Source organism: Allobosea sp. Leaf344 (assembly GCF_001426225.1).
GTDB lineage: Bacteria > Pseudomonadota > Alphaproteobacteria > Rhizobiales > Beijerinckiaceae > Allobosea.
In genome coordinates this window covers 599,090-714,432 of record NZ_LMRT01000001.1, presented here as the reverse complement: position 1 = coordinate 714,432, position 115,343 = coordinate 599,090, and the positions used below count along the sequence as shown (strand labels likewise).

The following is a 115,343-nucleotide window of genomic DNA, read 5'->3' as shown; positions in this document are numbered from 1 at the left end:
AGGTGATGGCCCGCCCGGAGCCGGCGGTGGCACGGCAGGCGGGCCCGCTGCCGGATCTCGCCGATGTCCGTGGTCAGGAGGGCGCCAAGCGGGTGCTGGAAATCGCCGCGGCCGGCGCGCATAATCTCCTGCTTGCAGGTCCTCCCGGCGCCGGCAAATCCATGCTGGCGAGTCGGCTGCCGTCGATCCTGCCGCCGCTCGATCCGCGCGAATTGCTGGAGCTGTCGATGGTGCTGTCGGTGGCCGGCCAGCTCGCCGAGGGCGCACTGACCGACCGCCGCCCGTTCCGGGCGCCACATCATTCCGCCTCGATGGCCGCGCTCGTCGGCGGCGGTGCCCAGGCCCGGCCGGGCGAGGTCTCGCTCGCCCATCACGGCGTGCTCTTCCTCGACGAGCTGCCGGAATTCCAGGCGCCGGTTCTGGATGCGCTGCGCCAGCCGATGGAGACCGGCGACGTCCTGATCTCGCGGGCCAATCATCGCGCCGTCTATCCCGCGCGGTTCCAGCTCGTCGCGGCGATGAATCCCTGCCGCTGCGGCCGCGCCACCGAGCCCGGCTTCGCCTGCCGGCGCCAGCCCAACGAACGCTGCATGGCGCAGTACCAGGCGCGGATCTCCGGGCCGCTGCTCGACCGCATCGACATCACCATCGAGGTCCCGGCTGTCACCGCCGCGGATCTGCTGCTGCCCCCGGCGGGCGAGGCATCGGCCGGGGTGGCGGAACGGGTGGCCGCGGCCCGCGGCCGGCAGTCGGCGCGCTACCGGGCGCTCGGCTTGCCGCTCGTCACCACCAATGCCGCTTGTCCGGCCAATGTGCTGGACGAAATCGCGCGGCCGGACAAGGCGGGGCTGTCCCTGCTGCGCGAGGCGGCCGACACCATGCGCCTCACGGCGCGCGCCTATCACCGCGTGCTCAAGGTCGCGCGCACACTGGCCGATCTGGATGGCGACGACCGGGTGCTGCGCATCCATCTGGCGGAGGCGCTGTCCTATCGCTCGCGCATCGACCAGCCGTCCCGCGCCGCCTGATCCCGACCGGCGCCCGCCCGCAGCCCGGCGGGAGCGGCAGGGTTAACCGATCCTGCGCTACGGCCCGGACAATTCGCGTCAAGGTCGAACGGTTCTTCAACGCGCGGCTGCTACTCTAACGCCATGGATCTGCTGCCACTGTCCTCGGTCGCCATCGTCGCGTCGCTGCTGGTGCTTTCGGCGGCGACGGCGCTGGTCGTCGCCCTGCGCCAGCGCAACCGGATCGCGCGGCAGGCCGATGCGCTGCTGCTGGATATCGAGACGCTGAACGACCGGCTCTGGGCGCTGGCTGACAGCGAGGAGCGCTATCGCAGCCTGATCGAGGCGCAGGGCGATCTGATCGTCCGGCGCGATGACGGCCGCATCGTCTACGCCAACGCCGCCTATGCCGGGCTGCTCGGCCTCGCCGAAGCCGATGTGGTCGGCAGCCGGCTCGAGCCGCAGCGCCTCGAGGCCCGCGCCGCCCAGGCGCTGGAGGGCGGCGCGCGAGTCTTCGACGAGCGGCTCGCGACGCCGCAGGGCGAGCGCTGGATCTCCTGGGTCGAGACGGTGGTCCCGGTGGCGCTGGGCAAGACCGTGCTGCAGCGCGTCGGGCGCGACATCTCCGCCCGGATCGCCAGCGAACAGGCTTTGGTCGAGGCGCGCGCCCGCGCCGAAAGCGCCAGCGAGGCCAAATCCCGCTTCCTCGCCACCGTCAGCCATGAATTCCGCACGCCGCTGAACGGGATTCTGGGCATGGCGGATCTGCTCGGCGATACCGCGCTGGACCCGGAACAGGCGACCTATGTCGGCGCCCTGCGCACCTCCGGGGAGGCGCTGCTGTCGCTGGTCGACGATATTCTCGATGTCGCCAAGGTCGAGGCCGGCAAGCTCGCGCTCGCGCTCGCCCCCTTCGATCCGGCGCAGCTGGTCGAGACAATATGCGAGCTGATGGCGCCGCGCGCCCAGGAAAAAGGGCTGGAGATCGCCGCCGCGATCGCGCCCGATCTCCCCGCCAGGCTGGTCGGAGACCGCGACCGCCTGCGCCAGATCCTGCTCAACCTCGTCGGGAACGCGGTCAAGTTCACGGCGCAGGGCGGCGTCGGCATCAGCCTCTACCACACTGACGGGCGGATCGAGATCGCCGTCGCCGATACCGGCCCGGGCATTCCCGAAAGCCGCCACGCCGCGATCTTCGAGGAGTTCGAACAGGCGGAGACGGGGGCGAGCCGCAGCCATTCGGGCACCGGGCTGGGCCTCGCCATCGTCCGGCGGCTGGTCGGGCTGATGGGCGGCACGATCGCGCTCGAAAGCCGGCCGGGCGCCGGTGCGACCTTCACCGTCAGCCTGCCGCTCGCCGTCGCGGAGGCCGCGCCCGCTCTGTCGCCCCCGGACTGGACGGGGCGGCGCATCCTGATCGCGGCGGCGGGGGCTTTCGCGCCGCAATTCCTGGTCAAGGCGGTCGAGGCCGCGGGCGCGACGGCGATCCGCTGCGATGCCGCCGAGCCGGCCCTCGCCGCCCTGCGCGCGATGCCGGCCCTCGACGCCATCCTGATCGACCGGGCCCTCGGCCAGGACAGCGCCTTCCAGCTGGCCGAGGCCGCCCGCCGTGCCGGGCTGAGCGAGCGGCTGGTGCTGCTCACCCCGGGCGAGCGGCGCCAGGCCGGGCCCGGCTTCGCCCCGGCCTTCACCGGCTTCCTGATCAAGCCGGTGCGCGCCCGCTCGCTCTATGAGCGGCTCTCGGCCGCGGCCCAGGCCGCGCCGCGCCGCGACCCCGGCCAGGCGTCCGGCACGGCGCCCGGCGCGCAGGGGCCCCGGCTGACGGTGCTGGTCGCCGAGGACAACGACATCAACGCGCTCCTCGCCACCCGTACGCTCGAGAAGCTCGGCCATCGCGCCGTACGCGTGCGGGACGGTCGGGCGGCGCTGCGCCATGTCGAGGCGAGTCTGAGCGGGATGGAGGAGCATCTCGACCTCGTTTTGCTCGATATTCGCATGCCGGAGCTCGACGGCCTCGCCGTCGCGCGGGCGATCCGCGCCCTGGAGGCCGAGATCAGGACCAGCGAGCCGCTGCCGCTGCTCGCGGTCACCGCCAATGTCTCGGCGGCCGACCAGGCCGAGGCCCGCGCCGCCGGCATGGATGCCTGCCTCGCCAAGCCGCTGGAGCGGGCGGTGCTCGCCGGCTGGCTGGAGCGCGTCGCGAGCCGGCACAATGTCGCGACCGGCTCCTGAACCGGCGTCATAAGCCTGACGCAGTTTTGTCGCGAAGCTGTTAGATCAGTGACGCTAGCGTGGCCGCGTCGCGAGATGGCGGCGCGGGCAGATCAGCAGGGCGAACGGACGCATGACGCCTCGGACCGTCGATGGAGCGAAGCCGGCAAATCACCCCCCGGGCGCGCAGCCTTTCCTGGCGCGCTTCTCGCCGATGATGCTGATTCCGGGCGGCTTCCGCTTCGGCGAGCTGCGGGAGGAGGCGCTGTCCGGCACGCTCGGGCGCAGCGGTTCGCTGGAGGTCCGGCTGGCGCGTGGGCCGCGCGAGATATGGCGGGCCCAGCGCCTGCGCTACCGGGTGTTCTACCAGGAAATGTCGGCGAAGCCGGGCGTGGTCTCGCGGATGTTCCGCCGCGATGCCGACCGGTTCGACAAGGCCTGCGACCATCTGCTCGTCATCGACCACGCCGCGCGCGGCCGCTTCGGCGGCATCAGGCCGCGCGTCGTCGGTACCTATCGGCTGATGCGGCAGGATGCGGCGGCGCGGCTCGGCGGCTTCTACACCCAGAGCGAATTCGACGTCGCGCCGATGATCGCGCGGCATGGCGGGTTGCGCTTCCTGGAGCTCGGCCGCTCCTGCGTGCTCGCGCCCTACCGCACCAAGAAGACGGTGGAGCTGCTCTGGCACGGCATCTGGGCCTATATCCGCCATCACCGCATCGACGCGATGTTCGGCTGCGCCAGCTTCGACGGCACCGACCCCGCGAGGCTGGCTCTGCCCCTGTCCTTCCTGCATCACCACGCCCGGGCGGAAGGGGCGTGGAGCTGCGCCGCGCAGGGCGCGCGCGGCATCGGCATGGACCTGCTCCCGGCGGAAACCCTCGACGCCAAGCTGGCGCTCAAGCAGATGCCGCCGCTGATCAAAGGCTATCTGCGGCTGGGCGCCCGCTTCGGCGCCGGCGCCGTGGTGGATCGGCAATTCGGCACCACGGATGTGCTCGTCATCCTGCCCGTCGCGGCGATAGACCGGCGCTATGTCGATTATTACGGCGAGGAAGGCCAGCGCTACGCCGCGTGACGGCCGAGCGCGCGCCGGGAGCTTAGAACAGCGACGACGCCACCCGCCGCGGCCTGAATGCTCCGCGGCTGGCCGCGCTGCGCGATGCCCGTGCCCCGTCCCGGCCTACTCCCCCGCCGCAGCCAGGGCGGTCAGGGCTTCGCGATAGCTGGGGTAACGGAAGGCATAGCCGAATTCGCGTTTCACCAGCGCGTTGGAGACGCGCTTGTTCTGGCTGTAGAAGCTCGCCGCCATCGGCGAGAGATGCGCCGGGTCATAGGGGATTTCCGGAGGCGGCGTCACGCCGATCAGCGCGGCCGCGTAACTCACCACATCCTGCGGCGGCGCCGGCTCGTCATCGGTGACGTTGTAGATCGCCCCCGCGCGCGGCTGCCGCAGCGAGGCGAGCAGCACGCCCGCAATATCCGCGACATGGATGCGGTTGAAGACCTGGCCCGGCTTGACCAGCCGCCGCGCCGTGCCCTCGCGCAGATTGACGATGGCGTTGCGCCCGGGCCCATAGATCCCCGACAGCCGGAAGATCTGCACCGGCTTGCCGCTGTACGCGCCGAAGGCGAGCCAGCTCTCGTCGACCGCGAGCCTCGCCCCGGCGCGGCCCGGCCCCGCCTGGCAGGCGGCGCTTTCGTCGATCCAGGCGCCGCCATGATCGCCATAGACGCCGATCGTCGAGAGATAGCCGATCCAGCCGAGAGCGGGCGCGGCCGACAGCGCCGCACCCAGGCAGGCCAGCGCCGGGTCGCCATCGGCGGTCGGCTGTGTCGAGACCAGCACGGCATCGGCCGCATGGATCGCCGCCTCCAGCTCGGGCGACACCGAGACGCCGTCGAAGACGAGCGTGGGCAGCCCGGCCTGCGTCAGCGCCCGCGCTTTCGCGTCGCTGCGCACCGTGCCGATGATCTCATGGCCCGCCGCCTGCGCCTCCCTGGCGAAATAGCCGGCGGAATAGCCCAGGCCGATGATGGCGATCTTCATGCGACCCGTTCCAGCTCCGTGACGACATCCCATTCCTGCCGGACCTGCGCATCGCTTTCCAGCCCGCGATGCGCGGGGGCGAGGCTGCGGGCCCGCTCCGGCACGAGCCGCCCCAATGCCCAGACCGCCATCGCCCGCACCAGGGGCGATGCATCGCGCAGCAGCGCCTCGGCATGCTGAGCGAGAGCGGGGCGGCCGCTATTGCCGATGGCGATCAGCGTGTTGCGCACCACCCGGTCGCGCCCGGTCCGCTTCACCGGCGTGCCGGCGAAGAGCGTGCGGAAGCCGGCATCGTCGAGCCCCGCCAGCGTCGCCAGATCGAGCGCGCCGAGCTCCTCCTTGAGCGCGAGCCGCGTCTCCTGCGCCGCGCCGGCGAATTTGTTCCAGGGGCAGACGGCCAGGCAGTCGTCGCAGCCGAAGACGCGGTTGCCGATGCCGGGGCGCAGTTCCGCATCGATATGGCCGGCATGCTCGATCGTGAGATAGGCGATGCAGCGCCTCGCATCGAGCCGATAGGGGGCGGGAAAGGCATCGGTCGGGCAGATCGCCAGGCAGCGCCGGCAGCTGCCGCAATGATCCTGCTCGGGCGCATCCGGCGGCAGCAAAGCGGAGGTGTAGATCGCGCCGAGGAACAGCCAGGAGCCGTGCTCGCGCGAGACCAGAACCGTGTGCTTGCCCTGCCAGCCGAGGCCGGCCGCCTGCGCCAGTGGCTTTTCCATCACCGGCGCGGTGTCGACGAAGACCTTGACGTCGGCGCCGCCGCGCGCCGCCAGCAGCCCGGCGACGCTCTTTAGCTTGCCCTTGATGACGTCGTGATAGTCGCGCCGCCGCGCATAGAGCGAGATCGCAGCCTGTTCCGGCCGGGCCAGCACCGCGAGCGGATCCTCCTCGGAGGCGTAGCTCATGCCCAGCATCACGACGGAGCGCACCTCGCTCCACAGCCGCCGCGGATCGGCGCGCTCGGCCAGGCGCTCCGCCATCCAGCCCATCTCGCCGTGATGCCCGGCTTCCAGCCAGGCCTGCAGCCTTGCCGGCGCCTCGGGGATCGCATCGGCGGTGGCGATGCGGGCGATGGCGAAGCCCTCCTGCCGCGCGCGCGCGACGACGGCCTGCTTCAGTGCGTCCCCCGACAGGGTGGCGCCGGTGCGAGAGGCCGACGGCTTCAAAAATCCAGATTGTCGTAATGGGCGCTCGGCGCCATCCCGGGCACGCGATCGCTCAGCAGGGGCCGGAAGCTCGGCCGGGACTTGATCCTCGCATACCATGCGCGGGCCGCTTCATCCTCTTCCCAGGGCACGTCGCCGAGATAGTCGACGCAGGAAAGATGCGCCGCCGCGGCGAGATCGGCATAGCTCAGCGTGGGACCGGCCAGCCAGTTCCGCTTGGCGGTGAGCCAGGCGATGTAGCGCAGATGATAGCGCACATTGCTGCGCGCCGCACGGATCGCGCTCATCTCGGGCGGGCCGCCGCCCTCGTCGCGGTTCATGAAGCGCTTCATCACCTTTTCCAGCACCAGCGGCGCGGTGATCTCGGCGTCGAATTTCAGGTTGAACCAGTCGAGCAGCCGGCGCACCTCGACCCGCTCGCCCGGCCCTTCCGGCAGCAGGCGGCGCTCGGCCAGCGCCAGCCCGCGGGTCTCGTCGAGATATTCCGCGATCGGCCCGGCACCCGGCACGGCGAGTCCGCTATCCTCAAGGAAGACCGGCGTCGTCCCGGCCGTGTTCAGCTCCAGGAATTCGCGGCGCCGCTCCCAGACCCGCTCCTCGACGAGCTCGGCCTCCATGCCGAACTCGCCGAGAACGAGTCGGATGAAGCGGGATTGGGGGCAGAGCGGATAATGATGAAGCGTCGCCATGGCACTCTTGGAACATTCGGGTGCGGCCGAAGCAGGGCCGCGTGACAGCGCCGCGCCCTGACTTGCGTGGTGGCCCGCTATACGCGCGGCTATGGACCGTCACAAGCCGCTCGCGCCCATTCCTTCAGGATAGCAGGGTCGGCTTTGCGAACTGGTAACCAATTCGCAAAGGCCTTGGCCCGATAGAGGGCGAGGCTTTACCGATGCGGCTCGAGCGGCGCTGATTCCCGGACAGGACATGCGATGGAAAACCTGATCGAGGCCATCATCCTCGGCGTCGTCGAGGGGCTGACGGAGTTCCTGCCGGTCTCCTCCACCGGCCATCTCCTGCTGCTCGGCCATTTCCTCGGCTTCGAATCGAACGGCAAATCCTTCGAGGTGCTGGTGCAGCTCGGCGCGATCCTGGCGATCATGCTGGTCTATTTCCGCCGCCTGCTCGACATCGCCATGCGCCTGGGCAGCGATCCGCAGGCGCGCCGCTTCGTGCTCGGCGTCCTCGTAGCCTTCCTGCCGGCGGCGCTGATCGGCGCCCTCGCCCATGGCTTCATCAAGACGGTGCTGTTCAACCCCGTCCTGGTCTGCACCTCGCTGATCGCGGGCGGGCTGGTGCTGATGGTGGTCGACGAGCTCGAGCTGGAGGTGAAGCACGAGGATGCGACCCGATTCCCGCTCTCGATGTATCTTAAGATCGGGCTGGTGCAGTGCCTGGCGATGATCCCCGGCGTGTCGCGCTCGGGCTCGACCATCGTCGGCGCGATGCTGCTCGGCGCCAGCAAGCGCGCGGCAGCCGAATTCTCCTTCTTCCTGGCGATGCCGACCATGGCCGGCGCCTTCGCCTACGATCTCCTGAAGAACTACAAGACCCTGACCTTCGACGACACCATCCTGATCGTCGTCGGTTTCATCGCCGCCTTCTGCTCGGCGCTGCTCGTGGTGCGGCTCTTTCTCGACTATGTCTCGAAGCGCGGCTTCGCGCTCTTCGCCTGGTGGCGCATCATCGTCGGCATGGTCGGCCTCGCCGGCCTCTGGATCGTCGGCTGACCGGGCTCAGCTCTCCGTCGGCCCGTCGCCGCGGGGCTACGGCGGCCTGACGCTCGGCATCGAGCCGACCTGCCGCTCGATCATGCGGTGCACGACCGGCGGGTTCGGCCCGCGATGCAGCGCCCGCACGCGCTGGCCGATCTCGGCATCCGCCTGCGTCACCCGCTGGTTCTGGCGGATATATTCGACCCAGGTCGGGCTGTCATAGCGCTCGATCCAGAGCTCGGCATTGGTCAGATCGCGCAGCAGCGCCCAATGCCGCGCGCCGTCGCGGCGCCGGATGCGGCGGCGCTCCGCCATCGCGCTGAGAAAGGCGACGATATCCTCCTGCGCGATGATGTATTCGATCGTCACGATCACCGGCCCGCTGCGCGGCTCGATGTCGACCGCCACGGTCGGCGCCCGCCAGCGGCTCAGCGGATCGAGATTCAGCGCCTCGAGCGGCGGCAGCGGATGGCGCAGGCCGACGGCCCCGCCGGCGAGCAGCGCCAGAGAGGCCAGATGCAGGGCCTGCTCGGTGCTCACCCCATGCGCGGCCTCGCCCCAGAGCCAGGCGCCGAGCGCCATGCCGCCGAAGGTCGCCATCTGGTAGAGCGCCAGCGCCCGGCCGACGACCCAGCGCGGTGCCGAGAACTGGACGGTGGCGTTGAAGGTCGAGAGCGCCAGCACCCAAGCCGCTCCGGCCATGACCAGCCCGAGCATGGACAGCGCCGTCACCGTGCTCAGCGAGACGATCACCGTCGCCAGCGCGAAGGCCAGGAAGCATAGCCGCGTCAGCATTTCGGTGGAGAGCCGGCGGCGCAGCCGGGCGCTGAAGAAGGCCCCGGCCACCGCGCCGAAGCCGAAGGAGCCGAGCAGCAGCCCGAAGGTGAGGGGGCCGCCGCGGACGAGGTCGCGCGCGATCACCGGCAGCAGGGCCTGTACGGCGATGCCGCCGAAGCCGAAAAAGGCGCCGCGCAGCAGCACGCTGCGGATGTTCGGCGACATCGCGACGTAGCGCAGCCCCGCGCCCATGGCCAGCCAGAGCGTCTCGCGCGGCAGCTGGCGCTCGACCTTGGGGGGCCGCCAGCGCGCCAGCACCGCGATCAGCGCGACATAGCTCGCCGCATTGATGATGAAGGCCGAGACGGCGCCCAGCGCCGCGACGATGAAGCCGCCCAGCGCCGGGCCGACGCTGCGGGCGATGTTGAAGCCGACGCTGTTCAGCGTGATCGCCGCCGGCAGATCCGGGCGCGGCACGAGATCGCCGACCGAGGATTGCCAGGCCGGGCCGTTCAGCGCGTTGCCGCAGCCGATCAGGAAGGTGAAGCCGAGCAGCAGCCAGGGCGTCAGCAGGCCGAACCAAGCGCTGACCGCCAGGCCGAGCGAGACGCAGAACATGAAGCCCTGCGCCGTCAGCATGATGCGGCGGCGGTCGTAATTATCGGAGATCGCTCCGGCCGCCAGCGCGAACAGCATCACCGGCAGCGTCGTCGAGGCCTGCACCAAAGCGATCACATCGGCCGAGGCGGCCAGCGAGATCATCATCCAGGAGGCGCCGACATTCTGGATCATGCCGCCGAAATTCGAGGCCAGGCTGGCGAACCAGACCTTCCTGAACATGGCGTGGCGCAGGGGCTGCAGCGTGCTGTTGCCGCCCCGTGCCGCGTCGACGCCCTGCGCCGCGAGATCGGCGGCGGCGACGTCGGCAGTGGGCTGGGCGTTAGGATCGTCCGGCATCCCGACAGGGTTAGAGGCTTGTGCCGATGCTGCCAACCTCCGCGATGCGCCGCGGCCTCATTCGCTCGTCGCGCTCTGGCTCCTGAGGCGCCCGGCCCGGACCGGCTTCGGCTCCCGGACGCCGGACCTCACCGCATGCGCCAGCGCCACCGCGAGCCCGGCCAGCGCCACCCAATGGCCGGGACGCAGGAACTGCAGGTCCTGATAGGTCAGCACGTCCCAATTCGCCTGGAACACCATCCAGGCCGATACGCCCGTGGTGGTGGCGTACCATGCGGTTTCGGCCAGCGCCGTGGCGAGCCCGGTCGCCAGCGCGGCCGCGACGAGGCTCGCGGCGGTGACGGGCAGCTTCCAGCGATTCATCAGCCGATAGAGCAGCAGCAGCGCGAAGAGCCCGTTGAGAAGCGCCGGCTGGCTGACGTCGATCTTGGATTGCAGGGCGAAATGCAGCAGCCCCAGCGCGGTGATGAGGTAGACGAGATTATGCAGGCGCTGCCAGGCCTGAGCGCCCATCCGCCGGATCATGCCGTCGGTCGAGGTCGCACCCAGGGCCGCCAGACCGAACACCGCGACGATGCCGACGGTCAGATAGAAGCGCTTGACGATTTCCGACAGGATCAGCCCCCAGTCGAAGGCGAGGTCGATGCAATAGAGCAGCAGATGCGCCAGCGCATAGCTCATCGCGCCCAGCCCGAGCATGCGCCGGATGCCGATCAGCTTGCCCCAGTCCAGGATGCGCCGCAGCGGCGAGACCGCCAGCGTTACCAGCAGAATGCGGATCGACCAGGTCCCGGTGTCGTGGACCGCGCGGGTCCAGGGTTTCGAGCCGAGCTGCCCGGTCCAGGCTTCATAGGCCAGGATCAGCGCCGGGATCAGCAGCAGCGCGAAAGCCAGCGCCCTCAGCCCCGAGAGCCGCCCCTGCCGGTCGAGCCAGGGCGCGTAGCCCGTCCATGTCTTCGCTGCCATGCGCGTCCCGTCATTCGCCATGCCATGCTAGATAGGCGCTTCCCCTTGCCTCTGTCGCCATCGATGGCACACAAGGGCGTGAGCGGCTTCCCCTTGCGACAGGCGATACGGACCCGGACATGCGTGCCTCCTCCCCCCATGTCGTCTTCGATGTCGGCAATGTGCTGATCCGCTGGGACCCGGCGCTGCTCTATCGCGAGCTCATCCCCGACGAGGAGAGGCGCCGCTGGTTCATGCAGAATGTCTGCACCGCCGCCTGGAACATCGAGCAGGATCGCGGCCGCTCCTGGGAGGAGGCGGTCGCCCTCCTGACCCGCGACCACCCGGAATGGGAGCGCGAGGTCCGCGCCTATGACGAGCGCTGGCACGAGACCGTCCCCGGCATCATCGAGGACAGCGTCGAAATCCTCGAGGAGCTCAAGGCCCGCGGCGAGAAAGTCTATGCGATCACCAATTTCTCGCGCGAGAAATGGGCGGAATGCCTGATCCGCTTTCCCTTCCTCGGCCGCTTCGACGGGGCGGTGGTCTCCGCCCATGAGCGGCTGATCAAGCCCGACCGGGCGATCTTCGAGACGCTGCTGAGCCGCTACGCCCTGCAGGCGCAGGACTGCGTCTTCATCGACGACAGCGCCAAAAATATCGAGGCCGCCGGCGCGGTCGGGATGCAGACGGTGCATTTCGTCGAGCCGATCGACCTGCGGGCCAGGCTGCGCGGCCTCGGGGTGCGGATCTAGCCCAGCCGCTCAGGCCGCCTGCCGGCCAACGCCGTCGCGATCGGCCCAGCGGAAGACGCCGCCGCCGGCGCGTTTGGCTTCGTAAAGCGCCTTGTCCACGGCCACCAGCAGCTGGCGCAGCTCGTCGCGCGAACTCTGCGCGCGGCCGGAGGCGATGCCGACGCTGGCGCCGATCGAGACCGGCACGTCGAGCTTCACCGGGTTGTGCAGCTGGATGATGACGCGCTGCGCCAGGGCCTCGGCCGAAGCGGCATCGGGCTCCGGCCCGTCGAACAGCAGCAGCAGCATGAACTCGTCCCCGCCGGTCCTGGCGGCGATGCCGCGCGGGCCGACGGCGCGCATCAGCCGCGAGCCGATCTGCTTCAGCACCTCGTCCCCGACCGGGTGCCCCAGCCGGTCATTGACCGGCTTGAACCCGTCGAGATCGATGGCCAGCACGGCGAAGGCGGTGCCCGGGCTCTGCCCGGCCGCGTTCAGCCGCTTCATGAAGGCGAAGCGGTTGGGCAGGCCGGTGACCGTGTCATGGCTGGCGTGATGCGCCAATTCACGCTCCGCCTCGATGCGCTGAATGAAATTTCGGCTGAGATGGCGCGACGCCTCTCGTAAGGTCAGCCAGAACAGTACCAGCAGGACGCCGCCGATCTGATAGGGCAGCTCGGGCCGCAAAAGGGCGCCGATGATCGTCGGCATCACCAGCACGCCGGAGGAGAGTGCGACGATCCAGGGGCGCACCGCGGCGCGCGAGATCATGCCGATGCAATTGGAGAGGCTGAGCCCGAGCCCGACCCAGGCGCCCGGCTGGTCGCCTTTGCTCAGGGCCAGGAAGGAGAGCACGCCCAGAGCGCCGCAGAACAGGGTCGAGCCGAGGGCGTAGAGGCGCTCCCAGCGCTGCAGCTGCGCCTGGCTCAGCGGCTGGCTGCGGGGATAGCGCATCAGCCAGCTGAGTCGCAGCCCGCCGGTGGCGGCGATGAGCCCGGCGACGAGCGCGTAATCCAGATCCCATCGCCCCACCGCCAGAGCGCAGGCGGCCATCGTCGCAGCGCCGCCGATGGCGGAGACCTGCGGCAGCGCGGTATAGAGCAGATCCACCAATTCGCGGTGGACGGCCGGATGCAGCTGTAACGGATCGGTCGCGGGACGCATCCCATCGACATAGACCGATCCGACTAACAATACGTAACGTCAATCGTCCAAAAGGGACAATTCATGCGCCCCGGCCTCGGATTCCGCGGCATGATGCGGCGGCGTGCCGCAGGGTTAGCGCCGCTCCGACGGAGGATCCCGATCAGCTGTCCATCTTGAGTGCGGCGATGAAGGCCTCCTGCGGGATCTCCACCTTGCCGAATTGCCGCATCTTCTTCTTGCCCTCTTTCTGCTTCTCCAGCAGCTTGCGCTTGCGGGTCGCGTCGCCGCCATAGCATTTGGCGGTGACGTCCTTGCGCAGGGCGCGGATCGTCTCGCGGGCGATGATCTTGCCGCCGATGGCCGCCTGCACCGGAATCTGGAACATGTGCGGCGGGATCAGCTCCTTCAGCTTCTCGCACATCGCCCGCCCGCGCGAATCGGCGCGGGTGCGGTGGACGAGCATCGAGAGCGCGTCGACCGGCTCGGCATTGACCAGGATCGACATGCGCACCAGATCGCCCTCGCGATAATCGGTGATCGCATAATCGAAGGAGGCATAGCCCTTCGAGATCGATTTCAGCCTGTCGTAGAAGTCGAACACCACCTCGTTGAGCGGCAGGTCGTAAACCACCTTGGCCCGCGAGCCGACATAGCCGAGGTCGATCTGCAGGCCGCGCCGGTCCTGGCACAGCTTCAGCACCGAGCCGAGATATTCGTCGGGGGTGAAGATCGTGGCGCGGATCCAGGGCTCCTCGATCGTCTCGATCTTCATCACATCCGGCATGTCGGCCGGATTGTGCAGCTCCAGCACCGAGCCGTCGCGCAGCCGCAGGTGATAGACCACGGAGGGCGCGGTCGAGATCAGATTGAGGTTGAACTCGCGCTCCAGCCGCTCCTGGATGATCTCCAGATGCAGCAGGCCGAGGAAACCGCAGCGGAAGCCGAAGCCGAGCGCGGCCGAAGTCTCCATCTCGTAGGAAAAGCTGGCATCGTTGAGCCGCAACTTCGACATCGCGCCGCGCAGATCCTCGAAATCGGCGGCGTCGACCGGGAAGATGCCGCAGAACACCACGGGCTGCACAGGCTTGAAGCCCGGCAGCGGCTGCGGCGTCGGCCGCCGGTCATCGGTGATCGTGTCGCCGACCGCGGTATCGGCGACCTCCTTGATCGAGGCGGTGAAGAAGCCGACCTCGCCAGGGCCGAGTTCCTTGACCTCGAGCATCTTGGGCTTGAACACGCCGACGCGGTCGACGCCATAGGCGGCGTTGGCGCGCATCATCCGGATCGTCATGCCCTTCTTCAGCACACCGTCGATCACGCGCACCAGCACGACGACGCCGAGATAGGCATCGTACCAGCTGTCGACCAGCAGGCATTTCAGCGGCGCCTCCTTGTCGCCTTTCGGCGCCGGCAGCTTCTGGACGATCGCCTCCAGCACGCCTTCGATGTTGAGCCCGGTCTTGGCCGAGATCGGCACCGCTTCCGAGGCGTCGAGGCCGATCACATCCTCGATCTGCTGCTTGATCCGCTCCGGCTCGGCCGCCGGCAGGTCGATCTTGTTGAGGACGGTGACGATCTCGTGATTGGCGTCGAGCGCCTGGTAGACATTGGCGAGCGTCTGCGCCTCCACGCCCTGCGAAGCGTCGACCACCAGCAGCGAGCCCTCGCAGGCGGCGAGCGACCGCGACACCTCATAGGCGAAGTCGACATGGCCGGGGGTGTCCATCAGGTTCAGGATGTAATCCTTGCCGTCCTTGGCCCGGTAATCGAGCCGGACGGTCTGCGCCTTGATGGTGATGCCGCGTTCCTTCTCGATATCCATGGTATCGAGGATCTGCTCGCTCATGTCGCGCGCAGCCACCGTCCCCGTCGTCTGGATCAGACGGTCGGCGAGCGTGGACTTGCCGTGGTCGATATGCGCCACGATCGAGAAATTGCGGATGTTGTCGAAGCTCTGGGTGCTCATCCGGCGCAGATAGCAGCGTAAGCCTGTCGCGCCAAGCGTTTGCGCCCGGGTGAGACGAAGCGCCCGCAGCGGCTGCTTCGCGCCGGCTTGACATTCCACGATATTGGAATTTTTCTTGGCTTATGCAGGATGCGCAGGACAATGGCGATCTCGACAGGCGGCTCGGCCAGAAGCTGAAGGCGGCGCGGCAGGCGCGCGGCTGGACGCTCGAGGATCTGGCGGGGCGCACCGGCGTCAGCCGCGCCATGGTCTCCCGGGTCGAGCGCGGCGAATCGAGCCCGACCGCGACCCTGCTGATGAAGCTCACCACCGGGCTCGGCATCAGCCTGTCCTCGCTGTTCGGCGACAGGGCCGCCGGTGGCCCGGTCGCGCGGCGGGCGGAGCAGCCGGTCTGGCAGGACCCCGCCAGCTGCTATGTCCGCCGCAACGTCTCGCCGGCCGGCAGCGGCTCGGACATCAACATCGTCGATGTGGAGGTGCCGGCCGGCGCCCGCATCGTCATCGACCGGTCGCGGCCTCCGGGCCGCACGGACCAGCAGGTCTGGGTGCTCGACGGGGTGCTGGAGCTCACCCTCGGCGCCGTGACGCATCGGCTCGAGACCGGCGACTGCCTGCATATGCGGCTCGACCAGCCGATCGCCTTCCATAATCCCGGCACCGCGCCCGTCCGCTATGCCGTGGTCCTGATGATCTCGGACGGGGCATGAAGGGGCAGGGCATGAGCGAACAGGGCATGGGGCTCGATATCGGCGTGCTGGACGGCGAGGGCGCGCGGCAGGACATTCCGGCGCTGGCGGCGATCCTGCAGGATGTGGTGGCGAACGGCGCCTCGGTCGGCTTCATGGCCTGGAACACCCCGGCCGATTACCGGGCCTATTGGGCCGGCGTGGCGGAGGAGGTCGCCGCAGGGCGGGTGCTGCTGCTGGCCGCACGCCAGGCCGGCGGCATCGTGGGGACGGCGCAGCTGCATCTGATCGGCAAGCCGAACCAGCCGCATCGCGCCGAGATCGCGAAGGTGCTCGTGCATTCCGCCGCGCGCCGGCAGGGCATCGGCGCGGCACTGGTGCAAAAGGCCGAGGCGCTGGCCAGGCTTCACGGCCGCAGCCTGCTGGTGCTCGACACCGACGAGGCGAGCCCGGCCCGCCGGCTCTATGCGCGGCTGGGCTGGACCGAGGTCGGCACCATTCCGCGCTATGCGCTGATGCCGGATGGCGGCGATTGCGCCTCGACCTTCTTCTACAAGGAGCTGGCCTGAGCGGGCCTGACCTCAGCTCTCGGCGGGCTTGCGGAAATAGGGCTCGACCGTGCCCTTCAGCTTCACCGTCATCGGATTGCCGAAGCGATCCTTGGCATTGCCGGCGGTGAGGCGGACCCAGCCCTCGCTGACGCAATATTCCTCGACATTGGTCTTGTCGACGCCCTTGAAGCGCACGCCGACGTCCCGCGCCAGCAGCTCCTCGTCATAATAGGGGCTGTTCGGGTTGGAGGAGAGGCGGTCGGGCAGGGTGTCGGTCATGGGCATTTGCCTCTGCGATCGGTTCGAGGAGCGGCCGGGCCGCGTGGCCGGCACAGGTAGCGCGATCCGCCGCCCATGCCAAATCGGTGCGCCTCAGCGGCCGCCGGCCTGCTCGATCAGGCGGGCCACGGCCTGCTGGCCACGCTGGCGGGCATGAGCCAGCGGCGTCACCCCGTTCCGGTCGGCGAGGTTCGGATCGGCGCCGGCGTCGAGAACGAGCTTGGCGACCTGCTGGTGGCGCGGCCCGCCATCGCCCAGGATCACGATCTCGAGCAGGCAGGTCCAGCCGAGATCATTGACGTGGTCGAGATCGATGCCGCTGCGGAGCAGCACCTGCACCGCCTCGACATGGCCGCGCTCGCAGGCGGGGATCAGCGCATTGCCGCCGAAGCGGTTGCGGATCGAGAGATCGGGCCGGTGCGGCAGCATGGCGGCGATGATCTCGGCCCGGCCCAGCGCCCCGGCGAGCAGCCAGGGCGTGTCCCGGTTGGCGGCCTGGGTATTCGGGCTCGCTCCCGCTTCGAGCAGGGTTTTCGCGACGCCGACATGGTTCTCCGCCACGGCCCGCAGCAGCGCCGAGCGGCCCTGCGCGTCCCTCGCTTCGAGCGGCGCGCCCGAGCGGACGAGCTGCGTCACCTCCTCGGCCCGCCCCGCGGCGGCGGCTGCGAGCAGGGCATCGCTCTTGGCGTCGCTCTGGGCTTGGGCCGAGGTAAAGCTCATGGTCACTCCCAGTGCGACGACCCGGACCAGACCGCCGGGCTTCACCGCCCGCCATCCAGCAGGCGCCCCACCACCTTGGCGGTGTAATCCACCATCGGCACGATGCGCGCATAGTTCAGCCGGGTCGGGCCGATGATGCCGACCACGCCGACGATGCGCTGTTCCGCGTCGCGGAACGGAGCCGCCACCATCGAGGAGCCGGACATCGAGAACAGCTTGTTCTCGGAGCCGATATAGATGCGCACGCCATCCCCGGCCTCGGCCCGGGTGAGCAGCTCGATCACGTCGGTCTGCGTCTCCAGATCGCCGAAGAGCAGGCGGATGCGCTCGAGATCCTCCTGGGCCCGGAGATCCTCCAGCAGATTGGCCTGCCCTCGCACGATCAGATGCCGGTCGCTGCTCGGCCCCGAGGAGGTGGCGATGCCGCTCTCGACCAGCCGCGCGGTCAGCGTGTCCAGCTCGCGCTCCATCTCGGCCCGGTACTGCGCGATCTCCTGGCGCAGATCCCCGAGCGTCTTGCCCATGATCCGGGCGTTCAGGAAATTCGCCGCCTCCGTCAGTGCCGAGGCGGGCAGCCCGGGCGGCAGGCTGAGCAGCCGGTTCTCGACCGTGCCGTCATCGGCGACCAGCACCACCAGCGCACGCGCGGGATCGAGCCGGACGAATTCGATGTGCTTCAGCCGCGCATTGGCCTTGGTGGTGACGACGACGCCGGCGCCGCGCGACAGGCCCGAGAGCAGGGCGGAGGCCTCGGTCAGCGTCGCATCCAGCGTGCGGTGGCTGGAGGCGGCCCGGATCTGCGCCTCGATCCTGGCGCGCTCCTCGCTGGTCAGATTGCCGACTTCCATCATCGCGTCGACGAAGAAGCGCAGGCCCCGCTCGGTCGGCAGCCGCCCGGCCGAGGTGTGCGGCGCGTAGATCAGCCCCGCCAGTTCGAGATCGGTCATCACATTGCGCACCGTCGCCGGCGACAGCGTCATCGGCAGCAGCCGGGCGATGTTGCGGGAGCCGACCGGCTCGCCCGTGGCGAGATAGCCGTCGACGATCTGGCGGAAGATCTCGCGCGAGCGCTGGTCGGTCTCGACCAGCCCGCCGGGGGATTCGGGGCGCGTGTGCAGGGTCATGGGCGCATCATACATGTCTTTGGCATCGGCTATAGAATTTGCCTCGCCCGCCCGCGGGATCAAGAGGCTCGGGGCGAGAGCCGCCAACCTTGACGGCGGAGCGCTCATCCGCCATCGCTCGCCAGCCATTCCCCAGCGCCGGAGCCCGCCGATGTCCCTGACCGATCTCGCCGCCACCATCGATGCCGCCTGGGACAACCGGGCCGAGATCGGCCTCTCCACCCGGGGCGCGGTGCGGGACGCGGTCGAGCAGGCGATCGAGATGCTGGATGCAGGCCAGGCCCGCGTCGCCGAGAAGAGCGGCGACGAATGGATCGTGCATCAATGGCTGAAGAAGGCGGTGCTGCTCTCCTTCCGCCTGACCGACAACATGATCATCGCCAACGGCCCGGGCGAAGGCGTGTTCTGGGACAAGGTGCCCTCGAAATTCGAGGGCTGGGGCGAGAACCGCTTCCGCGCCGCCGGTTTCCGCGTCGTGCCGCCCGCCGCCGCGCGCAAGGGCTCCTACATCGCCGCCAATGTCGTGCTGATGCCGTCCTTCGTGAATATCGGCGCCTATGTCGACAGCGGCACCATGGTCGATACCTGGGCCACGGTCGGCTCCTGCGCGCAGATCGGCAAGAACGTCCATCTCTCGGGCGGCGTCGGCATCGGCGGCGTGCTGGAGCCGCTGCAGGCCAACCCGACCATCATCGAGGATAATTGCTTCATCGGCGCGCGCTCCGAGGTGGTGGAGGGCGTGATCGTCGGCGAGGGATCGGTGCTCTCGATGGGCGTCTTCATCTCGGCCTCGACCAAGATCGTCGATCGCGCCACCGGCCAGGTCCATATCGGCAAGGTGCCGCCCTATTCCGTGGTGGTGCCGGGCTCGCTGCCGGGCAAGCCCTTCCCGGACGGCACGCCCGGCCCCTCGCTCTCCTGCGCCGTGATCGTCAAGACCGTCGACGCGCAGACGCGCTCGAAGACCGGGATCAACGAGCTGCTGCGCGACTGAGCTCCCGGCAGCGGGCGCGACAGAGCCTGCGCGCCCGCGGCTTTCCGGGCCGGTTCAGCCCGCGGCGGCGGGCGGCGCGCTCGCCGTATTGGCGATGGCGTCGCGCAGCGCCTGTTCGCGGCTATGGTCGAGCGAGGTCTTCAGCACCACGCCGCCCGTGCCCTTCATCGCCTCCAGCACCTTGTCGCCGGTCATCTTGTTGATCAGCACGAACAGCGCCGCATTGCCGGGCTGCAGGCTCGACGCCAGCTCCTTCATGAAGGCATCGTTCACGCCGAAATCGGTCAGCGCCCCGCCGAGCGCTCCCGAGGCGGCGCCGATCGCCACGCCGAAGATCGGCATCAGGAAGATCGCGCCGATCAGCAGGCCCCAGAAGCTGCCCGAGGCGGCGCCGAGCGCGGTGGTGTTGAGGAGCTGGTTCAGCTTCACCTTGCCGCCATCCTGCATCACCGCGATCGCCGCGTCGCCGATCTCGATCAGGTACTCCTTCTGCAGCGAGATGATCTTGCTGCGCATCTCCTCGGCGCGCGCTTCGGTCGGATAGACGATGACGACGAGATCGGACATGGCGATGGCTCCACGGTTCGGTCGGGGTGCAGACCCTGCGCCGACACTGTGACCGCGATGGGACGAACCGCGCCTTGACACGGCGCAAGCGCCTATTCGCCGGATACCGCCTGCGCGGCCTCCACCGAACGCCCGCGCAGGGGCAGCTCCGTCATCCGGCCGAGACAATAGAGGGCGGCCGCGAACCCCATTCCGGTCGCGCAGAAGACGTAGCGGAACAGCTGGATCATCAGCTCCCGGTCGACGGTGCCGAGCCTGAGCGATTCCGGCGAGAGCCCGGCGCCGCCGCCGCCGATGCCGCCGAGCACGATGGCGCCGAACACCGCGACGATCAGCGCCCCGCCGATCTGGCGGAAGAAATTGGCGACCGCGGTGGCGGTGCCGAGCTGATGCTGCAGCACCGCATTCTGGATCGCCACGGTCGCTACCGGCAGCAGCGTGCCCAGCCCCAGCGAGATCAGCGTCAGCAGCATGGCGAAGGGCAGGAGCGGCATCCGGCCGGAGAAGACAGCGAGCCCGGCCACGCCCAGGATCGCCACCGTCAGCCCGGCCATCGGCACGCGCTTGTAATGCTTGATCCGGGTCAGCGCCCGGCCGGAGGCGGTGGCGCCGATCACCGTGCCGCAGGTCAGCGGCAGCAGGCCGAGGCCCGAGGAGGCGGCGCTCAACCCCAGCACAGTCTCGAAATAGAGCGGCAGATAGATCGTCAGCCCGATGAAGGTGCCCATCCCGAAGCCGGCGGCGACCGTGCCCCAGCGCACCACCGGATTGGCCAGGACATCGAGCGGGATCAGCGGCTCCTGCGCGCTGCGCAGCCGCCAGGCGAAGCCGAGCCAAAGCAAGGTCGACAGCGCGACGAGGCCGAGGATCGGCGCAGAGCCCCAGGGGTAATGCGTGCCGCCCCAGGACAGGGCCAGCAGCAGCGTCACCGTCGCGCTGGTGATCAGCACCGCGCCGAGCAGATCCAGCCGGTGCGGGCGCTCGTACCGGGGCAGCCTCTTCAAGGCTCCGAAGGTCATCAGATAGGCCGCGAGGCCGAGCGGCAGATTGATCCAGAAGATCACCGACCAGTGCAGCTTCTCGGCGATGAAGCCGCCCAGCACCGGGCCGAGCAGCGAGGAGGCCATGAACACGCTGGCGATGTAGACCTGGTATTTGCCGCGCTCCCGCGGTGGCACCATGTCGGCGATGATCGTCTGCGCCAGCGCGATCAGCCCGCCGCCGCCCAGCCCCTGGACGAAGCGCGCTACCACCAGCAGCCACAGCGTCGGCGCCAAGGCGCAGGCGACCGAGCCCAGCACGAACAGGACGATGCCGGAGAGGAGCACGATGCGCCGGCCATGGATATCGGCGAGCTTGCCGTAGAGCGGCGTCACCGCCGTCGCGGCCAGGAGATAGGCCGTCACCACCCAGGGCAGATGCGCGACATCGTTGAGCTCGCGCCCGATGGTCGGCATGGCGGTGGCGACGATCGTCTGGTCCAGCGCGGCCAGGAACATGGCCACCATGATCCCGTAGAAGATGGTGCGGATATCGGCTTCGCTCAGCGGCGCAGCCGGCGCGGCGGTCTCGACCCGGTGATCCATGCGTGACATCGCGCCTGCGTTTGAGGAATGGCGGAACCTAGGGCGGCGCTCCGTCATGCGCCAGAACCGGGTACGCAGATGCGGCATGATCCTCCGGACTGGCAGCCATGCCATGCTCTGCGGGGCAGGTCCGGCGGGGGCGGCGGTGCGTAGACGCGTAGAGCAGGGCAAGGGACGGACATGACAGGACAGATCGCCATCATCGGCGCCGGCATGGCCGGCCTCGCGGCGGCCCGGCGCATCGGGGCGGAGGGGCATGCCGTCACGCTCTTCGACAAGAGCCGCGGCCTCGGCGGCCGCATGGCGACACGGCGGGTCGGCGCGCTGCAGTTCGACCATGGCGCACAATATTTCACGGCGCGCGGCGAGCGCTTCCGCGATTTAGTCGAGCGCTGGGAGCAGGAAGGCCGGGCGGCGCAATGGCAGCCGGGCCAATATGTCGGCACGCCGGGGATGACGGCGCCGGCCCGCGCCATGGCCGGCGAGGCCGAGATCGTCACCGGCGCGCAGGTGACCGGACTGGCCCGGACAGAGACCGGCTGGAGCGTGCTGACGGCGCAGGGACCCTGCGCTACCCCCGGCAATGGCCGCTATGAGGCGGTGATCCTCGCCGTTCCGGCGCCGCAGGCGGGGCCGTTCCTGGCTTCGGCCGGTCTCGTCTTCCCGGCTCTCGAGGCCGTGCGCTACGCCCCCTGCTGGGCGCTGATGCTGGCCTTCCCGGCCGATATCGCGCTGCCATTCGACGGTCTGCGCCCGCCGGGCGAGGCGATCTCCTGGATCGCGCGCAATTCCGGCAAGCCCGGTCGTGACGGCGCGATGCAGACGGTTGTGGTCCATTCCTCGCCGGCCTGGTCGCGGCATCATCTGGAGCGCGAGGCCGAAGCGGTCGCGCCCGAACTGCTCGCCTTGTTCGGCGCCATCACAGGGGTGACGGCGTCGCCGGAGTATTGCGCCGCCCATCGCTGGCGCTACGCGCTGGTGGAGCAGCCGGCGGGGGAGGCCTTCTATTTCGATGCCGCGGCCGGCATCGGCGCCTGCGGGGATTGGTGCATCGGCCCGCGGGTCGAGGCCGCCTTCGACAGTGGCGACGCGATCGGCGCCGCCTGGCTCGCCGCGCGGAGGCAGGCCGATGTCCGGTGAGACGACGCGGCTGACGGTTTATTATGACGGGTCCTGCCCGCTCTGCCGGGCGGAGATCGATCATTACGGCCGCCAGCAGGGGGCGGAGGGCCTGTGCTTCACCGATATCTCGCCGGAGGATGCGAGGCCGGGGCCTGATCTCGCGCGCAGCGCCGCGATGGCTCGGTTTCACGTCCGTGATCCACAGGGCCGGCTCGTCTCCGGCGCCGCCGCCTTCGTGCTGATCTGGCAGAGCCTGCCGCGCTGGCGCTGGGCGGCGCGGCTCGCACGCCTGCCGGGGGCGATGTGGCTGCTGGAGGGCGGCTATCGCCTGCTCCTGCCGGTGCGGCCGCTGCTGGCGCGGCTCGCGGCGCGGTTCTTCGCCGCCAGAACCGCCCGGCGATGAGCAGCGAGTCCGGGCTCGCCGTGGTCTTCGGCGCCGGCGGCGGCATCGGCCGCGCTTTGCTGGCACGGCTGCAGGTGGATGGCCGCGCCGTAGCCGGCTTCAGCCGCAGCAGCGCTCCGCCGATCGATCTGCTGGACGAGGCGAGCCTGGCGGCCGCGGCGCAGCAGGCCGCTTCGCTCGGTCCGCTGCGTCTCGTCATCGACGCGACCGGCTTTCTGCACGATGCGGGGCAGCGTCCCGAAAAGAGCTGGCGCGAGCTCGATGCCGACAAACTCGCGCGGGCCTTCGCACTGAACGCCATCGGCCCGGCCCTGCTGATGAAGCATGTGCTGCCGCGCCTGCCGCGCGAGGGGCGGGCGATCTTCGCCACGCTTTCCGCCCGGGTCGGCAGCATCGGCGACAACCGGCTCGGCGGCTGGTACGGCTACCGCGCCTCGAAGGCCGCCCTCAACCAGCTGATGCGCACCGCCGCGGTCGAGCTGAAGCGCAGCCATCCGCAGGCGATCTGCGTCGCGTTGCATCCGGGCACCGTCGAGACGGGACTGTCCTCGCCCTTCGCGCGGGCGGGGCTTTCGGTGCAGACACCGGACCAGGCGGCCGCCCGCATCCTCGCTGTGCTGGAGGGGCTCGATCCCGTCGACAGTGGCGGCTTCTTCGACCAGCATGGCGTGCCCATCCCCTGGTGACGCGATCCCGCCTCAGTCGCGGCCCATTCGCGGCCGAAGATCGCGGCTCCGGGGGGAGGATCAGGGCAAGGAGACGGGCCGCATGTCGACGCTGGTGATGAGGCAGGACCTGATGCGCAGGACGGTGCAGCCGCCCGTGCCGGTGCCGGCGGATCATGAATTCGGCCGGCTCGAACTCCTGCTGCGGCTCCGGCGCAACCCGCTCACCATCTGGCGGCGGCAGCATTTCCAGGACCGGATCGTCGCCGGCAAGAGCCTGCTCGGCTATGGCGTGGTGCTGTCGGACCCCGCCGCGATCCGCCATGTGCTGGTCGAGAACGTCGCCAATTACCGCAAGGACGATCTGCAGCGCGCGATTCTCGCTCCGGGCCTTGGCGAGGGCCTGCTGACGGTCGAGGGCGAGGCCTGGAAACGGGCGAGGCGGACTCTGGCGCCGCTGTTCACGCCGCGGCGCGTCGCCGCGCTGGCCCGCAAGATGCTCCCGCCGATCGAGGCGCAGGTCGCGCGCATGGCCGGGCGGCGCAGGGGCCGGATCGTCGACATCAGCCAGGACATGACGCGGCTGACCTATGACGTGCTCGCGGAAACCCTGTTCTCCAACAGCATCGCCGGCGGCGCCGCGGCCTTCGGCGAGGCGCTGACCCGCTATTTCGAGACGCAGGGACGGATCGATCCGCTGGATGTGCTGGGCGCGCCGTCCTGGCTGCCGCGCATCGGCAGGATCCGCTCGCGACCCGCCGTCGCCTTCTTCGAGAACCGCGTCGAGAGCATCATCGCCGATCGCCAGGCGCTGCGCCGGGCGGGTGCGCCGATCGAGGGCGACGAGCCGCCGGACCTGCTCTCGGCGCTGCTCGACGCCCGCGATCCGGAGACCGGCCAGGGGCTGAGCGATGCCGAGATCGGCGCCAACATCGTAACCTTCATCGGCGCCGGCCACGAGACGACGGCGAATGCGCTGACCTGGACGCTGTATCTGCTGTCGCTCGCGCCGGAGATCCGCGAGCAGGTCGAGGCCGAGGCCGATGCGGTGGCGGGCGATCCCGCCGCGGCCGCGCTCGGCGGCGAGGGGCTGGCGATGACCCGCGCGGTGATCGAGGAGGCGATGCGGCTCTATCCGCCGGTGCCGTCGCTCTCGCGCGCCGCCATCGCCGATGACGAGGTGGGCGGCGTGGCGATCCCCAAGGGCGCCCTGGTCATCGTCGCCCCCTATGTGCTGCACCGGCACGAGACGCTGTGGGAGGAGCCGGCGAGCTTCCGCCCGGAGCGCTTCCTGCCCGGCGCGCGCGAGAGGATCGACCGCTATGCCTATCTGCCCTTCGGCGCCGGGCCGCGCATCTGCATCGGCCAGCAATTCGCGATGGTCGAGGCGGTGCTGGCGCTGTCCCTGATGGTCCGCGCGCTGCGCTTCGATCATGCCGGGGACCGGCCGCCGCGGCCGATCCATCAGATCACCCTGCGTCCCGATGGCGGCATGCCGATGAAGGTGACGCCACGCCGGTGAGCAAGGGCGTCAGGACGGCTGCCGGCGCCGCAGGGGCTGCGCGCGCCGGCCTTCGCGGATCGACCGGTCAGAGCACCGCGACATAGCCGTCGCGGCGGCTTTCGCTGGCGGCCATATAGCCGTCGCCATAGCGCATGATCAGCTGGCCGGCCCCGGAATCATTGCTCCATTGCGGGATCGGCTTGACGACATGGCCGCGGGCCTGAAGCGCCTCGACCCAGCTGCGCGGCATCGCTTCCTCGACCAGCAGCGTGCCGTCATCGGCCAGGCGCCAGCGCGGCGCATCGAGCGCCGCCTGGGGCTGCAGATCCTGGTCGACCAGCCGGCTCACCACCTGCACATGCGCCTGCGCCTGCACGGCGCCGCCCATCACGCCGAAGGCGGCGCGCGGCGTGCCGTCGGCATCGGAGAGGAAGCCCGGGATGATCGTGTTCATCGGCTTCTTGCCGGGCGCGATGGCGTTGGGATGATCGGGGTCGGTCGAGAAACAGGCACCGCGATTATGCAGAGCGATGCCCGTGCCCGGCACCACGAGCCCGGAGCCGAAGCCGCGATAATTCGACTGGATCAGCGAGACCATCATGCCGCTGCGATCGGCCGTGCAGAGATAGACCGTGCCCTGGGCGCGGGACGGCTTGGGCGCGAGCCCCGAGCTGCGGGCGGGATCGATGCCCGAGGCGAGACTGGCGAGGCGCTCCGGTGCCAGCAGCTCCTCCGCCGTGATCCGCATCTGGCGCGGATCGGTGACATGGGCATGGAGGTCGGAAAGGCCGAGACGCGTCGCTTCCACGGCGAAATGCATGGCCTCGGGATCGTCGAGGGGCAGATCCTTCAGCGGCAGCCTGTCGAGAATGCCGAGCGCGATCAGCGCGGCGATGCCCTGGCCATTGGGAGGGATCTCGTGGACGAGGCTGTCGCGGTAGCGCTGCTGTAGCGGCGTCACCCATTCATGCCGGTGGGCGGCGAGATCGGAGGCGCGCAGGGCCGCGCCATTGTCGCGGGCATAGCGCTCGATCGCCTCGGCGAGTTCGCCGCGGTAGAAGCTCTCGCCCTGGCTCTCGGCGATCTTGGTCAGGGTCGCGGCGGCGTTGGGATTGCGGAAGCGTTCGCCGGCCCGGGGGGCGCGGCCATTCGGCAGGAACGCCTCGGCGAAGCCGGGGATGTCGCCGAACCATCCGGCCTGCAGCGCCCAGGAGCGTGCGATGACATAGGGGACGAGGAAACCGTCATGCGCATACCGGATCGCGGGCTCGAACAGATCGGCGAAGGGCAGCTTGCCATAGCGCTGCGACAGCGCCACCCAGTTCGACACGGCGCCGGGCACGGTCACCGGCGCCCAGCCGGTCAGCGGCATGGAGGGCAAGGCATGGAGCGGGGTGGGGTCGAGCCCGGCCGGCGCGGCGCCCGAGGCGTTGGTACCCTGCAGCGTCTCGCCGTCCCAGATGATGGCGAAGGAATCGCCGCCGATCCCGTTCATCGTCGGCTCGACCACGGTCAGCGCGATCGCCGTGGCGATGGCGGCGTCCACGGCATTGCCGCCGCGCGCCAGCATGGCGAGGCCGGCCTGGGCGGCCAGCGGCTGGGTCGTGGCCACGCAGGCATCGCCGAAGACCGGGACCCGGACCGACGGATAGGGGAATTCGAACTTCATCGAAGCGCTCTCGGGCTGGACGGGCTCTGCGGCCGGATCTGAGCCGTCACATCTAGCGCGCCGGGACGCCGCCGTCGCCGGCAAACCCCCCACATTTCTGAACAAGCTGCTTGTGTGTTTTGCAGTGCTGGTTCGGCCGGTGCCGCCGGCGGATCAGGCGACGCGGCGATCCATCGGCTGCTCCGCCAGGAAGCGCGCCTCCAGATCCCGCACCGGCAGCGGCTTGGCGAAGAGATAGCCCTGGCCTTCCTTGCAGCCCATCCCGCGCAGGATTTCCAGCGCGTCCTCGGTCTCGATCCCTTCCGCGATCACCGAGAGCCCCAGCGCATGGCCGAGGCTGATGGTCGAGGCGACGATCGCCGCATCCGGCGAGCCCGGTTCCAGCTTGCGGACGAAGGATTGGTCGATCTTGATCTTGTCGAGCGGAAACGCCTTGAGATAGGTCAGGCTGCCATAGCCGGTGCCGAAATCGTCGAAGGCGATGCGTACGCCCAGCGCGCGGATCCGGGCGAGCGTCGCCTGCGTCTTGTCGATGTCGTCGAGGATGATGTCCTCGGTGACCTCCAGCTCCAGCAATTCGGGCCGCAGCCCGGTGCTCTCGAGCAGCGCGAGGATCTCGTCGGCGAGATTGCCGGCGACGAATTGCGCCTGGGTGAGGTTGACGCCGACGCGCATGGCATGGCCCCGGCGCTGCCAGGCGGCGGCCTGGCTGCAGGCGGTCGCCATGATCCACGCCGCCACCGGCTCCGCCAACGAGGTGGTGTTGACGACGGGCATGAACTCGCCAGGCGAGACATAGCCGCGCTCCGGATGGCGCCAGCGCACCAGCGCCTCTGCGCCGGAGAGCGCCCGCGTCGCGAGGTCGAGCTGCGGCTGGTAGAACAGCTCGAACTCCCCGCGGGTGAAGGCTTCGCGCAGTTCGGCCTCGAGCACATGGCGCTTTTCCAGCGCATTGCGCATGCGGCGCTCGAACAGGCAGGGCGCGGTCATGTCCCGCGCCTTCGCCTCGGACAGGGCGAAATGGGCGTTGCCGAGCAGTTCCTCGGCATCCTCGGCCTCGCTCGCCATGGCGAGGCCCGCGAAGAGCGGCGCGCGCTGCCGGCGCCCGTCGACGATGATCGGCGCGTCCTGGAAGGCGGTGACCAGGCGCTGCGCCAGGGCGCAGGCCTCGTCCTCGGGCAGATCCGTCGCGAGAACGGCGAATTCGTCGCTGCCGAGCCGGGTGAGGAGGCCGGTTCCGGCCAGGAGCTCGCCGAGACGGGCGGCGATCGCCAGCTGCAGATGGTCGCCGAAGATATGGCCGTGCAGGTCGCTCAGCTGCTGGAAGCGGCTGATCGACAGGGCCAGCAAAGCGGTGCGCGCGCGGCTCGCTTCAGGCTGCTGCATCGCCGTCTCGATGCGGGCGATCAGGTTGTTGCGATTGGGCAGGCCGGTCAGCGTGTCGTGCTCGGCGAGAAAGCGGATGCGTTCCTGCTGGCGCTTGCGCTGGGAGATGTCGCGGAGCACGGCGCCATATTGCAGCATGTCCCCGGCCTCCCAGGCCGAGAGGCTGCATTCCAGGTCGAAGATCTCGCCATTCTGGCGCCGGCCCTTCAGTTCGACGATCAGACCGCCGCCCTGCTTGAGCTGCTCCACCGGCGCCGCCGTCAGCCGGAACGCCTCGCCTTGGCCGGATGCCAGCAGCGTCTCGAAAGTCTGGCCGATCATCGCCGCCTCGCGATAGCCGAAGATCGCCTCGGCACCGGGATTCCAGAGCGTGATCCGTCCCTCGGCATCGGTGCAGGCCAGCCCGTCGCGCAATGACATCGCCACGCGCTGGAAGCGACGCTCGGCCAGGTTCTTCAGCAGCCCGCGCAGGTTGAGCTCGTCGACCGCGATGGCGACGACATAGAGCGCGAGCGCGGCCAGGATCAGGGAGGTGTCGATGGCGACCGGGCGGAGAGCCTGCACCAGCATCGCCCCGGCTTCGACCGCGAGGGCCGCGGCGAGGATCGCCGCCACCCGCGTCACGGCGCGCCAGCGCCGCCAGGCGAGGATCATCGCGCCGAAGACGAGGGTCAGCCCGGCGAGCGACAAGGCGTGCGAGGTCATCCGCAGCGTGCGGCCCTGGATGATGCTCTCGGCGGCGAGGGCCTGCACCATCGAGCCCGGCAGGACGTCGCCGCCCGGGACGATGAAGCGGTCGCCGAGCTCGGCCGCCGTACCGGACACGATGATCTTCTTGCCCGCCAGCCCGGCCAGCGCCGCGGCATCGCCCTTCAGGATGTCGCCGACCGAGATGCTCGGCACGCTGTCATGGCGGATGCCGTAATCGATGCGGAAGGGCGGCGCCGCAGGGTCGTGGCGGCCGGCCATCAAGGCGCTGGCGGAGGCTTGGAACTCGCCGTCGATGGTCGCGCCGAAGCCGTAGCGCCGGATGATCCCGTCCGGCTCCGGCAGCACGTTCACCAATCCCAGCCAGGCATGGTCGGAGAAGCGCGCCAGCGGCCGGTTGACATGCAGGGTCTGGCCGTCGCCGCGATCGGCGATCCGCTGCTTGAAGGCGGCGAGCACGACCGAGCCGCCCGCCGATTTCAACGCCTCGGACAGGGCCGCATCCTCGGCTTCGCTGGAAGGCGTGCTGAAATCGACGTCGAAGACGATATCGGTGACGCCGGCCTTCTCCGCCGCCGCGATCAGCCGGGCATGGACGCTCCGCGGCCAGGGCCAGACGCCGACGCTCCGGATCGCGCGGGAATCGATCTCGGCCAGCACGATCTGCCCGGTGGCCGGGCGCTTCACCCAGTCGAAGCGGCTGTCGAACAGCATTTCGCGCAAAGACGCCTGCTGGCCCGTGAGAGCCAGCAGGGTGAGGGCGGCGGCGACCAGCAGATGCGGTCGCCAGGATTTCAGCCAGGATTCAGCCATGCATCAGCCGATTCTGGCGGAGGTCGCGTCAGCGCTTGCCATTCCCGCTCCCATTGTTGCGGGCCCGGTCATGCGCCTCGTCGATCGCCCGCAGGATGCGGAGCAGGGCGGCCAGATATTCGGCGCGCCGCGGGTCGTTGCCGAGCCCACGGCCGGAATTGCCGTTACCCGCATTGCCGCTGCCGGAATTGCCATTGTCGTTGCCGTTGCCGTTGCCGTTGGCGTTGTCATTGCCGTTTGCGGCGCCGTTGCCATTGCCATTCCCGCCGGCATTTCCGCCGCCATTGCCGTTACCGTTGCCATTCCCCCGGCCGAACGCGTTGCCCCTCACATCGGACTGGCCGAGCGCAGCCTGCAGAGCCGCGACGGAATTGCCGCGCGCCGTGCTGGAATTCGCGGCGGTCGCGGCTGCCGAGGCGATTTGCCCGACGCCCTCGGCATTGCCGCTGTTGCCGGTGCGCTCGGAGCGGCCGGCCGTGCCGTCGACCTTGTTCCAGACCGTGCTCTTGCGGCCCTGGCCGGCGGCGATTCCGGCCTCGCTCCGGGCCAGGCCCCTGGTGACCTTGTTGATGTCGAGCTTCACCTCGCCCATCGGGGCGGAGATGCGCAAGGCGCCGCCGGGGCCGCGCACGATGCCGCCATCACGCGGCGCCCGCGCCTCCTGCAGCACCGGACGGGCCGGAGCCGCGTCGCTGCGCACCGGTGCGGCCGTGAAGCCCTGCTGCGGCACCGCCAGCGGCGTCACCCGCGGCGCCTGCGCCGGCCCCTGCTGGATCGCGCCCAGCGCGCCGGCGCCGGACAGTTGCAGCCCGACGCCGCGCTGCGCCGCCCTGGCGATCTGGCCGGGGAGGACGAGCGCGAATTGTCCGCTGCGGAAATCGGCGACCTGGACCTGGCCGCGGGCGACATTCACCTGGGCCCGGCCGTTGGCGACCGTCACCGTGAAGCGCGTGCCCTTGACCACGGCGGCCAGATAGGGGGTTTCGACCTCGAAATGCTGGACGTTGCGCTTCTCGACATCGAGCAGGATCGAGCCCGCCTGCTGGATCACCGTCGTCATCCCGGCCCGGCCGGCTTCGGGCAGGCTGATCGCCGAATTGGCGGAGACCATCATCGTCTCGGCGCCGCGGACCAGCAGCACCCGGCCGTTCCGGCCGGTCCGGATCGAATCGCCCGGCTTCAGGACGGATTCCTGGGAGAGCGCCACAGTGGCGACGCCGTCGCCGCCGAGCCAGGCCTGGCCGGTGACCTTGGCGATGCGCCAGATATTATCCTGTGCCCAGGCGCTATCCGGCGCCGAGAGGGCGAGCGTGGCCGCCAGTGCCAGGCCGGTGAAAACTGCTGCAGTCCTGCGCATGACGAGCCCAATCCTTGAGTCGATCGCGCGTCGCCCCGCCCCAAGCGAACGCGCGCAATACTCGAGACGCTACAGGCCGCGCGTGAAGATTGAATTAGCAGCACTTGATTCTTAATCGGCGAAGTCAGTTAGGAATCGTTAACCATGACGGCCTAACCCTTTTGGCGGGGGTGCTGGCAGGAACTATCGATGATTATCGGACTATCGAGGCGGCGCGCCCTGCGCGGACGGACAAATTCCGGGCATTGGTTGCTGGGTGCGGTCGCCTTCGCCTGCGCCTCCCAGGCGGGAGCCCAGTCGCCGACCCGGCCGGCGCCGACAATCCAGACGCAGCCGCCCGTCCAGCTCGAGCAGCTCGAACAGGAGCAGCAGCGCCAGAGCCCGGTCAGCGTGCCGCGCCTCTCCGAGGACCAGGGCAGCATGAGCGCCGACCAGGCGCCGCTGTTCCTGCTCGCGGCGGTCGAGATCCAGGGTGCGACGGCCATTGATCCCGGCTCGCTCAGCGACGCCTATGCTCCCTATATCGGTCTCAAACTGTCCCAGGCCGATCTCCTGGCTTTGGCCGGCTCCGTCACCGAGCGTTACCGCGCCGCCGGCTATCATCTCAGCCGCGCGATCATCCCGCCCCAGGACCTGGCCGGCGGCAGGCTTCGCCTGCAGCTCGTCGAAGGCACGATCGAGGAGATCCGCGTCGCAGGCGAGGTGACGGCGGATTTCGGTCTGCAAGAGCTGCTCGCGCCCGTCGCGGCCGAGCGGCCGTCGCGCCTGTCGACGCTCGAGCGCCAGCTCCTGCTCGCCAATGAACGCCCCGGCCTGCGCATCACCGATACGGCGCTGGACGAGATCGGCACGGCGACCGGCCGTTTCAGGCTGACCGTGACGGCGCAGAGCTGGCGCGTCTTCTCGGCGGCGGGCGTCGACAATACGGGCTCGGAATCGGTCGGGCCCTGGCAGGCCTCCGCCAGTCTCGCCTTCAATTCGATCGTGGTGGCGGGCGACAGCCTGGTCATCGCCGGCTCGATGGTCCCAAACGCCTCCAAGGAGATGCGCTTCGGCCGGGTCGCCTATGACATGCCGCTCGGCACCAGCGGCGTGCGCGTCGGCGTGTCTGCCTCGCGTAGCGAGGTCTGGCCCGGCGATACCCGCCGCCAGCTCCGCACCTATTCCCAGGCCGAGACCTATGAGGCGCGCATCGCCTATGCCCCGCTCCTCACCCAGCGCCATTCGCTCTGGCTGACGGCCGCGATCGGTATCAGCGACGTCGTCGAAAAGGACATGTTCGGCAAGACCTTCGGCGACCGCATCGGGCTCGCCAGCCTGACGGCGGATTACAAGCTGCAGGCGACGCAGGACAGCACCACCTATGTCTCGGCCACCTATCGGCAAGGCCTCGGCCTGATCGACCCCACCCCGAGCAGCACCAGCTGGCTCTCGCGCGCCGGCGCATCGCCGCATTTCTCGCTGGTGAACGCCTCGCTCACCCATTACCAGTCGCTCGGCCGGAACTGGTCGGTGAAGCTCGCCGCGGCGGGCCAGCTCGCCTCCGGACCGCTGCTGACCTCGCAGCAATTCTATCTCGGCGGGCTCTCCTTCGGGCGCGGGTTCCATGGCGGCTGGATCTCCGGCGACGACGCCATCGCCGGCTCGGCCGAGCTGCGCTACGACTACAGCCGGGACCTCACCTTCATGAAGGGCATCCAGCTCTACGCCTTCATGGAAGGCGGCGTCGCCCGCACCAGGCTGCAGCCGGGCCATCTCGACCAGACGCTCGTCTCGGCCGGCGCCGGTTTCCGCGTCTTCGTCAACGACGATCTGCAGGTCGGTCTCGCCATCGCCAAGCCGATCGCGGAGAACGGCCTGGTGCGCGCCAATCGCGGCGTCTCCGTGCTGTTCTCGCTGTCCAACATCCTGCGCTTCTGCCCGGACCGGACGGAGAAGTTCTGCCGGGGCTGAGCCGGCTTCAGCCCTGCTTATGCTCCAGCGCGGCCATCACGCCGCGCAGCTCCGCCAGCCCGCGCAACCTGCCGATGGCAGGGTAGCCGGGATGGCTGGCCCGGCCCTGATCGTCCAGAATCTTGTGGCCATGGTCGGGGCGCATGGGGATCTCCCAATCGCTGCGCCCCGCGGAACGGCGCCGCCTTTCCTCGCCGAGCAGCACCGCGACCAGCGCGACCATGTCGGTATCGCCGCCGAGATGCTCCGCTTCCATGAAGGAGCCGTCGGCATCCTTCGCGACATTGCGCAGATGCGCAAACCAGATCCGGTCCGCGAAGCGGCGGGCGATGGCCGGCACGTCGTTGCGCGGATGCGCGCCGAGCGAACCGGAGCACAGCGTCAGCCCATTGGCCGGATGGTCGACCATCGCCAGAATCGCGGCGATGTCGTCTTCGGTCGAGACGATGCGCGGCAGGCCGAAGAGCGGACGCGGCGGATCGTCGGGATGAATGCAGAGATTGATCCCCACCTCCGCCGCCGTCGGGATCACCGCCTCGAGAAACCGCTTCAGATTGGCGCGCAGCGCCGCCGCATCGATGCCGTCATAGCGCGCCAGCATCGCCCGCAGGCTCGGCACGTCATAGCGGTCATAGGCGCCCGGCAGCCCCGCCATGATGTTGGCGAGCAGCAGCGCGCGGCTGGCCTCCGTCGAGCTCTCGAACCAGGATCTGGCGCGCGCCAGGATCTCCGGGGCATGGCCTTGATCGGCGCCGGGCCGCTGCAGGATCAGCCAGTCGAACGCCACATATTCATGGATGTTGAAGCGTAGCGCCTTCGCCCCGCCCGGCACCGGCGCATCGAGTTGCGTTCGCGTCCAGTCCAGAACCGGCATGAAGTTGTAGCAGACCGTCTTCAGCCCGCACGCCGCGAGGTTGCGCAGCGATTCCCGGTAATTGGCGAAGATCGGCTCGAGATCGCCCTCGCCGAGCTTCACGCGCTCATGCACCGGCAGGCTTTCGACCACCACCCAGTCCAGGCCGAAACCGGGCGCGGCGATCTCGCCCTTGCGCCGTTCGATGGCCTCGACGCTCCAGACCTCGCCATAGGGGATCTGGTGCAGGGCGGTGACGATGCCGCTGGCGCCGGCCTGGCGGGCGGCGGCGAGTGAGACGGCGTCGTCCGGTCCAAACCAGCGCCAGCTTTGCTTCATCGTTTCGGTCTCGTCGTCTGGGGAAGTCTGGAAGGGTTAGCGGTCATGGGCGCCGGGGGCCTACATCAGCAGATTCGGCAGGAACAGCGTGATCGAGGGGAAGATCACCAGGATCGCGATCACCAGGCAGATCATCGCCAGGAAGGGCAGCGAGGCGATGGTGTATTCCTCCATCGTGGTGTCGAGGATCGAGCAGACCGCGAACATGCAGGGGCCGACCGGCGGCGTCATCGAGCCCAGCGTCACGATCGACATCATGACGATGCCGAAATGCACCGGGTCGACCCCGATCTTTGTGACGATCGGCACGAAGATCGGCGTCAGCAGCAGCACCATCACCGTGCTTTCCAGGGCCGTGCCGAGCACCAGCAGGAACAGCAGGATCAGCAGGATGATGATGGTCGGGTTGCTGGACAGGCCGAGCAGCCATTCGGCCATCACCTGCGGCGTCTGCTCGAAGATCATGGCGTAGCCGACCGGGCCCGACATCAGGATGATGAACATGATCACCCCGCAATCGAGCACGCCTTCCGACAGCGCCTCCTGCAGCGAATGCCAGCTCAGCTCGCGGTGGAAGACGACGCCGACCAGGATCGCGTAGAACACCGCGAAGGCGCCGATCTCGGAGGGGGTGAAGATGCCGCCGCGGATGCCGACGAGCAGCGCCACGGGAAAGAGCAGCGCCCATTTCGCGTCCCAGACCGCGCGTCCGACCTCGCGGGCGGAGGGCAGCTCCTTCACCGCCGGCTGCCAGCCGCGCTTCTGCGCGATGACCCAGACCACGATCATCAGGCCGACCATCATCATCAGGCCGGGGATCAGCCCGGCGAGGAAGAGCCGCCCGATCGAGACATTGCCGACATAGCCGTAGAGGATGAGCCCGAGGCTGGGAGGAATGGTCGCCGTGATCAGCGAGCCGACGGCGATGGTGGCGCAGGTGAAGCCCTTGGAATAGCCGCGGCGCAGCATTTCCGGCCCCAGCATCCGCGCCTCCATCGCCGCATCGGCGACGGCCGAGCCCGAGACGCCGCCCATCAGCGTCGACAAGAGGATGCAGACCTGGCCGAGACCGCCCGCCATCCAGGAGACCAGCACGTTCGAGCAGTTGATCAGGCGCTGCGTGATGCCCGTCTTGTTCATCATGTGCCCGGCCAGCACGAAGAACGGCACGGCGAGCAGCGGGAAGCTCTGCGACTGCGTCGCGATCTGCTGCACGGCGATCGAGATCGGCACCGTGCCGCTGAGCACGAAGAAGCTGATGCCGGCGATGCCGATGGCGAGCGAGACCGGCAGGCCCAGGAACATCAGCGCGCAGAAGAGGAGGGTGAGGGTCAGCATGGTTCGATCACCCGAGGAGCTGGCTGTCGGTGCGGTCGACTTCGCTGCTGCGATCCGCATAGAAGACGAGGCCGCCGGTGCGTGCCGCCTCGATCATCTGCGCGATCACCGTCGCCGCCATCAGCAGGCTGCCGACCGGGACCGCGCCGGTGACCCAGGCATAGGAAATGTCGCTGTCGCCGAAGACGCGCTGCCAGTTCAGCAGGGTCAGCTTGTAGCCGGTCCAGGCCAGGGTCAGCAGGAAGCCCAAGGCGAGCACGCCGAGCGCCAGTTCCAGGATCCAGCGCGCCGTCCGGGGCAGGCGCTTGACCAGCATGTCGACGCCGATATGCGTCTTCACCCGCATCGCGCGGTTGGCGGCCAGGAAACAGAGCCAGACGAACAGCAATTGCGCCACGTCGATCGACCAGATCAGCGGATGGCCGAAGCTGCGCCCGATCGCCGCCAGGAAGACGAGAAGCGTGATGGCGGCGAGCATGGTCTTGGAGACGATGTCCTCGAGCCGGACATACCAATGGGGCATGGAAGCCACTTTCGATCGAAGGGCAGGCTGGAAAGCCGCGCCGGCCGGTCAGCCGACGCGGCTGCGGATCACTTCAGCAGTGCTTCGACCTTGCTGCGCAGCTCGCCATAGCCGAGCTTGTCGTAGACGCTACGCGTCGCCGCCATGAAGGGCGCCTTGTCGACCTCGGCGATGGTCATCCCCTTCGCCTTGAACTCGGTCTCGATGCCGGCCAGCGAATCCTGGGTGAGCTGCGAGGCATAGTCGCCCGCCGCCAGCGATTCCTCGCGCAGGATCGTCTGCAGCTCCGGAGACAGCTTGTCGAACCAGGCCGCACTGGTGACGATGCCGGTGATCAGGTTGAAATGCCCGGTCTTGGTCAGGTGCTTGGTCACCTCATAGAGCCGCGAGCCGTAGCTCGCCGGGTGCTGCGCCTCGACCGCGTCGATCACCTGCTGCTGCAGGGCCGGATAGACCTCGCCCCAGCCCATCGGCGTCGGGGTCGCGCCCATGGCGCGGATCGTCTCGATCCAGACCGGCGCGCCGGGCGTCCGCATCCGCACGCCGGCGAGGTCGGCCGGGACCTTGATCGGCTTGTTGGTGAGCAGATGGCGCTCGCCCTGCCACCAGTTGAAGGACAGAGCGTAATGGCCGGAGGCGGCCTTCAGCTTGGCGTTCCACTCCTCCAGCATCGGCGAGGTCACGACCTTGCGGATGCCCTGGAAGCCCTCGGCGAGATAGGGCGCGCTGAGAATGCCGAATTCCTTGACGAACACCGCGAGGCGTCCGCCATCGACCACCACGGCGACATTGGCGCCGGCACGGGCCTGTTCCAGCACATCCTCGTCCTTGCCCAGCTGCGAGCCCGGGAAAATGCGGATGGTGAGCTGGTTCTTCGAGCGCTCGGCGACCTTGTCGCGCATCCGCTCCAGACCCTTGTAGATCGGGTCGTCACGGGTCAGCGCCGTGTTGATGTTGAGTTGCTGCTGCGCCTGGGCATCGGCCGACAGGCCGAGCGCGCCCCATCCGAAGACGGCCGCGCCGAGGCCGAGCGCGCAGAGATTGCGTCTGGTCCGTGTGAACATCTGCTATCCTCCCGGGAGTGCCGCAGCGCCTCGATGACGCATTGATGTATGGCACCATACCGGTATGATAGCCTCGGGTTTTGGGAACGCAAGATTTATGATGAGCCACATCGCCTTGAGGATTGCGGATCCAATCGTGCCGCAGATCATCCAGAGATTGCGCCAGGCGATCATCGAGATGCAGCTCAAGCCGGGGGAAGCCCTGTCGGAGAAGGAGGTGGCGCTGCGCTACGGCGTCAGCCGCCAGCCGGTGCGCGAGGCTTTCATCAAGCTGGCGGAGGCCGGGCTGCTGCAGGTGCTGCCGAGCCGTGGAACCTATGTCGTGAAAATCTCGGTGCGCGAGGTGCTGAATGCCCGCTTCGTGCGCGAGGCGATCGAATGCGCTATCGTCCGCAGCGCGGCGGGGCTGATCGGCGAGACCGGGCTGGAGCTGCTCGAGCGCAATCTCGCGGAGCAGAAGGCGGCGGCGCAGGCGGGGGATTCCAGCGCCTTCTACGCGCTGGACGAGGCGTTCCACCGGGCGATCGCCGACAGCGTCGAATGCGATTACGCGATGCGGGTGGTCGAGAGCGCCCGCGCCCAGACCGACCGCGTCCGCTATCTCAGCCTGCCGGAAGCCTCGCCGCTCTCGGTGCTGATCAGCCAGCACGAGGCGATCTTGGCAGCGTTGCGCGCGCATGATGCCGATGCGGCGGAAGCGGCGATGCGGCGGCATCTGCGCGAGATCCTGAGCGCATTGCCGCGGCTCGCCGCGCGTTTTCCCGAGATGTTCGAGGCCGCGCAGATGCCGGCCCATGCTTTGGAGCCGGCCGCCGGCTGAGCGCCGCGGCGCCCGATATCCGCCAGGACGAGGGGAAGCGTCCCGGAGACTCGGTCCCGCCTAGATCGAGAAGCGCACGCCCTTGCGCGCCAGCCCGCCGGCCAGCGCGACCGGTGTGCCGTCGGCGCGCCAGCAGGCCGCGCCGGTCATCGTGCCGTCCGGCTCGAAACCGATCGCGCTCATGCCGCCGGCGATGCGCAGCACGCGCGAGATGACATGTCCGCGCGCCGCGAGATTTTCGGCCAGCGCCTCCGGAAAGGCCTGTTCCAGCTCCAGCACCCCGCCTTCCGTCCAGATCCGCGGGGCTTCCACCGCCTCCTGCAGGCTCATGCCATGGTCGATCAGATTGACGATCGCCTGCATGGCGGAGGGGAAGATGCGCAGGCCGCCCGGCAGCCCGAGCGCGAAGGCGAGCGCCCCGTCGCGCAGCGCCATCATCGGCGCCATCGAGGTGAAGACGCGCTTGCCGGGGGCGATCGACAGGGCCCGGCCGGGATGCGGGTCGAAATTGAACATGTAGTTGTTGGTCAGCATCCCGGTGCCCGGGATCTGCGCGCAGGCCCCGAACAGACCGTTGATCGTCTGGGTCGAGGAGACCACGTTGCCCTCGGCATCGGCGACGGTGACATGGGTGGTGTTCGCCGATTCCCCGGCCGCGAGGCCGGGGCCCCAGGCCCTGGTGCGGTTCATGGCGATCGACCCGCGCCGCTGCGCCGCATAGGCCTTGTCGATCAGCCGCTCGACCGGCACGTCCACGAAGGCCGGGTCGGCGGTCGCCACCGCCCGGTCGGCGAAGGCGATCTTCAGCACCTCGGCCAGGAGATGGACCGCATCCGGCGTGCCGAAGCCGAGCGCGGCGACGTCATAGCCCTCGAGGATGTTGAGCATCTGCACGATGTGCACGCCCGAGGAGGAGGGCGGCGGCGGGCCGATGATCTCGTAGCCGCGGTAGCGCCCGCGCACGGGCTCGCGCTGGATCGGCGCATAGGCGGCGAGGTCGGCCTGGTCGATCAGCCCGCCCTGCTTCGCCATGAAGCTGGTCAGCGCCGCGCCGAGCGGTCCGTCGTAGAGCGCGGCTGCTCCGCTCGCCGCGATCAGCCTGAGGCTTTGCGCATAATCGCGCTGCTGCAGCCGCTCCCCGGCCGCGAGCGGCCGCCCGCCCGGCAGGAACAGCTTTGACAGCCCCTCGTCGCGGGCCAGATCCGCCGCGCAATCGCCGATGCAGTCGCTGAGATAGGGGCTGGCGACGAAGCCGCGCTCCGCCAGGGCGATCGCCGGTGCCAGCACGTCGGGCAGCGGCATGGTGCCGAAGCGCGACAGCGCCTCGCACCAGCCGGCCAGCGCGCCGGGCACCGCCACGGCCTTGGCGCCCACGACATTCTCGCGGTCGCGCGTGTCCCGTGCCTTGCCGATCTCGTGCGAGAGCGGCTCGTAGAGGTCCGGCGTCGCCTTTCGGGGCGCCGTCGACAGCCCGTCCAGCACGACATGCCGGCCGTCGGACAGCCGGATATGGGCGACGCCGCCGCCCAGGACGCCGACCATCATCGGCTCGACCACGCTCAGCGCGAACAGGGCCGCGATGGCGGCGTCGATGGCGTTGCCGCCCGCCAGCAGCATCTGCGAGCCGGCTGCCGAAGCGAGCGGATGATTGGTGACCACCATCCCGCGCGACCCGGTCGCGGGCCGCTTCTCGCAGGAGAAGGGTGTCGGGCGGGCGGTGGACGGCATCGGGCTCATGGGATCCTGGCGCGGCGGCGGGGCGGGGCTCCTATCCATAGCACCGGGCGCCGCGGCGTCCCCCTCCTCGCCCGGCGGCACGGGCTGTCCGGATCGCATGGCGGAAGCCGGGTGCGCCGGCGCGCCCCCGCCGCGATCAGTTCAGGAATTCCGGCGAGATCAGGCTCGGCAGGAACAGCACCACTTGCGGCCAGAGGATGATCATGACCAGCACCACCAGCATCGGCATCAGCATGATCGCGACATCCTTGAGCACGTCGATCAGCCGCATCTCCGCCATGGCGCAGGCGATCAGCAGGCACAGCCCATAGGGCGGCGTCACCAGCCCGAAGGCGAGCGAGACGATGCCGATCATCGCGAAATGCACGGGATCCATCCCGGCCGATTGCGTCAGCGGCTGCAGGATGCTGCCGACGATGATGATGGCGGGGATGGCGTCGAGGAAACAGCCGACGACGAGGAACACCCCCGCCACCAGGAAGCCCATCCCGGTGACGCCGAGCCCCCAGGTCGAGACGCCGGAGAGGATCGCCTCCGGCATCTTGTAATAGGCCATCAGCCAGCCGAAGCCGGTGGCCGTGCCGACGCAGAACAGGGCGACGGAGGAGAAGCGGCCGCTGTCCAGCAGCGCGTCGTAGAGCCCTTTCAGATCCATCTCGCGATAGATCAGGATCGACAGGAAGATCGCGTAGAGCACGGCGATACAGGCCGATTCCGTGGCGGTGAACCAGCCGAAGATCTTGCCGCCGATGATGATCAGCGGCGTCATCAGCGCCGGGATCGAGACCCACAGCCCCTTGCCGAGCTCGCCCCAGCTGGCGCGCTCATAGGTCGGATAGCCCCGGACCTTGGCATAGACATGCACGGTCGCCATCTGCGCGGCGGCGATCAGCGCACCGGGGATGACGCCGGCCAGGAACAGCGCGCCGATCGAGGTGGTCAGCGTGCCGCCCCAGATCACCATGAGGATCGAGGGCGGGATGATGACGGCGAGCACGGAGGACACGGCGGTGATCGCCACGGTGAAGCTGTCGTCATAGCCTTCCTTGCGCTGGGCATCGATGAAGAGCTTCGACTGGCTCGCCGCATCCGCGGTGGAGGAGCCCGAAATGCCGGCGAAGAAGAACGACAGCACCACGTTGATCTGCGCCAGCGAGCCCGGGAAATGCCCGACCATGCTGCGCGACAGCCGCATCAGCCGGTCGGTGATGCCGCCGACATTCATCAGATTGGCCGTCAGCAGGAAGAACGGCACGGCCAGCAGGATGAAGGAGTTGTAGGCGTTGAAGGTCTCCTGCAGCAGCATGCTGGAGGAGAGCCGCGGCTCGATCAGCAGGATCGGCAGGCAGGCGAGCGCCAATGCGAAGGCGACCGGCACGCGCAGGAACAGCAGGCCGAAGAACAGGCCGAACAAGATCATCGCCGCCTGGCCGGAGGAGAGAACGGAGCCGGTCATGCGCGGGGTCCAAACAGGATTGTCAGATCGTCGATGATCTGCTCGCCGAGGAAGAGCAGCCAGCTCGCGCCCGCGACCGGCCAGGCCAGATGGATGATCCAGAGCGGCAGCTCGGCCAGCTCTGAAATGCGGTAGATCGCCTGTTCGGTGAACTCGATGCCCATCCACAGGAAGACGAGGCCGACCAGCAGCACGCAGAAGCGCGAGAACAGCCGCAGCAGCGCATTGCCGCGGCCCGAGAGGCGTGGCCAGAGATCCACGTCGAAATGCGCGCTTTCGCGCACCCCGACGATCGAACCGATCATGATCGTCCAGACGAAGAGGAAGCGCGCCATCTCCTCCGTCCAGATGTAATGCGGGATCAGGCTGGTGAAGCGCGAGAAGATCTGCAGCGTGACCGGCACGATCAGCACGGCGAGCATCGCGGCGAGCAGGACACAGAGACAGCGGTGATATCCCGCCAGCGCCCTTCGCCACAGGCTGGGCGAATCAGGGCCGTTCACGCTCAGGGACATGGGCGCTCCACAGATCATCGATCGGTCGAGGAAAGGGCCGCCGGAGGTCTCCGGCGGCCGGGGTTCAGGCGGATCGGATCACTGGACGGCGTTGATCTTCTCGAGGATCGAGGCCGCGTCGATCTCCTTGGCGTATTCGATCAGCACCGGATCGACCGCCTTCTTCATCGCCGCCCGGTCGGCGAAGGGCACGCGCTTCAGCTTGCCGGCCTTTTCGAGCGCGTCGAGCTTGGCGGTATCCTCGCTCGACTCGACCTGCCGGCCATGGGCACCGCCCTCCTTGCCACCCTTGATCACGCAATCCTGCAGATCCTTCGGCAGCTTGCGGAAGGTCTTGCCGGAGAAGGCGAGGGGGCGGATCGTGATGGCGTGCTCGGTCATGGCGAGATGCGGCGCCACCTCGTAGAAGCGCATCGCCTCGACGCCGGCCGCCTCGTTCTCGCCGGCCGCGATGACGCCGTTCTGGATGCCGTTATAGACCTCGTTATAGGCGATGACCGTCGGCGCCATGCCGGCGGCCTGGAAGGTGCGGCTCCAGATCGGGGCGCCCTGGACGCGGACCTTGAGCCCCTTGATGTCGTCCATGCTCTTGACCGGCTTGTTGACGAAGATGTTGCGCGTGCCGCCGCCGGCATAGCCGATCAGCATCACGTCCGAGCGCTTGGCGATCTCGTCGGCGATCGGCTTCAGCAGATCCTGGTCGAGCACCTTGTTCCAATGGGCGAGGTCGCGGAACAGGAAGGGCGCGTCGATGAAGGGCGCGGCCTTCGAGAAGGTCGACATATGCGCGGGCGACACGATGGCGTAATCGACCGCCTTGCCCGAGGCCATATACTCGAAATACTGCTTCTCGAGCCCGAGTTCGCTGTTCTTGTGCAGCACGAAGTTGATCGGCTTGCCATAGCAGGCCTTGACCGACTCCCCGAATTTCGCGAGCGCCTTGGTGAAGGCGTGGTCGTCGTTGAATTGCGAGGCGCCGTGCAGCTCGATGGTCTGCTGCGCCTGGGCCGCGCCCGGCAAGGCCGCGAGGGCCAGTGTCGCGCCGAGCAGACCGGTGATGATCGTCCTTGTCATTGCGTTTCTCCCTTGTGGCCCTCTTGCGGGGCTCGGCGGGGATCATGGCAATTTAGATCGATCCAAGCAATCTGAAATATCACATTTACTGCTGTATTTGAAAGCATTCGGCAGTGTCCATGCCTCATTCATCTCGACAGATACTGTCGAGAGCGCATGGTTCTGCTGGGCGAGCCTTGCGGCGCGCTCCTGTTTCGGGCCGGGGACGATCTCGGATTGTCTATCGGCGCGCGCTCTCCTCACGGGCTGGGGCGGGCTGCCCGGCTCCGCTGCCGGCGACCCGCAGATATTCCGTCAGGCACATCACCAGGTGATACAGGAGCCGTGTCGGCACGATCTCGGTCAGCGGCTCGCCCTGCGCCGTGAGGCGGTTGATCCAGAGCGGGCCCAGGGCGCGCAGATGCGTGCGCCGCAGGCTCTGCAGGAAGGCCTCGGCCTCGCCGAGGGAGACGCCGGTGAATTCATGCATGGCGAGCGCGGCCTTCACGGCCTCGGTCTGCGGCCAGAGCAGATGGGAGCCGTCGCGCACCCGGCCGTCCCGGCCGGTGATCTCGACGAGATGGCCGCTGGCGTCGCAGCCGTCGCGCCGCGCCGTGCCATAGAGCAGGCGGGCGGGGCCGAGCACGCGCGCATCCCCGGTCAGCCGCTGGTGATGCAGAAGCAGCCAGACCCATTCCATGGCGTGGCCGGGCTCGCGCACTTCCCCGGCCTCGCCGCTCGCCGGCTGCAGATCGGCGGTGAGGAATTCCCGCACACTCCCCGTCTCGGCATCGAGGAACCGGTCCAGGAACAGTGTGACGATCGCCTCGGCGCGCCGGCGCCAGGCTGGCCCGCCGCCGGCCTCGTCGAGAGCGTGCATCGCCTCGAGGAGATGCATATGCGGGTTCTGGCGGCGCGGCAGCTTGCCGGCATCGTCCTCCAGCCAGCCCCCGGCGGCGGGATCGCCCAGGACCCTGTCGAGGGCGGCATAGGTCTCCTCCGCCAGCGCCAGGGCCGCGGCGCCGCCGCCGATGCGGGCCCACCAGCCGAGGGCGAAGAGCACGAAGGCCTGGTCGTAGAAATCCAGCCGCTCATCGCGCGGCCCATCCTGTTTCGGGGCCGCGGCGGTGACCCACAGGCCGCTGCCATGGCGGAACCGTGCCTGCAGGCAGGCGAAGGCCCGCTCCGCCGCCTCATGCGCCCAGCGCTCCCCGGTCTCGACCGCGGCCTGGCTGAAACTATAGAGGCAGCGCGCCTGGACCAGGCAGGAACGCATCGCCTCCGGCAGGCGCTCGCCGGTCATCGACAGCGCGCTGACGAAGCCGCCGGTCTCGGGCTCATAGGCGCGGCGCGCCCAGAAGGGCAGCATGGTCTCGTAGAGATGACGCCGCGCCCAGTCGCTCATCCCCCGCCTCCAGCCAGCGTCAGCCGGGGCGATGGCCGGGTCTCGTCGAGGCGAAACCCGCTGGAATCCCGCACCACCAGCCGCGGTGGCACGATGATCTGGCGGCGCGGCCCGCCGCGGCTTTCGATGCGCGAGAGCAGCAGATCCGCCGCCGCCTGGCCGAGCGCGGCGGGGTCGATCGCGATGCTGGTCAGGGCCGGGTAGCTCAAGGCGGCGTCCTGGATGTCGTCGAAACCGACGATGGCGACGTCGCGGCCGGGGGCGCGGCCGGCCTGATGAGTGCCGAGCATGGCGCCGATCGCGGTGGGATCGTTGAAGCAGATCAGCGCTGTCGGCGGCTCGTCCCCGAGCAGAGCGGCGCGCGCCACGGCGGCACTGGCGGCCTTGGTGTTGGGGCAGGACAGGATCCGCGGCACGAGCCCGGCCTCCTGCATGGTCGCGGCATAGCCGGCCTTGCGATCGCGGGCGACGGAGGTATCGGCCTCGCCGCCGACGAAGGCGATGCGGCGATGGCCCTGGGCGATGAGATGGGCGGTGCCGAGCTGCGTGCCCAGCCTGTTGTCGGTGCCGACATAATCCGCCAGTCCGGAGCCGACCTGCCGCAGCACCTGGATACAGGGCAGATGGTCGCTGATCAGGCGCAAAGTGTCGGGCGTGGCGCCTTCGGCCGGGCAGAGGATGACGCCGTCGACCGCCTGCTCCCGGAAGCGCGCCAGCACCCGCGCCTGGCGCGCCAGATCCTCGCCCGTATTCGCCAGGAAGGCGATCCGCCCGGCGCGGTCGAGCGCGGCGTCGATGCCGGCCGTCAGCTCGGCATAGAAGGAGGATGTGAGATCGACGACGATGACGCCGACGGTGCGGGAGTGGCCGCTGCGCATCCGCGCGGCGCCGCGGTCATAGACGTAGTCGAGGGCGCGGATGGCGGACTTGACCCGTTCGCGCGTTTCCCGGTGCACCAACGGGCTTTCGCGCAACACGAGGGAGACGGTCGCGCGCGAGACGCCGGCGGCGGCCGCGATATCGGTCAGCGTGACCCGGCGCTCCGGCTCATCGCCGAAGGTCCTGATCGCCGCAGGCTCCCGCTGATCCATCCCGTCGCCGCTCCATGCGCGCTTTGGATCGATCTAAACAGGCGCGGAGGCGCAGCGCAACCGGGTTGCGCGAGGTCGCGTGCAGCCGCTCAGCTCCTTGCGGGGCTGCTCAGCCAGGCGCCGAAGGCGGCCATGCAGGTGAGGACGATGCCGAGCTCCAAAGGTGTCATGGTTTGGCCCCAGATGTGGTTGTGCTGAGGCAACAAGGCAGCGGGCCGATGGTTCCGACTTTGCGCCCCGGGCCGACGCAGACGGGGTGCGCGCCGCGTCGCGCTGGCGAAATACCGGGAGCCTGCCCATAACTGTCCCAGGATTTTTGAAAACAGGATGGTGAAAGATGAGCGTCGGCCTGGTTGCCTTGCTGGACGATGTCGCGGCGATCGCCAAACTCGCCGCCGCGTCGCTCGACGACATTGCCGGCCAGGCGGCGAAATCCGGCGCCAAGGCGGCCGGCGTGGTGATCGACGACGCGGCGGTGACGCCGCGCTATGTCGTCGGCTTCTCGCCGGCGCGCGAATTGCCGATCGTCTGGAAGATCGCGCGCGGCTCGCTGCGCAACAAGCTGCTGATCCTGCTGCCCGCCGCCTTGCTGCTCAGCCTGGTCGCGCCCTTCCTGATCACCCCGCTGCTCATGCTGGGCGGGGCCTATCTCTGCTATGAGGGCGCCGAGAAGCTCTATGGCGCGCTCTTCCCTCATCAGGCCCATGCGCATGAGGCGGCGCTGGGCGTCGCCGGCGTCGATCCCGCCACGCTCGAGGCGCAGAAGGTGGCGGGCGCGGTGCGGACCGATTTCATCCTCTCGGCCGAGATCATGGCGATCACCCTCGCCTCGATCCCGCCCGGCAGCCTGTGGCGCCAGGCCCTGGTGCTGGCCTTCGTCGGCATCGGCATCACCGTGCTGGTCTATGGTGGGGTCGCGCTGATCGTGAAGGCGGATGATGCGGGGCTGTCCATGGCCCGCAACGGCAATGGCTCGGCCTTCGGCAGTGTGACGCGGGCTCTCGGGCGGCTGCTGGTGCGGGCCATGCCGGTCTTCCTCGCCGTGCTGGCGATGGTTGGCACGGCGGCGATGATCTGGGTCGGCGGCGGCATCATCGTGCATGGGCTCGAGGAATACGGCATCGCCGGCCCGGCCCATCTCATCCATGACGTCGCCGCCGCCGCGGGCCGCGCCGCGCCCTGGGCCGGCGCCATCGGCGAATGGTTCGTCAACGCCCTCGGCTCCGGCCTGGTCGGCCTCGTCCTCGGCGCGCTGCTGATCCCTGTCGTCTCCTATGGGCTCGCCCCGGCCTGGGCGCTGATCCGCCGGCGCTGAGGCCGCTCAGCCCGCGAGCTTGCGGTCATAGGCGAGGACCGCCTCGAGCAGCACCTGCGCGCCCGCGGCGCAATCGTCGAAACTCGCCGATTCCGCCTCGTTATGGCTGATGCCCCCGGCGCAAGGCACGAAGATCATGGTGGTGGGTGCGACGCGGGCGATATAGGCGGCGTCATGGCCGGCGCCCGACACCATGTCACGCGTGGCGTATCCCGCCGCGGCGGCCCCCTCGCGCACGCAATCGATCAGGCGCGGATCGAAGGCCACGGCCGGTGAGGACCAGAGCGTGGAGCAGCGCCATTCCAGCCCGAGCGGCGGCAGGATGCGCGCCAGCTCCGCCTCCAACGCGGCCTGCATCACGTCGAGCACCGCCTCGTCGCGATGGCGCAGATCGACGCCGAAGAACACCTCGCCGGGGATAACGTTGCGGCTGTTGGGCCGGTTTTCGAGATAGCCGACGGTACCGACGGCATCCGGCGCATGGGCATGGGCGATGGCGTCGACCGCGTCGATGATCCGCGCCGCGCCGAGCAGCGCGTTCTTGCGCAGATACATCGGCGTGGCGCCGGTATGCGCATCCTGGCCGATCACCGTGACGTCGTACCAGCGCATGCCCTGCACACCGGTGACGGCGCCGATCGTCACGCCCTCCTTCTCGAGGATCGGGCCCTGCTCGATATGCAGCTCGAAGAAGCCGGCGAAGCGGCGTTCGCCCACCGGCTCCGTGCCGCGGCAGCCGCTCGCCTCGAGCGCCTCGGCGAAGCTGATCCCGTCGCGATCCCTGATCGCATAGGCCTCTTCCCGTGTGAACGCCCCGGCGAACACCCCCGACGCCAGCATCGCCGGGGAGAACCGGCTGCCTTCTTCATTGGTCCAGTTGATCAGCTCGATCGGAGCCTGGGTGCGATAATCCATGTCGTGCAGCGTGCGCAGCACCTCGAGCCCCGCCAGCACGCCGAGCACCCCGTCGAACTTGCCGCCGGTGGGCTGCGTGTCGAGATGCGAGCCCATGGCGATCGGCAGCGCCTGCGGGTCCCTGCCTTCGCGCCGGGCGAACATCGTGCCGACCTCGTCCGTCGCGACCGTGCAGCCCAGCGCCTCGCATTGCGTGCGGAACCAGTCCCGCACCTGGCGATCCTCCTCGCTCAGGGTCAGCCGCCGGATCCCGCCCTTGGAGGTGCCGCCGATCCGCGCGGTGTCCATCAGCGTGTCCCAGAGGCGCTGCGGGTCGATGGTGAGATTGGGACGCATGGCTTCACCTCGGCGCGGCTGCAAGGGCCGCGGCATGGACGGGCTGCGCGGCGTTGCGAGCGCCGGCGCGATGAGGCGCCGACCATAGCCATCCCCCGCGCGCTACGCCAAGGCCGAGCCATTTTGCGAACCCCTCTCCAACAGAAACCGACCAAGCGAAAATGCCGTACAGGCAGATTTACGAAGATCCAGAAAGCCAAAATTAAAGTTGGTCTTACGCTCATCTGGGGCAGGCCTAGCGGCAACCAGAAATTTAACGAACGCTGCGTCATATATGGAAATACCGGCCAGGAACGGGCGGTTCGACGGGAATGCGGCGTGATGCCCGGGCGTGACGGCCTCGCATCGCCGGCAGAAGCGGGTTCGAGGACTTCAGCATGATCGATTTCGACGCGAGAACGGCGCAGGCGGCACGGGCTTCTTCTGGCGGTGCGGCTCCCGTGCCGGGCGGAACGGCGGCGCGCGCGCAGGAGCCGATCGCCATCGTCGGGCTGAGCGGCCGCTATCCGAAATCCCCGGATCTCGATGCGCTCTGGCTCAATCTCGCGCAGGGGCGCGATTGCGTCGGCGAGGTCGACGGCAGCCGCTGGGATCTCGGCTTCCACACGCAGGGCAGCCAGTCGCCGCAACGGATCTACACCAAAGCCGGCGGTTTCCTGGAGCGGATCGACCAGTTCGACGCCGACTTCTTCGGCATGTCGCCGCGCGAGGCGCGCCAGGTCGATCCGCAGCACAGGCTGCTCCTCGAACTCGCCTGGGAGGCGATGGAATCGGCCGGCATCGTGCCGGCCAGCCTCGCGGGCAGCCGCACCGGCGTCTTCATCGGCATCTCCGCCAATGATTATGCGACGATGATCGGCCACAGCCCGGATGCCTACACGAATATCGGCAGCGCGCTGAGCATCGCCGCCAATCGCATCTCCTACATTTTCGACCTGCATGGGCCGAGCCTGTCGATCGACACGGCCTGTTCCTCCAGCCTCGTCGCCCTCCACCAGGCCTGCCGCAGCATCGCGGCCGGGGATTGCGGCGCGGCGCTGGTCGGCGGCGTCAACATTCTCGGCAGCATGCGCCCCTTCGCCGGCTTCGCCCAGGCGTCGATGCTCTCGCCCGACGGGCGCTGCAAGAGCTTCGACGCCGATGGCAAGGGCTATGTCCGGGCCGAGGGCGGCGGCGTCGCGATCCTCAAGCCTCTGGCCGCGGCGGAGCGCGATGGCGACGAGATCCTCGCCGTGATCCTCGCCACCGCCGTCAATTCCGACGGTCGCACCATGGGCATGGCGCTGCCGAGCGGCGAGGCGCAGGAGGCGCTGCTGCGCCGGGTCTATGGCGAATGCGGCATCGCGCCGGAGGATGTCTATTACGTGGAGGCGCATGGCACCGGCACCGCCGCGGGCGATCCGATCGAATGCGGCGCGATCAGCCGGGTCCTCGGCACGCCCCGGGCCGATGGCTCCGCCTGCCTGATCGGCTCGGTCAAATCGAATATCGGCCATCTCGAATCCGGGGCCGGCATGGCGGGGCTGACCAAGGTTCTGCTGGCGCTGCGCCATGGCGAGATCCCCGCCAACCTGCATTTCGACACGCCCAATCCGAAGATCGATTTCGAGGCGGGCCGGATCCGCGTCGTCGACAGCGCGCATCCCCTGCCGCGCGGCGCTGCGCCGCTCGTCTTCGGCATCAACTCCTTCGGCTTCGGCGGCACCAACGCCCATGTCGTGCTGCGGGAATACCGGCCACACCCGGACCGGGCCGCGGCTCAGCCGCAGGAGCGGCCGGCCGGCGCCGAGGATTGGGGCGATCTGCTGGTGCTCTCGGCGCAATCGCCGGATTCGCTCGACCGCGCCGTCGCGCTCCATGCCGAAGCGCTGCGCCGGCTGCCCCCGGCCCGCTTCCGCGATTATTGCGCGACCGCTGCCCTGCTGCGGGCGCGGCACCAGCACAGGCTGGTGCTGGCGGCGAGCACGGCCGAACAGGCCGCCGCGAAGCTGGAGCGGCTCCTGGAGGGCGAGAGCCAGCCCGGCCTGGCGCGGGCGCGTGCCGCCGGCGCGGGCGGCGTCGCCTTCTGCTTCTCCGGCAATGGCCCGCAATGGTGGGGCATGGGCCGCGAGCTCCTGGCCGAAAGCGCGATCTTCCGCGCCGAGCTCGAGGCCATCGACGCGATCTTCGCGCCGCTCGCCGGCTGGTCGCTGATCGAGATGATGGCGCGTCCGCAGGCCGATGTGCCGATCGCCGCGACCGAGATCGCCCAGCCGCTGCTCTTCGCCCAGCAGGTGGCGCTCTGCGCCGTGCTGCGTGCCGCCGGCATCACGCCTTCCGTCACCTTCGGCCACAGCGTGGGCGAGGTCGCAGCCGCGCATCTCGCAGGCGCGCTGAGCCGCGAGCAGGCGACGCTGGTGATCTTCCAGCGCAGCCGCCTGCAGGCGCTGACGGCCGGGCGCGGGCGCATGGCGGCGCTGTCGACGACCCCGGACGAGGCGCGGGCGCTGCTCCAGGCCGATCCCGCCTGGCTGGAGATCGCCGCGGTCAACGCCCCCCATGCCGTCACCGTCGCGGGCGATGCCGCGGCGCTGCAGGCGCTGTGCGATCGCCTCGCCGACGAAGGCCGCTTCGCGCGCATGCTGCCGCTGAACTATGCCTTCCACACTGCCGCCATGGACGAGATCGAGGCGCCGTTGCGCGACCATCTCGCTGGCCTTTCGCCCCGCGACGGCGACATACCCTTCATCTCCACGGTCGCGGGCGAGCTCGTCCCCGGCTCGACGCTCGATGCCGATTACTGGTGGCGCAACATCCGCGCCCCGGTCCAGTTCGAGGCCGCCACGCGCAGCGCCATCACCCGGCACGGCATCGACATCGTCGTCGAGATCGGCCCCCATCCGGTGCTGCGCGACTATGTCGTGCAGATCGCCAAGGCCTGCGAGCGGCCGGGCGTCGCGGCGCTCGCCACATTGCGCCGCCCGACGGAGGCGAGGCCGGCGCCGGAGCGCGAGACCCTGCAAGGCGCGATCTGCGCGATCCACGCGGCCGGCGGCGGGGCCTTCGACGCTCTGTACAGCCGCCCGCTGCATCCGCCGCGGCTGCCGGCCTATCCCTGGAACCGCAGCACGCATTGGCGCGGCGGCTGGGAGGTCCCCGACGCGTTCAACCCGACGAAGCGCGACCATCTGCTCCTCGGCGTCCGCACGCCGGGCGCCGACGGGCTCTGGACGAATACGATCCAGGACGCGCTGCATGCCGATCTGCTCGACCATGTCGTGCAGGGGGCACCGATCTTTCCGGCCGCCGGCCATGTCGAGCTCGCGCTGCAGGCCGCGCTTACGGCAGGCGAGGGCATCGTGGATGTCGAGGCCTTCGAGATCCTGAAGCCGCTCGTCCTGGGCGGCGGCGCCGAGCCGATCATCCAGCTCGCTCTCGACGCGGCGGACGGCACGTTGCGCATCCGCTCGCGTCCCGATGCGGAGAGCACGAGCTGGACCGAGCATGCGCGCGGGCGCATCAGCCGGCCGGACCGATGCGAGGCGCCGCAGCCGCTCGACATCGCGGCGCTGCGCTCGGGCCTCGCGGTGACGATCGGGGCGGAGGCGCATTATGCGGGCTGCGCCAGGCGCGGGCTGGTCTATGGGCCGCGTTTTCGCGGGGTGGTGTCGATCGCCCTCTCGCAGCCCGATGCCGGCGAACGCCGGGCGCTGGGCGAGATCGCCTTGCCGGAGGCGGCGATCGGCGCCGACCGCAGCCATCCGGCGCTGCTCGACGGCTGCCTGCAGCTGCTGATCTCGCTGATCGAACAGAACGACCCGCGCGACTGCGCGACGATCCCGGTGCAGCTCGGCCGGATCCGCAGCTTCGCGCCTCTGCCCGCCCGGCTGTTCTGCCGTGTCGTGCTGAGGCACGAAAACGCCCGCACCGGCGTGGCCGATTTCACCGTCACGGACGCGCAGGGCCGGGTCGTGCTCCTCCTCGAGGAGGGGCGTTTCCAGAAGGTCGAGTTCAAGCCCGCGACCCTGCCGATCCTGACCGAGGATTGGCGCCCCGATCCGGCCTGGCCGCTCGCCCGGTCCGGCAAGCTCGCCTTGCCGCCGCTGGCGGAGATCGCCGATGCGCTGCGGCCGCGGCTCACGCTGATCGCGGCGGCCGGTGGCGGCGCCGGCTTCGCCGAGACGGTTCGGCCCGGGCTCGATGCGCTCGTCGCCGCCTATGCCGTGACGGCGCTCCGCAGCCTCGCCCCCGCCGGCCGCCCCTTCACTCTGGCCGCGCTGGCCGAGGCCGCGGGGACCCCGCCGGATCGTCTGCCGCGGCTTCAGGCCCTGCTCGACATCGCCGTCGAGGATGGGTTCCTGCAGCGTGGCGAGCTCGGCCAGACCCCGGTCCATGCCTGGACCAGGGATGTGGAGCCGCCCGACCCGGAGAGCCTGCGCCGCGACCTCCTTTTGGCCCAGCCGGCCTATGCCGCGGAGCTGGTGGCGCTCGGCCGTGCCGGGCGGATGCTGGCGTCCTGGATCGCCGGCGAGAGCGAGGCGCCTACCCTCGCCATGGCCGAGGCGCTGGAAGACACGGCACCGACCCGCATGGCCGCCAATGCCCTGGCCGCCGAGGCGGTGCATGTGCTCGTCTCCCGCTGGCCCGAGGGGCGCGCGATCCGCATCGTCGAGCTCGCCGGCGCGACCGGCGGGCTCGCTGCCGCGATCCTGCCGGTCCTGCCGCCGGCGCGCAGCGACTATCTGTTAACCGATCCGTCCGAACAGGCGGTGGCCCGCGCCACCAATCGCTTTGCCGGCTACCACTTCCTGCGCGGCGCCGTCGCCGAGGCGCAGACGCTGGAGGAGACCGGCTTCGACCTCGCCATCGCCTCGGCAGAGGTCTCGGCGGATGCGCTGACCAGGCTGCTGGTGCCGGGCGGGGTCGCCCTGCTGGTCCTGCCGCAGCCCGGCCGGCTCGCCACGCTGCTCCAGCTCTCGCGCCGGGTTCCGGCTGCGGACGATGTCGCGGCCGGGCTCGCTGCGGCCGGTTTCGAGATCGGCCCGCTGCCGGGGGATGTGACGGCGCTTCATGCGCTGCTGCTGGTGCGGCGCCCCGCCAAAGCATCTGCGCCTGCACCGGCGCCCGAGCCGCGCCTGCCCGGCCGGCGCGCTCTGGTCATCGGGCCTGCCGAGCGCGACTGCCCGCTGGTCGCAGCACTGGCGGACGCGCTGCAGGGCATCGGCGGAGCCGCCATCCACGAACTGCCTGCCGAGCCGACGGATGAGGATCTCGCGACCATCGTCGCCGCGGAGCCGCTCGCCGTCGAATTCGTCCATCTCGCCGGCTTCGCCGAGGCCGCCAGCGAGGAGGCCGGCATTCTGGCGCGGCAGGAGATGCGCTGCCTCAGCGCGATCCAGCTCGCCCGCGCTCTCGAGCTTCGCCCCGTCGACGCGGCTGCCCCGCCTGTGGCGGCGGTGCTGACCATCGTCACGCGCGGCGCCTTCGCCAGCCCCTCGGGAGCCGCCCCGCGCGATCCGTTCCAGGCGACGATCGCCGGCGTCAGCCGCGTCATCGCCAATGAGCAGGTCGCGATCGGCGGCCGGCTGATCGATCTCCACGCCGAACCCGGCGATCTCGCCGCCGGCAGGAGCCTGGCGCAGGCCCTGCTTCGCCGCGACGACGAGACCGAGACCCTACTCGAGGGCGGGCGCCGCTACGTCCACCGCACCCGCGAAAGCTCGATCGCCGACCAGACGCGCCTCGCCTCCTCTCCGGAACGGGCCACGGCCGGCGGGGAGGGGCGGCCCTTCCGCCTCGATTTCCTGCCGGCCGGCGGCATCGCCTCGCTGCATCTGCGCGAGATCGAGCGTCGCGCGCCGGGGCGAGGCGAGATCGAGATCGCGATACGGGCCGCGGGGCTCAATTTCCGCGACGTGCTCTGGACCATGGGCATGCTGCCGGAGGAGGCGGTCGAGAAAGGGTTTTCGGGGCCGACCATCGGCATGGAATGCGCCGGCGAGGTCGTGCGCGTCGGGCCGGGCGTGACCGCGTTCGGCCCGGGCGACCGCGTCATCGCCTTCGCCTCCTCCTGCTTCGCCAGCCATGTCACCACCAGCGTCGACAGCGCCGCCGCGATCCCGGCGGGCCTGAGCTTCGCCGAAGCGGCGACGATTCCGACCGCCTTCGTCACGGCCTGGTACGCGCTCGACCATCTCGCCCGGATCCAGCCGGGCGAATCCGTGCTGATCCATGGTGCGGCGGGCGGGGTCGGCCTCGCCGCCCTGCAGATCGCCAGGCTGAAGGGCGCGGTGATCTTCGCGACCGCGAGCTCGGACGACAAGCAGCAGCTGGTCAGGACTTTGGGCGCCGATCATGTGCTGAGCTCGCGCTCGCTCGCCTTCGCCGACGACGTCATGCGGCTGACCGGCGGCAAGGGCGTCGATGTCGTGCTCAACTCGCTGGCCGGGGAGGCGATCACCAAGGGGCTGCAGGTGCTGAAGCCCTTCGGCCGCTTCCTCGAAATCGGCAAGCGTGATCTCTACGCCAATAGCCGCATCGGCCTGCGGCCGTTCCGCCAGAACCTCAGCTATTTCGGGATCGACGCCGATACGCTGCTGGTCGAGCGGCCGGATCTGGCGCAGCGCGTCTTCGCCCGGATCGTCGCGGCGCTGTCCGGGGGCGAGCTGCGCCCGCTGCCGCATCAGCTCATGCCGATCTCGCGCGCGGCGGAAGCCTTCCGCGCCATGCAGCAGGCCCGCCATGTCGGCAAGCTGGTGATCGCCCTGGATGCCGAGCCGCAGGACAGGCTGACGGTGGTGGCGAGCGGCGCCGGGCTGATCCGGCCCGATGCCACCTATCTCGTCACCGGCGGCCTCGGCGGCGTCGGCCTCGCCACCGCCGAATGGCTGGTGGCGCAGGGCGCGCGCTCGCTGGCGCTCGTCTCCCGTCGCGGCGATGCCACGGCGGAGGCGCAGGCCGGGCTGGCGCGGATGCACGCGGCCGGCGCCGCCCCGCGCGCTTTCGCGGCCGATGTCTCGGATGCCGCGGCGCTCGAAGCTGTGCTGCGGGAGGTGCGCGCCACCATGCCGCCGCTGCGGGGCGTGATCCATTCGGCCGCGCTGATCGAGGACGCCCCTCTCCTCAAGGTCGACCGCAGGCTGATGCATGACGTCATGGCGGCCAAGATGCTCGGAGCCTGGACGCTGCACCGCGCGACGCTGCAGGACGAGCTCGATCATTTCGTCATGTTCTCATCCTCCGCCGTGGTCGTCGGCAATCCCGGCCAGGCCGTCTATGTCGCGGCCAACAGCTTCCTGAACGCGCTGGCCGAGCTGCGGCGCGCGGCGGGGCGTCCGGCGCTGTCCGTCGGCTGGGGCGCGATCAAGGATAGCGGCTTCCTCACCCGCAACGCGCAGGTGGAGAGCCTGCTCGAACAGCGCGCCGGCATGGAGGCGACGCCGACGAAGGTCATTCTGGCCGAACTCGGCCGGCTGATGGCCGCGGGGGCCGGCGTGGTCTCGGCCGCTCAGTTCAACCTGCTGCGGCTGGGCCAGAGCCTGCCCGGCGCGCGCACGCCGCGCTTCTCCGAGCTGATCCCGGAGGGCATGGCGGTGATCGGCCAGGATGCCGGATCGATGGCCGATGCGCTGGCCGCCATGAGCCCGGAGGAGCGCCGCGCCGCGATCCTGGCCTGCGTCACCGACAGCGTCGCCCGCGTCGTCGGCTCGCCGCCCGCCCAGGTGGAGCCCGACCGCGCCCTGTCGGAGCTCGGCCTCGATTCGCTGATGGCGGTCGAACTGGCGGAGGCGCTGGAGCAGACGCTCGGGCGGCCGGTCTCGGTGATGCAGATGATCCAGGCCGGCACGGTCTCCGGCGTGGTCGATGTGGTGGCGCGCGGTTTCGCGGGCGCCGCGCCGGGCCAGCCGGCCGAGCCCGCCGGTCCGGCGCAGGCGAACCTCGCTGCTTGAGATGACCCGCGCCCCGACCGATGCCGCGATCGCGCCTTCGCTGCTGCGCCTCGCCGCGCCGATGCTCGTCTCGCGGGCGGGGCTGGCCGCCATGGTGCTGGTCGACGCCGTCATGCTGGCCCGGTTCGGCGCGCGGGAGCTCGCCGTGGCGACGCTCGCCGAGGGCAGTTTTGGGCGGCTGAGCGAGGTCTTCGGCGCCTTCATCCTGTCGGCGCTGGTGCTGGTCGCTGCCGCGAGACCGCCGGCGGAGCGCGCGCGGCGGCTGGCGATCTGGCGGCGGGCCATGGCCTGCGCCGCCGCCATGGCCGGGCTCGGCCTCGCCGCCGCCTGGCTCGCTCCGGCGCTGCTGCTGGCGGGCGGCCAGGAGGCCGGCCTCGTGGCCGCGGCCGCGCCTGTCATGCTGGTCGCCGCGCTCGGTCTCCCGGCCGGGCTGGTCGCCCTGGCCTGCGCGGTGCATCTCGAGGGGATCGGCCGGCCGGGCCTGGTCGCCGTCTCGATGCTGCTCGCCAACCTCGTCAATCTCGCTCTGAACGCTCTGCTGATCGCCGGCGGTTGGGGCGTGCCGGCGCTGGGCGCGCTGGGTTCGGCGCTGGCCACCGCGCTCGTGCGGCTGGCGCTGGCGATCGCGCTGGTGCTGACCCTGCTGCGCATCGAGCGGCCGGACGGGGCCGGCGCGGAGCCGATCCCGCATCGGGACCGGGCCCGGCAGATCGGGCTGGGCCTCTCCGCCGCCGGTGCCGCGGGCACCCTGCATCTGCTCGGCCTTTGGCTGACGATCTTCGCCGGCTGGCTCGGCCCCGTGCCGCTCGCGGCCTATGCGTCCTGCTGGATCCTGAGCCTGCCGGCGCTGCTGCTGGCGGCCGGCATCGGCGACGCCGCCGCCATCCGAGTGGCGGCCGCGTCGGCCGAGGCCAGGCCGGCGCGGCTGCGGCGCGATCTCGTCACGCTGGCGCTGATGCTGTCCCCGGTGACGCTGCTCTGGCTGCTCGCGCCGGGAGAGGTGGCGCGGGCCTATGCCCCCGACCCGGGCCTCGCCGGCGCGATGGCGGCGCTGCTGCCCGTCATCGGCCTCGTCCTGATGCTCGACGGGCTCAGCCTCGCGGCTTCGGCCGGGCTGCGCGCTTTGCACGACATCGCCGTTCCCACCGCGATCCAGATCGCGAGCATGGCCGCGACGCCGCCGCTCGCCGCCATGCTGGCCTTCTCGCAGGGGCTCGGCGCCGGCGGCCTCGTCGGCGCCATCCTGCTCACCAGCGCCGCGCGGCTCGCTCTGCTGCTGATGCGCATCGCCGCGCGCCATGCCGGAACGCTCCGGCCCCGCGCCCTGCTCCCCTCCACGGATTTACCATGACGATCCAGCAGAAGCCGCCCGCGCCGACCCGCGAACTCTTTCCCCTCAGCCATGCGCAGCGCGCCGTCTGGCTCGATACCTGCCTGATCGACGATCCCGCCGCGTATCAGCTCGGCTGTCTCGTCGCCTTCGACAGCGAGATCGACCCCGATCTCGCGCGCCAGGCCGTGCGCCTGATGATGGGCAGGCAGGACGGGCTGCGCCTCAGGGTGTGCCGGGACAGGCCGCTGCAATGGCTCGAGCCGGCGGGCGCTCCGCCCTTCGCCCTGGTCGACCTCTCGCAAGCCGCGGAGCCGGATGCGGCACTGCGCGCTCATCTGCGCGCCGCGCAGGAGCGGGGCTTTCGCCTGGACGAGGAGCCGCTGTTCCGGGTCGAGCTCATAAGGCTCGGCCCGGCGCGCTGGCGGCTGCTGATGCTGGCGCATCACCTCGCGGCCGACGGCGTCTCGATCGGGCTGGCGCAGCTCTACTGGCTGCGGGCCTATCGCTCGCTCTGCGGCGAGGCGGAGCCCGGCGAGGAAGCGGGTGCGGATACTCCGGCGATCCCGCAGGCGCAGTATCGCCGCATCGTCGATGAAGACGAAGCCTATGCCGCCTCCGCACGCTATCAGGAGGATCTCGCCTATTGGCGCGCGCGGCTCTCGCCTCTGCCCGCCCTGGTCTTCGCGGGTCGCCCGAAGCCGATGGAGGTCGCTGCGCCGCCCCCCGGCGAGGAGCAGGACGACATCGCCTTCAGCCTCGACCGGAGCGAGTTCGAGGCCCTCGACACCGCCGCGCAGGCGGCCGGGACCACGCTGCATCGCGCGCTGCTGGCGACGATTGCGATCGCGCTTTCGCGCCGCTACCGGCTGCGCGAGTTTTCGCTGGGCATGGCGCTGCATGGCCGCGACCTCGCCAGCCGCGCCGTGATCGGGATGCTGGCGGGGATGGTCCCGCTCCGCTGCCGGATCGCGCCGGAGGACGATCTGAGCGGGGCGCTGCGGGCGCTCGCGGCGGGTTTCGACGCGGATCTCCGCCATCAGCGCCTTCCGATCGACGCGCTCGGCCGGCATCTCGCCGCCGACGGCGCCTTCGCCGACCGCGCCGATCGCAGCCTGTTCGACGTCGCCGTGACGATGATGCCGCCGCTGCGCGAGCTGCGCCCCAGCATCGGCGGCCGGCCGGTCTGGTCGCTGCCGCTGCGCCGCCGCGAAACCTCGGCGCTGGGGATCTATGTCGACGAAGCCGCCGATCGCACCGGGCTGGCGATCGCCCTGCGGTTCGATCCGGCCATCCTGGCGCGGGCCGAGGTCGAGCGCTTCGCCCTGTGCCTGCGCGAGGTCATCCGCGACGTCACGGCAGGCGAGGCGACAGCGCTCACGCGCATCGACGGCCTGGTGCCGGTGGAGCGGCGATTGCTGGCCAGCTGGAGCGAGGGGCGGCGCCTGGCCGTGCCGGAGGAGCCGCTCCAGGCCCTCTTCGCCAGGCGCGCCGCGCGCCAGCCGGACGCGCCCGCCATCGTCGCCGACGGGGTGCAGCTGAGCTATGCCCAGCTCGACGCCGCCTCCGATCGTCTCGCGCGACGGCTCCAGGCGCGGGGCGCCGCCTGCGGCGACGTCGTCGGCGTGATGCTGCCGCGCTCGCCGCAGAGCGTGGTCGCGCTGCTCGGCCTGCTCAAGGCGGGCTGCGTCTATCTCCCGCTCGACCCCGCCTATCCGCAGGACCGGCTGCAGGCGATGAGCGCGGATGCCGGCGCCGGCTTCGTCATCGTCGATGCCGAGACGGGCGCGCGCGCGCCTGCGGGGCCCGTCCGCCTGGCGGTGGAGGCCGATGACGAGACGTCGGGCGATCTCGTGGCGCCCGCGCTCACGCCGCGCAGCCTCGCTTATCTCATCTATACCTCCGGCTCGACCGGGCGGCCCAAGGGCGTCGCGGTCTCGCACGGGGCGCTGGTCAATTTCGCTCATGCCCGGCTCGATCACGATCCGATCGGGCCGGGGGACCGGGTGCTGGCGGCGGCGGCGATCGGCTTCGACGTCTCGCTCGGGCAGTTGCTGACGCCGCTCCTGGCCGGAGCGACCATCGTCATCGCCGGCGAACTCGGCGTCGCCTCGGGCGCGCAATTCTGGGACATCCTGCGGCGCCACGCGGTCACCCATGTCAATTCCGTCCCCTCCTTCCTTGAGGCGGTGCTGCCGGATGCGCCGGCGCGCACCACGCTGAAGCAGCTCATGCTGGGTGGGGAGCCGCTATCGGGCGCGCTCGCCGCGCGGCTGCAGCAAAGACTCGGCGTGCCGGTCTTCAACATCTACGGGCCGACGGAGGCCTGCATCGACGCCACCGCCTATCGCGCGCCCGCGGCCTCGGCGGATCCCGGGCGGGTCCTGCCGATCGGCCGGCCTTTGCCGAATTACAGCCTGCATGTGCTGGATGCGGAGCTGGAGCCGCTCGGCATCGGGGCCGAGGGCGAACTCTGCATCGGCGGCGCCGGCCTGGCGGAAGCCTATCTCGACAGGGAGGCGGAGACGGCGGCGCGCTTCGTCACGCATCCTGTCTTCGGCAGGCTCTATCGCACGGGCGATCGCGGCTGCTGGCGCGAGGACGGTCAGCTCCTCTGCCTCGGCCGCAGCGATGCGCAGGTGAAGATCCGCGGCTTCCGGGTGGAGCCGGGAGAGGTCGAGGCGGTGCTGCGCGCCCATCCCGGGATCATTCAGGCGGCGGTCATCGCCCGTCCGGACGCCAGGGGGGCGACCCGGTTGCTCGCCTATGCGGTGCCGGAGCAGGCGCAAACCGCGCCGGAGCCTGAGGCGCTGCGCGCGTCCCTGCAGCGGCGCCTGCCGGCGCATATGGTGCCGGCCGCCATCATCATCCTGCCCGCTCTGCCGCTGACGCCGCATGGCAAGCTCGACGAGCGCGCCCTGCCGGAGCCGGAGTTCGCCGCCGTGACGGGCGTGGCGCCCGGCACCGCGACCGAGCGGCTGCTGGCCGAGGCTTTCGCGGCGGTGCTCGGCGTCTCCGCGCCCGATACCGGCAGCCATTTCTTCGAGCTCGGCGGCCATTCGCTGCTGGCGACGCAGCTCGCCTCGCATCTGCGGCAGAGCATCGGGCTCGACCTGCCGATCCGCCTGCTCTTCGAGGCGCCGCGCCTCGGCGAACTCGCCGCCCGGATCGATGCGCTCCAGCCCGCCGCCGCCGATGCCGCGGGCGTGGCTTTCGGCGCCCTGCCGCGCCCGCCCGCGATCCCGCTCTCCTTCGAGCAGGAGCGGCTCTGGTTCCTGCACAAGCTCGATCCGGCCAGCCCCGCCTACAACATCCCCGTCGCGATCCGGCTCGAAGGCGAGCTGGACCTCGACGCGCTGCGCCGGGCTTTCGCGGGGCTGGTCGCACGGCACGAATCGCTGCGGACGCGCTTTTCCGACAGCGGCGGCCAGCCCTCGCAGCAGGTGCTGGCCGAGGGCGAGCCCGGCTTCCGCCGCGAGGATGTCTCGGCGCAGGGCCCGGCGGAGGCGCTGAGGCGCGCGCGGGAAGAGGCGCTGCGGCCATTCGACCTCGAATCCGATCCGCCGCTGCGCGTGCTGGTCCTGAAGCTGGGGCCCGCCGATCACATCGTGCTGGTGACGCTGCATCACATCGTCTCCGACGGGTGGTCGGTCGCCATCCTGCAGCGCGAGCTGGCGGCGCTCTATCACGAGGCGGTGTCGGGCGAGCGCGCGGCCCTCGCGCCGCTTCCGGCCCAGTATGCGGATTATGCGCTGTGGCAGCGGGCGCAGCTCGGGCCCGACGCCATCGCCTCCCATCTCGCCTTCTGGACGGCACGGCTTGCGGGAGCGCCGGAGCAGTTGAGCCTGCCATTCGACCATCGGCGCCCGGCGCAGCGCAGCGACGCCGGCGCATCCTGCGCGGTCGCGCTGCCGCCGGAGCTGGCCGAGCGCATCCTCGCCTTCGCCAGAACGCGGCAGGCCACGCCCTTCATCGTGATGGCGGCCGCCTGGGCGGCCCTGCTGGCGCGCTGGTCGGGGCAGGACGAGATCGTGCTCGGAGCGCCGATCGCCAACCGAGCCGAGCCCGCGACGCAGGCGCTGATCGGCTTCTTCGTCAATACCGTCGCGCTCCGGGCCGATCTCACCGGCCGCCCGGGCTTCGGCACGCTGGTCGAGCGGCTGCGCGACCATGCGCTCGACGTCTTCGCCCATGCCGCGCTGCCGCTGGAGCAGATCGTCGAGGCGGTGAAGCCGGTGCGCCGCCCGGGCCTGCACCCGCTCTTCCAGAGCGTCATCGCCTATCAATCCGCGCCACCGGCGAAGCTCGCCTTCGCCGGGCTCACGGCCAGCGCGCTGCCGCTGCCGGAGACCACCGCGAAATTCGACCTGACGCTCGTCGTCAACGAATGCGAGGGCGCCTTCGAGGCGTCGATCACCTATGCGCTCGACCTGTTCCTGCCGAAGACCATGGCGCGGCTGGCGGAGCAGTTGCCCCGGCTTCTCGAGGCCGCGCTGGCGGCGCCGGAGCGCCCCTTCACGCAGCTCGCCCTGCTCGACGAGGCGGCGCAGGCGCGGCTGGCGGCCGCCAGCCGCGAGCCCGCGCATGGCCAGCCGCTCGACACCATCCCCGCGCTCTTCGCATGCCGGGTTGCCGAGCAGCCGGAGCGGGAGGCGGTCCGCTATCGCGCGGTGAGCCTGAGCTTCGCCGAGCTCGATCGGCGCGCCAACCGCCTCGCCCATGCGCTGATCACCTGGGGCGTCGGGCCGGGCCGGCCGGTGGCGGTGCTGCTCGGCCGCTCGGAGGCGCTCGTCATCGCCGCGCTCGGCATCATGAAGGCGGGCGGCGTCTACATGCCTGTCGATCCGTCGCACCCCGCCCAGCGCATCGCAGCCATCCTGGCGCAGGCCCGGCCCTCGGTCATCCTGGCGGACCGGGAGACCTGCACCCTGGCCCCGCGGCAATGGCCGGCTTTGCTCTGCGACGCCGGCGACTGGCACGGGCCGCGGCAGGATGAACCGACCGATGCCGAGAGGCTGGAGCCGCTCACCCCGCAATCGCCCGCCTATATCATCCACACCTCCGGCTCGACGGGTGCGCCGAAGGGCGTCGTCGTCAGCCATGCGGCCCTCGCCAATCTGGCGGCGGCCAGGCAGGGGCATGATCCGATCGGCCCGGGCGACCGGGTGCTGGCGACGCTCTCGGTCAGCTTCGACGTCTCCATCGGCCAGCTCGTCACGCCGCTGCTGAGCGGCGCAACCGTGGTCGTCGCCGACGATGCGGGGGCGCTCGCCGGCCCGGAATTCTGGTCGCTGATGGCGCGCGAAAGCATTACCTCCCTCAATTCCGGCCCGGCCTTCCTGGACGCCATGCTGGACACCCCGCCGCCGGCGCTGGCGCTGCGCCGCCTCATCCTGGGCGGCGAGCCGTTCCCGGTGGCGCTGGCCCGCAGGCTCCGGGCGGCGCTGCCGGGAACCGAAATCGTCAACGCCTATGGGCCGACGGAGAGCTGCATCGACGCGGCGATCCATCGCTATGACGGCACCGAGACCGGCGCGACTTTGCCGATCGGCCGCGCCCTCCCCGATTACCGGGTGATCCTGCTGGACGAGGCGCTGCAGCCGGTGCCGCCCGGTATCGTCGGCGAAATCTGCATCGGCGGCCCGAGCGTGGCGATCGGCTATCTCGCCCTGCCGCAGGAGACGGCGGAGCGCTTCGTGCCGGATCCGTTCGGGGCCGCAGGCGAGCGGCTCTATCGCAGCGGCGATCTCGGCCGCCTCGACGATGCCGGCGAGATCAGCTTCCTCGGCCGCGCCGACCGGCAGGTGAAGATCCGCGGCTTCCGTATCGAGCTGGAAGAGGTTGCCGCCGCTCTCAGCAGCCATCCGGAGATCCGCTCGGCCGTGGCCGTCCTCCGCGACCATCAGGGCGAGCCCGCCATCCTCGCTTATGCCGTGCCCGAAAACGGCGACACGGCACGGCCGGTCGCCGATTGGCGCGGCCATCTCGAGGCGCGCCTGCCGCATTACATGGTGCCGAGCGCGCTGGTGCTGCTGGCGGCGCTGCCGATGACCGTGAACGGCAAGCTCGACCTCGCCGCCCTGCCGGCGCCGGAGGCCGGGGACAGGGCGGAGAAGACGGCGCCGCGCGACGCGCTCGACCAGGCCCTCGTCGCGATCGTCGGCTCGCTGCTGCAATGCGAGGTCGGCATCGACGATAATTTCTTCGGGCTCGGCGGGCATTCGCTGCAGGCGCTGCGCCTGGCCGCAGCCTGTCAGGCTCAATTGCAGGTCGCGCTGCCGATCGCGGCGATCTATCGCCACCAGACGATCCGCGCTCTGGCCGACGCGATCGCCTCGGGCAAGGCGCTGCAGGCGCGCGGCCCGCTGGTGCGGCTCGGCGACGGGCCGGGGCGGCCGGTCTTCTGCTTCCACCCCGTCGGCGGCGCCTCCTTCGGCTATATCGGCCTGGCCGAGGCCCTGGCCGGCCGCCGCCCGGTCTATGGCGTGCAGGCCTCGGGGCTGGAGGCGGGCGAACCCCTGGCCGAGACCATCGACTCGATGATGGAGGCGTATCTGGGCGCCATCCGCAGCGTCCAGCCCGTCGGTCCCTACGCGCTGCTCGGCCATTCCTTCGGCGGCCTCGCCGCCTTCGAGATCACCCGCCGGCTCGAGGCGGTGGGCGAGGTGGTGGACCGGCTCGTCCTGCTCGACACCTCCGCCGCCGGCGAGGCCTGGACGATGGAGATGGCGCAATACACCGCCCATCGCATCGTCCGGCTGGAGAAGGAACGCAGCGGCTCGACCGCGCCGATCGATCCGGACCAGGAGCGGCGCGTCGCGGCGATCGTCGCCAATAATATGCGCCTGTCGGAAACCTATGTGCCCGAGATCATCGCCACGCCGATGATCTATCTGCTGGCGCGGCGCGGCGACCTGCCGCCCGATGGGCGCCGCGATTATTGGCAGGCGATGAGCGAGCGGCCGCTCGCCTATCCGCCGCTGGATTGCGACCATTACGCCGTGCTGAACCGCGACAATGTCGCGAAGCTCGCCGTGCTGTTCGACCAGCCCTGACCCGCGCCGGTCAGTCGTAGAGCCGGCTCTGCCGGATCGGCACGGGACGCGGGTCGAGCGCGGAGCCGGCCAAAACCGCCTCGGCCGGCTTGCAGCCCGTGACGGCGCAGGGCGGGGGCGCAGCCGCAAGGGCGCGCGGGAGCGGCGCCGGACCGTTGCCGAGCGGGCCGCGCAGCCCCGCCACCGGCACGGCCGCGCTGGTGAGGTCGATGACGACGTCGACGCGCAGATTGATCGGCAGGCTGGCACCCGGCGGCAGCGCCACGATCACGTCGAGCACGCGGGCATCGCGCTTCTCGGTCGGCGAATCCGAGGACACGATCTTGGCGCCGAGGCGGGGGCTGATCCGCTCGACCCGCCCGGCGAGCCTGCGGCCGTTGAGGGCCGGCGCCGAGATCTCGGCGCCCTGGCCGATGCTCAGCTCGGCGATGTCGTTCTCGTCGATCTGGGTGCGCACGACCAGCCGCGACAGATCGGCGATCTGCACCACCGGCACGATGTTCTGGGTCGAGATCGCCTCGCCCGGCTCGCGGTAGCGGCGCAGCACCACGCCGTCGGTGCTGGCCCGGACGAAGGATTTGGCCAGAGCGGCCCGCGCCTCGGCCAGCTGGTTCTCCGCCAGCCGCACCTCGGCCCGTGCCGCGCCGATCTCGTCCGGGCGGGCGCCCTGGCGCAGGATCTGCAGGCTGTTCTCGGCGGCGCTGCGCCGCTCCCGCGCCGCGGTCAGGCTGTTGCCGGCGGCGTTGAGCGCCTCGGAGGAGACCGCGCCCTCGCGCACCAGCCGCTGGCGCCGCTCGAACTGCGCCTGCATCAGCCTGAGATTGCCCTCCTCTTCGCGCAACTGCGCCTCGGCCTTGCGGATCTCCTCGGTGCGGGGACCCTCCTCGATCAGCCGCGCCTGCGCGGTCCTGATCGCGAGCGTCGCCTCCGCCTGCGCGAGGCGCGCCTTCAGATCGTCATTGGCGATCTCCGCGACGATCTCGCCCCGGCGGACGCGGTCGCCCTCGCGGACCCTGACGGAGGACAGGATGCCGAGCGCCGGCGCGGCGAGGTCGATGGTGCCGGAGCTCGGCTCGACCACGCCCAGCCCGGCCACCACCTGCCGCCGCGGGCCGGCACCGCCCGTTCCACCCGCCGTCGTCGCATGGCCCTGGCCGCCGCCGATCCCGCCGCGATCCAGGCTGGTATAGGCGCCGGCGATCAGGATCAGCACCAGGGCGACGCTGGCGGAGGCCTTCGGCTGCGCTGTCATCCGATCGACTCCGATACGCGACGCGGGGAGAAGGGGGCGGGCGGCGCCGGGGTGGCGACGACGAGCCCGTCCTCGATGGTGATGCAGCGGTCGACCTGGTCCTGCAGGCGCTGGTCATGCGATACCACCACCACGACGCGGCCCTTGCGATGGGCGAGCCGCCGGAGCGCGGCGATGACGATGGCGCCGTTGACGCCGTCCAGCGCCGCGGTCGGCTCGTCGGCGAGAATGACGTCGGGCTCGTTCATCAGGGCGCGCGCGACGGCGACACGCTGGCGCTGCCCGCCGGAAAGCTGGCCCGGCTTGAAATCGGCCCGGTCGCCGAGGCCGACCTCCTCGAGCATCGCCCGCGCCGCCCGCTCCGAATCCTGCCGCGGCACACCCCGGATATCGAGCGGGATGGCCACGTTCTCCCAGGCCGAGAGCGTCGGGAACAGGTTGAAGAACTGGAAGACGAAGCCGATCCGCCGCAGCCTCAGGCTGCGCAGCGCCGCCGCCGAACAGCCGCCGGTGGTCTCGCCGCAGATGCTCACCATCCCCTTATCCGGCGTCTTGAGCGCGCCCATCAGCTGCAGCAGCGTGGTCTTGCCGCTGCCGGACGGGCCGCGGATCATCAGCACCTCCCCCGGCATGGCCTGGAGGCTGACGCCGCGCAGGGCATGGGTGCCGGTATCGGCGCGGCCATAGCGGAGCTCGGCCGCCTCGACCCGGATGCTGCGATCGGCTTCGCTCATCGGAACACGCTCGTGGGGTCGATCGTCGACAGCTTGCGGATGGCGATCAGCGCCGAGAGGCAGCACATCAGCAGCGCCGCTACGGCCAGCAGGCCGAGCGCGCTTGGCGTGAACAGGATGGCGGCTGGCGCGCCGCGGGCGGCGAAGGCGATGCTGAGCGCGACCAGGGCGGCGATGCCATAGCCGGCCGCGCCGCAGATCAGCGCCTGCTTGATGACGATGGCACTGAGATAGCCATGTCCGGCGCCGATCGCGGCCAGCGTCGCATATTCGCCGATCCGCTCCAGCGTCGCCGCATAGAGCGTCTGGGCGACGATGACGATGCCGACCAGCGCGCCGAGCGAGGCCCCCATGATCAGGGCGGAGCCGGCGCCGGTGGTGAAGATCCAGTAATCGCGGGTCTTGGCGGCGAAGGCCTCCGCCGTCATCACGTCGGTGTTGGGCGCCGCCGCCTGCAGCCTGGCGACCAGGGGCGCCAGCGCGATCCCCGGCTGGGCGCGCACCAGCACATAGCTCGCATCGCCGTCCAGCACCTCGGTATAGCGCAGCGCGTTGGCGTAGCTGGTGAAGACATAGGGCGCCTGGGTGAAGGTGCGCGCGCCCTGCGTGAAGCCGGCGACGATCGCCCGCCGCCCCGAGATCTCGACGCTGTCGCCGATCGCCCTGACGCCGAGCTTGGCGGCATAGAGCCGGTCGATCATCACCATATGCGGCGCGGAGAGCGCCGCCACCGAGCCCTCGACCACGTTCCAGGGCCCGGCCAGCCCGGAGACGGGATCGAAGCCGACGACGATGACGAGCTGGGAGCCGCCCCGCGGCAGGCGCCAGCTGACGAAGCGCACGATGTGGCGGGCGGCCTCCGCCACGCCGGCGGTCTTCAGCGCCTGGAAATAGGTTCTCTGCGGCAGGATCGCCGATTGGTCGACATTGGTGGTGCCGCGCGGCACCAGCCAGATATTCGCCCGGGACTGGCGCACCAGCCCCGTCGTCGTCTCGGCGAAGCCGAGCAGCATGCCGGCCTGGACGGCCATCAGCACCACCGAGAAGATGATCCCGATCAAGGTCGCCGCGAACCTGACCGGGTCGTGGATCAGGTTGCGCCAGGCGATCAGCGTCGTCACCGCGCCCTCGTCCCGCAGCCGCCGGCCGGTGACGCCGGCGCCGGCTCAGCCTGACGATCGGGCCGTGTGGGGAGGGGAATGGACACGTTCAGGCTCCGGGCGGCGCATCGATCCTGTCTAAGCCTCGCATGGTAAACAACATGCTAACCAAGCGGCATTTCAGGGATGAAAGCGCGATGTGCAAGCATCCACGCGTCTTCGTCAGCCCGCGGCGGGCCGGCTGCTGCCGGGGCCGGGCAGGCCGCGCCCCAGAGCGACGCTGAGCGCGATGTAGTGCAGAGCGAGATTGCGCCGCGACTGCGCTTGCGCGGTCTGTGCATCGGAAAGCTGGCGCTCGGCATCGAGCATCTCGAACGCCGCCGACAGCCCCTCGCGATAGGCCGCGCGCGCCAGATCGGCGCTGCGCTGCGCCGCCCGGAGCCGCGCCTGTGTACGGCTCAGCGTCGCCGCCTCGCGACGATAGCTCACCAGCGCCGTCTCGACCTCCTCGACGGCCGCCAGCACGCTGGCTCGCCACGCCGCCTCCTTCTCCTGCGCCCGCGCGACGGCGATCTTCACATTGGCGTTCAGGCGGCCGCCATCGAAGATCGGCAGCTTCAGCTGCGGCCCGAAGGACCATGTCGTGAGATGGCCGCTCGCGGCGGACGTCTTGACATAGGAGGGGGCGATGGAGCCCGACAGCGTCACCGAGGGAAACAGCTGCGACCAGGCGAAGCCGATCTCGGCGAGACTGCCGAGATAATCGAGTTCCGCGCGCCTGATGTCCGGCCGGTTGCGCAGCAGATCCGCGGGAACGCCCGTTTCGGCCGGCCAAGCCGGCTCCGGCTGCGCCGCCGGCCTGTCGAGCAGCGGCACCAGCGCGGTGGCGGGCTGCCCGATCAGCGTCGCCATACGATGCGCCGCGCGGCGGAAATTCGCTTCCTGCAGCGGCTGTTCCGCCGCGATCGCCCGCATCGCCTCTTCGCTGCGCGAGACATCGAGGCCGGACGCCATGCCCTCGCGCTGCAGCCCCTGCGTCAGGGCCAGCGCCCGCCGTCGCGCGGCCAGGCTGCGCGCGGTGATCGCCGCCAGTTCCTGCTGATGGCGCGCTTCCACATATTGGCTCGCCAGCGCCGAGGTCAGCGCCAGCCTCGCCACCTCCGTCGCCGCCTTGGCGGCATCGCGCGCGGCCTCGGCGGATTGGATCTGCGAGCGGACCTCGCCGAAGAGATCGAGGAGCCAGCTCGCCGAAAGCTGATAGCCGGTGCTCTGCACCACGCCCTGCTTCTGCTTCATCCGGCCGATCTCGCGCGTCGCGCCGCTCGCGGCACCGAGCGTCAGCGCGGGAAAGCCGCTCGCCCCGGCCGAAGCGATGCCCGCTTCGGCCGCAGCCAGCCTGGCCTGGGCCTGGCGGATGTCGAGATTGCCGCCGAGCCCGCTCTCGAGGATCTGATCGAGCGTCGGGTCCCGGAAGGCGCGCCACCAGGGCGCATCGGCCGGCGCGGCGGCGGTTTTGAGGCTGCCGGTCGTCTCGGAATAGGCCGCCGGCAGGGCGGGAAGTTCCTGCCGCGGCAGCTGCGGCCCCATCGTGCAGCCGGTCAGGGCCATGAGCACCAGGAGGCCGATCTTGCGCATGCGGGAGAGCTCCAGGCGCAGGCCAGGCCGGCGAAGGCCGCCCAGGCTGCGCATGGGCAAGATCAATGCAGCCAAGATGACAATGAAGCGTTAACCATGAACATCAGAAAACGACGTTGCGGCATAATCGGGTATCGTCTTTGTCGGTGAAGCCGAGCGCCACGCCAATGCGGCGGAATAGCCTGGCGTGACCGGCAGAGCCGAGAGGCGCCAGCGGCCGCCGATATCGTCCTCTCCGCCGCCGACGAAGGCGGCGGCGGGCTCGCCGCCTTCCAAGCGGATCTCGAACCGCCTGGGGTCGCGGGCCAGACCCGTCCCGAGAGCCTTGACCAGCGCCTCCTTGAACACCCATTGCCGGAAGAACGGCTCGGTTCCGGCGCCCGCCGCCCGGCTCGCCAGTCCGGCCATCTCCGCCTCGGTGAAGACCAGCCTGCCGATGGCGGCGGTGTCGAGGCCCGGCCGGTGGCGCTCGACGTCGATCCCGAGCTCGCAGTCGCGGCCGATGGCGACGGCGACGAGATCGCCGGAATGGGCGATGTTGAATTCCAGCCCCTGCGCATCTGCGAGCCGGGGCTTGCCATGCTCGTCGCGGGTCAAGGCGAGCGCGCGCGGCTGTCGTCCCGTGGCCTGCGCGAGCAGCAGCCGCGCCAGGCCGCGCCCCAGAACGAACCTGTCGCGGTCGGTGATCTGGCGCAGGCGGCCGGCCTGGGCGCGTTCCTCCTCGCCGAGCAGCGCGGCATAGGCGGGCAAGGCGGCGCGCGCCCGGCTGAGCGAGCGCATCACGACGAGCGGCGGTCCGCTCGGGGCGATCGGTGTCACCGGCCGGTCTCCGCAGCCGGCGCCCAGCTCCGCAGCCGCATGGCCTCGAACCTGTCGATCTGCTCGACGGCGGAGCGGCCTTGCATCTCCGCCATCAGCAGGCTCGACTGGTCGGCGCCGACGAAACGGGCGCAGACATGTTTGTGGCTGGCATAGACGGCGCCGAGATTGCGCGTGATCCGGGAATGAAGCGCCGGCTCCTGCTCGCGCAACCGGTCGATCATCGGGCGCAGCCGCTTCATCTGCGCGACCAGCTCGCGATGATCGCGGGAGAGCAGCCCGCTGAAGCCGCGCGGCAAGAACGGGCTTTCCATGCCGACGCGCACGGTCTGCCGATAATAGCTCTCCGGAAAATCCCCGGTCAGCTCCAGCGAGACCGCGCTGGCCGCCAGCAGTTCGGCCATGAGTTCGGCCGCGCCGGCACGGCTGGCCGCGTCGCCGTCGCGATCGGCGCTGTCCGTCTCGGCCAATGCGTAGATCATCCCCTGGCTGAGGACGGCGAAGATCTGATGGCCCCTGATCCAGCGCAGCCCGGCATTGTCCGGCGACGTCTCCCGCTCCTGCCGTCTCCAGACCGAGGGTGCCAGCTTCGCAGGCCCGATCGCGGCGGCCAGGATCGCCAGGAGACCATCGGCGAGGATCGCCAGCCGCTCGTCCGGCAGCGAGGTCATGCTCTGCGCGATGTCGCGGCGCAGCAGCCGGTGCGCGTCGAACAGCCCCAGCAGAAAGCGCTCGGCCGGGGCGGCGTCGCATCGGCGGATGCGGAAGAACGCGTCATGCGTTTCGCAATCCGCCGGTTGCGTCGCCGCGATCCGCGCGAGCCCTGCGCTGCGCCGGCTGCGCGGGACGGGAGGAAGCCGCGATGCCAGCGCCGCCCTCGCGCGGCCATGCCGCGAGCCCGGGCGCTCCAGCGCGCTGCGGCACAGGAGCAATACGTCCTCGGGAAGGGACGCGATCAGCTGCGATCGCGTCGGGACGGCGTGTGGCGGGGGCAGGGTGAGGAGCGGCACACCCCGCCGGGCGGCATGAATGGCGCGAGGCCGTGCCGCCTCGGTCTGTATCGCCGGCCACGAGACTGGCTGGCCTTCAGTAGAGTGCGCGTGATCCCGTGAAGGCAGCAGTTCTGCGCGCGTCGTCTGGGGCTGTGCGTCGAGATGAAGAGTCATGGTCGGTCTCGCGAATGGACATGACGTCTTTAGGCTCGCCTGCTTAAATCCTCCTGAAATTGACGTTGCGTCGTTATGACGTGCCAAAGACTTGGTTCATGTGAGCCGCGCACTTCGAGCGATCGGATCAACGCTTCGGTAAGCATTCCGCTCGCGGCCTGCACAGCCCTTCGCCGACTTCGAACAAGCCAAGCGGCCCGCATCGATCTTTCGTGCCCGGCCAAGAGCCGGAACCGCTCCCATCGCGGGACGTTCAGCCGGGAGTGGTGTTGCGTGTCGTCGGAGTTGCGTCATGTCGGGTGTGTTGCAGGTGTGCCGTCTCGGCCCGAACTGGGCCGTCAAGGACCCCAGCGGAGCCTTCTGGGATGTCTCCGCCAGCCGCGAGAGCGCCGAGGCGGCGGCCGCGCGCCGGGCCCGTGGCCAGGGGCTGCGCGTCGTGGTGCGCGACGTGCAGGGTGTGCAGCGATGAGGGCCGGGCTCGCGGATGCCGCGCCCCGGACCGGCTGGCACGAACGCTATCGCGAGCGCTGCCGGGACGAGAACGGGGTCGTCCACGACGTGATCGTCTCCAAGGATGCGATCGGCCTGACGCGCTACCGGCTGGCCGATGGCAGGAGCCTGCGCTTCGTCGATGATTGCAAGTTCGAGCTGATCGAAACCGGCATGATGCTGTCCCGCTGCGAATGACCCTCGGGTCGTGCGCTGCCGGCATGCAGGCCGGGCTGCATTTGGGGGTCGAGCCCGCCGGCGCATTGGGCTAGCCTGCCGTATGAGCAAGCCGCCGGAGAGCGGCGCCGACGGGTAAGCGCGCCCGTGCAGGGTGGGAGAGACGTGCCGCGATGAGCGAGCCTGATACGCTGGGCCGGACGGCCCGGCCTGTCCAGCATCCGGGGCTGGGCAGGGGACGGGCCAGACCGACGCCGAAGGGCCGCCAGATCGACCCGGCGGCGCAGAGCGAGATCGCGACGCTGCTCGCCGGGCGCCCGCTGCGCCGCGACCTGCTGATCGAGCATCTGCATCTGATCCAGGACCGCTATCACCAGATCTCCGCGGCCCATCTCGCCGCGCTGGCCGAGGCGATGCGGCTCTCCTTCGCCGAGGTCTTCGAGACCGCGACCTTCTACGCGCATTTCGACGTGGTGAAGGAGGGCCAGGCGCCGGTGCCGCCTCTCACCATCCGGGTCTGCGACAGCCTGAGCTGTGCCATGCAGGGCGGCGAGGATTTGCTCGCGACGCTGCAGCGGGATCATGCCGGCACCGGCTGCCGCGTTGTCCGCGCGCCCTGCGTCGGCCTGTGCGACCAGGCGCCCGTCGCCGAGATCGGCCATCGTTTCGTCACCCGGGCGACGCCGCTCGCCGTCGCTGCCGCGCGCGAGGCGGGCCTCACAGAGCCCGTCCTGCCGCCCTATCTCGGCTATGAGGCCTATCGGTCGGCCGGCGGCTACGCGTTGCTGGAGGCGCTGCGCAGCGGCGCGCGGCCGGTGGAGACGGTGCTGGAGGCGCTGGAACAGGCCGGGCTGCGCGGGCTCGGCGGGGCGGGCTTTCCGGCGGGTCGCAAATGGCGGGCCGTGCGGGCGGAGCCGGGACCGCGCCTGATGGCGGTCAATGCCGATGAGGGCGAGCCCGGGACGTTCAAGGACCGCCATTACCTCGACAGCGACCCGCACCGCTTCCTCGAAGGGATGCTGATCGGCGCGCATCTGGTCGGGGCGGAGGCGGTCTATATCTATCTGCGCGACGAATACCCCGCCGCCCGCGTGATCCTGCAGCGCGAGATCGCCCGGCTGCCGGCCGGGGGCCCGGCCATCCATCTGCGCCGCGGCGCCGGCGCCTATATCTGCGGCGAGGAATCGGCGCTGCTGGAGAGCCTCGAGGGCAAGCGCGGCCTGCCGCGCCACAAGCCGCCCTTTCCCTTCCAGAACGGGCTGTTCGGCCGCCCGACCCTGATCAACAATGTCGAGACGCTGTATTGGGTGCGCGACATCGTCGAACGGGGCCCGGGCTGGTGGACCGGCCATGGCCGCAACGGCCGCATTGGGCTGCGCAGCTTCTCGGTCTCGGGCCGGGTCCGCGAGCCCGGCGTGAAACTCGCCCCGTCCGGCATCACGTTGCGCGAACTACTGGCGGAGCATTGCGGCGGCATGCAGCAAGGCCATCGCCTGCGTGCCTATTGCCCCGGCGGCGCCTCGGGCGGGCTGCTGCCCGCCGCCCTGGACGATATCCCGCTGGATTTCGGCTCACTGGAGAAACATGGCTGCTTCATCGGCTCCGCGGCTGTAATCATCCTCTCCGACCAGGATGATCTGCGCGCGGCCGTGCTCAATCTGATGCGCTTCTTCGCCGATGAGAGCTGCGGGCAATGCACGCCCTGCCGCGTCGGCACGCAGAAGGCGGTGATGCTGATGCAGGAGCGGGACTGGGACCAGGATCTGCTGGGCGAGCTCTCGCAGGTGATGCGCGACGCCTCGATCTGCGGGCTCGGCCAGGCCGCCTCCAACCCGCTGACCTGCCTGCTGCGCTATTTTCCCGAGGAATTCGCGACGCCAAAGGAAGTCGCGACGCCGGATATGCTTCCATGAGCGGCGGCATCCTCTTCGAGCTCGATGGCGCCCAGGTCGAGGCCGCGGCGGGCGAGACCATCTGGCAGGTGGCCAAGCGCTGCGGCACCGACATCCCGCATCTCTGCCACTCGCCGGCGCCGGATTACCGGCCTGACGGCAATTGCCGCGCCTGCATGGTCGAGATCGAGGGCGAGCGCGTGCTCGCCGCCTCCTGCCTGCGCAAGCCCGCCATCGGCATGAAGGTCCACAGCGCCAGCCAGCGCGCCAGGACGGCGCGGGCGCTGGTGATGGAGTTGCTGGTCGCCGACCAGCCGCAGCGCGAGACCTCGCATGATCCGAGCTCCGCCTTCTGGGGCTGGGCCGACAGGACGGGCGTCACGGCGAGCCGTTTCCCGCGCGCCGAGCGCTGTCCAGCCGATCTCAGCCACGCCGCCATGAGCGTCAATCTCGATGCCTGCATCCAGTGCGGGCTCTGCGTCCGCGCCTGCCGCGAGGTTCAGGTCAATGACGTGATCGGCATGGCCTATCGCAATGCCGGGGCCAAGATCGTCTTCGATTTCGACGATCCGATGGGGGACTCCACCTGCGTCGCCTGCGGCGAATGCGTCCAGGCCTGTCCGACCGGGGCGCTGATGCCGCGTGCCCTGCTCGACGAAGCCCAGACCCGCATCGTCTGGCCCGAGCGCCGGGTGGACTCGCTCTGCCCCTATTGCGGTGTCGGCTGCCAGATCAGCTATGGCGTGGCGCAGGAGCGCATCGTCCTGGCCGAAGGGCGCGACGGCCCGGCCAATCACAACCGGCTCTGCGTCAAGGGGCGCTTCGGCTTCGACTACATCCACCATCCCCACCGGCTGACCAAGCCGCTGATCCGCCTGCCCGGCCGTCCCAAACATACCGAGGACCAGGTCGATCCGGCCAATCCCTGGACGCATTTCCGCGAGGCCGAATGGGACGAGGCGCTCGATCTCGCGGCCAGCGGCCTCGCCCGCATCCGCGATCTCAGGGGTCGCAAGGCGCTGGCCGGCTTCGGCTCGGCCAAGGGCTCGAACGAGGAAGCCTATCTGTTCCAGAAGCTGGTGCGCACCGGCTTCGGCTCCAACAATGTCGACCATTGCACCAGGCTCTGCCATGCCTCCTCCGTCGCCGCGCTGATGGAGGGCGTCAATTCCGGCGCCGTGACCGCGCCCTTCGCGGCCGCGCTGGATGCCGAGCTGATCATCGTCATCGGCGCCAATCCGGCGGTGAACCACCCCGTCGCCGCCACCTTCATCAAGAACGCAGCGAAAAACGGCGCCAGGCTGGTGGTGATGGACCCGCGCGGCCAGTCGCTGACGCGCCATGCTTGGCGCCATCTCGCCTTCAAGCCGGGCAGCGACGTCGCCATGCTCAACGCCATGCTGCATACGATCATCGCCGAGGGGCTGGTCGACGAGCAGTATGTAGCCGGCTACACAGAAGGCTTCGAGCGGCTGAAACAGAGCGTCGCTGCCTTCCCGCCGGAAGATATGGCCGAAATCTGCGGCATCCCGGCCGAGACCTTGCGCGAGGTGGCGCGGGCCTATGCCCGTTCGCCGGCGGCGATCATCTTCTGGGGCATGGGCATCAGCCAGCATGTCCATGGCACCGACAATGCCCGCTGCCTGATAGCCCTCGCCATGGTCACCGGCCAGATCGGCCGGAAGGGCACCGGGCTCCACCCGCTGCGCGGGCAGAACAATGTCCAGGGCGCCTCCGATGCGGGGCTGATCCCGATGGTCTATCCCGATTACCAATCGGTCGAGAAGGCCGAGGTCCGGGCGATTTTCGAGACGCTCTGGGGCCAGTCCCTCGATCCCGACAAGGGTCTCACCGTGGTGGAGATCCTGGACGCGATCCATCAGGGCAGCATCGCCGGCATGTATATCGAGGGCGAAAACCCCGCAATGTCGGATCCCGACCTCAACCACGCCCGCCAGGCGCTGGCGAAGCTGGAGCATCTCGTGGTCCAGGACCTGTTCCTGACCGAGACGGCCTTCCATGCCGATGTCGTGCTGCCGGCCTCCGCCTTCGCCGAGAAGAGCGGCAGCTTCACCAATACCGACCGGCGGGTGCAGATGGCGCGGCAGGTGGTGCGGCCGCCGGGCGAGGCGAGGCAGGATTGGTGGATCATCCAGGAGATCGCCCGCCGCATGGGCTGCGACTGGCATTATGACGGCCCCGCCGCCGTCTTCGCCGAAATGGCGTCGGTTATGCCCTCGCTGCGTCACATCAGCTGGGAGCGGCTGGAGCGGGAGGGCGCCGTGACCTATCCCGTGGACGGACCCGACCAGCCCGGCAACGAGATCATTTTCGCGCAGGGCTTCCCGACCGAGAGCGGCAGGGCGAAGATCGTGCCGGCCGCCTTCGCGCCGCCGGATGAGCTGCCCGACGCCGAATTCCCGATGGTGCTCTCGACCGGCCGCGTGCTGGAGCATTGGCATACCGGCTCGATGACCCGGCGCGCCGGCATTCTGGACGAGATCGAGCCCGAGGCGGTGGCGCTGATGTCGCCGCGCGATCTCGGGCGGCTTGGCCTGTCGCCGGGAGGCCGCGTCCAGCTGGAGACCCGGCGCGGGAGCGTCGCGCTGACGGCGCGGGCCGATCGCGACGTGCCGGAGAACATGGTGTTCCTGCCCTTCTGCTATGCGGAGGCGGCGGCCAATCTGCTGACCAATCCGGCGCTGGATCCCACGGGGAAGATCCCGGAATTCAAGTTCTGCGCGGTCAGGGCCCGGCCGCTCGCGCCGGTGCGCGGCGGCTAGATCTCCAGCCGGACGCGAGGCTCCGGGCGGCCCTTGGCGCCCGCGGCCAGCAGGAAGGTGGCGCCGCCCAGCCGGTCGGCGGTCGGGCCGACCTCATCCCGGCCCGGCGCGGCGCTGGTCACCAGCATCCGGTCGAAGCGGCGGCCGACGAAGAGCGGGCAGCTCGGCTGCCGCGCCGGCACCGGCAGGCTGCGCCTGAGCTCGCCTTCGACGGTGAAGGCATCGATGCGCGCGCCGCCGCGGCGCGCCAGCCAGAGCAGGCCCTCGCCATCGACCGCCGCGCCGTCGAGCCCGGCGCCGCCATCGACCAGCGGCACGCGCACCGGCATGTCGCAGGGCAGCCCGCTCGCCGGATCGAGCGGGACGCGGTAGAGCGCGTTCAGCGCGCTGTCCGAGAAGAAGCCGAGGCTGCCATCGGCCGAGAAACCGATCGAATCCGGGATGGTCAGCCCGCTGAACAGCAGCGCGACATTCCCTTTCGCCAAAGCATAGATCGAGGCGAGGCCCGCCTCTTCCGTCCTGCTCATCATGCTGAACCAGAAGGCGCCGCTGGGATGGGCGCGCGCATCGTTCGAGCGCATGGCCGGCCTGTCGTCGTCGATGGCGCAGAATCGGGTCAGCGTCCCCGAACTGCGCCAGCGGATATAGAGCCCGTTCTCGGTCGCCAGGATCTGGCGGTCGCGGTCGACGGCGGCCAGAGCGGAGGCCATCAGCGGCAGGCTCTGATGCGTCACCAGGCTGTCGTACAGCGTCGCCTCGAACAGCTTCCGCTCCGGGATGTCGAACCAGGAGGCGGTATCGGTGTCGGGGTCATAGGCCGGCCCCTCGCCCAGGAGGCAGCGTGTGTCGCCGAGGATGGAATGGCCAGCTCTCAGCATGGCAGGGCCGCCACGGGACGCTGCCGGCCCAGCCGAAGCGCAAACTCGGCCGGCGCCAGCGGCGCGACGAAGCCTGCGAAAGACCGGTGCGGCGCGCGATGCACGCCGGCCGCGTCGCCGAGGCTCCGCCCGAAACAATGCAGCGTCATGCGGTCGGCCGGCATCAACATCACCAATATGACGTAAGGTCAACTGGTTGTAGAAGCGAGGCCCGGCTCTGTAAATGGCCGGGCCTGCGTTTTTCACCGCATTGAAATCTGGCCGGATCAGCCCTGTCAGGGCATGAGCTGCCCGCCATTCACCTCGATCACCTGGCCGGTGACGTAGCCGCTGAGCGTGCCCGAGGCGAGATAGAGGAAGGTGCCGACGCAATCATCCGAGGTGCCGAGCCGGCCCATCGGCACCTGCCGGCGCATCGTCTCGATCTGCTCGGCATTGGAGTAGCGCTCGTGGAAGGGCGTATCGATCACGCCCGGCGCCACCGCATTGACCCGGATCTTCGAGGCGACGAGCTCCCGCGCCATGCCCTTGGTGAAGGCGCTGACGAAGCCCTTGGCCGCGCCATAGAGGATCGCGCCGCCGCCGCCGCCATTGCGCGCCGCGATCGAGGTGACGTTGATGATCGAGCTGCCGCCGTCTTTCGCCATCAGCGGCGCCACCGCGCGGGTCAGGGCGAAGACCGACCAGCAATTCAGCCGCATGACGTTCTCGTAATGGGCATCGTCCATCTCGGTGGTCACCACCCGGCCGAGCATGCCGCCGGCGTTGTTGATCAGGATGTCGATGCGCCCGAAGCGCTCCAGCGTCTGGGCGACCAGCGCCGCGACCTCGTCGGGGCGCGTCACGTCGGCCTGCACCGCGAGAGCCTCGCCACCCGCCTCGGTGATCGCCCCGGCGACCGCCGTCGCCGCGTCGCGGCTGGCGTTGTAATGCACCAGCACGCGCGCGCCTTCGCGGGCGAAACCCTTGGCGACGGCGGCGCCGATGCCGGTGCTCGCCCCGGTGACGAGCACGACCTTGTCCTTGATGTCGGGAAACATGTTGATCCTCTGGAATGGTGTGGCGGGAGCCCGGGTCAGGATGTCAGGGCGCCGGCCGTCATGCCCTGTACCATGAATTTCTGCAGGAAGACGAAGGCGATGACGAGCGGCAGGCTGGCCAGCACGGAGAAGGCCATCATCATGTTCCACTCGGTCACGAATTCCGCCATCAGGCTGTAGATCGCCATGGTCAGCACCCGGTTCTCCCAGGATTCGATCAGCACCACCGCGAACAGGAATTCGTTCCAGGCCAGCAGGAAGGTGTAGAGCCCCGCGCCGATGAAGGCGGGATAGGACATCGGGATCAGCGTCCGGAAGATCGCCCCGAGCCGCGAGCAGCCATCGACCATCGCCGCCTCCTCGATGTCGCGCGGGATGTTCAGGAAGTAGCTGCGCAGCATCAGTATGCAGAAGGGCAGGGTGAAGGTGAGGTAGACGATCACCAGCGAGGTGCGGGTGTCGTAGAGCCCGAGCGTGATGAAGATGCGGAAATAGGGGATGCAGAGCAGCACCAGCGGAAACATCTGCGTGGTGATCAGGAACATCAGCACGGCGCGCTGGCCGGCGAATTTGAAGCGCGCCAGCGCATAGGCCGCCATGGCGCCGAGCACCAGCGACAGCACGGTGACCAGCAGCGACACCAGCATGGTGTTGGCGAAGACCACGAGATAACGCGGGCTGGAGAAGATTTTCGCATAGGCCTGCAGCGTGAACACCGCGGGGATCCAGTCCGGCGGCATCTTCATCACCTCGATGTTCGGGCGGACCGACACCGTCGCCATCCAGGCGAGCGGGAAGAAGACGATCACGATCGCCAGCATCAGCAGGCCATAGGCCAGCAGGTTGAGCATCCTCTCGCGGTTGCGCTGGCCGAGATGATAGCGCGAGACGGTCGCGGGCAGGGTGGCTGTGCGCATGTCAGGTCCCGTTGCTCATGGTTCTGCGCACATAGATGGCGCTGACGATGAAGAGGATGACGAACATCACCACGGCTTCGGCCGAGGCGTAGCCGAAACGCAGCTTCTGGAATCCGTCGAAATAGATCGCCGTGGCGAGGACTTCCGAACTATGCGCCGGGCCGCCGCCGGTCATCACGAAGACCGGGTCGAAGGCGCGGAAGGTCCAGATCGAATCGAGCAGCACAACGGTGGTGATCACGCCGCGCAGCTGCGGCAGGGTGATGTGCCAGAATTGCTGCCACAGCGTCGCGCCGTCGATCTCGGCCGCCTCGTAGAGCTGTTTCGGGATCGCCTGCAGCCCGGCCAGCAGCATCACCATGAAGAAGGGGAAGGCGCGCCAGACATTCATCGCGGTGACCGAGCCCAGCGCCGTCTCCGGATTGCCGAGCCAGGACACGGAGGCGTTGACGTCGATCAGCCCGAGCGAGACCAGCAGCCCGTTGAACACGCCGAAGGGCGCCAGCATCAGCACCCAGATCATGCCCGCCACCGTCGGGGCCAGCAGCCAGGGCACGATCAGCAGGCCGCGCGCCCAGGCGCGGAAGGTCTCGTTGATCTGCATGTTGAGCAGGACCGCGAGCCCGAGCCCGATCAGCAGGTGCAGGATGACGCTCGCGGCGGTGAACAGCACGGTCTGCCACAGTGCCTTGTAGAACAGCGGGTCCTGCAGCAGCGCGCTGTAATTGCCGAGCCCGATCCAGGTCTCGCGCTGCAGATTGCTGTCGTGGAAGCTCAGCCTCACCACATCGGCGAGCGGGTAGAGCAGCAGAGCGACGAGGATGAGCAAGGACGGCCAAAGGAAGGAATAGGCGAGGAGATCGTCCGCATATTTCCGTTTGAAGGCGAGCATGGGTTGCCGTTCGATGCGCGACCGTCCCGGCGGCGAAGGCGCCAGGGCGGTCGCTGAGCGAAAGGTGAGGGGCGGGGCGGCCCCTCAGCGATGCCGTCGAGGTGAGGCTATTTCGCCGCGGCCAGGATCTTGTTCCATTCGGCGGCGGCGTCGTCGAGCGCCTGTTTCGCGGACTTCTTGCCCTGCACCGCGTTCTGGATCTCCGTCGTCATGATCTTGTTCATCTGGACGGCGTTGGGCATCACCAGATAGGGCGATTCCGCGTTGGGCTGCTGCATCTGGGTGACGAAGGCCTCGAACTGCTTGCGCTCCTTGAACCAGTCCTGCGCCGCGACATCCGTCCGCGCCGGGAAGGCGCCGGTGCCCTTGGCCCAGATCTCGATGCCCTTGGGGCCGGAGAGCCAGCGGATGAAGGCCCAGGCCGCGTCCTTGTCCTGGGCCTGGCTGCTCAGCGTGTTGAGCGAGCCGCGCACCATCGTTCCCGTCGTCTGGCCGGCCGGCAGCGGCGCGATCGCATAGTTCAGGTTCGGGTTGAGCTGCTTCTGGATGGCGATGCCCCAGGGCCCCTCGAACATCATCGCGACATTGCCCGAAGCGAAATTCGCCCGCTTCTCCTTCTCGCCATTGCTCAGCACGCCGGGGACGGAGATCTTGTCCTTGTTGATGCGCTCGACATACCACTCGACCGCCTTCACCCCCTCGGGGCTGTTGAACACGGCCTTGTTGCCGGCGTCGATCAGCTTGGCGCCCGCCTGCAGCAGCAGCGGATAGATCTCATAGGTCATGTTGGTCGGCGGCTCGCCCTGCAACGTGCCGGTGATGGCGAACTGCCGCTTGTCCGGATTGGTGAGCTTGCGCCCCATCTCCGCGAATTCGTCCCAGGTCTTGGGCGCGGCCGAGAGGCCCGCCGCCTTGAACAGGTCGGTATTCCAGAACAGCGCCACCGCGCCGCTCTCGACCGGCAGGTAATATTGCTTGCCGCGCCATTGCTGGTGGAAGGTCTTGGGGATGTTCTCCCAGAACTCCTTCGGCTCCTTGGCGATACGCTCGTCCAGCGCCTCGATCATGCCGAGATCGGCGAATTCCGCGACCCAGTCGACCTGCACCATCAGCACGTCGGGCAGCTTCTTGGCCTGGTGCTGGACGATGGCGCGGTCGTGAAAGCCGGTGAAGGGCGCATCGACCGGCACGAGCTTGATCCCGGGATTGTCCTTCTCGAAGGCGGCCTTCAGCTCGGCCATGAACTTCTCGCCGACCTCCGTGCCCTTCCACTGGCCCCAGCGCACCTCCTTCTGCTGTGCGAGCGCAGGCCCGGGCAGGCTGATCAGGGACGCCAGCGTCATTGCGGCGAGCGTCAGCAATGATGACCTACGGTGCAGATGCATGAGTGTCCTCCTCGGGTTGGGTTTTTGCGTTTCCTCGGTCTTTTCTTGACGGCGGCCCACTTGCTGCGGGCCGCTCGCAGGTCACGTGCGGGGCGGGCGGCTGTCAGGCCGCATCCGCTCCCGCAAGCGTCTCGGGCAGCGGCGGGACGACCGGCACCAGCGTCGTGTGCTCGTCCACCAGCCGCGCGGTGTCGCCGACATTCATCCAAGTGAACATGTTGTGGAACATGCCCTCGAGGGCGCCCATCACCTCGTTCGCGACGGGCTCCGGCAGCGACCAATACCGCGCCTTCATCACCTTCCAGGCCTTCTTGCGGACATTATAGAGGAACTGCACGTCGTTCTCCTCCGCCTGCCGCTCGGCCGCGTGATGGGCGAAGACATAGGCGCGGATCTCCTCGGCGAATTCCTTCGGCAGGCTGGGATGGTCGAAGGTCAGATTGGTGAAGCCCAGTGCGAGATGGATCTCGACCGCGCCGGTGCCGGGGAATTTCGCCAGCTGGTGGCCGGGCAGGGTCGAGGCGCCGTGCTGCACGGCGCCGCCCATGCCGAATTCGGCGCGGCAGATGTCGGAGATCGTCTTCAGCAGGGCGTAGTCGACATCGACATCGGCGAGCGTGCCGTCGGCCTGCATCTTGCCGCCGTGATAGGTGCCGGAATTGATGCTGATCTTGCTGACCGGCACCAGAGCCCCGCCCTTGGCCGCCAGTTTCTCGCGGTAGACCGCCATGAACTCCCGCAGCTCCTCGGGGGTGGTGTTGTCATGGCCGACCTCGCCGATCTCGGCACCGAGCGAGATGGTGATGCCCTCCGGCTCGATGCCGCGCACGAATTGCGTGAAATGCGCGGTCAGCTCGGCATTCAGCCGCTGCTGCTCGCGCACGTTCGGCTTGGAGAGATCGACCACCGTCGAGGCGTCGATGTCGATGCTGTAGAAGCCGGCCGCGACCTGCTCGCGCATGATCGCCTCGAGCTTGCGGATCTCCGCCGGGCCGTCCTTGCCATAGGCGGTGGCGTTGACCTGGTCATGGTCGGCCTGCAGGAAGACCGCGCCGCGATGCCCCTCGCGCAGGGCCGCCGCCAGCACGCCGGCGGTATATTCGGCCGGCGGCTGCGCGGCATAGATGGATTCGCCGACCGCCTGCTCGAAGATGAACAGCTTGGCGTCCATCTTCTGCGCCGCGCGGAACACGGCCCTGCAGGTGTGATAGGTCCAGCCCCGCAGATTCATGGCGGGGACGGTCCTGCCCTCCCAAGCTCCCGCGGCCCGGGCCAGATAGAGCTCCTGCACCGAGGCCGGCACGATGCCCGCCGACAGCGCCGCCGCGCGGATGGCCCAGATCGCCATCGCCCGGGCAGCCGGCTCCGCCAGCGCCGCCGTCTCCGCCCAGCGATCGATCATCGCATCCGTCGGCCGCCGCGTTTGCGAGACGTCCGGCCGGCCATCCAGGACGAAGCCGAGGCTTTCCAGATCGGCGCGGATGTCGGCGAGGGTGGAACAGGCCATTATCGGTCAACCTTCTCAATCATTGTTCGAAAGCGAAAACGCCCCACGGCGTTCGCGCAGCCTGCCGTCGCACCGCTCGCGCTCCCGTAAGCATTGAAAGCGCCAAGAGCTCGGTTTGCCCGCTGAAGCGGCGTCACTCGCTGAGCGCGATTGATGCATGGAAGTTTCGTTTTCGCAATCTCAATTTTCGTTATCGCTATTCGCGGGTCGGGCCGCTCCGCATCAATTCCAGCACGGCGGCGCGGTCCGGCATGCCGTCCCAGCCGGCGGCGCGGGCGCCTTTCAGCGCCGCCGTCGCCGAGGCGAGCCTGGCCGCTTCGAGCGGTGCCATGCCTTCGCCGATGCCGAGCGCATAGGCGCCGTGGAACACGTCGCCGCAGCCGGTGGTATCGCGCATGACGATGTCGAAGGCGGGCACCCGGGCGATCTCGCCCTGGATCAGCCAGAGGCTGCCGGCCGCGCCGCAGGTCGCGGCCAGGATCTGCCCGGGCCGGGCCGGGCAGCGCCGCAGCAGGTCGGCCGGCGCGCCGTCGCCGGCATGGTCGCGCAGCCCCTCGCTGGAGAAGATCACATGATCGCATCGGGCGATCAGCCGCTGATTGGCGTCGGGCGCGCCGCCATCGGCATCGAGCACGCCGGGGATTCCGGAAGCGGCGGCCCGCTCCAGCGCCACCTCCGCCCCGGCGGGCCAGCGCGTATCGGCGAGCACCACGGCGACATCGGCGAGATCGTCCTGCGGCAGCACGCCGGCATCGGCCGATAGGCTGCGCCGGTCGGAGACGATGCTGCGCTCGCCGCGCGGATCGACCATCACGATCGCCCGCAGCGTCCGCCCCTCGGCCAGCATCGCGACACCGGCGCAATCGACCCCGTGCCGCTGCAACAGCGCGAGCGCCGCCTCGCCGGCCTCGTCCCGGCCGAGCCGCCCCCAATAGCTGGCTTGCCCGCCGAGATGGCTGATCGCCACCGCCGCCGTCGCCGCCGGGCCGCCGAACCGCGATTCATAGCCGAGCACGCCGGTCTTGATCCCGGACGCCGGCAGCATCTCCACCCGGTAGACCTCGTCATGGACCAGATTTCCGACGCAGACGATCCGGCGTCTCATCGAAAACGGGGCCTTGGACGGCCTTTTGTCGCGCTGGTGCTCATGCGGTGCGGTGCTCCTTCGCCGCGGGACGGGCGGACATATCCCGCCGGAGGACCTGCCTCCGCCGGACCCGTCTCCGCCGAGCCCGCGCGGCCCTGTGCGATTACGGTGACAAATCATGCATTGGCTATTTCGTTTCGCAACATGAGTTTTCGGAAACGCGCATTGCATGGAGCGGGTGGCTGGTTGTATGGCAAGATCCAGGATGGACCGGCTCAGCAAGCGTCAGAGCGATATTCTCGAGAGCCTCGGTCGGCGCGGCTATCTCGCGATCGAGGAGATGGTCGCCGCCTTCAATGTCACCCCGCAGACGCTGCGGCGGGATTTGCAGGATCTGGCGGATCGCGGCCTGCTTCGGCGCCATCATGGCGGGGCCAGCGCCAATCTCAGCACCGCCAATGCCGAATATGGGCTGCGTCACGTCGAGACGGCCGAGGGCAAGGCCGCGATCGGCCGCGTCGCGGCTTCCTATGTGAAGCCCGGCAGTTCGCTGTTCCTGAGCCCGGGCACCACGGTCGATGCGCTGGCCAAGGCCATCGCCGAGCGCGGGCCGCGCGGGCTGCGCGTCGTCACGAACAGCATCGCGGCGGCCTCGATCCTCGAGACCTGCCCCGACATCTCGATCCAGGTCACCGGCGGGCAATGGATGCGCCATAACCGCGCCCTGAGCGGCCCGGCGGCGGCCGCCTTCATCGAGAATTATCGCTGCGATCTCTATCTCGCCAGCATCGGCGCGATCGATGCGGCGGGAAATCTGCTGGAATACCGGGACGAGGATGTCGCGGTCGCCCGCGTGATGTTCCGCAATGCCAGGCGGCGCGTCCTGCTCGTCGACCACACCAAATTCGGGCGGGTGGCGACGTCGCGCCTCGCGCATCTCAGCGAGGTCGACACGCTGGTGACCGACCGCGAGCCGCCCGAGGAGGCGGCGAAGATGGTGGCGGCTTCGGGCTGCGAGGTGGTGGTGGCGCGGTAGCGCGCGCCGCCCGGTTGGACAGCGCCTCAGCCCCATGGTTCGATGACAGCATCGGGGGCGGCCGGCGAGGGACATATCCTGCGACGGCGCGATGAGCGCCGGGCGGGACGGCTGCGACGGCCCTCGCGCCGCGGGAGAAAGAGGGCGACCGTGACGACCAGGCCACGCATCGGTTTCATCGGCATCGGCATCATGGGCGAGGCGATGACGCGCCGCCTGCTCGACAAGGGCTATGCCGTCACCGTCTGGAATCTCGAGCCGGAGCGGCTGGATTGCGTGGTTCCGCATGGCGCCGTACCCGCGGCCTCGCCGGCCGAGGTCGCGGCGGTGAGCGATGTGGTGATGCTCTGCGTGCTGCATATGGCGGCGGTCGAGGCCTGCATCTTCGGCGAGAACGGCGTCGCCTCCGCCGGCCCCGGCGCCAGGCTGATCATCGACCTCTCGACCGCCGATCCCGAGGGCACGCGCCGCGCGGCGGCGCGGCTGCAGGCGATGACCGGCGCGGGCTGGGTCGATGCCCCGGTCTCGGGCGGCCCGGCTCTGGCCCGTTCGGGCGCCATGACCGTGATGGCCGGCGGCTCCGAGGCCGATTTCGAACAGGCGCGCCCGCTGCTCGAAGAGATGGCGGCGAATGTCACGCGGATGGGCCCGGTCGGGGCGGGGCAGACCACCAAGATCATCAACCAGGCCATCGTCGGCACCGGCTATGTCGTGATGACGGAGGCGCTGCTACTGGCCGAGGCGGCCGGCATCGACGCCAGCCGCCTGCCGCAATGCCTGGCCGGCGGCCATGCCGATTCCAGCCTGCTGCAGCGGCTCTATCCGCAGATGCAGCAGCGCGCCTTCGAACCGCCCTCCAGCTATGCCCGCCAATTGCTGAAGGATCTCAAGGCGGTGAAGCAGTTTTCGCGGGAGCTCGGCCTCGATCTCGCGGTGATCGAACAGGCCGTCGCACGCTACGCCGCCTATGTCGCGCTCGGCCATGAGATGAGCGATTCCGCGGGGGTGGTGAAGCTCTACGAACACGAGGCGCGCGAGACGAAGAGCGGGGTGGGAGCAGGGGCGGGAGCGGCGCCCGGCCGGGAGAGGGACTGAGGGCGGGAGGCCGGGCGAGGGCTCGAGCAAGGGCGCGAGAGGCGGGGGCGTCACTCTAATCCTGTGCGACGGATTTCGAGGCTGGATCGCCGGCGACTCCAGCTGCGCCATCGTCCCGGCACATCCAGCCCTATCGTGACAGATGCGAGGACAGAAAATCGGCCGTGCTGCTGTGGGCTGCCATGGCGTTGCGGGTTCCGGAGCGCAGGAAAAAATCATGCGCGCCGCCATCATAGACATCGAGGGTGACCGGCCCGCCGAGCTGCCGGGCCTGTCGCTGCAAATCCCGGCCGATGGACAAGGGAAAGGTCTGGTCGGCGCTCCCCCAGATCAGAAGCAGCGGCGGCCATGACCGCACCGGCTGCGAAGAGCCAGGCGGCAAACCGCCATCGACCAGCACCAGAGCGTCGACAGGGCTCGGACCGGCCGACACGGCCGCGGCGATTTGCGCGCCGAGCGACACGCCGAGAAGACCCAGCCTGCCACCATGGCGCGGCTGGGCTTTGAAAGAGGCGGCCACGCTTTGAACGGCAGATATCCAGTCCGGAAAGCGCTGCGCATAATAGGCGATCCGTGCCCGCGCTCCGCCCGCCCTGCCGATCGTGTCGAGGTCCCGCGCCGACAGGATGTGAACGAGATAAGGCTTCAGGCCAGACGCACTCAGCCTCTCGCCGATCTCGTCATAGACGGGCGATCCGAAGCCTCTGCTGCCGCTCAATAGGAGAACGGCGGGGCAGGTCCTGTTCGCGCAATCTCCCAGACTCTCCACCAGCGCCGCGCCGCGAGCCGTCAGCACGCTGAATTGCTGCCGCGCAGACCGAGCATCCGCCTCGGTCGCCCAAAGGGCGACGATCAGGGCCGCGATGATGATGGTGAATAGAGGCCTGGATCGTGGGGGGGCGCGCGCGGAAACTCTCAGTCGACCGGTTTAGGCGTGTTTTGACTGCGCCGCAGTCTACAGATCGTCGTGGGGGTTCATAAATTCCGGAACGCCTGGTCAGCGCTAAGGCGAGAAGGCGATGGCCGGTGCAGAGGCGTCCTCCGCCGTCGCCCGTCCGGGGCGGCGGCATTGCGAATGAGCGTCGAGGGCATTGGCGAAACGACATTGCGGTCGCGCGTAAGGAGGCGCGCCGCCATGCCGGATCTGCGTGAACCCGATCAGCTGAAGCGGAAATCGTCCGCGCTCAGCGAACCGATCTGCGTCTGGGCCAGCGTGAGCGATGTGTGGTCGTCGATGGTGAAGACCACATCGGCGCCGACCTGACGGGCCGAAGCCATGGCCGCGGCGAAATCCGCGAAGACGTGATCGAAACTGATCAGGTCATGGTCGGCGCCGCTCGCCTTGAAGTCGGTGATCCTGTCTCTCCCGGAGCCGGCGGCGAAGACGAAGTTGTCCTGCCCGGAACCGCCGGTCAGCACGTCATCGCCGGCACCGCCTGTGATCACGTCCCTGCCGGACCCGCCGCTGATCGTGTCGTTGCCGGCTCCCCCTTTGAGGCGATCGTCCCCCGATCCGCCGTTGAGCGTGTCGCCCTTGTCTCCCGCCATCAGCGTGTCGTTGCCGGAGCCGCCGCTCAGCGTATTGACCCCGCTGCCGCCGATCAGCCTGTCGTCGCCGGCACCGCCGTTGAGCACGGAAGATCCGCCACCGCCAAAAAGCGTCTCGTTGCCGTCGCCACCGTCGATCTGGCCGCCCTGCGCGCCGAGACGGGCCTGCTCGATATGGCTGAAACGATCGATCCCGATCCCGTCGCCCGAGGCGGTCCCGGTTCTGAAATCGACCGAGATCCGCCCGGTCGCTGAACTGAAATCGAGCATGTCTTCGCCATCGCCGCCATCGATGGTGTCGTTGCCCGCGCCTCCGTCGATCACATCGTCTCCGGCCCCGCCATCGAGCGCGTCATCCCCGGCTTCGCCATGGAGGACATCGTTGCCGGCATCGCCATAGAGCTTGTCGGCGCCGTCGCCGGCATAGACGGTATCGTTGCCGGCGCCACCATGGATGATGTCGTCGCCAAGAGCGCTATAGACTTCGTCATTGCCATCGCCGGCATCCACATCCACCGCAGTGGAGAGGTAGGTGTCGGCGGTGAGGCGGTCGTTTCCGGCACCGAGCAGGATCGCACCGCGGATGTCGGAGCCGATATAGAGCTTCACGACGTCGTCGCCGTCGCCCATGTCGATCGCGGCACCAGTCGTCGCGGTGATCTTGCCCGAATTGCCGAGCTGGTCGTTGCCGGCCTCCATCGAGACCAGTCCGATGATCGCGCCGGTGCTGGTGTTGATGACTTCGTCCGCGCCATCGCCGGTGGTCACCGTGCCCTTGATGGTGCCGCTATTGTTGATGACGTCGTCGCCGGCGCCCAGATCGACCGCGAACTCGGTGACGGCCTGGACCGCTTCGATCCTGCCGCCATTGACGAGCCTGTCGACGCCATCCCCGCCGTCGATCGCACCGCTGATCGATCCGCTTGCCTCGACGATGGCGGTATCGTTGCCGGCTCCCATGAAGACCTGGCCGGTGATCGTGCCGGACAGCGTCAGCTTGTCGTCGCCATCGCCCATCTCGATCGCCACGCCCCAGCCCGCAGCGATCGAGCCGGAATTGGTGACGATGTCGTCGCCAGCGCCCGTAAGAACCTTGCCGTTGATCCGGCCGCCATTCTCCAGCCTGTCGTTGCCGTCACCGAGATCGACCGCGCTGGTGGCCCAAAATTCGATCGTGCCGCTGTTTTTCAGCGTGTCAGCGCCCGAGCCGCCATTGATGCTGCCGTTGATCTGACGGCTGTTCTCGATTGTATCGTTTCCGGCGCCGAGCACGATCCGGCCGAGAATCGACCCGGTATTGGCGATGCTGTCGTCGCCATCGCCCATATCGATGGCCCAGAGCCCGTTCGCGATGATCGATCCGGCGTTCTCGAGCTTGTCGTCTCCGCCGCCCATGGCGATGCCGGCGTTGATCCGGCCGGTCGCGCCATTGGTGATGCGATCGTTCCAGTCGCCGATCAGATTGATCGCCTCGCGGCCGTAGAGCCTGCTGTCGCCGGTGACGCCTTCGCCACCGCGTCCATCGGCCGAGATGGTGCCATCGTTGATGATCCGGGTCGCCGCGAGGGCCGCCCCTCCCTTGGTATCGTCGACGGCGATGGCGCGGCCGCTGGCGTAGATCGTCGCGCCCTGGGCATTGCGGATGACACCGCCGCCGATGGAGATCGCCGTGGCGATGCCGGACCGAGAATGGCTCCAGCTGAAGAACTTCTGGATCGAGCCAGAATTGTTGATGTCGGCGAGGCCGCGGATGTCGATCGCGGCGCTGGCATCGCCATCCGAATTGTCGGCGGTTCGCGCTTCGATCTTGCCGCGGTTGGTGACATGCACCGCCGCATCCGCCGCGTTGGTAGCGGAGACGGCCGAGCCGTTGCGGGCCGACAGCGTTCCGGCGGTGTCGTTGATGATCATCGCGCCGCCAGTCGCCGTCACCGCGTGACCCGCGCCCTCGATCAGGCCGCTATTGGTCAACTCATCCTTGCCGGCGCCGAGCGAAACCAGGCCCTTGATTACCTCGGTGTTGATCAGCTTGTCGTCGCCTTCGCCCATCAGAACGGCGCCGGTGATGGTCCCGCCATTGTCCAGCGTATCGTCGCCGGCGCCCATGTCGACCGCTGGGCCGCCCTTGGCGACCATCGAGCCCGCATTGGTGAGCGTATCCTTGCCGGTGCCCATCAGAGCCCCGCCGGTGATAGATCCGGTGGCGGTGATGGAGAAGGCGTCGTCTCCAGCCCCCATATCGACGTCGCCCGCCACCGTGCCGGAATTGCTCAGCTTGTCGTCGCCGGCGCCCGTATCGACGGCCTTGCCGTAAGCGTCGACGATCGGCGCAGCGGTGGTCGACTTCAGCTCGGGCAGGCCGAGGGCTTCGGTCGATTGGGTATTCTTGCCCCAGTCGGAAGCGCCCCGGGACTTGCTGACCGAGGCGCTGCCCTGGCCGTAAATGTCGGTCCAGCCCGCTGTGCCGAAATCGATCTGGACCGAGTTCTTACTCGGCGGCGTTTTCAGGATCGGGTCGCTGCTGGCACCGCCGAGCGCCTTGATGGCCGCGTCTGACAGCACGGTGTCCGTGAACAGGAACCGCGCTGCGGCCCCCTTCGAGGTCTCGCCGTCCTCATCCGCGAAAAGCAGGATGCCCTTCGACATGTCCAGCTGATAACGGGCGTAATTGGCGCCCGACTGAACGGTTTCACCGACGAAGACACCGTCGATGTATTTCTTGATGAGTACGCTGTCGCCGCGATCCGTGATCGTGAAGGCCACCCGGTGCCATGCGCCATAGGTGAGCTGGCCTTCGTAATCCCCGTTGATGCCGATCCCGCCGAACTTCGGGTCCTTGGCCTTGAGGCAGAGGTCCTCGTCCGATCGGTTGGTCAGATCGGTCTGCAGGAAGGAGAAATAGCTCTGCACGCCGGCCTTGATGAGCACGTCGTAGACGAGCGAGTAGGACTTCACCACCGTGTTTTGCGCGATGTTGAGTTTGACCAGAATACCGCCATCGGCCTGGGAAAAGGCCGGGATGTCGGCGACCTTGGCGGGTTCGCGCACTGCGCTCGCCGCCTTCGTCTTCAAGCTCGCGCCGGCCTCGATCGTCAGCGTATCGCTGCCCTCGCCGAGGGAGACGGTGCCGACGGTCGTCGAGCCGGATTTGAGCGTGATCTCATCGACGCCGGAGCCGCCGCCGACATCGCCCGCGATGGTGCCGGCATTGGTCAGCGTATTGCTGCCACTGCCCAGCTGCACGTCGCCCTGGATCGTGCCGGAATTGACGATGCTGTCGTCGCCGTCGCCGGTCGAGACGGCACCATTGATCGTGCCGGAATTGGTGATCCTGTCGTCGCCGCTTCCCATGTCGATGGCCGATCCGCCTGTCGCCGTGATCGAGCCTGCGTTCGACAGATTGTCATCACCGGCATCGAGCCTGATACCGCCGATGATCTTGCCGGTGGCCGAGTTGGTGACGTCGTCGGCGAAACCGCCGACAATGTTGATGGCCTCGCCGCCCTTGAGACGTGCGGCGAACAGCGCCGCCGTGTCGGCGTCGACGCCGGCGGGGCCATGGCCGTCGCCCTGGATGGTGCCGTCATTGTGGATCGTGGTTGCAGCCAGGGCGCCGCCATTGGCACTGTCGTCGACCTGGATGGCACGACCCCAGCCGTAGATCGTCGCGCCGACATGGTTGGTGATGGCGCCGCCGCCCATGGCGACACCCTCCGCGACATTGGCCTCGCCATCATGAGAGCCATGGGCGCCCAGGCCCGCGATGCGCCCCCAATTGTCCAGCTGCAGCAACCCGTCGGTGTCGATGGCGTCGCCATCGCTGTCGTCATAGCCGGCCGAGCGGCCTTCCATGAGGCCATGATTGGTGACGCGGGCGGTGTTGGCGACCGCGGCGTCGTTGTCCATGTTGAGAGCTGAGCCGTTGCGGCCGATCATGGTCGCCCCGGCATCGTTGATGACCGTGATCCCCTTCTTGCCGGTGACCGCGTGACGCGAGCCCTCGATCAGGCCGCCACCGTAGTTGTGGACGAGTCCGCCGGTCTTCTTCTTGTAGTCGATGGCATCGCCGCCATGCCTGACCGTACCGTCCTCCGCGACATGATCCCGGTAGGACCGGATTGTGCCATGGTTCTCGACGACGGTGCCGGTGCCGCCACGGATCACGTCCTGATAGGCGACGGTCTCGATCACCCCGCCAGCCTCGTTGAGAATGCGGGCGCCGGTGCCGGTGACGGACTCGAAGTCGATGGCGATCGAGCTCGCATGATCGCTTCCGATGATCGACCCATGATTGGCGATCGCGGGCGCGGCCTGGGCGAGTTCTCCCGCGAGCTTCAGGGCCGCTCCGGTGTTTTCCGGCGACTTGATCACCCCACCGACCCGGTTGACGATCGTGATCGGCCCGCGACCGATCGGCCCGAAATAATTGTAGGAAATACCGGTGATGAGACCGGAATTGTCGATCGAGGCGCCGGCCAGCGATCCCGTCGTCAGGACGCCCATGCCATCGCCCGCGCCGACGGCTCCACCGGCCTCCACGACCAGCCGCTGGCTGCCCTTCAGAAGGATCGCATCGGTCGTGCGGGCGCCGCTTTTGACGTGGATATCGACATAGGGCTGGTTCGCGCCGAGTGCCCAGTCGCCGCTTTCGACGACCAGATGCTCGACATTGCTCACTGCCGTTCTGCCGAGCGAGCCCGCACGCGCTCCGGACAGCACCAGCGTATCGTCACCGTCGCCACCGTCGACGCTGCGCGCCGGACCGCCTTCAGCCGTGACTTCGATCCTGTCGTCGCCGGCACCGCCGCTGACGCTATCCTCGTCGCCGGCGAGGATCCGGTCATTGCCAGCGCCGCCGTCGAGCGTGTCCTGTCCTTCGCCGCCGATCAGCTTGTCGTCCCCGGCGCCGCCGCTCAGGCGATCATCGCCCGCACCGCCGATCAGCGTGTCGTCGCCGTCGCCCGCATCGATCAGATCGTCGCCGCCATGGCCGGTCAGAACGTCGTCGCCTGCCAGGCCGGATATCGTATCATCGCCCTCGCCACCCTCCAGAACATCGTCACCAGGCGTTCCGGTCAGGATCGAGTCGCTGACGGGCGCGGCCGGGCTCGTGTTTCCGATGCCGGTCTTCTGGACCATGGCAGTCCGCAGCTGCTTTTCCGCGGCCGTGCTCGCGGCTTCATCCCACGTGCCTGCAAGTCCGCCGACCTCGATTCCCGAACGAATGGCGGCGCCGATCGACCCGCCGGGACCATTGTTCTGGCCAATCTGGGCCATAGCCGCCGAAAGCGTGGCGACCGAAACGGAAGCCGACTGGCCGTGGCTCGCGGCAAGCGACGTATGCGGCCGGGCACTCTTGGCGAGCGATACAACGATCGGCTGATCGTTCGAGCTACCATGGTGCTGGGCGCGCCCGGCCGGATGCGCGCCGATGCTGCCGACCGTCTCCGCGTCGGCGCCGTCGTCGTTCATCACCTGAGCGCCGGGCGGAGGTGCGAAAGCCTGCGCCTGCACAGAACTGGAAGGCGGGGCGGTCCGCTGCGATGCCGGCGGCGGGGAGAGCAGATCTCGCGACGTCAGGATGGCTTGAACGGCGGCAGCTGCGATCGAGCCACCGGAGAGCACCGGCGCGACGACATCGCCGATGATCTCGGCGACCTGTTTCTTCGGATTCGACATGCCCACCCCCAAGCGACGAGACACGGCGCCTTTGCAAAACTCTGCGGGCGCTCGTCGCGCGATAGGGGCAAGTCATCGTGAAGTTAAATTAACGGTTTCTTTACCGATGCAGATTTCCAGCGCGATCCCGGCCCGACAAACCGATGGCCTGACGCTGTTGCGAGAGCTGGTTCAACAGTGCTGCTAGTGAATTCACTGCAGAACTCAAATATCAACCGGACCGGCTGCGAAGAGCCATGCGGCAAACCGCCATCGACCAGCACAAGAGCGTCGACAGGGCTCGGACCGGCCGACACGGCCGCGGCGATCTGCGCGCCGAGCGACACGCCGAGAAGACCCAGCCTGCCACCATGGAGCGGCTGGCCCCTGGGAAGGGCAAAGCGCGGCTCATCACCACCGATAGGTGAGAGACCCTTTTCCGGTGTGTTCGAGGCTGTTCTTGCTGAACTGCCCGGCATAGGTGAGAGTCAGGTCGACGTTTCGTGCGAGGCGCAGATCGAGCCCGGCTTCCGTAACGAGCGCCTGCCGGTCGAGTGGGCTGCCGCTGCTCCTGAACGGCGTGCCGCCGGAAAAGGCCAGATTGGAGGCCAGGGTGAGATCGCCATAGTTGCGACGGTAGCCGATCAGTCCACGCAGCGCGATTGGTGCCTTCAGCCCCAGATCGAGTTGGGCCTCGGCCTTTACGCCGATCGTCATATCGCCGATGTCCGAGGTGTTGGACAAATGCATCAGTGCAGCCACGCCACCTCTTTCCGCGTAGCGGTCGCTCCGAATCTGGGTGTAGCCGAGCCCGAGATAGGGCTGCACATAAGCCAGGGTCAGCTGCGCCGGAACCGGACCCGACAGCGTGAGCTGTTGGTCGACCGCAAGCTTATAGCCGAACTCGCCAAAGCCGAGCAGGCTGGCGCTACGGCCTTTGCTGGTCAGGCTGTTGAAGAAGCCGGGAAACGAAACGTTGCGGCGCGCCGTCGCGGTGTTGTCGGTATAGACGCCACCGAACTGAAGCGAGAACCGGCCGATGTCATGCCCTCCATAGAGCGAGACGAAGGGGCTCGAGATCTCGGCCGCAGGCCCAGTACCGGTGCTGCGAACCGATGTTTTGGCCAGACCGGCCGCCGCGCCGAGCTTCAGACCGTTGTCGAGGAGCCCATCGGCGCCGATCACGAACCCGCCGACACGATGGCTGGTACCTCCGGCGTCGGCGGTAGAACCGGTCCTGCCATAGGTTCCGAAGGCCTGGCCCCAGAGGCCGTAGCGGTTCGCCGGCGGCGACGGAGTGGGATCGGCCTCGGAAGCCTCGTTGGGGCCGAGAGCGGAATAGTGACCAACGACCGGGGCCGCGCCCGTCGGCATGCCAGTTGTACCCCCGGTCCAGCGGCTGCGGCCGGACAAGGTCTCGCGGAGGAAGTAAGCGGTCGATGCGGCATTGGCCGTGACGGCGGGCGATGCGTCGGCCGAGAGTGCTTGAAAGGCTGCCCTCGCTGATTCTGCATCCGGTAGGGTCAGGACCGCTTCGAACACCGGATTGCCCAATCCGAGTGCTTCCACGGCTGCTCCGACCCTGCGCTGTTTCGTGTTGACCCCTGCGGAGTCGAAGCTGGTCGCGCTGCGCTCCATGGTTAGGCCGACAGCCTGCTGGCTGTAGTCCAGAACGGTGTTGAGGAAGACAAAACTCGGGGCCGCCTCCTTAAACCGCCCTTTCACCCCGTCTCTCGCATCGAGGATGGTGAAGCGCCGCCCCAGGATCGACCAGCCCTGGCGCAGATTGAGTAGAGTCGGTGATCGCTCCATCGACACGGTGACGAGACCACCGTCGAGCTGCGCCGCACCGGTCGTGGCGATGAGGTCGCTGCGCCCGTCGCGCGAGATCTCGACGCGATAGGTTGCGCCTGGGGCAAAAACGATCGGCCCCGAGACGTTCATCGTGCCGATCGAATTTCCGGGGGCGACGACGGAACCCGACAGCGCCGAAAGCGAAGCCAGTGTGCCGGATCCGCCGAGGAAGCTGCCCGCGCCGGCCGTCACATTGCCAGCGTATCCGTTGATGATGGCGGTGCCGCTTGCGCCAGCCGACACATTGCCGGCCTGCCCGCTGATGGTGACGCTGCCGCCGTCATGGGCTGCAACGTCTCCCGATCGCCCGGCGATCAGAGCCGAGCCGCCGGCGGTCGCGGTCACGTCGCCTGATCGGCCATTGATGACGGCGGCACCGCCGGCGGCGGCGACGTTTCCGACATGTCCATCGATGATGGCCGTGCCGCCCATGCCGGCGTTCACATCACCTGCCTGGCCCTTGATCATGGCCGTGCCACCCTGCCGGACAGTCACGCCCGCTGCGGTGCCGCTGGCTTCCACGACGAAAGTCCCGGCCTGCGTCGCCACCTCCTGAGCCTGCGTCGTCGGGTTCACGGAAACGAGTCCGACGCCGGAACCGTCGACGGTCGTGTCGGAGGTGATCGAGCCATTCAGCACGAGTCGGCCACTGCGGACCCAGGTGCTGCCGGTGTAGGTATTGCGGCCCGCCAGGACCAAAGTACCGTCACCCCGCTTTTCGAGGCTGCCGACATAGGTCGCGCCCGTCAGCGCATCCTTGCCCCTGGTTTTAGCCGCAACCTCGTGCGTCTCGACGAGAGCGTTGAGTTGAGCGAGCTGACTGTCGTCGATCCGGTCGCCGTCAGCCCAGATGCGACGTTCGGCCTGCCGCTTGAGAGACGCGATCTCGTTGAGATCGTCCTGCCGTCGCACCCGTATCGCTGCGTCGGAAATATCGTTCGACCAAATGTCGGATTGCCCCGCCGGCAGAGACACGCCGAAGGGCCCCAGGAATTGGCCGGGCCCCCTCATCGCTGCCCCGATATCGATCAGCCCCCAGCCATATGTCTTGTCGACCCCCGGCGAGCCGAGATCCCGTGCGGTGGTGAGGAGCGTGTCGCGGATCGCCTCACCGCTCATATAGGGGAAGCGCTCCATCAGAAGCGCGAGCGATCCCGACACCATCGGGGCGGCCATCGACGTGCCCGTCAATGTCTTATATCCAGCTGTATTGCTTGTCTTGTTTCCAACAAAACTGGCGCTATAGATCGATGTTCCTGGGGCGGATGCACAGTAATATTTAGACATCCCGCAGATGCTGGAGGAATCATCCAATTCTTCGCGTGACAGGTTTGCGACGGTGATCCAATTTTTTTCCAGATCCGGCCGGAAATAGGGTAGGGCGCCGAGCGCGTCCGGCTGAGATCCGAATTTGTTGCCGGCGCTTTTGACGAAGAGGATGCCCGAGCGTGCTACTCCATCCGCGGCATTCATCGTGCCGTCACCGGGAGCCGAGAAATACTGTTGCATCGTATCCGACTGGCTCGCCCTTCGTGACGGGCTGGTCCCCAGGCTGCCGAGAAAACCGATTCCCCAGCTATTGTTGATGATTCGGACGCCGCTCGTGCGGAGCGCGGCAAACCCGATACTGTAGGCGTTGGCATCATTGCCGGCCACGACCCCATCCTCGGGGCCTGCGTCGCTATTCATCGCGGCGACGAGCTCAGCGTTGAATGCCACCCCATGCATCCTCGCGCCGTCTCGATTAGCGGCGATGATACCCGCCACATGGGTGCCGTGATACTGGGCTTGAACGATGCCCGTACCATTCAGCGGGTCATCGCCCTTGAAGGAGAACCGGTCGCCAGCCCGGTAATAGTTCTTGTACGTATAGGCGTAACGCCCCGCGGTGCTGAGGCCGGTCAGCTTGCCTGCGCCGTCGAATTCGGGGTGCTTGCCATAGACACCCGTATCGAACACGCCAACCTTGACGCCGAGGCCCGTGATGCCTCGCGCATAGGCATATTCCGCATTGATCTGCCCAAGTCCGTTCGTGCTGCTCATCTTGCGGAACTCTTCGTCGTTCCGCCAGCTTTGAGCGGCCTGTTCCAGGGACGAGGTCCGCGAGCCATCGGCTTTGACGTAAGGAATTTCGTTGGGCTCGAGCGCATCAGCGGAGCCGCACATCGCGCCAGCGGCGGTCAGAAGCGTCAAAGCCGTCACGTGAAACCGGGAATAGCCGAGCTTGCGTTCGGCTTCGGGCCTGCGGAGCTTATCGCCCCCAATTGCTTTCTGGTACGGTATCGGACTCGTCATCTGGATCTCGCTACATGGCGACCTCGACGCGCCGCCGAATTCGAGCGCCGCGTACTGAATTCGAAGATTACGCAACAATAGATATCCGTCATAACGACTTTATAGTATATTTTATTATTGAAAGATCGTATTTGACTATGAGAAATCAAGCAAATCGCTGAATGGCGTAAAGGGAGTTGAATACGAATTGTGTGAATGAGGCTAGTGCAAATTTGCCGCTCTATCATCGGCGGAGGCGAGACTGGCGAAAGCGGAAAGCCGTCCCTGGCCTCGAAGCTCGACTGCTCGACGGTGCCTTACACGGGCACCCGGCCGGACGATGTGCTTTGGCGCGAGGCGAAGAATTCCGTGGCGGAGGGCGCCGGCGGTTGTGCTACCAGGATCACGGATGGTCGCCGCTCCAGGGTGCTCGCCTTCGTCGACGGCTATACGCGCAAGTGCCTGGCGCTCGCCGCCAACACCTCGCTTTCGGGCCTGCGGGTGCCCGCGAACTGGATGATATCATTCGCACTTCCTGTCGGCCGAGAACATCGGGTCCGACAGCGGCACCGAGTCACCTCGATGGCGATCCTGCGCTAATGCCAGGAGACCGGCGTCGCGTGGCACTGCATCGCCCCGGCAAGCCGACGCAGAACGCCTTCGGCGAGAGCATCGACGCGCGCTTCAGGGATGAGTGCCTCAACGACACGCCGTTCTCGACGCTCGCTGAAGCTCGCAGCGCCGTCACCTCATGGAAGGAGGACTACAACCGGAACCGACCCAACTCGGCCCTCGGCAACATCACGCCCGCCGAGTTCGCACTCAAATCCACGCTGGAAAAACAGGCCGCTTAGGGCCAGAAAGCAAACTCAGGACTCTCTCTCGGACTTGGGGAGAAAAAAGTAAGAGGTCAGCGCAGCTGACCAGTGAGTGGACCTTCCTAGAGTCCGCATAGGGACGGTCTCCTCCCCGGACAACCTAGGATGTCATCCGGTTCTGCCCCCCGCCCGATGATGGTGAGCGCCCTTTGGGCTTTGGTCGCTGCGGGCCGGCTACCGACAACACGGCGGCGGCAAAATGGTTACCGGTGGCTATGGTCGACAAAAGACTCGCCGCCGATGGCTTGCCGCATGAAAAAACTATCAAAAAAGAGAGGAAAATGGCGCGCCCGACACGATTCGAACGTGTGACCTTTGCCTTCGGAGGGCAACGCTCTATCCAGCTGAGCTACGGGCGCAAACCGTGGAGTGTGGATAGCCGATCGCGGCGCGCTCGGCAATGCGGGATTTCTGACTGGGCAGCGCCCGAGGCGGCAATGGTCACCGTTCAAGTCGTGTCGGACGCGCCGCTTGTGTGGCGGGCCGATGGCGCGTGGGCCGGAGACCCATGTCTCCCCTCTGTATCCACACGGTCGAGACTGACCAGCCGGATCTTGATCCAGCCGGTCGGGCCTGACCAGCTGGATCTGTATCCAGCGGTCGAGCCTCACTATCCGGATCTTTATCCACACGCCCGAGCCTAACCAGCCGGCTCTGTATCCAGCCGTCGAGCCTGACCAGCCGGGCCGCCCATATCGAACCGCGCGCTTCCCAACGCACCACGCGGCGGCAGGCGCTGAACGAGTTAGCTCTTCGTGCCCGATTGACCGCATCCGCAGCGGGCGGCAGGATGAGGCGGCGTTCTGGGGGGAACCGGCAATGGACAGCAAGAAGCTCGCCGCCGAAGCCATCGGCACGTTCTGGCTGACATTCGCCGGTTGCGGCAGCGCCGTGATCGCAGCGGGCTTTCCCCAGGTTGGAATCGGCCTCCTCGGCGTGTCGCTCGCCTTCGGTCTCACCGTCGTGACGATGGCCTATGCGATCGGCCATATCTCGGGCTGTCACCTCAACCCGGCGGTCACGGTCGGCCTCGCTGCGGGCGGGCGTTTTCCGACGAGCCAGATCCTTCCCTATGTGGTGGCGCAGCTGGTCGGCGGGGTCGTCGCCGCCTTGCTGCTGTATCTGATCGCGAGCGGGGCGCCGGGCTTCGATCTGGCCAAGGGCTTCGCCGCCAACGGCTTTGGCGAGCATTCTCCGGGGCGCTACAGCCTGGTTTCGGCGTTTCTCACCGAAGTCGTCATGACCATGATGTTCCTGTTCATCATCATGGGAGCCACCCATGGCAAGGCGCCGGCCGGCTTCGCGCCGCTGGCGATCGGTCTCGGCCTGTGCCTGATCCATCTGGTCAGCATTCCCGTCACCAACACCTCGGTGAATCCGGCGCGCAGCACGGGGCCGGCCCTGTTCGTCGGCGGCTGGGCGATGGCGCAGCTCTGGCTGTTCTGGGTCGCGCCGCTCATCGGCGGCGCGCTCGGCGGGCTCGTCTATCGCTGGCTGAGCGAGGATCCGCGCGGGCAGGTGGTGGGCACGGCCCCGGCGGAGTGACGCGCTCCGTTCGGACGCGCCGTGCCTGATCGCCGGCGCCATTCGACCTGCCATCCGGCGTCCTGGCACCGGCGGCGAGGCCGGACTGCAAGCGACCTTCGCCATGGCCGCGCTGCTCGCAGCTGCAGCGCTGGCTGTTTCACACCTGGGACGCGGCGGACGATAGACGACGCGGCGCGGAGTTTTTCGGACCTGACGATAGGGTCTGTTCGGCGTGGAGGAGTTGCGCGCGCGGGTGTCGGGGGAGGTCGCCGGTGGCGTTTGCCTGGCACTAGGTACGCCGGGAGGGGCCGTCCGAAAGTTTGCATGCGAAGTTGGATACTGGTATCGCTGTAAGCCTGAAAAGGCCTTCACCGCCGGCTGCAAGCCGGACTGAAAGAGAGGCCGGCGGGAGGTTCGAATGCAGCTTGTGGCCATCCAGCAGGCCTTGGCGGCGCGCGGTATCTTGGCAACCATGCCGCGCGTGATCGAAAGCGTCGGTCGCTCCGATTTTTCCAGCGGCTTGTTCGATATTGCCCGCCGTTTCACCGGCACCGAAATCGTCACCGCCTTCGTCGCTGCGCCCAATGGCGATGTGCACACGCTGCTGGCCGAGAACCACTACAATTCTGGTCAGCCGGCGCTCGACATCGCCCGCCGCTACGTGTCGCGGCACTGGGGCGCCGATCCGGCCAACGCGATCGCCCTCGATGACGGCGACGAGGCCGATTGCTGGGGCGTACGGATGAAGGCGGGCGACATCGAAAGCTCCGCCTATCGCAGCGAATGCTATCTCTCGGTCGGGTTGTCCGAGCGCTTCTCGCTTTTGCAGCGCCGCGCGACCGGTACGCTCCGTCTCAGCATCTACCGTCGCCGCAAGGAGAGCTTCAGCGAGGCGGAGATCGATAATCTGATGGAGAGCGCGCCGCTCCTGATGGCGGCACTCTGGCGGCATTACGAGGTTACGAAGCCGACGGGAGGCCGCGGGGCCGCGCAGGATTTTCATGCCCGGCTGGAGAAGGCCGCGCCCGGCCTGTCGAAGCGCGAGCGAGATGTCTGCGCGCTCGTCGCCGCCGGCCTGACTTCGGAAGGCATCGCGCTTGAACTCGGCGTCGGTATCAACACCGTGCTGACTTATCGCAAGCGCGCCTATGCGAGGCTCGGCATTTCCTCTCAGAACGAGCTGATGCGCATCCTGATGTGAACCGGCTCAGTCGGCGTCGGGCTGCTGGTCGGGCCTTGCCGCGATGAAGGCGGGCAGTGCGGCGCAATGCGCGTCGATGGCGACGAGCTTCGGATAAGGCGTGAGTTCGATCCCATAGCGCCGCGCGCTGCCGATCTGCGGCACGAGGCAGATATCGGCCAGCGTCGGCGCTGCGCCGAAGCAGAACGGGCCGGGCTGGTCCTGGATGAGCCTTTCGCAGGCGCTCAGGCCCTCGCTCATCGCGGTCGCGAGCCACTCCTTGATGTCCGCTTCCGAGAAACCCTTGCCCTGTAGGCGCTTCTGGATTTTCGGGTTCTGGAAGGGATGGGTTTCGCAAGCGATGACCAGCGCGAAGGCCTCGACACGGGCGCGCAGGACGTTGTCGGCTGGGAAGAGCGGCGGCCGGGGCACCTCTCGATCGAGCCAGCCGATGATCGCCAGCGATTGCGTGAGGACGGTGCCATCGTCCAACTCCAGCGCGGGGATCAGCTTCTGCGGGTTGATAGCCGCATAGGCTGGCTCGTTCTGGGCGCCGCCGCGCAGATTGTGGACGCTTTGCGGTGCCACGCCCTTGAGGTTGAAGGCGATTCGCGTGCGCCAGGCGGCCGAGGAGCGGAAATAACCGTGCAGGATCATGTTGGGCTCCCAATCAGGCCATGCGGTATCCGCCATTGACGTCGATCGTCGCGCCCGTGACGTAGGACGCCTGTTCCGAGAGCAGGAAGGATACGGCCCCGGCGATATCCTGGGGCGTCCCGAGCCGGCCGAGCGGCACGGCTTGCGCTAGCGCATCCATCGAGCCCGGCGCGGCCGAACGTGGCGTCGCAGCGGCAAGCATCGGCGCGTCGATCACGCCGGGCGCGACGCAATTGACGGTGATCCCGAGCGACGATAGCTCGCGCGCCATCGCCTTGGTGAAGCCGAGGATCGCGGATTTCGACGAGATGTAGCTCGCCGAGCCGCGATAGCCGCCGAGTTCGGCCGCAACGGAACTCGTCGTGGTGATGCGCCCGCTCTCGACCGGCAACGCCCTGCGCCGGCGCGCATAGGCCCGGATGCTCAGGAAGACGCCGCGGGTATTGACGGCATGGGTCTTCTCCCAGTCGTCGAGCGTCATGTCGAAGATGGTCGGCCGTTCGCCATCGGCGCCCATCAGCAGGACGCCGGCATTGCAGACCAGCCCGGTCACCGGCCCATGCGCCGCCTCGACCGCCTCGAACAGCAACTCGACCGAGGCCTCGTCGGACACGTCGACGGCCCAGCCGCTATGGCCGGAGCCCGGTAGCGCGGTCGCGACCGCCGCTGCCGGCTCCTTCATCTGGTCGCAGACGGCGACGCGCCAGCCGTCCACAGCGAGCTTCCGGGCGATGGCCGCCCCGATACCGCGGCCGGCGCCGGTGACGAGGGCGAGTTTGCTCATGTCGGTCTCCGGGTCATTCGCTGTAGACGCCCTGCGCGAGCAGGGTCTGGGAGGAGAAGTCGCGGCCATGGCCGCGTGTGAAGAAGCCGGCCGAGACGCCGCCATCGACCATGATGAGCGCGCCGTTCACGAAGCTCGCGAGGTCCGAAAGCAGGAACAAGCAGACCGAGGCCACCTCCGAAGGCTGAGCCAGCCGCGCGAGCGGCGTACGGTCCTCCATAACCCGCGAGACGAAGTTTTCGGGGATGCCGCGGCGGATCATCGGTGTATCGGTCGCGCTCGGGCCGATGCAGTTCACCCGCACGCCACGTGAACCCCATTCGATCGCGAGATCGCGCGTCAATCCGACGACACCGGCTTTGGAGGCACAGTAATGCGCGCGGCCGGATTGGCCGCCGAGCGAAGAGACCGAGCCGATCGTGACGATGGCGCCGCGCCCGCGTGCGACCATGCGCCGGCCCGCCGCCTGACAGGAATAGAAGGTTCCGGAGAGATTGACGCCGATCACGGCTTCCCAGCTCTCGGCAGCGAGGTCGGTCGCTGGCGCAGGGCGGGATATGCCGGCGGCCGTGATCAGCCCATCGAGCGGACCGAGGTCGCGCTCGACCGCCTCGATGGCCGCCTCGGTGTCGGTCGGACTGCGGACATCGAAGCTCGCCACGACGGCGCGGGCTCCAAGCGCCGCGATCTCGCAGACTGTCTCGGTCGCACCTCGCTCGTTGGAATCGGCGATGGCGATGGCGGCGCCTTCTCGGGCCAGCGCCAGCGCACATTCCCGCCCGATGCCGGAGGCGCCGCCGGTGATCAGAACGGTCCGGCCGGAGAGTTCGAGATTGGCGCGCATCGCCGCCTCCTGCCGTTTCGGACTCAGCCTAGCTTCTGGCCGCCAAAGGCGGGACGCTGGGCGATCTCGGCGAACCATCGCGCCGCCTGCGGCCTGCCATCGCGCCAGTTCAGCTCGGCGAAGCGCAGGTCGAGATAGGACATCGCGCAATAGAAGGTGATCGTGCCGATATCGACGCGCCCGCCGAAGCCGGCGGCCTTGCTCTCGATCAGGTCGAGCGTGGCATGGACCTTGGCGAGTTGCCCATCGATCCAGCGCTGCCAACGCTGCTCCTCGCTGCGCAGCAGGACCTCGTAGCGGGCGGCGAGTGCGGCATCCAGCAGGCCGTCGCCATAGCTCTGTTCGGTCAGGGCGTTCCATCGCGCCTTGGACTCGGCCGGGAACAGCGAGCCGCCGCCCTGCTCATCGAGATATTCACAGATGACGCGGCTGTCGGCGATCGTCGAGCCGTCTTCGAGCAACAGGGTCGGAACCTGGCCGAGCGGATTGCTCTTTATGATGTTCTGCTCGCGCGCGAGCGGCCCACCGGACTTATATTCCTGCGATACGTCGAGCATTTCGATCCGGTCGAGCAGGCCGAGCTCGGCGGCGACGATCCGGACCTTGAGCACGAAAGGCGAAGTGGCGGATTGGTAGAGTTTCATCGGAATGCCTCTTCTCGGCGCGGCAGGCGGTCGGGCTCGGCCGCGAGCGCCCGCCCGGCGATGAAGCCGAAGGTGAGCGCGGGGCCGAGCGTGATACCGGCGCCCGGATAGGCACCGGCCATGATCGAATTCATGTCATTGCCGCAGGCGTAGAGTCCGGCGACAGGCTGCTCGTCTCGGCCGAGCACACGGGCCTGCGGATCGCAGGTCAGGCCGGTCGCGGTGCCGATATCGCCGGGCCAGACCTTCACGGCGTAGAAAGGCGCGGTCTCGATCGGCCCGAGACAGGCATTGGGCTTGTGATTGGGATCGCCGAGATAGCGGTTGTACTCGCTCGAGCCCTTGCCGAAGGCGGTATCCGTGCCGGTTCTCGCAGCGGCGTTCATGCCGGCGATCGCTTCTCTCAACGCCGCAACGGGAACGCCGATGCGCCCCGCGAGCGCTGCGACGCTCTCGCCCTCGAAAAGATAGCCGGCTTCAACGAAAGCCTTCGGCGTCTTGAGCCCAGGGTGAACGAGGCCGAGCCCGTATCTGCGCAGGAAGTCGCTGTCACAGACGAGGAAGGCGGGCACGGCTCCGTTCGCATGCATCGCCTCGACGAAGCCGTGATAGGAGGTCGCCTCATTGACGAAACGCCGGCCCTGCCCGTCTACGGCGATAAGGCCGGGCTTGGCCCGGTCGAGGATGAGGTGGGGAAACTGCACTTCGCTGCCATCCGGCTTCTTCAGCACGGAGACCGGCGTCCAGAAGGCCGCCCCCAAATTGTCGTCGCACAAGGCCCCGCCGGCCGAGAGGCCCAGATTGATGCCGTCGCCGGTATCGGTCTTCGGCGCCATCGAGCGATGCACCTCGGCATGCGGCATGTGCTCCCCGCGCATCGCGGCATTGGCCGGGAAGCCGCCGCTCGCCAGCACGATGCCGCGCCGTGCACCGATGCGGCGCTTGCCCTGCGCCGCATCGACGGTGACGCCGACGACGGAGCGGTCCTCGAGGACCAGCTCGCCCGCTGATGCCTGCGTGCGGATGTCCACGCCGGCCTGCCGCGCCGATTTCAGCAGGCGACCCGCCAGCGCATTGCCCATCAGCAGCCGCGCGCCGCGCGGATGGCGAAGTCGGTCGAGCCCGTACTGGATCAGGAGTTTCGCGCTGCGCCTGAAATTCGCCAGACTGCGGAAACGACCGACCAGCGCATCGATATCCTTGCGGTTGACCATCATGCCGCCGAGCACCGTGAATTCCTTCAGCGGCGGGCGAAGCAGGGCGAAATCGGCGCCGAGTTCGTTGCCATCATAGGGCGCGGGATCGATCGTCCGACCCCCCCTGGAGGCGCCGGGCTGCTCGGGCTGGTAATCCGGCGAGTAGGCGCGCGCCTCGAATTTCAGCGCCGTCTCGCGCTCGAAGAAGCGGACCATCTCCGGCCCGTTGTCGAGGAAGGCGCGCATCATGTCCGGCCGCAGGCGATTGCCGAGCACGGCTTCGAGATAGGTCATCGCCGCTTCGCGGGTGTCGGCATGACCGGCCTTGGCGGCGTGCGGATTTTCGGGCACCCACATCGCGCCGCCCGAGACGGCGGTGCTGCCGCCGACATATTCGCTCTTTTCGATCAGCAGCACATCGAGCCCGGCTTTGGCGGCCGTGATCGCCGCCGACATGCCGCCGGCCCCCGAGCCGATCACGACGACATCGCGGATTTCGTCAAAGCCTTCGCTCATCGCCATGCCCTCAGCCGCCCATGCCGCCGCCGAGCGATTTGCCGCCGTCGACGAGCAGGATCTGGCCGTAAATGAAGTTGGTGCCCGGCGAGGCGAGAAAGGCAACGGCGTGGGCGATGTCCTCAGGCGCGGCGAGCGCGCCTGTCGGCTGCTGGGCGAGCAAGGCCACGCGCGCCTCTTCCGACTGCTGAGCCACCATCTCGGTCGCGACTCCACCCGGCGCCACCGCATTGACGGCGATGCCGAGTGGCAGAAGTTCCATCGCCATCGCTCGCGTCAGGCCGACAACGGCGGCTTTTGAGGCGACGTAATGGGCATGGTTGCGAGCGCCCAAAAATGTGCGCGAAGCGATGTTGACGATGCGCCCGCCCTTGCCCATCCGCCGTGCCACCGCCTGCGAGAGCAGGAACAGAGCGGTGACGTTCACATCCATCATCCGGCCGAAATCGCCGGCCCCGAGATCGAAGAACGGCTTGTTCTCGAAGATGCCGGCATTGTTGATCAGCGCCTGCGCCACCGGCAGCCGTTCCGCCAGCGCCGAGAGCCCGGCATGATCGGCGAGATCGATCGGCTCGAAGAAGACGCTATGGCCCTGCGTCTCGAGCTCCTTCACCAGCGCCGTCGCGGCCCCGGCCTCGCGATCGAGGATGCCGACCGCAAAGCCGTCGGCGCAGAGGCGCTCGACGATGGCCCGGCCGATCCCACGGGCGCCGCCCGTGACGAGGGCGATAGGATTGTCCTGCGGTTCAGCCATGTGCCGGTCCCTGTCTGCGTAACCCCGGGCTCAGCCGCCGAGATAGGTGCGGCGGACGCTGTCGTCCTCCCGCAGTTTTGCGGATGCACCTTCGAGAGCCATTTCACCGTTCTCGAGGATGTAGGCATAGGTCGAGCAGCCCAATGCGATCGCTGCGTTCTGCTCGACCAGCAGGATAGTGAGGCCGTCCTTGTTGAGACGCTCGATGATCGCGAAGATCTGCTGCACCAGCACCGGCGAGAGGCCGAGTGAGGGCTCGTCGAGAAGCAGCAGGCGCGGACCGGCCATCAGGGCCCGGCCGATCAGAAGCATCTGCTGCTCGCCGCCGGAGAGCGTGCCGGCCTTCTGCTGGAGGCGCTCCTGCAGCTTCGGGAAATATTCGAAGACCTTGTCGAGATCGCGCCTGATGCCGGCGGAGTCGTTGCGGCGATAGGCGCCCATGTCGAGATTCTCGCGCACGCTCATGTCGCGGAAGACCTCTCGGCCCTCCGGCACCTGCAGCACGCCGGCCGAGACGACCTTGTGCGAGGCCCATGACTGGATCTCCTCGCCGGCGAAGCGGATCCGCCCCTTCGTCACCGGCACGAGGCGCGATACGGTGCTCAGCGTCGTGCTCTTGCCGGCACCATTCGAGCCGAGCAGGGCGACGATCGCACCCTCGGGCACCTTGAGCGAGACCTCGGACAGCGCCTGGATTCGGCCATAGGCGGCGGACATGCCGTCGATTTCGAGGAGATCACCCATGGTTCGCCTCCCCGGTGGTCGCCGCCTCGTGGCCGAGATAGGCCTCGATCACAGCGGGATGGGCACGTACCTCGGCGGCCGTGCCCTCGGCGATCTTGGTGCCGAAGCTCAGCACCGTGATCTTGTCCGAGATCGACATGACGAGCTGCATGACATGCTCGACCAGCAGGATCGTGATGCCGTCGCGCTCGCGCAATTCACAGAGCAACCGGTCGAGGGCGGCGATCTCGCGATTGCGGAGCCCGGCGGCCGGCTCGTCGAGCAGCAGGAGCTTCGGGCGGATCGCGAGCGCTCGGGCGATCTCGACCATCTTCTGGTGGCCGAAATCGAGATTGCGCGCATTGGTCCGAGCGTAGGAGGTCAGTCCCGTACGTTCCAGCAACTCGTCGACATGCTCGGCGATGCCGCGCGGTCGGGCGCTGATCGCGTCGCGCCAGGAGCGGCCTGCGTGGACATGGGCGCCGATCAGCACGTTCTCGAAAACGGTGAGTTCACCGAAGAGTTCGAGGTTCTGGAAGCTGCGGGCGATGCCGAGGCCAGCCATCTCGCGGGCCGGCATGCGTGTGATGTCACGCCCGTCATAGGTGATGCGCCCGGCGCTCGGCGTATAGAAGCGCGAGATGCAGTTGAAGGTGGTCGACTTGCCGGCGCCGTTCGGGCCGATCAGCGCATGGATCGAGCCCTTGGCGACCGCCATGTCGAGACCGCCGACCGCGGTGAGCCCGCCGAAGCGGATGGTCAGCCCCTCCACATTCAGGAAGGGGGCGGAGGTCTCAGCGGCCATGGCGCGCCTCCCGGATCCGGTCGCCGATGAAGACGAAGAGGCCGCGCGGCGCATACATCATGAAAAGGATCAGGATCGCCCCGTAGATGATCTCCTGATACTGCGGCGCCTGGCGCAGCATCTCCGAAATCAAGCCGAAGACGATCGCTCCGCCGATCGCGCCCGCGATCGAGCCGAGTCCACCGACCACGACCATGGTGAGCACGAGGATCGTGGTCTGGAATCCCAGGCTGTCCGGGTGGATGAAGGTCTGGAACAGGCCGAACATGCCGCCGGCAAAACCCGCGACCGCGGCCGAAAGCCCGAAGGAGATGATGCGGGCCCGACGCACGTCGATGCCCATCGCCATCGCCGCGACTTCCGATTCCCGCACGGCCCGGAAGGATCGTCCGAGTCGCGAGCGCGAGATCGCGACGGTGAGCCCGATCATCAGGAGGCAGAAGAACAGCACGAAGGGGTAGGCCTGCTTGTCGCTGAGGATCTCGATCGGGCCGAAGCGGGCCGGGCTGATGCGCAGGCCGTTCGGGCCGTTGGTGACGCTGTCCCAATTGGCGAAGACCCATTGCATCGCCTCGCCGAAGGCGAAGGTGGCGAGCGCCAGATAGATGTCCCGCATCCTGAGGGCGAGCGCGCCGATGAAGAGGCCGACGGCGCCTGCAACGAGCGCGCCGAACAGCATGGCCACGGGGTAGGGCAGATCGACGGCGCGATTGGCGAGCGCGCTCGCATAGATGCCGATGCCGTAGAAGGCGGCATGGGCCATCGAGAACTGGCCGGTCTCGCCGATGACGATGTGCAGGCCGAGGCAGAGCACCACGAAGACCAGCAGCAGATTGGCGATGTAGACGACATAGCCCGAGGTCAAGACGGGTAGCGCAACGGCGACGATCGCGGCCGCGACGAGCCCAACCAGAACAGGCCCGGAGCGCGCGCGCCTGGCTGGCGCCGGGGATGCGAGAGGGGTGGAAGACACGGCGCTCAGACCTTCTTGATCGTCAGCTTCCCACCGAACAGGCCCTGCGGACGCAGGACGAGCACGATCAGGATGGCGAGGAAGGGGGCGAGCACGATGGCGCGCGACGAGATGAACAGGCCGACCATGTTTTCGACGATGCCGATGACGAAGCCACCGACCACCGCGCCGGGCAGGCTGGAGAAGCCGCCGACGATCGCCGCCGCGAAGGCGAGCATGACGATCGATCCCATATCGGCCGTCATCAAAATCTTCGGCGAGATCAGCAGCGCTGCGATGGCGGAGATTCCGCCGGACAGGCCCCAGATCAGCATATGGCAGCGGCGCAGGTCGACACCGACAAGCTGGGCGGCCTTCGGGTTCATGCCGACCGCGCGCATGACACGGCCGGTCTTGGTGTAGTTGAACATCCAGAAGAAGGCGGCCATCACGGTCACGGCGGTGCCGAAGATGGTGAGGTCGAGCATCGTGACCGAGGCTTGGCCGATCATGACGGATTCGGTCGAGACCAGGGCGGGGAAGGAGCGCGGCGTGTCGCCGAAGCCGGTGCGGCGCACGAGGCCCTTCAGGACATAGGATAGGCCGAGCGTCGCGATGACCAGATAGACGAGGTCCTTGGCCGATTTGGCGACCTGATCGAGGACGAAGCGGCGAAACAGCGCCATCGCGAGGAAGGCGACGACCAGCGTCGCCGGCAGCACGACCCAGATCGGCATCTTCTGGAAGACGAAGAGATAGAGCGCGACATAGCCCGCCGCCATGAAGACCTCGCCCTGGGCGAAGTTCGGCACGTCCGATGTCTTGAAGATCACCACGATGGCGAGCGCCAGCAGGGCATAGACGCTGCCCGAGACGAGGCCAGAGGCGATGCCTTGCTGCAGGAAGATTAGCGCGACTTGCAGGTCCATCAGTGCCAGATCCACATCCGGTGCTCGGGTCAGGAAAGGGCGGCGGCGCGAAGGCCGCCGCGCGGTCTCATGAGGGAAGGCCGACAGGCCCGCCCGTGGCGGTCACTTCGCCTGGTAGGTCCAGCGGCTGGTGAAGACGCCCGGTAGCGGGCTCATCGTCGTGCCGTCATATTTGATGAAGATCGTCGAGCGGTTGGCGGCACGCTGCTCCGGGCCGAACTGCATGCGGCCGGCCATGACCCCCGAGTCGAAATCCTGCGTCTTCAGCGCGGCGAGCACCTTCTCGCGGGTCGGGTTCGGGCCGGCGTCCTGCAGCGCCTTGACCAGCGACATCGCGGAGGGGATGCCATAGGGCATGTAGGTTTGCGGATGGTCGGGCTTGGCCGCCAGATCCGGATAAGCCGCCTTGTACATGTCGTAGATCGGCTTCAGCTTCGCGCCGCCGGGCGAGTCGACCATGACCTCCTGGGTGTAGAAGTTCTTGAGCGCATCTTTGCCGACATTCTCGGCGAGTTGATTGAGGCTGGCCGTGCCGGTGACCGACAGGATGATCGGCTTGTTGAAGCCCATCTCCGCCGCCTTCTTGATCAACAGCGCCGCTGGACGGGCATAGGTGACCAGCAGGATCGCGTCGGGATTGGCGGCGCGGATCTTCAGAAACGGCGCGGTCACGTCGTTGATGCCGGGATTGATCGACTCGACCGAAAGCTTCACGCCGTTGACCTCGGCGTCCTTCTTCGAGCCTTCGAGGTTCCAGGCGCCATAGGCGTCGTCATGGTTGATGTAAGCGACGTTCTTGGCGCCGAACTGCTTGGCCGCGAACTCGACCATCGCGCCGCCGACGGCATATTGAGAGATCGAATAGGCACCGAAGATGTAGTCGGTCGGCGGGAACAGCGCGCCGTCGCCCGACGCGTTCAGCATCAGATACGGCACCTTGTTACGGACGACATAGTCCTTGGCGGCGACGACGGCGGCCGAGCACGAGCCGCCATTGAGCATGAACACGTTTTCCTGCTCGACGAGCTTCTTGACAGCCGCGACGAGGTCGTTGGCGTTGCAGCGATCGTCCTCGACGACATACTCGATCTTGCGGCCGTGGATGCCGCCTTCCTTGTTGATCTTGTCGTAGTACATCTTGGCCGCATTCACGACGTCGAAGCCGTAGGCCATGTTCGGGCCCGACAGCGGGCCGAAGATGCCGATTTTGATCGCCTTGTCGGTGATGCCCGGTTCCTGCGCGACGGCAGCGGCCCCGATCAGCAGGCTGGCGGCCAGCGTCACGCCGGCTGCGGTCTTGTTCATGCTCATCGTCTCTCTCCCTTGGTCGTCGGATTGTCTTGTCGTTGAGGTCGTCGGCTCGTGGCGGTTCGATCCTGACGGGATCATAGCGGCCCGGCGGCGGGCATCTGTCACAGCGGCGTGGGACAGGGAGGCGGCTGACCTTCCGAACCATGCAAGGGCGCCAGCGAGGGCGCATCATGAGCCGGGTAGGAGAGCTCACGGAAGATGTGGAAGGTGCGCATGATGTGTTTGCGCATCGCCTGCTCGGCCCGGTCGCCGTCGCGTGCCAGCAAGGCCTGCAGGATGATCTCGTGATCGTCGTTGCTGAGGCGAAATTCGGCCGGCGAGGTCAGCCGCGCCACCGAGCCGTTGAAGTAGAACCTCCCCGAGCGCAGGATCGCGTCGCGCAGTGTCTCGTTGCGGGCGGCGGCGACGATGATGCCGTGGAATTCGCGATTGGTTTCGACACGGGCTCTGTCGTCGGCCGGGTCGCTGGCGATGCGACGGGCATGGACGGCCGCGACCGCCGCGACCTCCTCATCTGTCGCCCGCTCGGCGGCGAGTCTTGCGGCATAGCCTTCCAGCGCGGCGCGGACCTCCGAATTCTCGCTCGCCTCAACGGCGGTGATCTCGCGCACGGCCCAGCCGCGCCGGCGCGGCACGATGAGTTGCTCGACGGCCAGACGCTGCAAGGCCTCGCGCACCGGCGTGCGGCTCACAGCGAGCGCAGCCGCGATATCGGCCTCGATCAAGGGTTCGTTCGGCCGCGTCTCTCCGGAAAGGATGGCGTTGCGCAGAGTTTCATAGGCATCGCCGGACCGGCGCCGGCCGGGCGCGCCCTTGTTGGCGTCTCCCGATGGCTGGTTCGAAGCGGCGAGTGTAAAACGCTTCTGCATGCGTTCCCCGAATATAGCGACAAGACGACGATGCCGAAGCCATAGCGGGCTCGCTGTCACCGGAGAAGGAGACAGCGGCACCCGCTTCAGCCGCGGGCCGGCAGGACTTCGGCACGGCATTCGCCGAAGCCGATCGAGGCAAAGCCTTCACGGCGGGCCGCGGCTCGCATGATGATGGCGTCGCCATCGACGAGATAGGTCCGGCTTTCACCATTGGGCAGCGTGATCGGTTCACGGCCACCGCGCGTGATCTCCATCAGGCTGCCGAACGAGCCGGGATCTCGGCCGGAGATCGTGCCGGAACCGAAGAGATCCCCTGGTGCCAGGTTGCAACCGTTCGAGCTGTGATGGGCCACGAACTGCGCCGGCGTCCAATAGAGGTCCTGCGTCGTGCCGAGCGATAGCCGATGCGGCGCAAGGCCCTTTGCGCGCATGGCGGCGGTCTCGATGTAGACCTCCAACGTGACGTCGAGCGCATGCGGCACTGTGGCATCGCTCGGGCTGAGATAGGCGAGGGCGGCCGGATCGCCTTTCGGACGTGGCTTTTGAGCCTTCCGGAAGGGCGCCATCGCCTCAGCGGTGACAATCCAGGGCGAGATCGTCGTGGCGAAACCCTTCGACAAGAAGGGGCCGAGCGGCTGATATTCCCAAGCCTGGATATCGCGCGCCGACCAATCGTTGAGCAGGCAGAAGCCGGCGATACGGTCGTCGGCCTCGTCGATCGGTATGGCTGACCCCGGCGCGTTGCCGGGGCCGATCCAGATGCCCAGTTCCAACTCGTAATCGAGATTGCGGCAGGGGCCAAAGGTGGGATCAGTGTCGTCCGGCCGCTTGCGCTGGCCTTTTGGGCGCGGGAAGGCCTCACCCGACGGCCGGACCGACGAGGCGCGGCCATTATACCCGATCGGGATATGCTTGTAGTTCGGCAGCAGCGGATTGTCCGGCCGCAGAAGCGACCCGATATTCAGGGCGTGCTGGATGCCGGCATAGAAATCCGTATAGTCTCCGATCCGTGCCGGCAGGCCGAGCGTACACTTCTCTGCCGGATGCAGCATCGGTTTCAGCGCGGCTTGCGCGGGCGAACCGTCCGCCAGCAAGGCCGAAAGCCGCGCCCGCAGCCGCTTGCGCGCACCCGTGCCCAGTCCGAGGAAGCCATTCAGGCTAGGCGCCGAAGCGACCATGACGATCTCCCTGATGTCGGCACAAAGGCCCGACGTCGCGAGCGCCGCCAGATCGAGAATCTCGTCGCCGATGGCGACGCCGCCGCGCGCCGGCCCGGCATCAGGCGCGAACACGCCAAGGGGGAGGTTCTGGATTGGAAACTCCGCATGGTTCCGCGCCGACGCGACCCAGCTGCGCAGGGACGGGTCGTGGCTGGCATCGAGCATCATGGCGGCGGCGGGAGTGGGGCCAGGAGCTTTCGCCCGTGCGTCGAGAATACTGCCCTGCATAGGCTCATCCATCCGTTCCGACTCGGTCAGTTCGGCGGCAAGCGTAAGCGGAACAGCGGCCCGGCCTCTGTCCCCAGCGCGTGGGACGCAAGGGGCACTAATCCATTGGGAAGTGCTGTTCCATCAGCGCGAGTGCTTCGAGCAAGGGTTCGGCGTTGGGGCCGAGCGCGGCGAGGATGCGCGCTTCGAAAGCCAGGGCCCGCGGCACGATCTCGCTATAGGCCTTCAGCCCCGTCGCCGTCAGCGACAGGCTTTCCTCGCGCCGGTCATGCTCGCTTTCGCGCCTCACGAGCCAGCGTCGCTCCTCCAGCGCCCGCACGGCCCGGCTGACCTTGGTCTTGTGCATCGAGGAATGCTTGCCGATGGCCTTGGCGGTCATCGTGCCGAACTGTGCGAGGGTTGCCAGCACCCGCCATTCCGGCACGGTCAGATCGTGATGGGGCCCGTAGACCGCCCGGAATTGCTGGGAAACCGCCGAGCTCAGGCGGTTCAGCCGATAGGGTAGGAAATGCTCGAGCGCGAGTTTCGACATGCCTTGTTAGTTACAAAATCGACAGTTACCGAAGCAACCATATTGAATGAAGCCGCAGAGGCATGTCGCCGGCCCGCGGCCGTCGCGAGGAGAGGGCGCTACCATGAACGTTCAGACCCCGACCGAGGCCGGTGCTGCCAAAGCCGCGAGCGCCATCGCTGCCGGCTACATGTCCGGTTTCGGCAACGGCTTCGAGACCGAGGCGCTGCCGGGCGCCCTGCCGCTCGGACGCAACTCTCCGCAGAAATGCCCCTATGGGCTTTATGCCGAGCAGCTCTCCGGCTCGCCCTTCACAGCGCCGCGAACCACCAATGAGCGTTCCTGGCTCTACCGCATCCGACCGACGGTCGCCCACTGGAACGAGTTCCGGAAGGTCGATGCCGGGTTCTGGCGCACCGCACCGGCCCGCGAGGTCGACATGCCGATCGCCCCGCTGCGCTGGAGCCCGATCCCGATCCCGCCGGAGCCGATCTCCTTCGTCGAAGGCATCCGCAGCATGACCACCGCCGGCGATGCCGGCAGCCAGGGTGGCATGGGCGCGCATATCTACCTGATCACGCGCTCGATGGCGGACGAATACTTCTACAATGCCGATGGCGAGATGCTGTTCGTGGCGCAACAGGGGGCTCTGCGGCTGTGGACCGAGTTCGGCATCATTGATATCGAGCCCGGCGAGATCGCCGTGATCCCGCGCGGCGTGAAGATCCGCGTCGAGCTCAGGGACGGGCCGGCCCGCGGCTATATCTGCGAGAACTACGGCGGCGCCTTCACCTTGCCGGAGCGCGGGCCGATCGGCGCCAACTGCCTCGCCAATCCGCGTGACTTCCTGACGCCCGTGGCAGCCTATGAGGATCGCGACGCGCCGTCGAAGATGTACGTGAAGTGGGGCGGCAGTCTCTGGGTGGCCGATATCGAACATTCGCCGCTCGACGTCGTCGCCTGGCACGGCAACTACGCCCCGTACAAATATGATCTCAGACGCTTCTCGCCGGTCGGGCCGATCCTTTATGACCATGCCGATCCGTCGATCTTCACGGTGCTGACCTCGCCCTCTGAGACGCCCGGCACCGCCAATATCGATTTCGTCATCTTCTCGGATCGCTGGCTGGTGGCCGAGAACACCTTTCGGCCGCCCTGGTATCATATGAACGTGATGAGCGAGTTCATGGGGCTGGTCTACGGAGTCTATGACGCGAAAACCGGCGGCGGATTCGTGCCTGGCGGCGTCTCGCTGCATAACACCATGCTGCCACACGGGCCGGACGTCGATGCCTTCGAGAAGGCGAGCCATGTCGAATTGAAGCCGCACAAGCTCGAGGGCACGCTGGCCTTCATGTTCGAGACGCGGTTCGCGCAGCAGGTCACGGCGTTTGCCGCCGGCTCGGATTCTCTCCAGCGCGACTATGGCGGCTATGGCCACAAGCTAGCCAAGCATTTCGATCCAACCCTGCCTTGAGCGGTGGGGCGACATTTGGCGAGACAGGATGTTGCCCCCGCACCCCCCTCAAAACAACAGCCGCGGGGCCAACAGAGCCAATCCCATGAAGACCAGCGAGAGCAGGCCCAGCCCGCCCGCCGCATAGCTCAGGATCGCGACGCCGGTGATGATCGAGGCTGAGGCGACGACGATGCCGATCTGCAGCAGGCCCGAGGCGATCTCGAAATTCTCGCTGCGTGCCTTCTGGTCGTCGCGGATCTGCTCGGTCTGTTTGGCGCGCGCCATCAGCTCCTTGCGCCCC

At 68.7% G+C, this 115,343-nt stretch carries 86 protein-coding genes and 1 tRNA gene (1 of these 87 cut by a window edge); 29 read left to right on the top strand and 58 right to left on the bottom strand.

Annotation, left to right across the window (positions count from 1 at the left end; translation table 11 throughout):
- The 3 genes from ASG72_RS03230 to ASG72_RS03220 form a co-directional block, all read left to right on the top strand.
- Window positions 1-1,028: the 3' portion of a YifB family Mg chelatase-like AAA ATPase gene (locus tag ASG72_RS03230; protein ID WP_056708879.1), read on the top strand. The gene continues 511 nt to the left of window position 1, outside the view; only the last 1,028 of its 1,539 coding nucleotides appear in the window; its start codon lies off the left edge, out of view; it ends in the stop codon at window positions 1,026-1,028.
- Between the two features lie 123 nt (window positions 1,029-1,151).
- On the top strand, window positions 1,152-3,239 hold the full coding sequence (locus ASG72_RS03225; protein ID WP_056708876.1) for an ATP-binding protein: 2,088 nt from the start codon (window positions 1,152-1,154) through the stop codon (window positions 3,237-3,239).
- 196 nt (window positions 3,240-3,435) lie between these two features.
- Window positions 3,436-4,296, top strand: coding sequence for a GNAT family N-acyltransferase (locus ASG72_RS03220; RefSeq protein ID WP_244488709.1), 861 nt, complete (start codon window positions 3,436-3,438; stop codon window positions 4,294-4,296).
- 105 nt (window positions 4,297-4,401) lie between these two features.
- Here ASG72_RS03220 and ASG72_RS03215 read toward each other — a convergent pair whose 3' ends face one another.
- The 3 genes from ASG72_RS03215 to ASG72_RS03205 are packed head-to-tail and all read right to left on the bottom strand — an operon-like array spanning window position 4,402 to window position 7,123.
- On the bottom strand, window positions 4,402-5,268 hold the full coding sequence (locus ASG72_RS03215; RefSeq protein ID WP_056708870.1) for an SDR family oxidoreductase: 867 nt from the start codon (window positions 5,266-5,268) through the stop codon (window positions 4,402-4,404).
- Complete coding sequence (gene queG, locus ASG72_RS03210) at window positions 5,265-6,401, bottom strand: tRNA epoxyqueuosine(34) reductase QueG (RefSeq protein ID WP_244488708.1); 1,137 nt, start codon at window positions 6,399-6,401, stop codon at window positions 5,265-5,267. The genes ASG72_RS03215 and queG overlap by 4 nt, the downstream gene beginning before the upstream one ends.
- A 29-nt stretch (window positions 6,402-6,430) precedes the next feature.
- Window positions 6,431-7,123 (bottom strand): glutathione S-transferase family protein, encoded by a 693-nt coding sequence (locus ASG72_RS03205; RefSeq protein ID WP_056708867.1) that lies wholly within the window; start codon window positions 7,121-7,123, stop codon window positions 6,431-6,433.
- Window positions 7,124-7,366: 243 nt separating this feature from the next.
- On the opposite strand from ASG72_RS03205, the gene ASG72_RS03200 reads away from it, so the two are divergent.
- Window positions 7,367-8,164, top strand: a complete 798-nt coding sequence (locus tag ASG72_RS03200) for an undecaprenyl-diphosphate phosphatase (RefSeq protein ID WP_056708864.1) — start codon at window positions 7,367-7,369, stop codon at window positions 8,162-8,164.
- 36 nt (window positions 8,165-8,200) lie between these two features.
- Here the strand turns inward: ASG72_RS03200 and ASG72_RS03195 are convergent, their stop codons facing one another.
- Window positions 8,201-9,766: an MFS transporter gene (locus tag ASG72_RS03195; RefSeq protein WP_056709915.1), complete on the bottom strand. Its 1,566-nt coding sequence runs from the start codon at window positions 9,764-9,766 to the stop codon at window positions 8,201-8,203.
- A 174-nt stretch (window positions 9,767-9,940) separates the two neighbouring features.
- Entirely contained in the window at window positions 9,941-10,849 is a 909-nt protein-coding gene (locus tag ASG72_RS03190) for a protein-methionine-sulfoxide reductase heme-binding subunit MsrQ (RefSeq protein WP_056709913.1), read from the bottom strand.
- A gap of 119 nt (window positions 10,850-10,968) precedes the next feature.
- On the opposite strand from ASG72_RS03190, the gene ASG72_RS03185 reads away from it, so the two are divergent.
- Window positions 10,969-11,583, top strand: a complete 615-nt coding sequence (locus ASG72_RS03185) for an HAD family phosphatase (RefSeq protein ID WP_056708860.1) — start codon at window positions 10,969-10,971, stop codon at window positions 11,581-11,583.
- 9 nt (window positions 11,584-11,592) lie between these two features.
- Here the strand turns inward: ASG72_RS03185 and ASG72_RS03180 are convergent, their stop codons facing one another.
- Both ASG72_RS03180 and lepA read right to left on the bottom strand, forming a co-directional pair.
- Window positions 11,593-12,726 carry a GGDEF domain-containing protein gene (locus tag ASG72_RS03180; RefSeq protein WP_056708856.1) on the bottom strand — a complete coding sequence of 378 codons (1,134 nt, stop codon included), beginning with the start codon at window positions 12,724-12,726 and terminating at the stop codon, window positions 11,593-11,595.
- Between the two features lie 142 nt (window positions 12,727-12,868).
- Window positions 12,869-14,674, bottom strand: coding sequence for a translation elongation factor 4 (gene lepA, locus ASG72_RS03175; protein WP_056708853.1), 1,806 nt, complete (start codon window positions 14,672-14,674; stop codon window positions 12,869-12,871).
- A 122-nt stretch (window positions 14,675-14,796) separates the two neighbouring features.
- Between lepA and ASG72_RS03170 the strand changes: the two genes are divergently transcribed.
- Together ASG72_RS03170 and ASG72_RS03165 are read left to right on the top strand one after the other, a co-directional pair.
- On the top strand, window positions 14,797-15,381 hold the full coding sequence (locus ASG72_RS03170; protein WP_056708848.1) for an XRE family transcriptional regulator: 585 nt from the start codon (window positions 14,797-14,799) through the stop codon (window positions 15,379-15,381).
- Between the two features lie 11 nt (window positions 15,382-15,392).
- Entirely contained in the window at window positions 15,393-15,929 is a 537-nt protein-coding gene (locus ASG72_RS03165; protein ID WP_056709911.1) for a GNAT family N-acetyltransferase, read from the top strand.
- A gap of 12 nt (window positions 15,930-15,941) precedes the next feature.
- On the opposite strand, the gene ASG72_RS03160 is transcribed toward ASG72_RS03165, so the two are convergent.
- The 3 genes from ASG72_RS03160 to hrcA form a co-directional block, all read right to left on the bottom strand.
- Window positions 15,942-16,190, bottom strand: coding sequence for a DUF3297 family protein (locus ASG72_RS03160; RefSeq protein WP_056708845.1), 249 nt, complete (start codon window positions 16,188-16,190; stop codon window positions 15,942-15,944).
- A gap of 93 nt (window positions 16,191-16,283) precedes the next feature.
- Window positions 16,284-16,910: an ankyrin repeat domain-containing protein gene (locus tag ASG72_RS03155; protein WP_056709910.1), complete on the bottom strand. Its 627-nt coding sequence runs from the start codon at window positions 16,908-16,910 to the stop codon at window positions 16,284-16,286.
- Window positions 16,911-16,951: 41 nt separating this feature from the next.
- Entirely contained in the window at window positions 16,952-18,034 is a 1,083-nt protein-coding gene (gene hrcA / locus ASG72_RS03150; RefSeq protein ID WP_056709907.1) for a heat-inducible transcriptional repressor HrcA, read from the bottom strand.
- Window positions 18,035-18,185: 151 nt separating this feature from the next.
- On the opposite strand from hrcA, the gene dapD reads away from it, so the two are divergent.
- Complete coding sequence (dapD, locus tag ASG72_RS03145; protein ID WP_056708842.1) at window positions 18,186-19,028, top strand: 2,3,4,5-tetrahydropyridine-2,6-dicarboxylate N-succinyltransferase; 843 nt, start codon at window positions 18,186-18,188, stop codon at window positions 19,026-19,028.
- 54 nt (window positions 19,029-19,082) lie between these two features.
- Here dapD and ASG72_RS03140 read toward each other — a convergent pair whose 3' ends face one another.
- Both ASG72_RS03140 and ASG72_RS03135 read right to left on the bottom strand, forming a co-directional pair.
- Window positions 19,083-19,595 carry a DUF1269 domain-containing protein gene (locus ASG72_RS03140; protein ID WP_056708839.1) on the bottom strand — a complete coding sequence of 171 codons (513 nt, stop codon included), beginning with the start codon at window positions 19,593-19,595 and terminating at the stop codon, window positions 19,083-19,085.
- A 92-nt stretch (window positions 19,596-19,687) separates the two neighbouring features.
- Complete coding sequence (locus ASG72_RS03135) at window positions 19,688-21,181, bottom strand: MDR family MFS transporter (RefSeq protein WP_056708836.1); 1,494 nt, start codon at window positions 21,179-21,181, stop codon at window positions 19,688-19,690.
- 180 nt (window positions 21,182-21,361) lie between these two features.
- Here ASG72_RS03135 and ASG72_RS03130 point away from each other — a divergent pair, with 180 nt between their 5' ends.
- From ASG72_RS03130 to ASG72_RS03115, 4 genes are all read left to right on the top strand, one after another.
- Entirely contained in the window at window positions 21,362-22,321 is a 960-nt protein-coding gene (locus ASG72_RS03130; protein ID WP_056708833.1) for an FAD-dependent oxidoreductase, read from the top strand.
- Window positions 22,311-22,706, top strand: a complete 396-nt coding sequence (locus ASG72_RS03125) for a DUF393 domain-containing protein (RefSeq protein WP_056708829.1) — start codon at window positions 22,311-22,313, stop codon at window positions 22,704-22,706. The genes ASG72_RS03130 and ASG72_RS03125 overlap by 11 nt, the downstream gene beginning before the upstream one ends.
- Window positions 22,703-23,392 carry an SDR family NAD(P)-dependent oxidoreductase gene (locus ASG72_RS03120; protein WP_056708826.1) on the top strand — a complete coding sequence of 230 codons (690 nt, stop codon included), beginning with the start codon at window positions 22,703-22,705 and terminating at the stop codon, window positions 23,390-23,392. The genes ASG72_RS03125 and ASG72_RS03120 overlap by 4 nt, the downstream gene beginning before the upstream one ends.
- Window positions 23,393-23,474: 82 nt before the next feature.
- Window positions 23,475-24,893: a cytochrome P450 gene (locus ASG72_RS03115; RefSeq protein ID WP_056708823.1), complete on the top strand. Its 1,419-nt coding sequence runs from the start codon at window positions 23,475-23,477 to the stop codon at window positions 24,891-24,893.
- 67 nt (window positions 24,894-24,960) lie between these two features.
- Here ASG72_RS03115 and ASG72_RS03110 read toward each other — a convergent pair whose 3' ends face one another.
- From ASG72_RS03110 to ASG72_RS03100, 3 genes are all read right to left on the bottom strand, one after another.
- The gene (locus tag ASG72_RS03110; protein WP_056708820.1) at window positions 24,961-26,544 is read right to left on the bottom strand and encodes a gamma-glutamyltransferase family protein; all 1,584 of its coding nucleotides are present in this window, start codon (window positions 26,542-26,544) and stop codon (window positions 24,961-24,963) included.
- A 153-nt stretch (window positions 26,545-26,697) separates the two neighbouring features.
- Entirely contained in the window at window positions 26,698-29,451 is a 2,754-nt protein-coding gene (locus tag ASG72_RS03105) for an EAL domain-containing protein (RefSeq protein ID WP_056708818.1), read from the bottom strand.
- Window positions 29,452-29,479: 28 nt separating this feature from the next.
- Window positions 29,480-30,808, bottom strand: coding sequence for a FecR family protein (locus tag ASG72_RS03100; protein WP_056708814.1), 1,329 nt, complete (start codon window positions 30,806-30,808; stop codon window positions 29,480-29,482).
- Window positions 30,809-31,057: 249 nt separating this feature from the next.
- Between ASG72_RS03100 and ASG72_RS03095 the strand changes: the two genes are divergently transcribed.
- Window positions 31,058-32,761: a ShlB/FhaC/HecB family hemolysin secretion/activation protein gene (locus tag ASG72_RS03095; protein WP_056708812.1), complete on the top strand. Its 1,704-nt coding sequence runs from the start codon at window positions 31,058-31,060 to the stop codon at window positions 32,759-32,761.
- 7 nt (window positions 32,762-32,768) lie between these two features.
- Here ASG72_RS03095 and uxuA read toward each other — a convergent pair whose 3' ends face one another.
- The 4 genes from uxuA to ASG72_RS03075 all read right to left on the bottom strand — a co-directional run bounded on the left by uxuA (window position 32,769) and on the right by ASG72_RS03075 (window position 36,878).
- Window positions 32,769-33,953, bottom strand: a complete 1,185-nt coding sequence (gene uxuA, locus ASG72_RS03090) for a mannonate dehydratase (protein ID WP_056708810.1) — start codon at window positions 33,951-33,953, stop codon at window positions 32,769-32,771.
- Window positions 33,954-34,013: 60 nt separating this feature from the next.
- On the bottom strand, window positions 34,014-35,291 hold the full coding sequence (locus ASG72_RS03085; RefSeq protein ID WP_056708807.1) for a TRAP transporter large permease: 1,278 nt from the start codon (window positions 35,289-35,291) through the stop codon (window positions 34,014-34,016).
- 7 nt (window positions 35,292-35,298) lie between these two features.
- Window positions 35,299-35,814: a TRAP transporter small permease gene (locus ASG72_RS03080; protein WP_056708804.1), complete on the bottom strand. Its 516-nt coding sequence runs from the start codon at window positions 35,812-35,814 to the stop codon at window positions 35,299-35,301.
- 68 nt (window positions 35,815-35,882) lie between these two features.
- Window positions 35,883-36,878 (bottom strand): C4-dicarboxylate TRAP transporter substrate-binding protein, encoded by a 996-nt coding sequence (locus tag ASG72_RS03075; RefSeq protein ID WP_056708801.1) that lies wholly within the window; start codon window positions 36,876-36,878, stop codon window positions 35,883-35,885.
- A 136-nt stretch (window positions 36,879-37,014) separates the two neighbouring features.
- On the opposite strand from ASG72_RS03075, the gene ASG72_RS03070 reads away from it, so the two are divergent.
- Window positions 37,015-37,698 (top strand): GntR family transcriptional regulator, encoded by a 684-nt coding sequence (locus ASG72_RS03070; protein ID WP_244488671.1) that lies wholly within the window; start codon window positions 37,015-37,017, stop codon window positions 37,696-37,698.
- A 60-nt stretch (window positions 37,699-37,758) separates the two neighbouring features.
- On the opposite strand, the gene ggt is transcribed toward ASG72_RS03070, so the two are convergent.
- From ggt to ASG72_RS03040, 6 genes are all read right to left on the bottom strand, one after another.
- Window positions 37,759-39,435, bottom strand: a complete 1,677-nt coding sequence (ggt, locus tag ASG72_RS03065) for a gamma-glutamyltransferase (RefSeq protein WP_056708794.1) — start codon at window positions 39,433-39,435, stop codon at window positions 37,759-37,761.
- A 136-nt stretch (window positions 39,436-39,571) separates the two neighbouring features.
- On the bottom strand, window positions 39,572-40,891 hold the full coding sequence (locus tag ASG72_RS03060) for a TRAP transporter large permease (RefSeq protein WP_056708791.1): 1,320 nt from the start codon (window positions 40,889-40,891) through the stop codon (window positions 39,572-39,574).
- On the bottom strand, window positions 40,888-41,406 hold the full coding sequence (locus tag ASG72_RS03055) for a TRAP transporter small permease (RefSeq protein WP_056708788.1): 519 nt from the start codon (window positions 41,404-41,406) through the stop codon (window positions 40,888-40,890). Before ASG72_RS03055 ends, ASG72_RS03060 begins: the two co-directional genes overlap by 4 nt.
- Before the next feature lie 78 nt (window positions 41,407-41,484).
- Entirely contained in the window at window positions 41,485-42,480 is a 996-nt protein-coding gene (locus tag ASG72_RS03050) for a TRAP transporter substrate-binding protein (RefSeq protein WP_056708786.1), read from the bottom strand.
- A 220-nt stretch (window positions 42,481-42,700) separates the two neighbouring features.
- The gene (locus ASG72_RS03045; RefSeq protein WP_056708781.1) at window positions 42,701-43,864 is read right to left on the bottom strand and encodes an AGE family epimerase/isomerase; all 1,164 of its coding nucleotides are present in this window, start codon (window positions 43,862-43,864) and stop codon (window positions 42,701-42,703) included.
- Entirely contained in the window at window positions 43,861-44,955 is a 1,095-nt protein-coding gene (locus ASG72_RS03040; RefSeq protein WP_056708778.1) for a LacI family DNA-binding transcriptional regulator, read from the bottom strand. Before ASG72_RS03040 ends, ASG72_RS03045 begins: the two co-directional genes overlap by 4 nt.
- Before the next feature lie 337 nt (window positions 44,956-45,292).
- Here ASG72_RS03040 and ASG72_RS03035 point away from each other — a divergent pair, with 337 nt between their 5' ends.
- A complete protein-coding gene (locus tag ASG72_RS03035; protein ID WP_056708775.1) occupies window positions 45,293-46,270 on the top strand; it encodes a DUF808 domain-containing protein in 978 nt (325 codons plus the stop codon).
- 6 nt (window positions 46,271-46,276) lie between these two features.
- Here the strand turns inward: ASG72_RS03035 and ASG72_RS03030 are convergent, their stop codons facing one another.
- Window positions 46,277-47,521, bottom strand: a complete 1,245-nt coding sequence (locus ASG72_RS03030; protein ID WP_056708773.1) for a M20 family metallo-hydrolase — start codon at window positions 47,519-47,521, stop codon at window positions 46,277-46,279.
- Between the two features lie 377 nt (window positions 47,522-47,898).
- Between ASG72_RS03030 and ASG72_RS03025 the strand changes: the two genes are divergently transcribed.
- The 3 genes from ASG72_RS03025 to ASG72_RS03015 are packed head-to-tail and all read left to right on the top strand — an operon-like array spanning window position 47,899 to window position 63,834.
- Window positions 47,899-55,449 (top strand): type I polyketide synthase, encoded by a 7,551-nt coding sequence (locus tag ASG72_RS03025; protein ID WP_056708771.1) that lies wholly within the window; start codon window positions 47,899-47,901, stop codon window positions 55,447-55,449.
- 1 nt (window position 55,450) lies between these two features.
- Window positions 55,451-56,800: an MATE family efflux transporter gene (locus ASG72_RS03020; protein ID WP_162246184.1), complete on the top strand. Its 1,350-nt coding sequence runs from the start codon at window positions 55,451-55,453 to the stop codon at window positions 56,798-56,800.
- Window positions 56,797-63,834: a non-ribosomal peptide synthetase gene (locus tag ASG72_RS03015; protein WP_056708765.1), complete on the top strand. Its 7,038-nt coding sequence runs from the start codon at window positions 56,797-56,799 to the stop codon at window positions 63,832-63,834. Before ASG72_RS03020 ends, ASG72_RS03015 begins: the two co-directional genes overlap by 4 nt.
- A 10-nt stretch (window positions 63,835-63,844) precedes the next feature.
- On the opposite strand, the gene ASG72_RS03010 is transcribed toward ASG72_RS03015, so the two are convergent.
- The 6 genes from ASG72_RS03010 to ASG72_RS20945 form a co-directional block, all read right to left on the bottom strand.
- Window positions 63,845-65,086 carry an efflux RND transporter periplasmic adaptor subunit gene (locus ASG72_RS03010; RefSeq protein ID WP_056708760.1) on the bottom strand — a complete coding sequence of 414 codons (1,242 nt, stop codon included), beginning with the start codon at window positions 65,084-65,086 and terminating at the stop codon, window positions 63,845-63,847.
- Window positions 65,083-65,820, bottom strand: a complete 738-nt coding sequence (locus ASG72_RS03005) for an ABC transporter ATP-binding protein (protein WP_056708757.1) — start codon at window positions 65,818-65,820, stop codon at window positions 65,083-65,085. Before ASG72_RS03005 ends, ASG72_RS03010 begins: the two co-directional genes overlap by 4 nt.
- Complete coding sequence (locus ASG72_RS03000; protein ID WP_056708754.1) at window positions 65,817-66,941, bottom strand: ABC transporter permease; 1,125 nt, start codon at window positions 66,939-66,941, stop codon at window positions 65,817-65,819. The genes ASG72_RS03005 and ASG72_RS03000 overlap by 4 nt, the downstream gene beginning before the upstream one ends.
- A 201-nt stretch (window positions 66,942-67,142) precedes the next feature.
- The gene (locus ASG72_RS02995) at window positions 67,143-68,555 is read right to left on the bottom strand and encodes an efflux transporter outer membrane subunit (protein ID WP_056709905.1); all 1,413 of its coding nucleotides are present in this window, start codon (window positions 68,553-68,555) and stop codon (window positions 67,143-67,145) included.
- 90 nt (window positions 68,556-68,645) lie between these two features.
- Window positions 68,646-69,374 (bottom strand): 4'-phosphopantetheinyl transferase superfamily protein, encoded by a 729-nt coding sequence (locus ASG72_RS20950; protein ID WP_162246183.1) that lies wholly within the window; start codon window positions 69,372-69,374, stop codon window positions 68,646-68,648.
- Window positions 69,371-70,306 carry a hypothetical protein gene (locus ASG72_RS20945; protein WP_056708750.1) on the bottom strand — a complete coding sequence of 312 codons (936 nt, stop codon included), beginning with the start codon at window positions 70,304-70,306 and terminating at the stop codon, window positions 69,371-69,373. The genes ASG72_RS20950 and ASG72_RS20945 overlap by 4 nt, the downstream gene beginning before the upstream one ends.
- Window positions 70,307-70,832: 526 nt before the next feature.
- On the opposite strand from ASG72_RS20945, the gene ASG72_RS20535 reads away from it, so the two are divergent.
- The 4 genes from ASG72_RS20535 (at window position 70,833) to fdhF (ending at window position 75,881) form a co-directional block, all read left to right on the top strand.
- Window positions 70,833-71,009 (top strand): hypothetical protein, encoded by a 177-nt coding sequence (locus ASG72_RS20535; RefSeq protein ID WP_156395765.1) that lies wholly within the window; start codon window positions 70,833-70,835, stop codon window positions 71,007-71,009.
- Entirely contained in the window at window positions 71,006-71,227 is a 222-nt protein-coding gene (locus ASG72_RS02980) for a hypothetical protein (protein ID WP_056708747.1), read from the top strand. The genes ASG72_RS20535 and ASG72_RS02980 overlap by 4 nt, the downstream gene beginning before the upstream one ends.
- 152 nt (window positions 71,228-71,379) lie before the next feature.
- Window positions 71,380-73,119, top strand: a complete 1,740-nt coding sequence (locus tag ASG72_RS02975) for an NAD(P)H-dependent oxidoreductase subunit E (protein WP_056708744.1) — start codon at window positions 71,380-71,382, stop codon at window positions 73,117-73,119.
- Window positions 73,116-75,881, top strand: coding sequence for a formate dehydrogenase subunit alpha (gene fdhF / locus ASG72_RS02970; RefSeq protein WP_056708741.1), 2,766 nt, complete (start codon window positions 73,116-73,118; stop codon window positions 75,879-75,881). Before ASG72_RS02975 ends, fdhF begins: the two co-directional genes overlap by 4 nt.
- On the opposite strand, the gene ASG72_RS02965 is transcribed toward fdhF, so the two are convergent.
- The 7 genes from ASG72_RS02965 to ASG72_RS02935 form a co-directional block, all read right to left on the bottom strand.
- Window positions 75,878-76,759, bottom strand: coding sequence for an SMP-30/gluconolactonase/LRE family protein (locus tag ASG72_RS02965; protein WP_056708738.1), 882 nt, complete (start codon window positions 76,757-76,759; stop codon window positions 75,878-75,880). The two genes, fdhF and ASG72_RS02965, sit on opposite strands and share 4 nt — an antisense overlap.
- Before the next feature lie 275 nt (window positions 76,760-77,034).
- On the bottom strand, window positions 77,035-77,799 hold the full coding sequence (locus ASG72_RS02960; RefSeq protein ID WP_056708736.1) for a glucose 1-dehydrogenase: 765 nt from the start codon (window positions 77,797-77,799) through the stop codon (window positions 77,035-77,037).
- 35 nt (window positions 77,800-77,834) lie between these two features.
- Window positions 77,835-78,716 carry a carbohydrate ABC transporter permease gene (locus tag ASG72_RS02955; RefSeq protein ID WP_056708733.1) on the bottom strand — a complete coding sequence of 294 codons (882 nt, stop codon included), beginning with the start codon at window positions 78,714-78,716 and terminating at the stop codon, window positions 77,835-77,837.
- Window position 78,717: 1 nt separating this feature from the next.
- On the bottom strand, window positions 78,718-79,608 hold the full coding sequence (locus ASG72_RS02950; RefSeq protein WP_056708730.1) for a sugar ABC transporter permease: 891 nt from the start codon (window positions 79,606-79,608) through the stop codon (window positions 78,718-78,720).
- Window positions 79,609-79,715: 107 nt separating this feature from the next.
- Window positions 79,716-80,993 carry an ABC transporter substrate-binding protein gene (locus ASG72_RS02945; RefSeq protein ID WP_082540029.1) on the bottom strand — a complete coding sequence of 426 codons (1,278 nt, stop codon included), beginning with the start codon at window positions 80,991-80,993 and terminating at the stop codon, window positions 79,716-79,718.
- Window positions 80,994-81,096: 103 nt separating this feature from the next.
- Window positions 81,097-82,500 carry a class II fructose-bisphosphate aldolase gene (locus tag ASG72_RS02940; protein WP_056708726.1) on the bottom strand — a complete coding sequence of 468 codons (1,404 nt, stop codon included), beginning with the start codon at window positions 82,498-82,500 and terminating at the stop codon, window positions 81,097-81,099.
- Between the two features lie 196 nt (window positions 82,501-82,696).
- On the bottom strand, window positions 82,697-83,605 hold the full coding sequence (locus ASG72_RS02935; RefSeq protein WP_056708721.1) for a PfkB family carbohydrate kinase: 909 nt from the start codon (window positions 83,603-83,605) through the stop codon (window positions 82,697-82,699).
- Between the two features lie 247 nt (window positions 83,606-83,852).
- On the opposite strand from ASG72_RS02935, the gene ASG72_RS02930 reads away from it, so the two are divergent.
- Window positions 83,853-84,623, top strand: a complete 771-nt coding sequence (locus tag ASG72_RS02930) for a DeoR/GlpR family DNA-binding transcription regulator (protein WP_056708720.1) — start codon at window positions 83,853-83,855, stop codon at window positions 84,621-84,623.
- A gap of 150 nt (window positions 84,624-84,773) precedes the next feature.
- Window positions 84,774-85,718, top strand: a complete 945-nt coding sequence (locus ASG72_RS02925; RefSeq protein ID WP_244488670.1) for an NAD(P)-dependent oxidoreductase — start codon at window positions 84,774-84,776, stop codon at window positions 85,716-85,718.
- A 130-nt stretch (window positions 85,719-85,848) separates the two neighbouring features.
- On the opposite strand, the gene ASG72_RS02920 is transcribed toward ASG72_RS02925, so the two are convergent.
- From ASG72_RS02920 to ASG72_RS02910, 3 genes are all read right to left on the bottom strand, one after another.
- Window positions 85,849-86,514 carry a dienelactone hydrolase family protein gene (locus ASG72_RS02920; RefSeq protein WP_244488669.1) on the bottom strand — a complete coding sequence of 222 codons (666 nt, stop codon included), beginning with the start codon at window positions 86,512-86,514 and terminating at the stop codon, window positions 85,849-85,851.
- A gap of 362 nt (window positions 86,515-86,876) precedes the next feature.
- Window positions 86,877-92,945 carry a hypothetical protein gene (locus ASG72_RS02915; protein ID WP_056708714.1) on the bottom strand — a complete coding sequence of 2,023 codons (6,069 nt, stop codon included), beginning with the start codon at window positions 92,943-92,945 and terminating at the stop codon, window positions 86,877-86,879.
- 390 nt (window positions 92,946-93,335) lie between these two features.
- The gene (locus tag ASG72_RS02910) at window positions 93,336-97,148 is read right to left on the bottom strand and encodes a S8 family serine peptidase (protein ID WP_156395763.1); all 3,813 of its coding nucleotides are present in this window, start codon (window positions 97,146-97,148) and stop codon (window positions 93,336-93,338) included.
- 120 nt (window positions 97,149-97,268) lie between these two features.
- Here ASG72_RS02910 and ASG72_RS02905 point away from each other — a divergent pair, with 120 nt between their 5' ends.
- Both ASG72_RS02905 and ASG72_RS02900 read left to right on the top strand, forming a co-directional pair.
- Window positions 97,269-97,652, top strand: a complete 384-nt coding sequence (locus ASG72_RS02905) for a hypothetical protein (protein ID WP_056708707.1) — start codon at window positions 97,269-97,271, stop codon at window positions 97,650-97,652.
- Between the two features lie 20 nt (window positions 97,653-97,672).
- Window positions 97,673-97,906, top strand: a complete 234-nt coding sequence (locus ASG72_RS02900; protein WP_056708705.1) for an integrase core domain-containing protein — start codon at window positions 97,673-97,675, stop codon at window positions 97,904-97,906.
- A 306-nt stretch (window positions 97,907-98,212) separates the two neighbouring features.
- Here ASG72_RS02900 and ASG72_RS02895 read toward each other — a convergent pair.
- Window positions 98,213-98,289: transfer RNA gene (locus ASG72_RS02895), tRNA-Arg, on the bottom strand.
- A gap of 460 nt (window positions 98,290-98,749) precedes the next feature.
- Between ASG72_RS02895 and aqpZ the strand changes: the two genes are divergently transcribed.
- Window positions 98,750-99,475: an aquaporin Z gene (aqpZ, locus tag ASG72_RS02890; RefSeq protein WP_056708702.1), complete on the top strand. Its 726-nt coding sequence runs from the start codon at window positions 98,750-98,752 to the stop codon at window positions 99,473-99,475.
- A 400-nt stretch (window positions 99,476-99,875) separates the two neighbouring features.
- Window positions 99,876-100,658: a LuxR family transcriptional regulator gene (locus tag ASG72_RS02885; protein WP_056708700.1), complete on the top strand. Its 783-nt coding sequence runs from the start codon at window positions 99,876-99,878 to the stop codon at window positions 100,656-100,658.
- A 6-nt stretch (window positions 100,659-100,664) separates the two neighbouring features.
- On the opposite strand, the gene maiA is transcribed toward ASG72_RS02885, so the two are convergent.
- The 14 genes from maiA to ASG72_RS02815 form a co-directional block, all read right to left on the bottom strand.
- Window positions 100,665-101,294 carry a maleylacetoacetate isomerase gene (gene maiA / locus ASG72_RS02880; RefSeq protein ID WP_056709904.1) on the bottom strand — a complete coding sequence of 210 codons (630 nt, stop codon included), beginning with the start codon at window positions 101,292-101,294 and terminating at the stop codon, window positions 100,665-100,667.
- 13 nt (window positions 101,295-101,307) lie between these two features.
- A complete protein-coding gene (locus ASG72_RS02875) occupies window positions 101,308-102,078 on the bottom strand; it encodes an SDR family NAD(P)-dependent oxidoreductase (RefSeq protein ID WP_056708697.1) in 771 nt (256 codons plus the stop codon).
- Between the two features lie 13 nt (window positions 102,079-102,091).
- Window positions 102,092-102,922 carry an SDR family NAD(P)-dependent oxidoreductase gene (locus ASG72_RS02870; protein WP_056708693.1) on the bottom strand — a complete coding sequence of 277 codons (831 nt, stop codon included), beginning with the start codon at window positions 102,920-102,922 and terminating at the stop codon, window positions 102,092-102,094.
- A 23-nt stretch (window positions 102,923-102,945) separates the two neighbouring features.
- The gene (locus tag ASG72_RS02865) at window positions 102,946-103,566 is read right to left on the bottom strand and encodes a glutathione S-transferase (protein WP_056708689.1); all 621 of its coding nucleotides are present in this window, start codon (window positions 103,564-103,566) and stop codon (window positions 102,946-102,948) included.
- The gene (locus ASG72_RS02860) at window positions 103,563-105,278 is read right to left on the bottom strand and encodes an FAD-dependent oxidoreductase (RefSeq protein ID WP_056709903.1); all 1,716 of its coding nucleotides are present in this window, start codon (window positions 105,276-105,278) and stop codon (window positions 103,563-103,565) included. Before ASG72_RS02860 ends, ASG72_RS02865 begins: the two co-directional genes overlap by 4 nt.
- A gap of 10 nt (window positions 105,279-105,288) precedes the next feature.
- The gene (locus ASG72_RS02855) at window positions 105,289-106,032 is read right to left on the bottom strand and encodes an SDR family oxidoreductase (RefSeq protein WP_056708685.1); all 744 of its coding nucleotides are present in this window, start codon (window positions 106,030-106,032) and stop codon (window positions 105,289-105,291) included.
- A 30-nt stretch (window positions 106,033-106,062) separates the two neighbouring features.
- Window positions 106,063-106,776: an ABC transporter ATP-binding protein gene (locus tag ASG72_RS02850; RefSeq protein WP_056708681.1), complete on the bottom strand. Its 714-nt coding sequence runs from the start codon at window positions 106,774-106,776 to the stop codon at window positions 106,063-106,065.
- Window positions 106,769-107,560, bottom strand: coding sequence for an ABC transporter ATP-binding protein (locus ASG72_RS02845; protein ID WP_056708678.1), 792 nt, complete (start codon window positions 107,558-107,560; stop codon window positions 106,769-106,771). The genes ASG72_RS02850 and ASG72_RS02845 overlap by 8 nt, the downstream gene beginning before the upstream one ends.
- Window positions 107,550-108,425, bottom strand: coding sequence for a branched-chain amino acid ABC transporter permease (locus tag ASG72_RS02840; protein ID WP_056708676.1), 876 nt, complete (start codon window positions 108,423-108,425; stop codon window positions 107,550-107,552). Before ASG72_RS02840 ends, ASG72_RS02845 begins: the two co-directional genes overlap by 11 nt.
- Window positions 108,426-108,538: 113 nt before the next feature.
- Window positions 108,539-109,441 (bottom strand): branched-chain amino acid ABC transporter permease, encoded by a 903-nt coding sequence (locus ASG72_RS02835; RefSeq protein ID WP_056708673.1) that lies wholly within the window; start codon window positions 109,439-109,441, stop codon window positions 108,539-108,541.
- Between the two features lie 102 nt (window positions 109,442-109,543).
- Complete coding sequence (locus ASG72_RS02830) at window positions 109,544-110,752, bottom strand: ABC transporter substrate-binding protein (RefSeq protein WP_056708670.1); 1,209 nt, start codon at window positions 110,750-110,752, stop codon at window positions 109,544-109,546.
- Between the two features lie 101 nt (window positions 110,753-110,853).
- Entirely contained in the window at window positions 110,854-111,621 is a 768-nt protein-coding gene (locus ASG72_RS02825; protein ID WP_056708666.1) for a GntR family transcriptional regulator, read from the bottom strand.
- 86 nt (window positions 111,622-111,707) lie between these two features.
- Complete coding sequence (gene fahA, locus ASG72_RS02820; protein WP_056708663.1) at window positions 111,708-113,009, bottom strand: fumarylacetoacetase; 1,302 nt, start codon at window positions 113,007-113,009, stop codon at window positions 111,708-111,710.
- A 160-nt stretch (window positions 113,010-113,169) separates the two neighbouring features.
- Window positions 113,170-113,604: a MarR family winged helix-turn-helix transcriptional regulator gene (locus tag ASG72_RS02815; RefSeq protein WP_056708661.1), complete on the bottom strand. Its 435-nt coding sequence runs from the start codon at window positions 113,602-113,604 to the stop codon at window positions 113,170-113,172.
- A 103-nt stretch (window positions 113,605-113,707) separates the two neighbouring features.
- Here ASG72_RS02815 and hmgA point away from each other — a divergent pair, with 103 nt between their 5' ends.
- Entirely contained in the window at window positions 113,708-115,060 is a 1,353-nt protein-coding gene (gene hmgA, locus ASG72_RS02810) for a homogentisate 1,2-dioxygenase (RefSeq protein WP_056708658.1), read from the top strand.
- Window positions 115,061-115,108: 48 nt separating this feature from the next.
- Here hmgA and ASG72_RS02805 read toward each other — a convergent pair.
- A partial coding sequence (locus ASG72_RS02805; RefSeq protein ID WP_156395811.1) for a DUF4337 family protein occupies window positions 115,109-115,343 on the bottom strand: 235 nt, incomplete at its 5' end.

Excerpts from the sequence above, each read along its gene's own strand:
- ASG72_RS03225 (WP_056708876.1), top strand. The coding sequence starts at position 1,152 with ATGGATCTGCTGCCACTGTCCTCGGTCGCCATCGTCGCGTCGCTGCTG.
- ASG72_RS03220 (WP_244488709.1), top strand. The coding sequence starts at position 3,436 with ATGCTGATTCCGGGCGGCTTCCGCTTCGGCGAGCTGCGGGAGGAGGCG.
- ASG72_RS03215 (WP_056708870.1), bottom strand. The coding sequence starts at position 5,268 with ATGAAGATCGCCATCATCGGCCTGGGCTATTCCGCCGGCTATTTCGCC.
- ASG72_RS03205 (WP_056708867.1), bottom strand. The coding sequence starts at position 7,123 with ATGGCGACGCTTCATCATTATCCGCTCTGCCCCCAATCCCGCTTCATC.
- ASG72_RS03200 (WP_056708864.1), top strand. The coding sequence starts at position 7,367 with ATGGAAAACCTGATCGAGGCCATCATCCTCGGCGTCGTCGAGGGGCTG.
- ASG72_RS03195 (WP_056709915.1), bottom strand. The coding sequence starts at position 9,766 with ATGTTCAGGAAGGTCTGGTTCGCCAGCCTGGCCTCGAATTTCGGCGGC.
- ASG72_RS03190 (WP_056709913.1), bottom strand. The coding sequence starts at position 10,849 with ATGGCAGCGAAGACATGGACGGGCTACGCGCCCTGGCTCGACCGGCAG.
- ASG72_RS03185 (WP_056708860.1), top strand. The coding sequence starts at position 10,969 with ATGCGTGCCTCCTCCCCCCATGTCGTCTTCGATGTCGGCAATGTGCTG.
- ASG72_RS03180 (WP_056708856.1), bottom strand. The coding sequence starts at position 12,726 with ATGCGTCCCGCGACCGATCCGTTACAGCTGCATCCGGCCGTCCACCGC.
- lepA (WP_056708853.1), bottom strand. The coding sequence starts at position 14,674 with ATGAGCACCCAGAGCTTCGACAACATCCGCAATTTCTCGATCGTGGCG.
- ASG72_RS03170 (WP_056708848.1), top strand. The coding sequence starts at position 14,797 with ATGCAGGATGCGCAGGACAATGGCGATCTCGACAGGCGGCTCGGCCAG.
- ASG72_RS03165 (WP_056709911.1), top strand. The coding sequence starts at position 15,393 with ATGAGCGAACAGGGCATGGGGCTCGATATCGGCGTGCTGGACGGCGAG.
- ASG72_RS03160 (WP_056708845.1), bottom strand. The coding sequence starts at position 16,190 with ATGACCGACACCCTGCCCGACCGCCTCTCCTCCAACCCGAACAGCCCC.
- ASG72_RS03155 (WP_056709910.1), bottom strand. The coding sequence starts at position 16,910 with ATGAGCTTTACCTCGGCCCAAGCCCAGAGCGACGCCAAGAGCGATGCC.
- hrcA (WP_056709907.1), bottom strand. The coding sequence starts at position 18,034 with ATGACCCTGCACACGCGCCCCGAATCCCCCGGCGGGCTGGTCGAGACC.
- dapD (WP_056708842.1), top strand. The coding sequence starts at position 18,186 with ATGTCCCTGACCGATCTCGCCGCCACCATCGATGCCGCCTGGGACAAC.
- ASG72_RS03140 (WP_056708839.1), bottom strand. The coding sequence starts at position 19,595 with ATGTCCGATCTCGTCGTCATCGTCTATCCGACCGAAGCGCGCGCCGAG.
- ASG72_RS03135 (WP_056708836.1), bottom strand. The coding sequence starts at position 21,181 with ATGGATCACCGGGTCGAGACCGCCGCGCCGGCTGCGCCGCTGAGCGAA.
- ASG72_RS03130 (WP_056708833.1), top strand. The coding sequence starts at position 21,362 with ATGACAGGACAGATCGCCATCATCGGCGCCGGCATGGCCGGCCTCGCG.
- ASG72_RS03125 (WP_056708829.1), top strand. The coding sequence starts at position 22,311 with ATGTCCGGTGAGACGACGCGGCTGACGGTTTATTATGACGGGTCCTGC.
- ASG72_RS03120 (WP_056708826.1), top strand. The coding sequence starts at position 22,703 with ATGAGCAGCGAGTCCGGGCTCGCCGTGGTCTTCGGCGCCGGCGGCGGC.
- ASG72_RS03115 (WP_056708823.1), top strand. The coding sequence starts at position 23,475 with ATGTCGACGCTGGTGATGAGGCAGGACCTGATGCGCAGGACGGTGCAG.
- ASG72_RS03110 (WP_056708820.1), bottom strand. The coding sequence starts at position 26,544 with ATGAAGTTCGAATTCCCCTATCCGTCGGTCCGGGTCCCGGTCTTCGGC.
- ASG72_RS03105 (WP_056708818.1), bottom strand. The coding sequence starts at position 29,451 with ATGGCTGAATCCTGGCTGAAATCCTGGCGACCGCATCTGCTGGTCGCC.
- ASG72_RS03100 (WP_056708814.1), bottom strand. The coding sequence starts at position 30,808 with ATGCGCAGGACTGCAGCAGTTTTCACCGGCCTGGCACTGGCGGCCACG.
- uxuA (WP_056708810.1), bottom strand. The coding sequence starts at position 33,953 with ATGAAGCAAAGCTGGCGCTGGTTTGGACCGGACGACGCCGTCTCACTC.
- ASG72_RS03085 (WP_056708807.1), bottom strand. The coding sequence starts at position 35,291 with ATGCTGACCCTCACCCTCCTCTTCTGCGCGCTGATGTTCCTGGGCCTG.
- ASG72_RS03080 (WP_056708804.1), bottom strand. The coding sequence starts at position 35,814 with ATGCCCCATTGGTATGTCCGGCTCGAGGACATCGTCTCCAAGACCATG.
- ASG72_RS03075 (WP_056708801.1), bottom strand. The coding sequence starts at position 36,878 with ATGTTCACACGGACCAGACGCAATCTCTGCGCGCTCGGCCTCGGCGCG.
- ggt (WP_056708794.1), bottom strand. The coding sequence starts at position 39,435 with ATGAGCCCGATGCCGTCCACCGCCCGCCCGACACCCTTCTCCTGCGAG.
- ASG72_RS03060 (WP_056708791.1), bottom strand. The coding sequence starts at position 40,891 with ATGACCGGCTCCGTTCTCTCCTCCGGCCAGGCGGCGATGATCTTGTTC.
- ASG72_RS03055 (WP_056708788.1), bottom strand. The coding sequence starts at position 41,406 with ATGTCCCTGAGCGTGAACGGCCCTGATTCGCCCAGCCTGTGGCGAAGG.
- ASG72_RS03050 (WP_056708786.1), bottom strand. The coding sequence starts at position 42,480 with ATGACAAGGACGATCATCACCGGTCTGCTCGGCGCGACACTGGCCCTC.
- ASG72_RS03045 (WP_056708781.1), bottom strand. The coding sequence starts at position 43,864 with ATGAGCGACTGGGCGCGGCGTCATCTCTACGAGACCATGCTGCCCTTC.
- ASG72_RS03040 (WP_056708778.1), bottom strand. The coding sequence starts at position 44,955 with ATGGATCAGCGGGAGCCTGCGGCGATCAGGACCTTCGGCGATGAGCCG.
- ASG72_RS03035 (WP_056708775.1), top strand. The coding sequence starts at position 45,293 with ATGAGCGTCGGCCTGGTTGCCTTGCTGGACGATGTCGCGGCGATCGCC.
- ASG72_RS03030 (WP_056708773.1), bottom strand. The coding sequence starts at position 47,521 with ATGCGTCCCAATCTCACCATCGACCCGCAGCGCCTCTGGGACACGCTG.
- ASG72_RS03025 (WP_056708771.1), top strand. The coding sequence starts at position 47,899 with ATGATCGATTTCGACGCGAGAACGGCGCAGGCGGCACGGGCTTCTTCT.
- ASG72_RS03020 (WP_162246184.1), top strand. The coding sequence starts at position 55,451 with ATGACCCGCGCCCCGACCGATGCCGCGATCGCGCCTTCGCTGCTGCGC.
- ASG72_RS03015 (WP_056708765.1), top strand. The coding sequence starts at position 56,797 with ATGACGATCCAGCAGAAGCCGCCCGCGCCGACCCGCGAACTCTTTCCC.
- ASG72_RS03010 (WP_056708760.1), bottom strand. The coding sequence starts at position 65,086 with ATGACAGCGCAGCCGAAGGCCTCCGCCAGCGTCGCCCTGGTGCTGATC.
- ASG72_RS03005 (WP_056708757.1), bottom strand. The coding sequence starts at position 65,820 with ATGAGCGAAGCCGATCGCAGCATCCGGGTCGAGGCGGCCGAGCTCCGC.
- ASG72_RS02995 (WP_056709905.1), bottom strand. The coding sequence starts at position 68,555 with ATGCGCAAGATCGGCCTCCTGGTGCTCATGGCCCTGACCGGCTGCACG.
- ASG72_RS20535 (WP_156395765.1), top strand. The coding sequence starts at position 70,833 with ATGTCGGGTGTGTTGCAGGTGTGCCGTCTCGGCCCGAACTGGGCCGTC.
- ASG72_RS02980 (WP_056708747.1), top strand. The coding sequence starts at position 71,006 with ATGAGGGCCGGGCTCGCGGATGCCGCGCCCCGGACCGGCTGGCACGAA.
- ASG72_RS02975 (WP_056708744.1), top strand. The coding sequence starts at position 71,380 with ATGAGCGAGCCTGATACGCTGGGCCGGACGGCCCGGCCTGTCCAGCAT.
- fdhF (WP_056708741.1), top strand. The coding sequence starts at position 73,116 with ATGAGCGGCGGCATCCTCTTCGAGCTCGATGGCGCCCAGGTCGAGGCC.
- ASG72_RS02965 (WP_056708738.1), bottom strand. The coding sequence starts at position 76,759 with ATGCTGAGAGCTGGCCATTCCATCCTCGGCGACACACGCTGCCTCCTG.
- ASG72_RS02960 (WP_056708736.1), bottom strand. The coding sequence starts at position 77,799 with ATGTTTCCCGACATCAAGGACAAGGTCGTGCTCGTCACCGGGGCGAGC.
- ASG72_RS02955 (WP_056708733.1), bottom strand. The coding sequence starts at position 78,716 with ATGCGCACAGCCACCCTGCCCGCGACCGTCTCGCGCTATCATCTCGGC.
- ASG72_RS02950 (WP_056708730.1), bottom strand. The coding sequence starts at position 79,608 with ATGCTCGCCTTCAAACGGAAATATGCGGACGATCTCCTCGCCTATTCC.
- ASG72_RS02945 (WP_082540029.1), bottom strand. The coding sequence starts at position 80,993 with ATGCATCTGCACCGTAGGTCATCATTGCTGACGCTCGCCGCAATGACG.
- ASG72_RS02940 (WP_056708726.1), bottom strand. The coding sequence starts at position 82,500 with ATGGCCTGTTCCACCCTCGCCGACATCCGCGCCGATCTGGAAAGCCTC.
- ASG72_RS02935 (WP_056708721.1), bottom strand. The coding sequence starts at position 83,605 with ATGAGACGCCGGATCGTCTGCGTCGGAAATCTGGTCCATGACGAGGTC.
- ASG72_RS02930 (WP_056708720.1), top strand. The coding sequence starts at position 83,853 with ATGGACCGGCTCAGCAAGCGTCAGAGCGATATTCTCGAGAGCCTCGGT.
- ASG72_RS02915 (WP_056708714.1), bottom strand. The coding sequence starts at position 92,945 with ATGTCGAATCCGAAGAAACAGGTCGCCGAGATCATCGGCGATGTCGTC.
- ASG72_RS02905 (WP_056708707.1), top strand. The coding sequence starts at position 97,269 with ATGAGGCTAGTGCAAATTTGCCGCTCTATCATCGGCGGAGGCGAGACT.
- aqpZ (WP_056708702.1), top strand. The coding sequence starts at position 98,750 with ATGGACAGCAAGAAGCTCGCCGCCGAAGCCATCGGCACGTTCTGGCTG.
- ASG72_RS02885 (WP_056708700.1), top strand. The coding sequence starts at position 99,876 with ATGCAGCTTGTGGCCATCCAGCAGGCCTTGGCGGCGCGCGGTATCTTG.
- maiA (WP_056709904.1), bottom strand. The coding sequence starts at position 101,294 with ATGATCCTGCACGGTTATTTCCGCTCCTCGGCCGCCTGGCGCACGCGA.
- ASG72_RS02875 (WP_056708697.1), bottom strand. The coding sequence starts at position 102,078 with ATGAGCAAACTCGCCCTCGTCACCGGCGCCGGCCGCGGTATCGGGGCG.
- ASG72_RS02870 (WP_056708693.1), bottom strand. The coding sequence starts at position 102,922 with ATGCGCGCCAATCTCGAACTCTCCGGCCGGACCGTTCTGATCACCGGC.
- ASG72_RS02865 (WP_056708689.1), bottom strand. The coding sequence starts at position 103,566 with ATGAAACTCTACCAATCCGCCACTTCGCCTTTCGTGCTCAAGGTCCGG.
- ASG72_RS02860 (WP_056709903.1), bottom strand. The coding sequence starts at position 105,278 with ATGAGCGAAGGCTTTGACGAAATCCGCGATGTCGTCGTGATCGGCTCG.
- ASG72_RS02855 (WP_056708685.1), bottom strand. The coding sequence starts at position 106,032 with ATGGCTGAACCGCAGGACAATCCTATCGCCCTCGTCACGGGCGGCGCC.
- ASG72_RS02850 (WP_056708681.1), bottom strand. The coding sequence starts at position 106,776 with ATGGGTGATCTCCTCGAAATCGACGGCATGTCCGCCGCCTATGGCCGA.
- ASG72_RS02845 (WP_056708678.1), bottom strand. The coding sequence starts at position 107,560 with ATGGCCGCTGAGACCTCCGCCCCCTTCCTGAATGTGGAGGGGCTGACC.
- ASG72_RS02835 (WP_056708673.1), bottom strand. The coding sequence starts at position 109,441 with ATGGACCTGCAAGTCGCGCTAATCTTCCTGCAGCAAGGCATCGCCTCT.
- ASG72_RS02830 (WP_056708670.1), bottom strand. The coding sequence starts at position 110,752 with ATGAGCATGAACAAGACCGCAGCCGGCGTGACGCTGGCCGCCAGCCTG.
- ASG72_RS02825 (WP_056708666.1), bottom strand. The coding sequence starts at position 111,621 with ATGCAGAAGCGTTTTACACTCGCCGCTTCGAACCAGCCATCGGGAGAC.
- fahA (WP_056708663.1), bottom strand. The coding sequence starts at position 113,009 with ATGCTCGATGCCAGCCACGACCCGTCCCTGCGCAGCTGGGTCGCGTCG.
- ASG72_RS02815 (WP_056708661.1), bottom strand. The coding sequence starts at position 113,604 with ATGTCGAAACTCGCGCTCGAGCATTTCCTACCCTATCGGCTGAACCGC.
- hmgA (WP_056708658.1), top strand. The coding sequence starts at position 113,708 with ATGAACGTTCAGACCCCGACCGAGGCCGGTGCTGCCAAAGCCGCGAGC.